Consider the following 114584-nt stretch of genomic DNA (forward strand, 5'->3'; position numbering starts at 1 on the left):
ATCGAGAATGCTCCGGTTCAGGGTCCGTTCAATGTCCGTTTAGGGAATAATCTTGTAACCGCCGTTTTCCGTGACCAGAATTTCGGCGTTGGACGGGTCCCGTTCTATCTTCTGGCGCAGGCGATAGACATGGGTTTCCAGCGTATGGGTGGTGACGCCGGAGTTGTATCCCCAGACTTCTTCCAGCAGCACGTCGCGGGTGACGACTTTCTGCCCGGCGCGGTAGAGATAGCGGATGATGGCCGCTTCCTTTTCGGTCAGCCGGATTTTCTTGCCGTCTTCGGTGGTCAGCAGCTTCTGGCTTGGCTTGAACAGATAGGGGCCGACGGTAAAAGTCGCATCCTCGCTCTGCTCGTGCTGGCGCAACTGCGCACGGATGCGCGCCAGCAGAACCGCAAAGCGGAATGGTTTGGTGACGTAGTCGTTGGCACCGGCTTCAAGCCCCAGAATGGTGTCGGAATCGGTGTCGTGGCCGGTCAGCATGATGACGGGGGCTTTGAAGCCGCCCTTGCGCAGCAGTTTCACGGCTTCGCGGCCATCCATGTCAGGCAGGCCGACATCCATGATCATCAGGTCCACCTGGCCGTTGCGGGCGGCCTGCACGCCCTTGGTGGCGTTGGATTCCTGCTGGATCGAAAACTCCTCATAAAGGGAAAGTTGTTCCACCAGCGTTTCGCGCAGGTCATCGTCGTCATCGACCAGAAGGATCGTCCGAGCAGCCATACCTGATATACTCCCAAGCAGCGAACAGGCCAGATTGCACTGTTCTTGAAATCATTGTCTTATCTAGCCAACTCACTCTACAAGAAAAGTGTTCGACAAAGCAAAACTCCGTGAGCGAAATGCCAAACCCAGTTTCCAGAGCCGGGGCTCAACCGCGCCAAGGTCTTCGCAGTATTGTGGTGCGCCGCAAGCCCGGTTGCAAGAGCCAGGCCATCGTTCAGGCCGGACCGCTGCGGTTTCCCGCCGCCATCGGACGGTCGGGCATCACGGCTTTCAAGCGCGAGGGCGATGGCGCAACCCCACGGGCATCGATGCGGTTGCTTTACGGCTACTTTCGGGCAGAGCCTCGTGGGGCCATAGGCTCGCGCCTGCCCTTGAGGGCGATTCGTGCCGATATGCTGTGGTGCGATGCGCCGGGCCATCCGGCCTATAACCGTCCGGTCAAGGCGCCTTTCACCCCCAGTCATGAGCGGTTGCGGCGACAGGACCGGCTTTACGATGTTTGTCTGGTGATGGATTGGAACATCACCTGCCGCAAACAAGGCGGTGGTTCGGCAATCTTTTTCCATATTGCCCGGCCTGATTATGCCCCGACGGAAGGGTGCGTGGCGATCAGCCCCGCCGACATGCGTCGCCTGCTGGCGCTTGTTTCGCCAGAGACTGTCGTCACGGTTCTGTGAAAAATCCCTTTCCGATCCAAACAGATGTCTGTCGGGGTGTGAAAGCGGCAACGCTTGCCTATCTATGGAACCGGAATCATTGAATGTGCATTCCAAAACGGGCCGTAGTCTCGGCTGCGCCTCTGTCTTTTTCCCGGGCCGTCATGGTCCTTGCCCGATCTTAAACCCCGATCTCGAATGGGAGACTCTTACGTGGCAGATCAATCCAATATTACTTTTTCCGACGGCAACAGCATCCCGCAGGTGGGGCTCGGCGTCTGGCAAACACCCAATAGCGAAGCGGCACCGGCGGTGCGTTCGGCGCTGTCATCGGGTTATCGCCATATCGATACGGCTGCCGTCTATGAAAACGAGGAGGGTGTTGGCGAAGGCATCCGCTCGTCCGGCATCGACCGCGGCGATATTTTCCTGACCACCAAGCTGTGGAACAATGAGCAGGGCTTCGACAACACCCTCAAGGCCTTCGATGCCAGCCTGAAACGGCTCGGCACTGACTATGTCGATCTCTACCTGATCCACTGGCCATCGCCGCATCGTGGCCTGTTTGTCGAGACCTGGAAGGCCTTTATCCAATTGAAGGAGGAGGGCCGGGCGCGCTCCATCGGCGTGTCGAATTTCTATCCGGAGCATCTGAAGAAGATCATCGATGAAACCGGCGTGGTGCCTGTCATCAACCAGATCGAACTGCATCCAGATTTCCAGCAGAAGCAAGCCCGCGAATTCCACCAGGCTCACGGTATCATCACCCAGTCCTGGAGCCCACTTGGTCAGGGCAAGCTGCTGGACAATCCGGTGATCGGCAAGATCGCCGCCAAGCATGGCCGCACGGCGGCCCAGATCATCATCCGCTGGCATATCGAAAGCGGGCTGGTGGTGATCCCGAAGTCCGTCACGCCGTCGCGCATCGAGGAGAATTTCAAGGTGTTCGATTTCAGCCTCGATGCTGAGGACATGACTGAGATTGCTGCCCTGGACAGCTCATCCACCCGCATTGGACCTGATCCGATGACGGCGAGCTTCTGATTTCACGTGAATCATTGAGTGAAAACAAGAAAGGCGGCTTGTGAGCCGCCTTTCTTATGGAGAATTTGCTATCTCACTTCCACTCGCGGATATCGACGAAATGGCCGGCGATGGCGGCAGCAGCGGCCATGGCGGGGGAAACGAGGTGGGTGCGGCCCTTATAACCCTGGCGGCCTTCGAAATTGCGGTTCGAGGTCGAGGCGCAGCGTTCCTCCGGCTTCAGGCGGTCGTCGTTCATGGCCAGGCACATGGAACAGCCCGGCTCACGCCATTCGCAACCGGCATCCAGGAAGATCTTGTCGAGACCTTCGGCTTCCGCCTGTTCCTTGACGAGGCCAGACCCCGGAACCACCATGGCAGAAACGGTCGAGGCCACCTTGCGATCCTTCAGCACGGCGGCTGCGGCGCGCAGGTCTTCGATGCGGCCATTGGTGCAGGAGCCGATAAACACCCGGTCGATAGCGATATCGGTGATCTTGGTGCCGGGCTTCAGGCCCATATAGTCGAGCGCGCGCCACTTCGACGTCCGCTTGTTTTCGTCAGCGATATCGTCGGGGTTCGGCACGACGCCCTGAACCGAAATCACATCTTCCGGCGAAGAGCCCCAGGAGACGATGGGCGGCAGGTTGGCGGCATCCAGCACGACGGTGCGGTCGAAATGCGCGCCTTCATCGGTATGCAGCGTCTTCCAGTATTGAAGCGCCATGTCCAGCTCTTCACCCTTCGGCGCGCGGGGCTTGCCCTTGATATATTCAAAGGTCTTTTCATCAGGCGCAATCAAGCCAGCGCGGGCGCCGCCTTCAATCGTCATATTGCAGACGGTCATGCGGCCTTCCATCGATAGGGCCTCGATAGCCTCACCGGCAAATTCGATGACGTGGCCGGTACCACCAGCCGTGCCGATTTCACCGATGATGGCAAGAATGATGTCCTTGGCGGTGACGCCCGCAGGCAGCTTGCCATCGACACGCACCAGCATGTTCTTGGCTTTCTTCTGGATCAAGGTCTGGGTGGCCAGAACATGTTCCACTTCCGACGTGCCGATACCATGCGCCAGGGCGCCGAAGGCTCCGTGGGTCGAGGTATGGCTGTCGCCGCAGACAATGGTCATGCCGGGCAGGGTAAAGCCCTGTTCAGGGCCGACGATATGCACGATGCCCTGGCGCTTGTCTTTTTCGGAATAATATTCGACGCCGAAGTCAGCGGCATTCTTGGCGAGCGCCTCGACCTGGATGCGGCTTTCCTCGTTCTTGATCCCTTCGGCCCGGTCCGGCGTGGTCGGTACGTTATGGTCAACGACGGCCAGCGTGCGGGTTGGTGCATGCACCTTGCGGCCAGCCATGCGCAGACCTTCAAAGGCCTGCGGGCTCGTTACCTCATGCACGAGGTGGCGGTCGATATAGAGAAGACAGGTGCCGTCATCCTGGCGATCCACCAGATGGTCGTCGAAAATCTTGTCGTAGAGGGTACGGGGTGCGCTCATGGCTGTTCATCCGTCGAAGGGTTGAAAAGGGATTGGGGTCATATGACCGTGTCAAAGAATGTTTGCAAGACTATCGCAGTTGCAGGCCGCACCGCGAGGAGCGACTTAAGTCAGCTGATTGCCAAGCGCTCCAGCAACGCGCGCAAAGAAACGTGCCGGAAGACGCTTGTGGTCTTGCAGCACGAATATGTCAGGCGCGAGACATCCGAATTTAGATCCCATGGCGGTCTGTTACCAGTTTTCAAGCGAAACGGCAATTCAAAGATTGAAGGCTTCGCCTTTGGTTTCAGGAAGGACGCCAGCAACGTTTAGAGGACTGGAACTGAAAAATCCTGCGGCTCAAGGCCCGTTGCGGCCCGCGCTGCCATGGTGTGATAGGCGGCTTCCAAGTGGCGGATAAAGCCTGTGATATCAAACAGAGGCGATCTTGGACCCTGTGCGCGAATAGTCTGTTTCAAGGCGTTGCGGGCGCTCTTATCGCGGGCCAGATCGATACACAGAGCCACATAGGCATCGGCGTCTCGGGCAATCAGCTTTTCTAGCCCACAAGCCTGCAATAGGCTTGCCGTGACACGACTGGCGAAATTTCCGCCCGGAAAAGTTGGCACGGGTAAACCGGCCTGCAAGGCGGCAAGCGTCGAAAATCCGTCGTTATAAGGGAAACAATCGAGGGCGATGTCGGCCAGGGTCATCCAGCCAACTTGCTCCATGGGCCTGGCGGGGTTGCGAAAAACCAATCGGTTTTCGGCTATGCCCTGACGGTTCATCCAGGTGCTGAAATTGTTTCGGGCGTAATTGCCGCAGGATATCCATAGCAGGCTATTTTCCGTCTGCCGCAGAATATCAACCCAGAGATCGGCAGTTTGCGGAGATATCTGTTCGGTGGGATGAAAGGCCGCGAAGATCACTCGGTCTTCGGGCAGCCCGAGTTGTCGGCGCGACAGCGAAGGCGGCTGTTGCATGGGAGAACTGACGAGAAAAGTCTCCGGCAGATGGCAGATCGCCTGGCCATGGAGGCGGAGGTCGTCCTTCGGCAGAACTGCGGTGTTTGCGAGCATATAGTCGCATATAAGCCCGGTCCTTACCCCCGGGTGACCGGCCATTGCCACATGCAGCGGCGCGATCCGGTGCCGCAGCAGATCAGGACGGCTGCCGTCGCCATGGCCAAGCGGATCGATCAGGATATCGATGCCAGCGGCGCGCAGGGCGGCCAAAGCCGCATCCTCACAGAGATCCTTGAGGCCGAGAGCCTTTATGTCTGCATTCAATTCGTCCGGTCCCGGCGGCTCGTTGCAAATCAGCAGAACGTCGAAATCGGTCGGGTCGTGTCGGGCGGCAAGCGACAAGGTAAGCCTGCGAAGCGGATCGTCGCTTGGCCCATCGGCGAGCAGATAGGCGAGTTTGAGTGTTTCGCCAGCCGGTTTTTTCCACTCTTGCGAAGCCGGGACAGGGGCTGGAAAACCATTGTTCCAGCGGCTGTTCAAGGTCTCGTCATCGCACCAGCTCAGATGCACGGTTTGGCTATCGACCGAATAATAGTTCTCCTCCTGCCGGTTCAACCGGTCCCGAACCGCCTGGTCGCTCATGCGTATTTCGTCGATATTGAGCGTGTGCCTCAAAGCCGTCCGATAGGTTTTCCAGGATTGGACATCAAACGGACCGGAGCGAATGGCCCGTCTGGATGTTTCGAGGGTCTGGATTTCCAGCGCACTTGCCTTTTCAATCCCGGACCGCTCCATTTTTTCTGCGAGTGTGATCAGGGTGAGAGCTTGATCAGGCAAGATTTTTGCGGCCTGCCGGTAAAAGACGGCGGCTTCGGTGAAATGGTCGAGCTTGGCGCAGCACTGGGCCATGACCAGCAGGGCTTTCGGACCCGGAGCGGAGTCTTTGGCCAGGGCGCTTTTCAAGGCGGCATAAGCGCCCGCCAGGTTTCCAGAGGCGTAAAGCGCCAATGCTGCGGCAAGATTGTCGGACATTGCGTCTGCTGTCACTCCTGTTGATCGCTCGGCGATATACCGTTGGTCTGGCGCAGGGCTTGTCTTTCGTTCAGGCTTGCAGCATCGGACTGCAAAGGGGCAGCTAGTTTTCTGCATGGTGCGGCGTACAAGCCATCCAGCCTGGGGAAACAATGCTTCTCTATGCAAATACAAAGTCTCGAAGATGCTAATGCATCCTCTCTTGTAAAATTCTGCTGCCCTGTTTTCGGAAAATCCTGCATGTCCCAGCTTTCAATTGTTGTTCCAAGTCGCCGGTCGCTGGAGAAGAGCCGATTTTCCCTGGAAAGTGCGTTGATCTATGCGGAAAAGCTGGATGCCGTGCTGATCGTGTCCGACAATTCCGGCGATCCGGCCAAGGCGGAATGGCTGCAAAGCCTGGGCGCGCGCGTCCGTTACCTGCATTCCACCGCAGAAGATGCCGTCGCCAATCTGGTCAACGCGCTCAACCACGTGGAAACACCGTTTCTCATGCCGTTTGCTGATGATGACACGATTTATGTTCTCGACGGCCTGCCGGTGGCGGATCTTTCCTCTCTGCCGCAGGATGTGATCGGTGTGCGACCGCAAACGATGATATGGCGCGACGATGCGGGTGTGGCCGATGTGGTCACGACCAATCTGGATGCGGAGACGCCATCGGGGCGGATACAGCAGTATGTCAATAAGACCGGTGGCAATAATGCGCTTTATTACAGCATTTTCCGCACTAGGCTATTTACAGGGGTCCTGAAGACTTTCAATGCGCATCATCCGACGCGGGGCGCCTATTGCGACTGGAGTTTCGTCGCTACGTTTCTGTGTTGTGGCAAGGTGTTGTATGATCCGGCTTTGATCTATTGCTATGATCTCGGGCAATGGAAGTCTGCCGCAGGTTTGGACACCTCGTTTGACACGCTGCTGTTGCAAGTCGGTCTGCCGGAAACGGCGCGCTATTATCATGAATTTCTGTTGTTTCTGGATATGCATAGCCTGTTTGGCTGGCGCGACCTGCCTTTGGCCGCCGCCGACCGTGCTGATGCGATCAGCGCCAATATCCGGTTCAATTTGCAGGTATTCTGCAATCGAGTCGCCCGCCAGCCGGATCTTTATCCGCAAGTGGTCAAGGATGCTGTGGCAGCACTTGGCACTATCGCCGATCCGGAAACGCTCTTTGCGACGATCCTGCCGGTGGCCGACAGTCTGAGACCTGGTCTTGCCGAGGAGTATCGCCGGTATCGGGCGGTGATTGGCGACATCTAGAGTTTGCCATAGGAAAAACGGAAACTCAGCACATCGTACGGTCGGGGCCTTGGGCAGCTCTCACGCAATACGTTCAAGAGTCGCAACTTTAAGGTTTTTTAAAGTGAGGCAATTGCAACCAATTGGTAAGTTTGAAGCATTAGCAATCGATCGCTTGCGCTTCCATAAAGGGCCAGAGAGTATTGGACTTACCGAAGATATTTATAGAATATTAGGAATTTTAAAAATGAACGATGCGCTTCAAACATTGAAATATTGGTTTGATGTTGAGGCGCTGACGGCACCGGATGCCGAAGAGGACGATGACAAAAGTGAAAACCACTTTGTCACCTATGTCAGGGACAATGTGTATCCTTGGGAGCCGCATTTTCCATCCCCAAAACAAGATCAACAGGAGCGGCAGTACAAGCACTTTGTGCGCTTTGGTATTCTTGCCAGAGCATCCTATGATCAGGAGCTTCTGGCGACATTACGAACAGAAGCGGCACCGGATTACGATTCAGGTGGCCGACAAAATACCAGTGCTTTCACCTTCTTGGGCGTGTTTGAAGTGAGCACAGGGGGTTATGTGCAAGCCAAAACACTGAAAATGGCGTCTTTCGCGCAAGCCTTCTCTGAGTTGAAGAACAATCAAGCGCTTGAATTTGCCGACTATAGCGCCACGCTAATAGAATATTTCGACAAAGAAGCAGGACGATTGGCAGAGGAGCAGTTTCCCGCATCAGGCCTCTTTATCCAGACATTGCAGGAAAAAGCCATTCAGTTGCTAAAGTGGGTGCCTGTTGGCATCGATCAAGGGCCGCAAGCGATTGTCGTTAGCAAGGCGACCGTTGGAAAAGACGAAAAACCTCTCACCCCGCGTATCCCGCCAATAAACAGCTTTTTTCTGGACGATATGGAAGCTGCGATCAACAGTGTGAAAAACAAGCAACCTGCGGGCCTTGTGCTTCCTTATCTGGTTGAGCCGAGCGAAAGCGGTCGGGTTGACTCGACAAGCATTGAGGCAATCGACAAGAAACTCTCGCTGGACCTGCTGCCAGATGGTCGTTGGCCATCACAATTTTCGCTCACCCTCATGCAACAGGTCGCAGTCAATGAGGGATTGCGCGCCCTGCATTCTGGCGGATTGTTCTCTCTTAATGGGCCGCCGGGAACAGGAAAAACAACATTGCTGATGGATGTGGTTGCCGCTATTCTTGTTGAACGGGCAAAAATTCTCACCACGTTCTCCACACCCAACAAAGCGTTCACCAGATACACAGATCATGAGGTGAAATACCCAAACCAGCCCCATTCAGCCAATATTTATAAGCTGGACGCGCGTTTGCATGGCTTTACCATGGTCGTCACCAGCGCCAACAATGGCGCGGTCGAGAATGTGACGCGAGAATTTCCAAACCAATCCAAAATTGATCCGCAATATCATAGCATTGCCGAGTATTTCTCTCCAACAGCCACGGCTTTATTGAAGAAAGGCAGTGATGATGAGGAGAGCGAAGACACCACTGGTGAGCACGACACTGCAAAAGCCTGGGGATTGATTTCCGCCGTGCTCGGCAACGCCAAGAACATGAATAGATTCAATTCCATATTGAAGGCAAAAACAAAAGACGATAAAGAAGATTTCAGCAATATATTTCGTCAGTTGAAAGACAAGAGCGAAGCGGTGGACTGGGCGACTGCCCGTCGGGATTTTGACGACGCGCTCGCAACGGTTTCTCGTCTTAAAGGCGAGATGAAACAGGTTGACGCTATTTCCCGCGAGGTTTATCGCCTCAAGAAGCTCGCGGACGTTTGTGAGCAAAAATACATCAAAGCGCAACAAACCGTCGAAGAGGCAAAAAAGAACATCCCTCAGGCAGCCATCACTCTGAAGGATGCTGAGGATGATCTTCGTTCGGCTGATAAGAACGCGGAGCTGCTCCAACCTGGAAAATGGACAGGCTTTTGGGCAATGTTGCCCGCATCCTGGGCGATTTGCCGTTCCGCACGAAGCCGGATTTCCTTGTTTGAGGCGGCTGTCAAACACCGGGCACAGTGCGATATTTTGAGAACCAGCGCCCGTACCAACCTTCGGGCATTGGAAGCGCTCGTTGCAACAAACACGAAGGTTATGGAAGAGGCGCAACAAGAGAGAGATCACGCGCGCCAGGCCCTGTCGATCAAAAGCGCCCAGCTCGAAACCTTGAGGTCCAAACGATCGGGTCTGGTGAGTTTCGAGGATGCGCTCGTGGCAACAGACGCGGACCGCCAGCAGATGTTGCCACGCATGTGCGATGCGCTGAATGACGCCCGCGCCATGCTGTTTATCAAGGCAATGGTCCTGCATCGCGCCTTTTTGCAAGGGGCCGGAAAGGTCTTCTCTCAAAATTTGAGCCGTGCGCTCGGAATGTTAACGAGAGATCCCTATTTAACGCCTGTCATCAAAGATGTCGGCATCGATCTTTGGGCAACCTTATCCCTGCTTGTTCCGGTGGTGTCGTCCACATTTGCCTCCTTTGCCCGCTGTTTCGAGCATATGCCAACTGGCGGCATCGGTTGGCTGTTCGTTGATGAAGCCGGTCAGGCCGCACCACAACAGGCCGTTGGGGCTTTGGCGCGGGCCAAAAGAGCCTTTATCGTCGGTGATCCGCTGCAAGTGGAGCCTGTGGTCACACTGGATAAAAACGTTGATGCGAAATTGCTTGAGCGCCACAAGGCCCCGATCAGACATCTCGCAACAGCAACCTCTTTGCAGGTCATTGCTGATCAGCACAATACATTCGGCTCCTATCTCATTTCGCACCAGAATGAGCCGGTGTGGGTGGGTTCACCTCTGAAAGTGCATCGGCGCTGCGTGGAGCCAATGTTCTCCATTTGCAACAAAATTGCCTATAATCAAACCATGGTGCTTGGGCGCGGCAAGGTCGAGCAGGAAAGCAAAATCACGACAGGAAGCGAAACCGCACCGCCGAGACCTTTGCTCGGTCCAAGTTGCTGGATCGATATGCCGGGAACGGAAGGATGTGAAAAACACCATATTCCGGCACAGGCCCATTTGGCGCTCGATCTGGTGAAGAGCTACATGCAAAATGGCTGGGTTAACCCACACACGGAATTGCCTGACCTTTACATCATTTCACCGTTCAAGACGGCGGCCGCAGGAATGCGAGAGCTGCTGAAGAAGACCCAGAGGGATTGGGCCGATCATATCACTGTGAAAAACCTCACAAAGTGGGTGAATCAGTCTGTTGGAACGGTTCACACGTTCCAGGGCAAAGAGGCAGAGAGCGTTATTTTCTTGTTGGGCGGCTCCACGTCCGGCGCAATAGAATGGGCCGCTTCGACGCCCAATATTCTCAATGTCGGTGTCAGCCGCGCCCAGCGACGTCTTTACATTATAGGTGATTGGAACGCGTGGAGAAAACATGATCTGGTGCGGAACACCATGGGTATAGAAGGCTGGCCGCTGTCTCGAGATGCGGCCCTTAAGCGGTTGAATGTCCGCTAGAGACGAAACCACTTCCATCAAATGCAGGGACTGAACATCTAGGTTCGCTGGCCATCGCGGGACCGCATCCGTTTTTCCAAGCGCCGCAGGATGAGCGACAGGCCGATGGTGAGGATCAGGTAAATATAGGCGACGATGGAATAGGTCTCGAAAAACCGGAAGGACCCGGAGGCATAGATCTTTCCTGCCTGGCTGATATCGGCGACGCCCAGCACCGAGACCAGCGATGAATCCTTGACCATGGCGACAAAGTCGTTGGAGAGCGGCGGGAAAATCACTCGGATGGCTTGAGGCAGAACCACCAGGCGAAATCGCTGCGCGCGGTTCAGTCCCAGTGATTTGGCCGCCTCGATCTGTCCCTTGTCGATGGATTCGATACCGGCCCTGAAGATTTCGGCGATAAAGGCCGAATAGCCGATGCAAAGCGCAAAAATCGCCCGCCACATCAGCGAGACATCGCGCACCTGAAGCGGGTCCAGCCAGCCTGCTGAGACGAGCGGGGCGGCGAGGCTGTTATAGAGCGCAACAAAGCCCGGCGCGCCGACAAAAGCCACGTAAAACAGCAGGACCAGAACCGGAATGCCCCTGACGATCTCGATATAAAACCGGGCGGCCTGGCGCAGCACGATGCTATCGGCCATGCCCGCCAGCGCGATCAAGAGGCCAAGCATGGAGGCGAGCGCAAAACCGGTCAGCGTGACGAAAACGGTGACGCCGATACCGCGTGAGACTGTTTCGAACACCTGGCTATAGAGGTCGTTGACGGCGATGGTGATTGCCAGCGCCAGCGCCAGAAGGCCAAGCGCCACCAGCCACCAGGGAAAATCCTGCTTGCTACCGTTCGGAAGGGTCTGAAAGGCCATGGAAAGACGCCTGGCCGTCAATCACCCAGCTTGTAATCGAGGAACCATTTCTTGTTCAAGGCGTCGAACGTGCCATCGGCCTTCAGGGAAGCGATGGCGGCATTGACCGGCTTGACCAGATCCGAACCCTTTGGAAAGATGAAGCCGAAATCTTCCGTACCCAGCGGTTCGCCGATGATTTTCAAGGCGCCAGCGGAGGCATCGACATAGCCTTTGCCAGCGGTGCTGTCGGTCAGAACCAGATCGACATCGCCGGTTTTTAGGGCCTGCACGGTCGCGCCGAAGGTTTCGAACAGTTTGATACGTGGGTTCTGTTCGTTGCCGTCAAGCACTTCATAGACGGCGGTGTAGAACGGGCTTGTCCCGGGTTGCGCGCCAATCAGGCCCTTTTCGAAGGCCTTGAAGCTCTTGGCATCGGTAAAACGGGCCTCATCGCTGCGCACCAGCATCAATTGTTGCGAGCGCATATAGGGATCGGAGAAATCGACCTTTTCCTTGCGATCTTCCTTGATGGTGATGCCGGTCATGCCGATATTATACTGGCCGTCGGACACCGCCTGGATCATAGCATCCCAGGAGGTATTCTGATACTCGACCTTGACATTCAGCCGCTTGGCGATCTCGTTCATGGCGTCATATTCCCAACCTATCGCCTTGCCGCTCTTCGGATCGACAAATTGCAGCGGTGGATAGGCATTTTCCGTGACGACGACAACGGTCTTGCCACCCAGATCCGGCAGGTCGGCGGCAATAGCGGCGAAGGGGGCAAGGAAAAGCGCGGAAAGACCGGCAAGGATGGCGCGGCGCAAAGACATGAAATATCTCCTGGATCGGGTTGGCAAGACACTGTCACAGGTGATCCATGCATTTCAAGGGATTACAGCATGACCTCTGTCCTGGGAGCGTTGCAATTGCGCCGTTATCCAGGCGGCATCGTTCCAAAGGCGGATACCAGTGCCACGGCGATCAGGCCAAGCGCGCATTCCGCCAGCGTGCCAATCTTGATGGCCCGTACGGCCTGAACCGGGCTTCGACGCAGGTGCGGCACGAAAACATAGCGATTGACGATAGCAATCGTCACCATGGCGGCGACGGCGGCGATTTTTAGGGCCAGCCCTTGTTGATAGGATGCCGCCATGTCGAGTGACAGACCAGTGATCAGCCAGACATTCAGCATCCCGCTGACCAGCGTCAGTGCCACGGCGACATGGCCGATGGTGGAAAATCGCATCAACGCAGTCAGGGCCGGTGTCCGGGTTCGAGGATCCTGCATGGCGTTTAATAGCAACAGAACGGGCGGTAAGGCACCAAGCCACAGGCTTGCGGATAGCAGATGCAGGCTATGATTGGCGCGGTGCAGCAGGCCGAGCAAGCCTCCTTGCGCCACCGCATGGCCGCTGAGGCTAAGGCTCATCAACAGAGGCGCACCCAGCAGCGTCATGACGGGGCCACGATGGCGGGGAAAGGCATAATAGCTCATGAGTAGAAGCAGGCCGAACCCAGCCTGAAGCCCAAACGCCCTGCCGCTTTGCGTGGCTTCCAGCAGATCAATCATCAAGGACGGTGTAATGCTCTGCCAGCCATCGCCGAGCATGGCACTCTGGGCGACGATCTTGCCGACTCCGGCTATTGCCAGCAACCAGAGGGCAGGCTGATAAAACCGGGCAAGGTGCTGGGCGATGCCTGCCGAAAGGTTTTTCGGCACGGCGAGCCACAGAAAACCATGCGCGCCCCAGAGGAGGAGCGCGCAGGCGTCGAACACCAGGCGGCAGAGGATGTTGACCTGTTCGGGTGTCACGGCTTGACGGTAAAGCTGGTCGTACCGTTCGACTTATGACCATCGACCGACAGAACATGCCATTCGACGCTGTAGGCGCCGGGGGCAAGCGGCTCACTGAGCGGAACGCTCAGACCCTTGCCGTCCTTGCTGACCACGGCTGCACCGGTCTTGATTTTCTGCTGTTGCGGGCCGGTGATATCGACGCCGGAAAATTTCGGCTCAAGCCCTTCGGTAAAGCTGAGGTCGATGGTTTTCGGGGCGCTGGCAATGGTCGCCTTGTCCGTCGGGGCGACGCTGGCCAGATGAGCGTGGGCCAAGGCCTGGCCGGTCAGGGCCAGGGAGGCGAAGAGGGCAAATGTGGCCAGTGTTCTGGATGTGACAGTCATGATCGTGTCCTTTGGTTTTGGGTGAGATGGATTGCTGGCGGCTTTCGATGCGCCGCCTTTGAGTGTCGGTTTAGCTCAATGCCCTTTTCAACGGCCTGATCCGGCGGATCAGCACCATATCGAGCAGGAGTACAGCCAGCAGCGCCGCGCCCGTCAGCGGAAACAGCAGGGAGGTGAGCAGCATGATGATCGCTCCGGTTTTCCAGAGGCGCATGTCGGATGGATAGGCGGGCGCCATCAGCCGTGACGCGCCTTTCGGACGGCGTATCCACCACATAACGATGCCGCTGACGCTGAGGAAAATCACCGCCAGACAGTAAACGGTGACCAGTGCCAGATTCCACAGGCCAATCGTACCCATGTGAAAGGAAACGCCCACGGCCATGGCCTTGCCAGCCAGACCATAGTTTTCATATTTGATATCGGCCAGCACCTTGCCGCTATAGCGGTCGATATGCACGGTGCGGTCCAACAGCGGGTTGGTGCTGTCATTGCTCATCGTATCGCGCGAAATACTCCAGACGCCGGTTTCGTCCTTGGGGAAATTCAGCTGGAAGCGGTGATCGAAGCCGATGGCGCGGGCAAAGGCGATGACATTGTCCAGCGTCACCGTCTGTCCACCCGGCAGGCCGGCATGACCGGCGGCGGAGCCGGACATCGGCATGGGGGCCTGTTCCAGCGTCCAGGGAACATCCTTGATACTGCCATGGTTCATGGTGGCATGGGTCGCATCGGACAGCGGCGCATCGCTCCATTTGCCAATCGGGAAGGTGCTCCAGGCCTGAGTGAATTTTTCGCCCCAGATGCCTGCCCAACTCAAACCCGAGACCAGAAAGACCAGAAGCAGGATCGAAGCATAAAAGCCGATGGTGCGGTGCAGGGATTTCAACAGCTGGCGACCCTTTTCGGCAAAGCTTGGAATGAGCAGGCGCAAATAGCTCTCGCCTTGACGCGGCCACCACATGTAAAGCCCGGTGATGATCAGCACCACGCCGAACCCGGCGGCGATTTCGATCAGCCGGTCGCCGAGCGTGCCAATCAGCAGGTCGCCGTGAATGCTTTCGGCTAGGTCGTAGAGCGCGGTGCGGCGGCTCCATTGGCCCAGCACTTGCGCGTCATAAGGATTGATGGCGACCATCATCGACTCTTGGCCCCGGTTAACCCGGAAGACCGCCACACTCTCTGGCGTGGCTGGCGCGATATATTGAGCGATAACCCCGCCTGGAACGGCGGACAGTGCGGCGTCTGCCTGTTGCGAGACAAGCGTCTGGGCAGCCATGGGGGTGACGGTGAAAGCCTTTTCTCCGTCGCGTCCGACCAGGGTGGCGCTCCACATCATGATCAGCCCGGTCACGGCCAGCACAATCAGGAAAGGAGCGACGTAGAGCCCGGCATAGAAATGCCAGCGCCAGGCGGCAAAATAAAATCCTTTGGTTGAGACTGCTACCGGCTTTTCGACCGGCAGGGATGTGATGGTGGACATGGTTGAAACCTTGGAAGGATGCCTGATGGCTTGGCTTGCTGGACATGCAACGGGCGGACCTGCAAACGCATGTGATCCGGCAAAGCCCGCAGGGCCATAGGCATGAAATCTGATGGAGCTGAGCGTCAGTCGAAGGAAAAACCCTGTTTGACCAAACCCTGCTGCCGGTGATGGCCATGCGTTCCTCGCCGTGCTGCAAGAGAGGCAGGGCGCAACAGAAGCATGGCCGGATCAGATGTTAGCCAAGGGGTGGGGCGCGGGGCGCGCTATTGGGGGGAAAGATCCGGGCGATAACCGGTGCTTGTACAGGCGGACTTGCCGTTTCAAGACTGGCTCGGGCCGTCACGCCAATCGTATCCGCAGGCATGGGCAACAGAATGGAGGCGCCGATACGGCAGGCTTCGCAGCCGCTTTGGGATAGATGCCCGTGGGCTTTGCCGTGATCTTCAGGCGCAAAGGAGGTTTGGCTGGAGATGCACAGGACCGGTAGCGAACCATCCGGCAGGGTATAGGCGGCAAATTCCGTTGGGATTTGCGGTGTTGCAAAAGCCTGAGGGGCTTTATGGGCAAAGCCAATGGCGACAACAGCGATCATGCACCAGACGTGCACCGCCATTTGCCATGTCATTCGCCTTGCGCGCATCCGCTTTCCCTTGATCGTGCCGGTTCTTGCCGAACCGCCACAGCCTGATCAGCAGTAAGGGGGAGACCGCAATGTTTCAAGATCAATGTCTGGCAACGGCCCTGCGTCGCGTGGCCGCAGGGTTATTCCTCTGCTGCCCCTGTGTTGCCAATGTGTTGAATGAGCGGATGGCAACAAAAAAGGCGGCCCGAAGACCGCCTTTTTTAAGAATAATGATGCCAGACTTATTCAGCCGAACCTTCGGCAGCCTTTGCTGCTTCGGCTTCAGCGGCGGCAGCCTTTTCAGCGGCTTCTGCTGCGGCCTTTTCAGCGGCGAGAGCCTGTGCTGCTGCAACCTTTTCGGCTTCCAGGCGTGCCTTTTCCTCGGCAAGTGCTGCACGCTCGGAGTCGTTCAGCTTGCGGGCGCGGGTGCCGGTGTTTTCAACGATACGAGCGGATTTGCCGCGACGGTCGCGCAGGTAATAAAGCTTGGCGCGACGGACCTTACCGCGACGGACCACTTCGACGCTTTCGACCAGCGGCGAATAGACCGGGAAAACGCGCTCGACGCCTTCGCCGTAGGAAATCTTGCGAACGGTGAAGCTTTCGTTGATGCTGCCGCCGGAGCGGGCAATGCAAACGCCTTCATAGGCCTGTACGCGGGTACGGTTGCCTTCCGTGACGCGGACGTTGACGCGCAGCGTATCGCCAGGAGAAAATTCCGGCAGGGTGCGCTTGGCTTCGATCTTGGCGGCCTGTTCGGCTTCCAGCTGCTGAATGATGTTCATCGGTTTAACCTTTTCAAGTTCTTCTGAAACAGCCAGAGCGCTCATCATTCGTCCTTGGGTCCAAAGCCTCGGGATGACGCCTTGCGGCGGGAGCGGTTTCGCAGTTCTTTGTTTTCGGTCTTTTCAGTCTCGTCGACGGGATTACACCCGTTTCTGCGCCTGCCCTTATACCAATCGGTCCGGCTTGTCATCCCTTGCTCCCAAGAATTTTGCTCGGGTGATCGGCTTGCGCGGGCCGCAGCCTGTTGCAATAACGGCGCGGGGGGGAGCCATTCATGTCAATCGAAATTATCAGTCTGATGTTTGTCGCCGGGTTTTTCTCGGCGGTGGTCAATGCCATTGCCGGTGGCGGCACGTTTCTGACATTCGGGGTGCTGACTTTGGCGGGCCTGCCATCGGTCACGGCCAATGCAACCTCCTCCATCATCCAGTTTCCCGGCTATATCACCTCGACGCTCGCCTATCGGCGTGAAATCGCTGCCCATTGGAAAAGTGCTGCGCTGCTGTCGTTCATCTCAGCCATGGGTTCGCTGGTCGGCGCGCTGATCCTGATTTCCCTCTCCAATCCCACCTTTAGCCGCCTGGTGCCTTGGCTGTTGCTGATGGCAACGCTGGTGTTTGCGCTTGGTCCCCGGCTGAGGCGCAAGGCTGATCAGCAGCACCCGGCCAACCGGCTCGGATTGCTGTTGCAAGGCATTACGTCCGTCTATGGCGGATTTTTCGGGGCGGGCATGGGCATTATGATGCTGGCCTCGCTGCAATTTGCCAGCGGCGGTGATTACCACCACCTGAACGCGCTGAAGAACCTACTGGCTATTGTCATCGCCGCGATTGCCATCCTGGTGTTTGCAACGGCTGGCGCGGTGTCGTGGCTGCATGCGGGCATTATGCTGCCTGCGGCGGCATTGGGTGGCTATGCTGGCGTGCACATGGCCAAACGTGCGCCGCAGACATTGCTGCGCTGGCTGGTGATCGCCGCTGGCCTGTCGCTGGCGATCTATTACTTTTTTAAAGGCTGATTGGCCTGGGGTTGATTTGCTGAGGGCTGAGAAAGCAAATCGGGCCGCCGCTCACGGGTCAGATTTATAGATTGCTCCTGGCGCCAGGTCTCGATGGCACCGTGGTTGCCCGAGGTTAGCACCGCCGGGATCTCGCGGCCCTCGAAGACTTGCGGGCGGGTATAATGCGGATGTTCCAGCAATCCGCCCTCGAAGCTTTCATGCAGGCCGGACAGGTCATTGCCCATCACGCCTGGGATGATGCGCACCACGGCATCCAGAAGCGTCAGGGCCGCTGGCTCTCCGCCTGAGAGAATATAATCGCCGATGGAGACTTCCTCCAGATTGCGGGCCTCGATGACCCGCTGGTCGACACCCTCAAACCGTCCGCAGACGATCACCACGCCGCTACCGCCAGCGATTTCGCGGACCCGTTTCTGGGTGAGCGGCCTGCCCCGTGGGCTCATCAATAGACGGGGGCGCCTCTCACTGCCAAGGGTGTCATCTCCCAGGCTGTCGATGGCTCTGGCCAGCACATCCGGCTTCAGCACCATGCCTGCCCCACCACCGGCGGGTGTGTCATCAACGCTGCGGTGCTTGTCACTGGCAAAATCACGGATCTGCACCGCTTCCATGGCCCATTGGCCACGCTCCAGCGCCCGGCCCGCCAGCGATACGCCAAGATGCCCCGGAAACATCTCCGGGTAGAGCGTCAGCACCGTTGCCTGAAAGGTCATATCAGCGGCCGCCGCTCTTCGGCTTGCCATCGGCGCTGAACGGTTCCTCGCTCCCGTCGTCCTTCAGGCCCGCCGCCTCCGGGTCGATCAGCAGCTTGCCTTCTTCCAGATCGATTTGCAGCACGGCGGCCTCGGAAAATGGCACAAGAACGGGGCGCTTGCCCGGTCCTTTTACTTCCAGCAGATCGCCTGCGCCGAAATCGAATACCGCCGTCACGGTGCCGTAGCTATTGCCTTCAGCATCCACCACCGCCAGACCCTCCAGGTCGGCATAGTAGAATTCGTCATCATCAAGTTCTTCATCGGGCAGCGCACTGCGCTCGATAAACAGTTCCAGCCCGTTCAAGGCCTCGGCGGCATTGCGGTCATTGACGCCGCGAAAGCGCACCACGACAACGGTTTTCGCCTCACGAATATCCAGCACCTCAAAGACCCGGCCATCACCGGCATGCAGTTTGCCGTAATCGCCAAGCGCCATCGGATCGGCGGTGAAGGACTTCACCCGCACTTCGCCACGGAGGCCCTGGGCGGCACCGATAACGGCCATCAGCACGGGATTTTCAAGCTTGGTCATGGCGGATGAAGGTCCTTGGCGACAGTCGGGGGCTGTTTGAAAATGGGTAGACGCGGAGGAAGAATAAACGACAAACGGGCGACATGAAACCATGCCGCCCGTCGGTCAAATCATTTCAAACCGATTATTCAGCGGCTTCGGCAGTGGCAGCAGCCAGGGCATCAGCCTTCTGCTTCTTTTCAGCCAGACGCTCAACAGCGCGCTTGCCGGGCTTTGCCTTTTCAGGGTTGCTGCGTGCAGCGCGTTCAGCCAGGCCAGCTTCTGCGAGGAACTTCAGAACGCGGTCGGTCGGCTGTGCGCCCTTGGCAATCCATTCCTTGATACGGTCGGCGTCCAGCTCAACGCGCTTTTCATTGTCCTTGCCGAGCATCGGGTTCCAGGAACCAACCTTTTCCAGGAAACGGCCATCGCGCGGGCTGCGGGCGTCGGCGATGACGATCTGGTAGTAAGGACGCTTCTTGGAACCGCCACGGGCGAGACGAATCTTGAGGGACATGGGTATACTCCTTGGTTTTTAACCGGCGCGGTCTGTGGCGTCCGGTCTGTTGTTGAGGCCGCCGTCAGGCGGTCTGTTCCGTTTGACTGCTATGTTCAGCCGCAATGGCTTCATGATGCCGGATAACTTCCTTGATGATGAAATTCAGGAAAGTCTCGGCAAAATCCGGGTCGAGTTGGGCGTCCTTGGCAAGCTGCCGCAAACGTTCGATCTGGTATTCCTCCCGCGCCGGATCGGCGGCCGGAAGGTCGTATTTGGCTTTCAACACGCCCACTGCCTGTGTGCAGCGGAAGCGTTCGGCCAGCATATGCACCAGTGCCGCGTCGATATTGTCAATCGACTGGCGGTAACCGGCAAGTTCCTGTCTGATGGTGGTATCAAACACGGGAAGGGACATCGGCAGCTATCCTCACTTCTTCTTTGGGAGACCGGGAAGGCCTGGGAAGCCTCCACCAAGACCAGGCAATTTTCCACCACCCAGGCCGGGAAGGCCGCCACCCATGCTACCACCCAGGCCCGGAGGCGGCTTGATACCGGCGGCTTCAGCCTGGCGCGCCAGCGCTTCCAGCTGCTTGGGGTCCATGGAGCTGAGATCCGGCATGCCACCCATCCCGCCCATTCCACCCATGCCCATTTTGCCGGCCAGACCGCCCATCAGCTGCTTCATCATGCCGCCGCCCTTCTTGCCGCCCATCATTTTCATCATGTCGGCCATCTGGCGATGCATTTTCAAAAGCTTGTTGATCTCGGACGCATCGGTGCCGGAGCCCTTGGCAATGCGCTTCTTGCGGGAATGCTTGAGAATGTCGGGATTGGTGCGCTCGGCCTTGGTCATCGACGAGATGATGGCGATCTGGCGACCGAACATCTTATCATCCATGCCTGAGGCGGCCATCTTGTCCTTCATTCCGGCCATGCCGGGCATCAGGCCCATAATGCCGCCCATGCCGCCCATTTTCTGCATCTGGCGCAGCTGGTCGGCGAGGTCGTCGAGATCGAACTTGCCCTTGGCCATCTTGGCGGCCATGGCGGCGGCCTTTTCGGCGTCGATATTTTCGGCGGCCTTTTCGACCAGCGAAACGATATCGCCCATGCCGAGAATACGGTCGGCGATCCGGCGTGGATGGAATTCATCCAGCTCCGTCATCTTCTCGCCGACGCCGATCAGCTTGATCGGCTTGCCGGTGACGGCACGCATGGACAGGGCGGCACCGCCACGGCCATCGCCGTCCATGCGGGTCAGAACCAGGCCGGTAATGCCGACGCGCTCATCGAAATTGCGGGCGAGATTGACGGCATCCTGGCCGGTCAGCGCATCGGCGACCAGCAGGATTTCGTGTGGCTTCGCATTTTTCTTGATGTCGGCCATTTCGACCATCAAGGGCTCGTCGATATGCGTACGGCCTGCGGTATCGAGGATGACGACGTCATGGCCGCCGAGCTTGGCCGCCTGCACGGCGCGGCTGGCAATATCGGTCGGCGACTGGCCAACAATGATCGGCAGCGTATCGACGCCGGTCTGCACGCCCAATTGCCGCAATTGTTCCTGGGCGGCTGGACGGCGGGTGTCCAGCGAGGCCATCAGGACCTTCTTGCGATCGCGGTCGGTCAACCGTTTGGCGATCTTGCCGGTCGTCGTGGTCTTGCCCGAGCCCTGGAGACCGACCATCATGATGACAACCGGGGCCGGTGCGTGCAGATCGATGGACACGCCCTCAGCGCCCAGCATGTCCACCAGCTCGTCATGGACGATCTTGACGACCATCTGGCCGGGCTTGATGGCTTTCAGAACGGCGGCACCAACCGCCTTTTCCCGCACCTTGTCGGTAAAGCTGCGCACCACTTCCAAGGCGACGTCGGCTTCCAGCAGGGCGCGGCGAACCTCCCGCAGGGCGGCGGAAACATCGGCTTCCGACAACGCGCCACGGCCGGTCAGTCCATTCAAGATGGAGCCAAGGCGGTCCTGCAGGTTCTCAAACATCGCATCATCCTCATGGGTTGGGTTGCCCCAAACCTCGGGTTTTCCTGTGCCGAAAACAAGACGCAAAGCCAAAAATCACCCGAGGGCGCATCGCGCTGTCGGGTGTTGACCTCCGGGAACTCTTTATACCTTTACGGGTCCCGGTCGGCGGCTCGGAGTCATGTCTCGTCGCAGATTTGGGAGCGGTAAACAGCAAAATGCCGCAGGAGTCAAGAATGCTTTGCCTTGAACAGTGCGGATGAGGGTTTCGCGAGGGTATGCCTCACGGTTTTGCATAACCCTTGCTGTATTGTTCTTCATAGAAGGCCAGCCTGTCGTGCCACTGCATGATCGACTGGCCATCTCCACCGGCTTTTGCCTGGGTTGCGAGCTTTTGAACCCATTGTCCGGCTTCCTGCGAGAATTCGTAGACGGTAAGGCCGTGTTCCTCGAGAACCTTCTGTGGGTCGATGCCGAATTTGACAGCCGCTTGCAGGTGGCCTTGAACTCTCGCATAGTCTTCAAAGGTCGCCAGCTTGCCTTTCTGTGCCACCTGCATCGGGGCCTTGGCAAATCGACCGCTGTTGGGATTGGCAAATGCCTCGCCATAGAGACGGGAGAATTCGCGTTGCGGGTCGGGCGATTCTTTCCATGCCTTGGTAAAGCCAGCATCGACCTCGTGAAATTGCGTTTCGGTCACGCCCAGTATGTTCTCAACCTCGCTTTTGTCCATATTGTTGGCGATACGGGCGTTGGCGGCTGCCCATTCTTCAAAGGTCACGCCGTGAATGGGGGCGGGGATATTTTGCGCCCGTGTCGGCGGGGCAAAAACAAAAGCCCAGGACGTAATCAGTACCGCTATTTTTATCAAATACATCCATATGTCCTATTTGCCAAAAAACGGTTGTAATCCATATCTAGGTGATCGTGACTTTCTGGGAAGTCATCGATTTTAACAATTGAAGATGTCATGACAAAAAATCCCTATTATCGCGGTCCCGTTTCCGACCATTTCGATGGAACCCGTTTTTTCAATCCTGGCGGTATCGCGCCCTTCGGCTTTAACTCCGTGATGCGCTGGAAGCTCAATGGGCAGCGTGCTCGCTGGCCCAAGCAGGTCGAGCTGCCGGAAGGGCAGGCTCGGCCACTGCCGCGTGTCGAGGGCAAAGATCTGCGGGTGACGATGATCGGCCATGCCTCGATGCTGATCCAAGTTGGCGGGCTTAATATTCTGACCGATCCCGTCTGGTCCGACCGGGCCAGCCCGGTGGCATTTGCCGGACCGAAACGAGCGATTGCTCCTGGCGTCCGGCTGAACGACCTGCCGCCCATCGATGTGGTGCTGATCACCCATAATCATTACGACCATCTCGACGGAAAGACGCTGGCGCGCCTGCATCATGCATTCGCGCCGCATTTCGTCACGCCGTTGGGCAATGACGTCACCATTCGCCGTGCCGTGCCTCTGGCCCATGTCAGCGTGCTGGATTGGGGTCAGCATCTGGCGGTCAGCGCCGATACCCGTGTCACCGCAGAACCCTGCCATCACTGGTCGGCGCGCGGGGCAAGGGACCGGCGCATGGCGCTGTGGGCTGCTTTTGTGCTCGAAACGCCTGCCGGCAAGATCTACCATATCGGCGATACCGGCTTTCACGATGGCATCAATTACCGGGCTGCGGCCCGGAAATATGGAGGGTTCCGGCTGGCTAACCTGCCAATTGGCGCCTATGAGCCGCGCTGGTTCATGCGCGGCCAGCATCAGAATCCGCAGGAAGCGGTGGAGGGGTTTACGCTCTGCAATGCCTCTTTTGCCGTTGGCCATCATTTCGGAACGTTCCAACTGACCGACGAGCCGATCACGGAGCCGGTGGACCATCTGGCCGCCGCGTTGGAAGCGGCGGGCATTGCGCCCGAACGGTTCCGGCCTTTGCGGGCTGGCCAGGTGTTTGATGTGCCTGCCGGTTGACCCCCGCTGCCACTGGTAATTCCAGTGAAATTGCGCCATATAGCGCTCAACAACCGCAGGACAGGAAGGCTATGGGCAATCGGGTCGAATTCGCGAAGATGAACGGACTTGGCAACAAGATCCTTGTCGTCGACATGCGTGGTCGCACCGACCGGGTCACGCCGCAGGCGGCCATTGCGCTGGCGGGTGATACTGAAACCCATTTCGACCAGATCATGGCGATCCATGATCCCAAGCTGACGGGTACTTTTGCCTATATCGACATTATCAATTGCGATGGCACGCTGGCGCAGGCCTGCGGCAATGGTACGCGCTGCGTGGTGCAGGCCCTGTCGGCGGAAACCGGTCTGAAGGCTTTCACCTTCCAGACGCTGGCTGGCATTCTCAATGCTGTCGAGCATGAAGACGGCTCGGTGTCTGTGGATATGGGGGTTCCGATGTTCGACTGGAACCGCATCCCGCTGTCGGAAGAGTTTCACGATACCAGCCGGATCGAATTGCAGATCGGGCCGATTGATGCGCCGGTGCTGCATTCGCCTGCCGTGATGTCGATGGGCAATCCACATGCGGTGTTCTGGGTGGACCGCGACCCGATGTCCTATGATCTGGAACGGTTCGGGCCGCTGCTGGAAAACCATCCGCTGTTTCCCGAAAAGGCCAATATTACCCTGGCGCAAGTGACCTCCAGGACTGCGATGACGACCCGCACCTGGGAGCGCGGTGCCGGGCTGACGCTGGCTTGCGGTTCCGCCGGCTGCGCCGCCGGGGTTTCCGCTGCGCGCACCGGGCGCACCGAGCGCAAGGTGACGATCACCGTCGCCTCCAGCCCCAACCGCCAGGCCCTCGACATCGAATGGCGCGAGCGGGACGGGCATGTGATCATGACGGGTGCGGCAGAATGGGAATGGGCAGGACAGCTCGATCCGCAGACCGGCGCCTGGCAGCGTGAACACCAGGCGGGCCACGAGGCCTCGGTCTCGTGAGTGACATAAACGTCATCACCTTCGGCTGCCGCCTCAATACCTACGAATCCGAAGTGATGAAAGCGGAGGCCGAAAAGGCGGGCCTTGACCAGGCCATTTTGGTCAATACCTGTGCGGTGACGGGCGAGGCGGTGCGTCAGGCCCGCCAGGCCATTCGCCGGGCTCGGCGTGAAAACCCGCAGGCGCGGATTATCGTTACCGGCTGTGCCGCCCAGACCGACGCCGCAGGCTTTGCTGCCATGCCGGAAGTGGATCTGGTGCTGGGCAATGAGGAAAAGCTGAAGGCTGAACATTACCGGGCATTGCCCGACTTCGGCGTGGCTGCGGCGGAAAAGCTGCGGGTCAACGACATCATGAGCGTGACGGAGACCGCGCCGCAGATGGTCAGTCATATCGATGGCCATGTGCGTGGTTTCCTTCAGGTGCAGAACGGCTGCGACCATCGCTGCACCTTCTGCATCATCCCCTATGGACGGGGCAATTCACGCTCCGTGCCGATGGGGGCCGTGGTGGAGCAGGCCCGCAAGCTGGTGGAAAACGGCTACCGCGAAGTGGTGCTGACCGGCGTGGACGCCACCAGCTACGGCGCCGATCTGCCCGGCCACCCCAGCCTTGGCCTGCTGGCCAAGACGCTGTTGAAACAGGTGCCGGAGATTTTGCGCCTGCGGCTGTCCTCCATCGATAGTATCGAGGTTGACCGCCACCTGATCGACCTGATCGCCGAAGAGCCGCGTTTCATGCCGCATCTGCATCTGTCGTTGCAGCATGGTGACGACATGATCCTGAAACGGATGAAGCGCCGCCATTCACGGGCGGATGCCCTAGGGTTTGCGACACAGGTGCGCGCCCTGCGGCCCGATTTCAGCTTCGGTGCCGACATGATTGCCGGTTTTCCAACCGAAACCGAGGAGATGGCGGAAAATTCCGCTCGTCTGGCGCAAGAGATCGGTATCGCCCATCTGCATGTCTTTCCTTATAGCCCACGGCCCGGCACACCGGCCGCCCGGATGCCGCAACTGGACCGCGCTTTGGTGAAAGCGCGTGCCGCCAGCCTTCGTGCGGTTGCCGAACAGCTGCATCATGCCCATCTCGAACAGATGGTCGGCTCACAGCAAAAGCTGCTGGTGGAGCGCAACGAAATGGCGCATACGCAGGACTTCACCCTCGTGGCCGCTCCGGGTCATCTGCCGGGTGCCCTTGTGGATGCGGTGATCGGCGGTCACAATGGGCGTCACCTGATTATTGAACAGTCAGCCGCCGCTGCGGCCTGAACGTCGAAAAGCAAAGAACATCATGGCGCTTGGATTCATCAAAAAAGTCTTCACCTTTGGCAAGGACAAGCCAAGCGAAACAGGTGTAGATGCCGGGCTTTCCGCCGAGGAAAAAGCAGCTATTGCCGCCGAGAGCGAGCCACATGACCGTGTGGAGCAATTGCCGCTGGCTGAAGATCCTGTTTTGGCCGAGGAGGTCGATACGGCAGGCGGGCCTTCTGATGATCTGGCTGAGGATAAAGCTGGTGAAGATGATGTGACGGCGGATGATCTGAGCCTCCTGCCGCTCTCGCTGCTGGAAGCCGAAGACGCTGCTGAGGAGCACGCATCTGACGCGACGCCTTCCTTCGACGAGTTGCTCGACGAGGCGGAAGGTGCTGCGCCCGGCACCGAAATTGCGCTGCCCAAGGGGTTTTCGACTGTGGTCGAGCCTGAGCCTGAGCCGGAAACGCCTGAGGTGAAGCAGAGTTGGTTCCAACGCCTGAAAGCCGGGTTGTTTCGCACCTCCTCGCAGCTCACCGGCCAGATCTCAGCACTTTTCACCAAGCGCAAGCTGGACGAGGAGACACTGGAAGAGCTGGAAGATCTGCTGATCCAGGCCGATCTCGGCGTCGAGACTGCTATGCGTGTCACCGCCACCCTGTCGTCCGAGCGCTACGGCAAGGATGTGACCGGCGAGGACGTGACGCGTATCATGGCTGCCGAAATCGTCAAGGTGCTGAAGCCAGTGGCCAAGCCGCTGGCGCTGGACCTCAATCACAAGCCGCATGTCATTCTCGTCGTCGGCGTCAACGGTACGGGCAAGACCACGACCATCGGCAAGCTGGCCGCCAAACTGTCCGGCTCCGGGCTGAAAGTCATGCTGGCGGCGGGCGATACCTTTCGTGCGGCGGCTATCGAGCAGTTGAAAATCTGGGCGGATCGCACCGGCTCGACCTTTATCGGCACCAAACTCGGCGCCGATGCAGCGGGGCTGGCCTATGACGCTTTCGAGAAGGCCAAGGCTGAGAAATCCGACGTGCTGATTATCGATACCGCCGGCAGATTGCAGAACAAGACAGAGTTGATGGACGAGTTGGAAAAGATCGTCCGGGTTCTCTCCAAGCTCGACCCGGATGCGCCGCATACCGTGTTGCAGACACTGGATGCGACCACCGGCCAGAACGCCATGAACCAGGTGGAGATTTTCCGCAATGTCGCCGGTGTCAACGGCCTGATCATGACCAAGCTGGATGGCACGGCGCGCGGCGGTATTCTGGTCGCTATCGCCGCCAAGCATAAATTACCGGTCTATTTCATTGGCGTTGGCGAAGGCGTCGATGATCTCGAACCCTTCGAGGCCGAGGATTTTGCCCGCGCCATTGCCGGTTTTGGCCCCTCAAGCTAAAGCACTCACCTTTAAATTCGACGCAATTTCACGTCAATCACCGTATTGAGCCCAAAGAGCAAAGCAGGATACCATGACAGCAGGAAACGCAGACCAGCAACCGAGTGCGGCGGAACAGCATCACCCCTTGCTGAAGCTGGCCTTGGAGCTTGGGCCGCTGCTGGTGTTCTTTTTCGGCAATCTGCGCGGCGAATGGCTGGCGGCGCATTTTCCGGCTCTGACCGCCATCGGCGGGCCGCTGCTGATTGCGACGGCGCTGTTCATGGTCGCCACCGTGGTGGCGCTTGTCGTGTCCAAGATCGTCTTCAAGCACTTGCCGGTCATGCCTTTTGTATCCGGCGTGGTGGTGCTGGTGTTCGGATCGCTGTCGATTTGGCTCCAGGACGACACATTTATCAAGATGAAGCCGACCATCGTTAACGCGCTGTTCGGCGCGGTGCTGCTTGGCGGATTATTGTTCGGCAAATCCTTGCTTGGCTATGTTTTCAATGCGGCTTTCCAGCTCGATGACGAGGGCTGGCGTAAACTGACGCTGCGCTGGGGTATTTTCTTCCTGTTTCTATCGGTGTTGAACGAGGTGGTCTGGCGCAATTTCACCAATGATGTCTGGGTGAATTTCAAGGTCTGGGGAACGATGCCGATCACCATCCTGTTCACGCTGGCGCAGATGCCGCTGATCATGCGCCATTCGCTGGAAAAGGCGGAAGAGGGCGGCAAGTGACGGCTGTAGCGGGATCGCCGAAAACCCATCATGCCGCCTCGTTCTGGCTGGTCGTTCCCGTCATCATTCTGGCCGTACAGATCTTGGCGGAGCATTTCATGGGCCGGATCTGGATCTGCTCCTGCGGCTATGTGAAGCTGTTCGAGGCGGGGGTGAATACACCGGGCAATTCCCAACACTTGGCCGATTGGTACACGCCCTCGCATATCATCCACGGATTCCTGTTTTATGGTCTCGGCTGGCTGGTGCTGCGGCGCGGGTCGTTCGGTCAGCGGTTGACGCTGGCCACTCTGATCGAGGCGGGCTGGGAACTGCTGGAAAACTCACCTATCATCATCAACCGTTACCGTGCCGCCACCATGGCGGTCGGCTATGAAGGCGACAGCATCCTGAATTCGGCGATGGATACCGTGTTTATGGCGCTTGGCTTCCTGTTTGCCGCCCGTGTGCCGGTGTGGCTGACGATTATCGTTGCCGTGTTTTTCGAGTTGCTGACGGGTTATCTGATCCGGGACAATCTGACCCTGAATGTCATCATGCTGGTCTGGCTGGTGGATGCGATCAAGGCCTGGCAGGCGGCTCTGTAATGGCTTTGACGGCAAGTGCCCTGTCGATAGCCGGATAAAGACCTTTTTCTATCGACTGCGCATCAAAAGGCCCGACCCGCTTATAAACGATTGTGCCATCCGGGGCGAGGAGATAGCTTTCCGGAATGCCGTAGACGCCCCAATCAATCGCTGCCTTGCCGTTCGGGTCGATGCCGATGGCCTTATAGGGATTGCCAAGCTCGCCCAAAAACCTCAGCGCGTTGTCGCTCTTGTCCTTGTAGTTGATGGCGACGATCTGGATGCGGGGGTCATTGCTCAACTGTTTCAGCAGTGGATGCTCATCCCGGCAGGGGACACACCAGGAGGCAAACACATTGACCAGCGTCAGCTTGCCCGTGATGGCGGAAGAGGTCAGCGCCGGCAGGTTGGAGCCCTCCAGCGGTGGCAGGTTCAGGGTGGGCGCTTTGGTGCCGATCAGGGCGGAGGGAATGTCGCTGACATTCTTGCCGTTGAAATCCTGATCATAGAGCATCTTGCCCGCTGTTCCCGCGATCAGCGCAAAAACCGCAAGCGGAATGGCCGCCAGCAGGTAACGCGAGAGCCCGCGCTTCTCAGCGGTTTCCAGCCTATCCTCAGCCATCAGAGCGCCTTTTCTGTCGATGTGTCGGAGCGGCGGCGAATACCTGCCGCTTCCAGCGCCTTCAACTCTTTCTGGCGCGCGCGGCCCTCCAGCCAGATCCACACGACCATAAACAGGATGGCGGCGGCGGTGAGGCCATAGGCGGTGCCGATATAGAAGGCATATTTCATGATGCGCTCTCCTGCGAGGCGACCCGGGCGGCAAGACGGCGCTGGGCCATGATTCGCCGCCGCCAGATCTCGTTACGCATCGCCATCAAATGCAGAGTGAAGAACAGCAGCGTGAAGGCCAGCGCCATGACCAGCAATGGCCGCAGAAACTCCGGATCGACGCTTGGGCCGCCAAGCTTCATGATGCTGGCAGGCTGGTGCAGCGTATTCCACCATTCCACGGAAAATTTGATGATCGGAATATTGACGAAGCCGACCAGGATCAGCACCGAACTGATCCGTGCCGATTTTGACGGATCGTCCATGGCCCGGTTGAGGGCGATCAGGCCCAGATACATCAGGAACAGAATGAACACTGAGGTCAGGCGGGCATCGCCCCAGGCCCACCATGTTCCCCACATCGGTCGCCCCCAGAGCGAGCCTGTGACCAGCGCGATGAAGGTGAAGGCTGCCCCCAGCGGTGCCGCGGCCCTATGGCTGACATCGGCCAGCGGATGACGCCAGACCAGCGTGCCGATGGCGGAAATCGCCATGACCGAATAGCACATCATTGCCAGCCAGGCGGCGGGCACATGAATATACATGATCCGCACCGTATCGCCCTGCTGGTAGTCGCCCTCTGTGGTGAAGGCCAGCGTCAGGCCGACGGCCAGCAGAACAACGGTTATTCCCGCCATCCATGGCAGGACACGCGCCACCAGTGCCAGAAACCGGGTCGGATTGGCCAGCGCGTTTAATCGGGCAGTAAGCTTGGTCGAAGCAAGGCTATTGTCGGTCATGCTGCTTTCTACCCTGAGGATGGTGTTGCTGCAATTGATCGCAATCAATTGCAGGGGATCAAGAACGATCAATCCGATGTGTTTCTAAGCGCCAATGCGGCTGCCGATGGCCCGATGACTGCGAAGAATAAAGTAAGTGCCGATAAAAACAGAAAGGGCGGCAGGAAAGGAGCCGGGTCTTCTACAGCCGCATAGGAGGCGCTGACACCGAAAATCAGCACCGGAATGGCCAGTGGCAGAACCAGGATCGATACCAGCAGCCCGCCGCGCGGCAGGGCCACGGCAACGGCCGCTCCGGCAGCGCCGATGAAGGTTAGCGCAGGAGAGCCAACCAGCAGCGTCAACATCACCGCCCCGATGGCCATTTCGCTCATATTCATGAACAGACCCAGCAGCGGCGAAGCGATCACCAGCGGCAGGCTGGTCGCCGTCCAATGGGCCAGGCATTTGACGAAGACGGTCAGCACCAGCGGTGTCTCCTGCATCAGGAGCAGATCCAGCGAACCGTCATCACGGTCGGCCTGAAATAGCCGATCGAGGCCAAGCAGCGCCGACAGCAGCGCGCCGATCCAGACAATGGCAGGACCGATGCGGGCCAGCAGATTCATATCCGGTCCGACGCCAAAGGGAATGACGGCCACCACGGTCAGGAAGAACAGCACGCCGATCAGCGCGCCGCCGCCCGCCCTGACCGACAGCTTCAGGTCGCGCAGAAAAAGAGCGATCACGCAGCATCCTCCAGATCGCCGTAGTCGAAGCCCTTCATTTCCAACTGTTTCGGGCTTTCCAGGCCCAGTGGCTGGTGGGTGGCGGCCAGCACCATGCCGCCTTGGGCCAGATGGGCGCGGATCAGGCTTGAAAACATCTCATCGGCCTTCACGTCCAGTGCCGCTGTCGGCTCATCGAGAATCCAGATCGGCCGGTAGGAGACCAGCAGCCGGGCCATGGCAAAGCGCCGCTGCTGCCCGGCAGAAAGATAGCCATAGGGCAGGTGGGTGATGCCGCCCAGGCCGACCTGATCGGCGGCCTCTTCGATGGAGACACCCGAACCGCCTTGGGCCTGTCCGAGAAAGGTCTTCCAGAATTCCAGATTTTCAGTCACCGTCAGTTCCGCCTTCATGCCGTTGCGATGGCCGAGATAGTGACTGACCTCGCGGGGTGGTCGTGGCTCGGTGCCGGGTGATTCGAACAGGACGGAGCCGCGCTCTGGCCGGATGAAGCCGGCAATGACCCGCAGCAAGGTGGATTTTCCCGATCCGTTGCGACCGGTCAGGACAAGCGCTTCGCCAGATGACAGCGTGAATGAGACGTTGCGAAACAGCAGATCTTCCCCGCGTTTTGCGGCCAGTTCCAGGGCATTTAGCCGGGTGATTTCCCCTTTGTTTAGCAAAGCTTATCGCCTTTAAAAAATTGTGCCATTTGGCCTTCTACACTCTGGAACAGTTCTTGGAAATTCTCTATAAGACCTGCAACCACGCCAGCGACCGGCGTGTCCATCATCCTAGCGCCGAACTTGAATGTTGCGTAAAGCGATTTTCACGGGCGGACAGCGGAAATGGTCGCACCCGCATCCTGATGTGCATGTAGTGCATAGGCGTCCGCACGTATGTGTTGGCTATCAGTATCAGCGGGGTTCTATCCGTGTCCAAATCGCTTGACAGTTTCAATTGCCGGTCGACGCTTTCCGTCGATGGCAAGGATTATGTCTATTACAGTATCCCCAAGGCCGAGGCCAATGGCCTGACCGGCGTCTCCAAGCTGCCTTATTCCATGAAGGTGCTGCTGGAAAACCTGCTGCGCAACGAAGACGGCCGCTCCGTCACCAAGGCCGACATTGAAAACGTCGCCGCCTGGCTCGTTGACAAGGGCACGGCTGAAAACGAAATCGCCTATCGTCCGGCCCGCGTGCTGATGCAGGACTTCACCGGCGTTCCCGCCGTGGTCGATCTGGCCGCCATGCGCGATGCCATGGTGTCGCTGGGTGGTGATCCGGAAAAGATCAACCCGCTGGTTCCCGTTGACCTCGTGATCGACCACTCGGTTATCGTCGATGAATTCGGCACGCCAACCGCTTTTGCCCGCAACGTTGAGCTGGAATATGAGCGCAACGGCGAGCGTTACCGCTTCCTCAAGTGGGGCCAGCAGGCGTTCAAGAATTTCCGCGTTGTTCCTCCTGGCACCGGCATCTGTCACCAGGTTAACCTTGAATATCTCGGCCAGACGGTCTGGACCAAGGACGAAGACGGCGAAACCACCGCTTATCCCGACACCTGCGTTGGCACCGACAGCCACACGACCATGATCAACGGTCTGGGCGTTCTGGGCTGGGGCGTGGGTGGTATCGAAGCCGAAGCGGCCATGCTCGGCCAGCCGGTTTCCATGCTTCTGCCTGAAGTCATCGGCTTCAAGCTGACCGGCAAGGTCAAGGAAGGCGTCACCGCCACCGACCTCGTGCTGACCGTTGTGCAGATGCTGCGCAAGAAGGGCGTTGTCTCCAAGTTCGTTGAATTCTTCGGCCCCGGCCTGGATTCGATGTCGCTGGCCGACCGTGCAACCATTGGCAACATGGGCCCGGAATATGGCGCGACCTGCGGCTTCTTCCCGGTTGACGGCGAAACCATCAACTACCTCACCATGTCTGGCCGCACCAAGGACCGGATTGCACTGGTCGAAGCCTATTCCAAGGCGCAGGGCATGTGGCGCGATGGCGACGGCTCGGATCTGGTCTTCACCGACACGCTCGAACTCGAACTCAGCGATGTTGTGCCGTCCATGGCCGGTCCAAAGCGTCCGGAAGGCCGTCTGGCCTTGGAAACGATTGCGCCAAACTTCGCAACGGCGCTGGAAGGCGACTATAAGAAGCCTGGCCAGCTGACCAATCGCTACGCTGTTGAAGGCACTGACTTCGACCTCGGTCATGGCGATGTGGCGATTGCCGCTATCACCTCCTGCACCAACACCTCCAACCCGAGCGTGTTGATTGCCGCTGGCCTTCTGGCCCGCAATGCTGTTGCCAAGGGTCTGAAGTCCAAGCCTTGGGTCAAGACCTCGCTGGCACCTGGAAGCCAGGTTGTTGGTGAATACCTGTCCAAGTCTGGTCTGCAAGTGTCTCTGGATGCACTCGGCTTCAACCTCGTTGGTTTCGGCTGCACCACCTGCATCGGCAACTCTGGCCCGCTGCCAGCGCCGATCTCCAAGACCATCAACGACAAGGGCCTGATCACCGCTGGCGTGTTGTCGGGCAACCGTAACTTTGAAGGCCGTATCTCGCCGGACGTTCAGGCCAACTATCTGGCCTCTCCGCCACTGGTTGTTGCTTACGCGCTGGCCGGTTCGGTCCAGAAGGATCTGACCACCGAGCCTCTGGGCGAAGATCAGAACGGCAATCCAGTGTTCCTTAGGGATATCTGGCCAACCTCGAAGGAAATCCAGGAATTCATCCTGAAATACGTCACCCGCGAGCTGTATGAAAGCAAATATGCCGACGTGTTCAAGGGCGATGAAAACTGGCAGGCCGTTCAGATTCCGGCTGGCCAGACCTATGCCTGGGACGACAACTCCACCTATGTTCAGAACCCGCCTTACTTCGTGGGCATGGGCAAGAGCGGCTCCGGTCTCAAGAACATCACCAATGCTCGCGTATTGGGTCTGTTCGGCGACAAGATCACCACCGACCATATCTCGCCGGCTGGCTCCATCAAGGCGGCGTCGCCTGCTGGTGCTTATCTGCTGGACCATGGCGTTGGCGTGGCGGACTTCAACCAGTACGGCACCCGTCGCGGCAATCACGAAGTGATGATGCGCGGTACCTTCGCCAATATCCGTATCCGCAACCACATGCTCGGCCCGAACGGCAAGGAAGGTGGCTACACCATCCATTATCCGTCCAAGGAAGAGATGTCGATTTACGATGCGGCCATGCAGTACAAGGCCGAGGGCGTTCCGCTGGTGATCTTTGCAGGCGTCGAATACGGCAACGGTTCCTCGCGTGACTGGGCTGCCAAGGGCACCAACCTGCTCGGCGTACGCGCCGTGATCGCCCAGTCGTTCGAGCGTATTCACCGCTCCAACCTGGTCGGCATGGGCATCGTACCTTTCTGCTTCGAGGACGGCACCACCTGGGCCAGCCTCAACCTGAAGGGCGACGAAACCGTGACGATCGAAGGCCTCGAAGGCGAGATCAAGCCACGCGAGAAGAAGATCGCCAAGATCACCTATGCCGATGGTACGGTAAAGGATCTGCCGCTGATCTGCCGCATCGATACGCTTGACGAAGTGACCTATGTGAATAACGGTGGCATCTTGCAGACCGTTCTGCGCGATCTGGCCGCTTAATCCGGTCAATTCCTATTGAAAATAACAGCCGCTGGCGCAAATGCCGGCGGCTTTTTTTGTTTTCTCTTCGCTTCAAGGTTGCTCTCACCCCAACGTGACTTGGTGTTGAAGCGGGTCCTGTTTATCCTCTCGACCATGAGCAGACAGATCGGTGATGTGGCGGGGCTTAAGACCAGGTTCATGTGACCGGTTTAAATTGCTTTGACATGTTTATGCAGTATGGACAGCGTAAGCCGGGCTGGCTGCAAGGACCGGCTGCAAAGGGGGGCGGGTCCGAGTAACATCGGATTGGCGGCTCGAGACGCTTAGACTGCGATCATCGGCGCGATGCCGTGCTATTGTGGCCGGGCTTTAAGGGTTGAATAAAGGGGAGGGTTGAAGAATGGGGCAGTATCGATGGTTTCCGATGAAGGTTACGGCAATCCCTGTAAAAGGCCTCCTTATGGGCCTGATGATGTGCTTGGCAGGTGCCTCAGTCGTCAAGGCTGAGGACGTGCGTTCGCCGAAGGGGGTTGTCGAGCTTTTTACCTCGCAGGGCTGTGTGTCTTGCCCACCCGCCGACCGTGCCTTTGAAGCGCTCGCCAAACAACCTGATGTGATCGCATTGGCCTACCATGTCGATTACTGGAACTACCGTGGTTGGACCGATACGCTCGGCTCCCCTGGCAATACCGCCCGCCAATATGCCTATGCACGAAGCTTCGGTAGGAGCGGGGTCTATACGCCCCAGGCTGTGGTCAATGGAACGATGCAGATGAAGGGTACCGATGCGGCGACGCTTTCGGGAAAACTGGATGGGCTGCGGGCCAGCGGCAATGGATTGTCAGTCAAGGTTGACGCGGCCATTCAAGGCGACGCACTGTCTGTGTCAATCGGCAATGGCCAAGGCCGCGCTGATGTGATCGTCGTCTATTTCAAGCGTCGAAAAGATGTCGAGGTCCTGAAGGGTGAAAACAAGGGTCAGCGCATGACCTATTGGAACAGCGTCAGCGACATTCAATCTGTCGGCATGTGGCATGGCGATAGTTTGAAACTGACCCTGCCATCCAAGGTTCTGCGCAGCAATGATTGTGATGGATTTGCAGTCTTGCTTCAGTCTTCGACGCAAAATGGAGAGCCCGGCCGTATCGTCGGCGCAGCGATGGTGATGGCTCAATCCGCAGGAAATGAGAACGCTAAGCAGCTCAATCCCTGATTGGCAAACAGTCTGCGCATGGCGTACCGACAGGTCTCACATACAATATTATGTCTTCAGCGGGTCCGGCCGGGAACATTGGGGGGCTGGGGGTAAGGGGTCAATGCGCCAGACCGGACCCTTGACGCTGACGCGTCAACTGAAGACGGTGCAATCTCGTCTGCAATTGGGGCGCTGTTTTGACCGAAATACGGCGAAGGAAAAAAACCTTCCGAAATTGTACAGGTTGAGCTTTTTGGCGCAAACCGCTTACGCAGTTACGCTCTTGCAATTTGATGCCTGTCAGGCAAACTGTCACCGGCTTGTCATGAAAAGCACGAAGGAGCCCCAATGACCGATCAGCCGGATTTACCTCGTGAAGTCCCGCCCGTCACTCCTGAAACTGGCCAGCGCCCGGGCAACAGACCTGCTCCCGTGGTGGATCTTAGGGATTACAAGCAGAATCTTGATCCGCTACCGGTCACTTTTCATCGTACGGAATTGGATGCGATCCTATGGGTCTATGGCCGAATGGTTGGGGAAGGGGAGTGGCGCGATTACGCGCTCGACCACCTGAAAGACAAGGCGGTGTTTTCCGTTTTCAAGCGCTCCGGTGAGATGCCTTTGTATCGGATCGAGAAAAATCCGAAGCTTGCGGCAAAGCAGGGGGCCTTTTCGGTGGTCAATACCCATGGCATGATTTTGAAGCGTGGCCATGATTTGCGGCAGGTGCTGAAAGTGTTCGACAAGGTTTTAAAATTGGTCGAATAGAGCGTCCTCACCCTTTGAACAGGCTGCCGGGATAGGATTTTTCGTCGGGCAGTGTTTGGTTGCCCTCGCCGAGCGCGCGTTGCATGAAAACGGTGTCGAGCCAGGTTCCGTGCTTGAAGCCGGAGCCATTGATACCACCGGCATGGGTAAAGTCCAGGCTGCGATGGACGCCGATTGATGCGGGATTAGCGCCGCCGATTACCGCGATCATCTGCCGGAAACCCAGTGCCGTGCATTGCGCGACCAGATCGGCCAATAGCGCCTTGCCAATCCCCTTGCCTTGGGCGGCCTCTGCCAGATAAATCGAATCCTCCACCAGCCAGCGATAGGCGGGCCGAGTGCGAAAGGCCGAGGCATAGGCATAGCCGAGCAGACCGCCGTCACCATCCTCCGCGACGATATAAGGATAGGATTGAGAGGCAATCATTTCCATCCGCTGTGCCATCTCGGCCTCGTCGGGTGGCGTGATTTCATAGCTGGCCTTTCCTGTCAGAATGGCATGCCGGTAAATCTCAGTGATGCTGGGGATGTCGGCTGGAATGGCTGCGCGGATTTGCACGGGTATGGACTTTCTACGCTGAGAAACAGTGTAGATTCGGTCTTGCATAGCCAGGCGCTTACGGCAAGATGGCGCATGAGAAAGGGCGGCCCGAAGGCCGCCCTGATGTGATCCTGTTGCTGGTATCCGCCGCGTTAGCGACGGTCGCCCATGAAGCGAAGCATGAACAGGAACAGGTTGATGAAGTCGAGGTAAAGGGTCAGCGCACCCAGGATAGCCTTGCGGCCAGCCGTATCGGCACCATCCTGCTCGAAATACATTTCCTTGATCTTCTGCGTGTCGTAGGCGGTCAGGCCTGCGAAGATCACAACACCGATAGCCGAAACAGCAAAGGCCAGCGCTGAAGACTGAAGGAAGATGTTGACCAGCGAGGCGATGATCAGACCGAACAGACCCATGATCAGGAACGAACCCATCGCGCTCAGGCTACGCTTGGTGGTGTAGCCATAGAGCGACAGCGCGCCGAACGAGGCAGCCGTAACGAAGAAGGTCTGCACCACGCTCTGGCCGGTATAGATCAGCAGGATCGACGACAGCGACAGGCCCACCAGACCGGCATAGACCAGAAAGGTGGTGCGGGCCGCCGATACGCTCATCGACTGGATCTTAAAGCTCAGGAAAAATACCAGGCCGATAGGAGCCAGCATGATCACCCACTTCAGCGGGCTGCCATAAATGGCAGCGCCAAGGCTGGTCAGCATGATGCCGTTGCCGAACTGTCCGACAGCCTGGGATGGGTCGGTCGTGGTGGCAAGCATGGCGATCACGTAAGCCGCAACGCCGGTAATCGCCAGTCCAAGACCCATCAGGTTATAGACCTTCAGCATGTAGCTGCGCAGGCCCTGGTCGATCATCTCGGCCGAACCTACCCCAGTACGCGCCTGATAATTGCGAAAATCAGACATGGTTTCCTCTCATTAAGCCCCGGATTGTTCACGGTGCGGGACAGTGTCCCAAGCGCCGCTGCGGGGCTCCAGCATGCGTAGCGTCAATATGGGAGCAATAACGCTATAGAACAAGGGCTTTTGCGTTAAACCTCGGTAATGTGGCCTCTGGTCATTCAGTTCGGTTAACGGCCAAGGCCGCATCCCTGTCAGAGTTCCCGCAGAACCGGCGCGGCCTTCTGGCCCAGAACCCGCCATGTTCCGGCAAGGCCGATGCCGATCGTCGTGACCAGCGCCAGCGCGACGGTGGAAACGGCGACCCCGGGCAGGAAGCTGGCGGGCAGTTTCATGATCTGGCTGACCACATACCAACCCGCAACGCTTCCGGCCAGCAGCGCAAAAATCGCCGTGGCAAGGCCAAGCAGCAGATATTCATAGGTGAAGGCGCGGATCAGCATCGGGCGGGTCGCTCCAAGCGTTTTCAGCACCACCGCATCATGGGTGCGACCCCGATTGCCTGCCGCAAGCGCGCCTGACAGCACCAGAACGGAGGAAATCAGGGCGATGGCGGCGGCGGCCCGGATGGCGACGGCCAACTGGCCAACCAGCGAATTGACCATGTCCAGCGCATCCTTCACCCGGACGCTGGTAATGGTGGGATAGGCCTTGGTGACGGCGCGCAGGATGCTTGCCTCCTGCTGCGGGCTAGCCGATGGCTCGGTCAGGGTGGCGATCCAGGCATGGGGTGCACCGGCAAAGGTATTGGGCGAAAACACCATGACAAAATTGATCGACAGGGATTGCCAGTCCACCTTGCGGAAATTGGCGATTTTCGCGGTGATGGTGCGGCCCAGCACATTGACCGTTACTGTATCGCCGAGCTTCAGGCCCAGTTCGCCTGCTTCCTGGGCTGAGAAAGACACCAGCGGTTCACCCTTGTAATCCGGTGTCCACCATTGCCCCTCGGTCACTGTGGCGTTTTTCGGCAGGTCGGTGGCATAGGTAATGCCCCGGTCGCCGCGCAGGACCCATCGGCCCTGCGGTGGCACGTTCATCTTGGCCACGTCCTGACCATTGAAGGCGGTGATTCGTCCGCGCAACATCGGCACTTCGACGACTTGCCCCTGGGGTGCCTCACGGGCAATGATCTGACGGAAACTGTCGAGCTGGTCGCGCTGGATATCGACAAAGAAGAAATTAGGGGCTTTTTCAGAGAGCGCACCCGTGAGATTGCGCCGCAGATTGCCGTCGATCATCGACAGTGTCACCAGAAGTGCTAAGCCAAGGCCAAGCGACAGAATGACCGAGGGCGTCAGCGCCCCGGGCCGATGGATATTGCCGACCGCCAGCCGCAGCGCAGGCGAGGGAAGCCGAGGGCTTTTCCGGGCGAGTGCGGCAACGCCATAAGCGACCAGCCGCAGCACCACGAAGCTGGCGGCCATGGCAATCAGGAAGAATATCGCCAGACGCCGGTCATAGGCGGTAAAAATGGCCAGTGCGGCAAGGGCGAGGATCGCCAGCCCCGCCACCAGCACGTAAGGCCAGGAGGGCAGGCGGCGGGTCTCAAAACCCTGCTCGCGAAACAGCGCTGTAGCCGGGACTTGCCGCGCGTGGCCGAGCGGCATGACGGCAAAAGCCAGCGTTGTCAGCCCGCCAAACAGCAGAGCCAGCAGCAGGGAGCGCGGGTAAATGGCAAAATCCGCCTGGATCGGCAGGAATTGCGCGAGATAATAGCTGGCAATCCAGGGGGCGATGGCACCAATGGCAAGGCCCAGCGCAATGCCGATGCTGGCGACCATCAGGATCTGGAACAGATAGACCATGACGACGACGGAAGCCGGTGCGCCCAGGCATTTCAGCGTGGCAATGACGCTGCGCTTGCTGTCGAGAAAGGCGCGCACCGCATTGGCGACGCCGACGCCGCCAACGATCAACGCCGTCAGCCCGACAAGTGTCAGGAATTGCGAAAACCGGGTGATGTTTTCGGTCAGATTGGGGGCTGCCCGGTCGCTGGTACGGATCGACCAGCCTGCATCGGGAAATTGCTGCTTTGCCTGATCCTGAATGGCCGCGAGCGACGGACCGCCAGGGTTCAGCTTGATTTTGTAGACCTGTTCGACAAGGCTGCCGGTCTGGATCAAGCCGGAGGCGGCAAGCGCTTCGCGGCTGGTGATGATGCGCGGCGCAAAGCCGAAGCCTTCCGAAATGGCATCGGGCTCGGTGGTGATGGTGCCGGTAATCACCAGCCGGGCGGAGCCGACCAGCAGGCTATCGCCGATCTTTATCCCTAGCCGATCGAGCAGCAAAGGGGCTGCGACTGCACCATAAGCGTCACCGGTTTTTGTCAGGAGGTCAGCCAAGGGCTGGTCCGGCGTGGCGACGAAAGTGCCATAGAGTGGATAGGCGCCATCCACGGCCTTGATTTCGGCCAGAGACTGATCGGACCCATCCGGCAACCGCGCCATGGAGCGCAGGCCAGTGGAGGCTGAGACGGTGCCGAGCCCCTGTAGGAAGGCACTCTCCGCCGCATTGGCCTCCCGGTTGTTCAGCTCAAACCGGATGTCGCCGCCCAGCAGCGACTGCCCTTGGCTGGCGATGGACCGGGTAATCGATGTGGAGACGGAATTGACGGCGGCAATCGCTGCCGTGCCGAGGGCAATGCAGGCCAGGAAAATATAAAATCCGCCAAACCCGCCGCGCATTTCGCGGGCGCTGAGACGCAAGGCGGTTCTGAGACGTTGCAAAAATCCGCTCATGCCGAAACGGTCTCGTCGGCAAGTGTTTTGCCCGCTTCATCGCCCGGCTCGATCTGGCCTGAGCGGACGCGGACCTGTCTTGAGCAGCGACCTGCCAGCGCGGTATCGTGGGTGACAAGAACCAATGTGGTCTTGCGCTCGGCCTGTTTGGCAAACAGCAGGTCGGCAATCTGGCGTCCGGTCGCACCATCCAGGTTGCCGGTTGGCTCATCGGCAATCACCACGGCGGGCGAGGGGGCAAGGGCGCGGGCAATAGCGACCCGTTGCTGTTCGCCACCGGACAATTGGCCGGGATAATGGCTGAGCCGCTCGCCAAGGCCGACGGCGCGCAGTTCGCGGGCGGCAATGTCGAAAGGATTTTTGACATTGGCCAGTTCCAGCGGCACGGCGACATTTTCCAGCGCCGTCATATTGGCGATCAGGTGGAAGGACTGAAAGACAATGCCGATATTGCGACCGCGAAAATCGGCGAGTGCATCTTCGCTCAAGCCATGCAGCGCGGTGCCGTTGATGTGGATTTCGCCGCTGTCCAGCCGTTCCAGCCCGGCCAGCACCATCAGCAGCGTTGATTTTCCCGAACCGGACGGGCCGACGATGCCGATTGATTCGCCTTCTGAAATATCCAGGTCCATACCCTTGAGGACGTGGACCGAGGCGGCGGCATTGCCAAGGGTGAGATCGGCTTTTCTGAGCTGAATGATGGTTTGTCTCACGCGGTTTTCGTCCTATATGAGGTTCAAGGGCTTTAACGCCTTGGCGATGTCCGGTCGGGCATCATGATCGTCTACGCGAATTTAGGAAAGCCATCATGGGTTTTAAACCTGTCCCCCTTCAATTCGCCGTCATAGTGGTGGCTAGCCTGCTTGCAGGCGGTAGTTTTGCCCTGCCGAGCGTCGCTCAGGAACAGGCTCCGCAAGGCCAGCCAGCGGAACCGTCCATGCCTGACCAGCCTCTCGCTGACCAGTCCATGCCAGAGGACGCGACGGGAGAGACGCCGGTGGCGGAAGCGCAAGTGCAATTGATCGGGCTTGGTGACAGTCTGATGGCCGGCTATCAGCTTCAGGGCGACGAGGCCTTGACGAGCCAGCTGGAAAAAGCCCTGCATGACAAGGGCATGAATGTCAGTATCGGCAATGCAGGCGTGTCCGGCGATACCACGGAAGGCGGGCTGGCGCGCGTTGACTGGTCGGTGCCTGACGGTACGCAGGGCGTTATCCTGGAACTTGGCGCCAATGATGCGCTGCGCGGTATTGCGCCGGAAGAGAGTGAAAAAAACCTGGCGGCGATCATCGAAAAATTGCAGGCCCGCAAGATTGGCGTGCTGCTGGTGGGCATGATCGCGCCACCCAATATGGGCGCAGATTACGCCAAAAGGTTCAATCCGATCTATCAGCGCCTGGCTGAAAAATATAAAATTCCGCTCTATCCCTTTATCCTTGAGGGCGTCGTGACTGATGCCACGTTGAAACTGGGCGATGGCATGCATCCCAACGCCAAGGGCGTGGGGGTGATGGTCGAGCACATGCTGCCCGCCGTTCAGAGTTTCGCGAAAGGTTTGGAGGATAAGGTGAATTAACGACTTGCTTACCCTTTGCAAGCATGATTCGTTGTTAGCATCTGCAAAAGATTCGGGGAGCTCTCCATGCCGAGATTGTTCACTGCCCTCGAAATTCCGCGCAACGTGGCCTTGAGCCTGTCTTTGCTGCGCGGCGGGCTTCCGGGAGCCCGATGGATCGATGTGGAAAATTACCACATCACCCTTCGGTTCATAGGCGATATCGACGGGCGCACCGCCGATGAGATCGTCGATAGGTTGGATCGCATCGACCGGCCGGAATTCCAGCTCAGTCTGAACGGCATCGGGTCCTTCGGGTCGAAGAAACCGCATTCCATCTGGGCAGGTGTTACGCCACATCCGCAGATGACGGCGCTTCAGGGCGAAATAGAGCGGATCTGCCAACGCGTGGGCCTGCCCCCCGACCCCCGAAAGTTCATGCCGCATGTGACACTGGCGCGGCTGAAGTCATCGAGACTGGATGACGTTGTTCATTATTTATCAGGGCGCGGTAATTTCCAGACCGCGCCCTTTTTCGTTCCAAGATTCGTGCTGATGTCCTCCAAGGAATCGGTGGGGGGTGGCCCTTATCTGAAGGAGGAAATCTTCCCCCTCTATGAAGAGCGCTCAGAGGTCAGTTTTTCAGAACATGCCGAGCATTCGCTGAACGGATAAGCCAAATCTGAAAACGGACGTCAAAGGAACTTTTTGCGCTCTAATGGCTTGTCTCAAGAGCGCTCCTCGCCATGTGGGCGAGTGATATGCTGCGGCGGTCAGATTGGAATTGATCATGCGATATGAACGACTTGCGCCGGAGGCGATTCCAGGCGCTCTGCGCGACCTGGATGGGTGGAGCCTGTCTGAACAGGGCGACGCGATCACCAAGGAATTTTCCTTCGACGATTTTGCCCAAGCCTTCGGCTTCATGACGGAATGCGCCATCATTGCCGAAAAAATGGGCCATCATCCGGAATGGTTCAATGTTTACAGGCGTGTCGATGTGCGGTTGACCACCCATGATGTCGGTGGATTGACCGGGCATGATCTGAAGCTGGCAGCTGCCATGGACCAGGTCGCAAAGCGGCGCGTTTGACAGAAACACTCGCCATTCCCATATCAGTGCCAATATCCGGGTTCACACCCCACGTTGGAGAGTGAGAAAGAGGCAGGTCATGGTCGAGGCGAAACTGGACGACGTGAAGATTGGTGAAATTCTTCTGCCGGGCGATGAAGCCGAACAGCAAAAGCAGGAGCAAAAGCTGAGCCGTACCTTCTGGCCGAAGATGCGCAAAGCCATTCGCCACATCCCGTTTTCCCGGGATGTGATTGCCGCCTTCTACTGCGCAACGGACCGGCAGACGCCGCTTCGGGTGCGGGGCATCCTGCTGGCGGCGCTTGGCTATTTCGTCCTGCCGTTTGATGCCATTCCCGACATGCTGGCCTTTGTCGGCTTTACCGACGACATTGCCGTGCTGACGACTGCGCTGGCGATGATCAATGGCCATATCAAGGAACGTCATTACGATGCAGCCGATGCCGTCTTGGCCGATGACGGCGATCCGGTGCAAGGTGGGGGAAAAAGCGCACCACATGGGCAGGCTGAGCGGGGCTGATTGCGACATTTTCAACTATGGCGCCAGTCTCTTGCGCCATAGTCCAATTCCTGCCTGATTCCTTGTGTTCTACCAGAGGGCCGGTTGATCTGCCGGTGCCTTCAATCTGTACTATTTTCGGAAAAGGACTGACTGGAAGCATGGATTTGTCGGCTATAAGCTGTGCATTTCGTGTCTCGTTGACGGTTTGGTAACCAAAATTAAGTCAAATTGAATGAGGTTTCGAGGCTGGACACGAGACTGTTTGTCTTGACGTCCGACGAAAAAGCGGCAGGAAGAAAATGTTTGTAAAAAGAATCGCAACCGCAGTCGCAATCATGCTGGCATTCGCCGATGTGGCCGCAGCGCAATCGCCAAGCCCGACGCGGATCGAGCAGTTCAAGGCTTGGGGTGCTTATTCCTACAAGTCCGGCAATAGCACGGTCTGCTATGTGCTGTCGGTGCCGACCACGAAGGAACCGCCCTCTGTCAATCACGGCGATATTTTCTTCATCGTCTCGCAGCGTCCCGGCCAGAACATTTCCTACGAGCCGCAGGCGATGATGGGCTACACCCTGAAGACCGGTTCCAAGGTGACGGTGAAGATCGACGCCAAGAGCTTTACGATGTTTACCAAAGACAGTGCTGCCTGGGTGGAAAACGCCGCCGAAGAGCCGGCTTTGGTCGCCGCGATGAAGGTCGGCAAGACCATGAGCGTCCAGGCCGTTTCCGGTCGTGGCACGCCAACCAATTACGCCTATTCGCTTCAGGGTATTTCCGATGCCTTGAAACGCATTGAAAAGTGCAAATAATATTTGCTTCATGATGCGACGAAGGCCGGGTCTCCCGGCCTTTTTGCGTTTTGGGATGACGTCGCGGCATTTTGATGATAAAGGCCCCGCAAATGCGGTCTTGAAGGCTGCCGCGCCGTTGTCTGCTGATGATGGGGCGTTATCGATTTCTTGCACACAGCAAAGTTGAAAAATGGAGTGCGAAGGCCCGCGTCATTCTATGGCTGCTAGGCTGTCGATCACTTGGTTTTGATGAGGTTAAGCGATGGCTGCCACGGAAATTATCATTGAGCGGACGCCCCAGGCGCGGCCCGCCGCCATGACAGGCGCCACCAAGCCGACCCTGATCGGCCAGACCCGTGAGGAAATGGGCGACATGCTGCGCGAGATCGGCGTGGCCGACAAGCAGGTGCGGATGCGCGTCGCTCAGTTGTGGAACTGGATCTATGTGCGCGGCGTCTCCGATTTCGACCAGATGACCAATGTCGCCAAGGACATGCGCGAGAAGCTCAAGGCGCATTTCACCATCGCCCGGCCTGAAATCGTCGAGGAACAGGTCTCCAATGATGGCACCCGCAAGTGGTTGCTGCGCTATCCGCCGCGCGGTGCCGGGCGTCCGGTGGAGGTGGAATGCGTCTATATTCCAGAAGAGGGCCGGGGGACGCTCTGCGTTTCCAGCCAAGTGGGCTGCACGCTGACCTGCACCTTCTGTCACACCGGCACGCAAAAGCTGGTGCGCAACCTGACAGCGGAAGAAGTGTTATCGCAATTGTTGCTGGCCCGCGACCGGCTGGGTGATTTTCCCGACCGCGATGCGCCCGTTGGCGCGATGGTGCCGAATGAGGGCCGCAAGATCACCAATATGGTGATGATGGGCATGGGCGAGCCGCTTTATAATTTCGAGGAAGTGAAAAAGGCCCTGCTGATTGCCTCGGATGGTGATGGGTTGTCGCTATCAAAGCGCCGCATCACGCTTTCCACCTCCGGCGTCGTGCCGGAAATCTACCGCACCGGCGATGAAATCGGCGTGATGCTGGCGATTTCGCTGCATGCGGTGCGCGACGAGTTGCGCGACCTGCTGGTGCCGATCAACAAGAAATATCCGCTGAAGGACCTGATCGAAGCCTGTCGCAATTATCCGGGCCTGTCCAATGCCCGGCGGATTACCTTCGAATATGTGATGCTGAAGGATGTGAACGACAGTCTTGAGGATGCCAAGGGTCTGATTCAGCTGTTGAAGGGCATTCCGTCCAAGATCAACCTCATTCCCTTCAATCCCTGGCCGGGCACCAACTACCAGTGTTCCGATTGGGACCAGATCATGAAATTTGCCGATTTCATCAATTCGGCAGGCTATGCCTCACCGATCCGCACCCCGCGTGGCCGCGATATTCTGGCGGCCTGCGGACAGTTGAAGTCGGACTCGGAACGGATGCGCAAGACCGAGCGTCTGGCCTATGAGGCGATGATGATCGTTGGCCATGGCGAGGATGATTAAGGCGAGGACGATTGATGGAAATTGCCGTTCGCAATGAACGAACCAAGCTAACGGCAACCTATATCAATGGCGTTGCCATCGCGATTTTTGCCGTTGGAGGTTTTGCGCCTGTCATCTCGACAGTCAATAGCGGCCATGGTCCGAACGGAAATCTTGCTCTTGTCTGTTCCATTTGCATTTTAGCGTCTGTGGCATTACATTTGTTAGCGCGGAAGATATTGAAAGGTCTGAAGCCATGAGCACAGAGCAATTTCTGACAATGTTGATCATGCCCGTCGGTGGCCTGATGATCGGCTTTTTCATGCTCTTCATCACCCGCAAGGATCGTATTGACGCTGAAAAATCGCGCAAACACGTTCATTGATCTGCGTTATCTGGCTTGTTTCATCGTGGCCCCTATCATCGCGCCTGGGTCATGAGGATCTTGGCGGCGAAGACTGAAAACACGCCTGCAAAGGTGTAATCCATTCCCCTAAGCACTTTCGGATTTTGTTGCAGCCAGCCAGCCAGTTTGTCGGCGGCCAGCACGATGGCGACCGTGACGGGTAGCGATACCAGCATGAACCAAAAACCGAGGAACAGCAGCTTGCCCGTGACATCAGGATCATGGGCGGTGACGAATTGCGGCAGGAAGGTCATGAAGAAAATGATGACCTTTGGGTTGAGCAGATTGACCCAGATCCCGTTGAGAAACGCGGCTTTCGCGTTGCCCTTTGCGCCCGCTTCAGGCGTGGCGACGAATTTTGAGCCATGGCGGATTGCCTGAAAGGCGAGCCAGGCCAGATAAGCAGCCCCACCGCTTTTCAAGATAAGAAAGGCCGTCGGCGAAGCGACGATCAGGGCGGATACCCCGAAAGCCACCAGCATCGTATGGACCGCAATTCCGAGATTGGTGCCGAACAGCACGGCAAGCCCAGCCGCCTTGCCATCGCGCAATGCCCGGCTGATGGAGAGGGTCATGTCCGGCCCCGGCGTTGCCGCCAGCAACAGGCATGCGGCGGTAAAGGCTAGAAGGGTCGGCAGGCCCGGAATGAAGGTCATGACTATCTCGCATGGCATATGAAGAGGGTTCGCGGGCCATGTTACGATCCGCGATCCCTTTTCAGCAAGCGGATGCGAGGCTTATTTTTGCTCTCTGGTGGGTTCCAGCTGTGATGGATGAACCAGTTTCACCCGTTTTTCGGGGTTAATGCCGAAGACTTTTTCAAAATCGGTTGCTCCGAGAAGGTCCGCGGCCTGGTCCAGCATGTGCTGGTTGCGGGCGTTGATCAGCTCAATCGAAGGCGCTGCTGTGCCTGGCAGTTCCATTGCCATGTAAGATGCGACCGTGTCTCGCAAGTCCAGCAGTTTTTGCAGCTTTTCGGGCTGGTCGCCGAGTGTCTGGCGAGCATGGTCGAGAAAATCATCTGGTAGGTCGCTCATCGCATCCTCTTCCCGGATCGCTCCGCTGGTCTCACCCGCTGTGCAGGTGGCGATCTTCTTTGCCCATGCGGCCTTGCGGGTGCCGTAGGTACCATAGAGAAAGGTACTCAAGGCATATCCGGCTGCGCCCTTGACGGTCAAAGGCGCTGTGGTTGCCGTTTTTGTCGCATACAGCACCTGGTTGGCAATCTGATGGCAAACGCCATTCACACCATAGACCAGAATGGTTCCGTTCGGCGGTGAATTGGAAAGCGACCCCTCGACATTGGGTTCGACAAGGCAGCTGGCGACGGCGGTGTTGCCGTCCTGCTGGGCAAGCAGGCCGTTTGGATAATCATCGGTGGAGCCGGTGGCGTGAAAATCGCCCCAGCAATACCAATAGGTTTGTCCGGCCTGTGTCACTGCATCGATTGTCGCATAGGGGGTAACCCTGTTGTCATAGGTCGTGACCCAGGTGTGATCGAGAGGATTGCCTTCGAAAAATGCGGGATTAACCCAGGCGTAAAAAATTGTCATGAAACACCTCCATAAGAATGGAGATGTTTATACACGCATAACGAGAAATTTAAATAGAATTCTCGTAAATTTAGCCAGGCCGTGGCAGATGTCGAGAGCCACCTGTCACGGCCTGACGCTTAACATATAAAGGCCATTCAGCCTTTCAGATGTGTCTTGAAGGCCTCTTCATAATCCGGGTGCCAGCGTGACAGCGGTGGACGGTTTTCGATGATGTCACCGGCAGCCCAGGCAATACGCTTTTCATCCACGGCCCGCTGCACGTCGTTGTCGGGGCAGAGAATATAGAAATCGCCGCGTTTGAGGCTGTCCAGCATGAAATCCACCGTCTGTTCCGGCGTCCAGGCCGCATCGGGCTTTGTCGTCCGCTCGCCAGCCGTGAGACCGGTGAAGACGAAGCCGGGGATCAGCAGGTGGGCGCTGACATTACAGTCCGGCGTGTTGCGCAGTTCATGCTGCAAGGCCTCGGTGAACGCTTTGACCCCGGCCTTGGCAACATTATAGGCGGGATCGCCCGGCGGGGTGGTGATGCCCTGCTTGGAGCCGGTATTGATGATGATGGCCGGGTCCTTGTGGGCGATCATATCAGGCCCGAACACCCTGGTGCCATGGATGACGCCCATCAGATTGACGGCAAACACATTGTCCCAGTTGACCATCGGTCCGAACAGGCTGCTGCCTGGCTGGATGCCGGCATTGTTCATCAACAGGTGGACACGCCCGAAGCGTTGAAGCACGGCGCGCTCCAATGCTTCCAACTCATCCAGCTTGCTGACATCTGTCTCGATGGCGACGATATCGCTCTCCGGATTTTCCGAGAAAGTGGCGACTTCGCTGCGTGCATTGGCAAGCGCGTCTCCGCCGAGATCGGCGAGCACGACGCACATGCCCTGGCTGGCGAAAGCCTTGGCGGCGGCAAGGCCGATGCCTGAGGCTGCCCCGGTGACGACCGCGACCTTGCCCTTGGCAATTACCGATTGAATGTCGGTCATGTCTTGCTCCTTTGATCGTTTGAAAGCGGTCCTTGATCGAGGATGGCGAACCGCTCCAGTTCTAACGTTTCTATGCAATTCCTGGCTGAAATGCTTGATATTACCCGTGGAATTGTCGCAATGCTGACCATCGGCATATGGGCCTTGCTGCGCCCAAGTCAAATATCAACTCACATCCGGGCCGGTGTTTTCAGACCGGCTTTCCCTTTGCTGGCTCGCCTTGTGCCATTGTCCGAGGGCTTCACCCTTGCATGACGCGCCAATCCGGCTAAAAGTGCCTCCAACCCGAGGGGGCCCGGTTCAGTGGCCTCGCCCAGACACACGGACTTCGCACTCATGGTACTTCCGAAAGACGTCAAAAAGGTCGTTCTCGCCTATTCCGGCGGTCTCGATACCTCGATCATCCTGAAATGGCTCCAGACCGAACTCGGCGCTGAAGTCGTGACCTTCACCGCCGACCTCGGCCAGGGTGAAGAACTGGAACCGGCCCGCAAGAAAGCGGAAATGCTGGGCATCAAGGAAATCTTCATCGAGGATGTCCGCGAGGAATTCGTCCGCGATTTCGTCTTCCCGATGTTCCGCGCCAATGCCGTCTATGAAGGCGTCTACCTGCTCGGCACTTCGATTGCCCGGCCGCTGATTTCCAAGCATCTGATCGAGATTGCCAAGAAGACCGGCGCTGACGCCATTGCCCATGGCGCGACCGGCAAGGGCAATGACCAGGTCCGCTTCGAGCTTTCGGCCTATGCGCTGAACCCTGATATCAAGATCATCGCGCCTTGGCGTGACTGGGCTTTCAAGAGCCGTACCGATCTGCTGGCCTTTGCTGAAGCAAACCAGATCCCGGTCGCCAAGGACAAGAAGGGCGAAGCGCCGTTCTCCGTTGATGCCAACCTGTTGCATTCTTCTTCCGAGGGCAAGGTTCTGGAAGATCCGTCTCAGGAAGCGCCGGAATATGTGCATATGCGCACCATTTCGCCGGAAGCTGCTCCCGATAAGGCGACCGTCATCAAGGTCGGTTTTGAAAAGGGCGATGCCGTGTCGATCAACGGCGTGCGCATGAGCCCGGCGACGCTGCTGGCCGAACTCAACACCTATGGCCGTGACAACGGCATTGGTCGTCTGGACCTGGTTGAAAACCGTTTCGTCGGCATGAAAAGCCGTGGCGTTTACGAAACCCCCGGCGGCACCATCCTGTTGACCGCCCACCGCGCGATCGAATCGATCACGCTGGATCGTGGCGCCGCTCATCTCAAGGATGAGCTGATGCCGCGCTATGCCGAGCTGATCTACTACGGCTTCTGGTTCTCGCCGGAGCGTGAAATGTTGCAGGCGATGATCGACAAGAGCCAGGAACATGTCGAAGGCGAAGTGACGCTGAAACTTTACAAGGGCAATGTCATGGTCATCGGCCGCGAATCGCCAAAGTCGCTCTATTCCGACCAGCTCGTCACCTTTGAAGACGATCAGGGCGCCTATGATCAGAAGGATGCAGCGGGCTTCATTAAGCTCAATGCGCTCCGTCTGCGCACGCTGGCCAAGCGCAATCTCGGCAAGTCATCATAGGATTTGAAAGATTTGAAACCGTCGCCGGGAGACTGGCGGCGGTTTTTTATTGGACCTGTTTCCAGGCACGAAGGAAGCCGACATAGGCGACAATCGCCATCCATTCCATCAGGGGAATGATGGTGCCGAAGGCTGTCAGCGGATCGCCGAGCCAGGAAGCGGCAAGACCGCCCAGGAAACCGCAGCTCATCTGCACGAACCCCATCAGGGCCGCCGCCGACCCCGCCAGTTTTGGATGTGGCAACAGACCTGCGGTGGAGATGTCGGGAATGACGAAGGCCATGCCGAAAGAGCAGACGGCGACCGGTCCCATGATGGAGAGATAAGTCGGGGTCAGCAGATGGGTGGACAAAAAGATCAGCAATCCGCCGCAACCAGCCAGCGTCAGCCCGAAGCGCAGCGCCTGACCGGGCCGCAAACGGCTCGATACCAGCCGCAGCGCCACTGAACCGGCGAAATAGGAGCCGGTCTGCATCAACATGCCAAGACCGAATTGCGCTGGCGACAGCCCCACCTTGTTGATCAAAACGAAAGGCAGCATGGTCGATTGCGCATAGAGTGCGCCGACACAGCCGCCCAGAACCAAGGCCGAGCATAGTACCCGCCGGTCGGCAATCAGGGTTGCGTAAGAGGCGATGAGCCGTGCCGGGCGGATCATTTGCCGGTCCGGCACTGCCGTTTCCGCCATAAGAATGGCGACCGTGACGATACTGATCGCCCCGAACCCGACCATCAGCAGAAACACCGATTGCCATCCGAAGGCGACAAGCGCCAATCCGCCGACGGTCGGCCCCATGGCCGGTCCGATGGCTAGCGTGATGCCGATCATATTGATGATCCGAGAGGCCTGCTCCCCGACGAATTGGTCGCGGACCATGGCGCGCGATACCGTGACCCCGACGGATGCACCGATACCCTGAATGATGCGCCCGGCCAGCAGGAGCTCGACAGAGGGCGCAAAGGCGGCGGCCAGGCTACCGAGCAGGTAGATGCCCAGAAAGCCCAGCGTTGCATTGCGTCGTCCGAACGCATCCGAACACGGGCCGGACAGCAATTGCGCGCAGGCAAAGCCCGCGAAATAGAGTGACAGGCTGAGCTTGATGGCCGCATCCGTGGTGGAAAAGGCATGGACCAATTGCGGCATGGCGGGGGTGTAGATCGCCATGGACAGCGGACCGATCATGGTCAGCAGCGCACCAAGCAGGGAGGTGCGGTTCTCGCTCATCCGGGACGGCGGCGTGGCGGATTTCGTCATGGGGCGGAGGCATATTCAACGTGCATGGATCACTGGTAAGCCAGCCGGGGTGCAATTGAAATGGAAAATCCTTCGGGCGGTCGCCGGTCATTGCCATCGGAGATCCCACGGATGCCCCCGCCCGCGCAACAGAGGGGGGACGCAGGGGTGACAATGACGGGCGTGATCGCCTATATCTTTGTCATTGATGAGAAGGATTGCTTCGTGATGACATCTCCAGACCGTAATCTTGGCCCCAACGGTGCCTTTGCCACCGTCACCGAATGGAATGGGCCGCATGGCCTGCCGAATTTCACTGCCATTGGCGATGAGGATTTTGCCCCGGCTTTCGACATGGCGCTGGCTGAACACGATGCTGATATCGACACCATCGCCAATTATCCGTCGGAGCCGACATTCGACAACACCATCGTTGCGCTGGAGATCGCCGGGGATGGCCTATCGCGGGTCTCGGCGCTGTTCTGGAACAAGGCCGGTGCCGATACCAATAAGGTCATCCAGGCGCTGGAGCGCGAGATTGCTCCGAAAATGTCGCGCCACTATTCAAAAATCAGCATGAATGCGGCGCTGTTTGCCCGCGTCGATGCCTTGTGGGAAAAGCGCGACAGCCTGGGCCTGACGCTGGAGCAGACCCGGGTGCTGGAGCGGCACTGGAAAGGCTTCGTCAAGGCTGGTGCCAAGCTCGCCAAGCCCGAACAGGAGCGGTTGGCGGCGATCAATGAGCGGCTGGCCAGCCTCGGTGCCAATTTCGGCCAGAATGTGCTGGGCGATGAGACCGATTGGGCATTGCCGCTGACCAGCGATGACGAGCTGGCGGGCATCCCCGATTTTCTGAAGGATGCGATGGCCTCTGCCGCGCAAGCCCGTGGCAAAGGGGAAGCCTATGCCGTGACGCTGTCGCGCTCGGTCATCGTCCCCTTCCTGACCTTTTCCGAGCGGCGCGACCTGCGCGAAATAGCCTTCAAGGCCTGGGTGGCGCGTGGTGAAAACGGTGGTGAACGTGACAACCGCGCCATCGTCACCGAAACCCTGACGCTTCGGGCGGAAAAAGCCAAGCAGTTGGGCTATAAGAATTTTGCCGCCCTGAAGCTCGACAATACCATGGCCAAGACCCCGGAAGCAGTGAACGGCCTGCTGATGCAGGTCTGGGAACGCGCTGTCGCCCAGGCGGCCATCGAAGAGCAGGAATTGGCGGAGCTGATTGCCAAGGATGGCAAGAACCACGCGGTTGCGCCATGGGATTGGCGTTTCTATGCCGAGAAGCTGCGCTCCGAACGGTTCAATTTTTCGGAAGCCGAACTGAAGCCTTATCTGCAACTGGAAAAAATCATCGAAGCCTGCTTTGCCGTGGCAAAAAAGCTGTTCGGCATCACTGCCGTGCCGTTGAACGATGTGAAGGGCTATCACCCCGATGTACGGGTGTTTGAAATCCGCGAGGCGGATGGGACAGTGAAGGCGCTGTTTCTTGGCGATTATTTCGCCCGGTCCTCGAAGCGCTCCGGTGCCTGGATGAGTTCCTTCCAATCGCAGCACAAGCTGCCGCTGAAGAACGGTGCGCAGGGTGAGTTGCCGATCATCTACAATGTCTGCAATTTCGCCAAGCCTGCCGAAGGCAAGCCAGCTCTGCTGTCGCTGGACGATGCCCGCACGCTGTTTCATGAATTCGGCCATGCCCTGCATGGGATGCTGTCTGACGTCACTTACCCGTCCGTGTCGGGTACCGCCGTATCGCGTGACTTTGTGGAACTGCCCTCGCAGCTCTATGAACATTGGTTGACGGTGCCGGATATCCTGAAAACCTATGCCGTGCATTACCAGACCGGTGAGGCCATGCCACAGGCCTTGCTCGACAAGGTTCTGGCAGCGCAAACCTTCAATGCCGGGTTCGATATGGTCGAATTCACCTCTTCGGCGCTGGTCGATATGGCGTTTCACACCCGGGAAGATCGAGTGGCCGATCCGATGGCGGTGCAAGCCGAGATTCTGCAAAACATCGGCATGCCGTCTTCCATCGTCATGCGTCATGCCACGCCGCATTTCCAGCATGTGTTTTCCGGCGATGGCTATTCGGCTGGCTACTATTCCTACATGTGGTCGGAAGTGCTGGACGCCGATGCCTTCGAAGCTTTCGAGGAAACCGGCAATGCCTTCAATGCTGATATGGCCGAGCGCCTGAAGGACAATATCTACGCCATCGGCGGTGCAGTGGACCCGGAAGAAACCTACAAGGCCTTCCGTGGTCGGTTGCCGAGCCCGGAAGCGATGTTGAAGAAGCGCGGGCTTGCGGCATAAGCCCTTCGGCTGCTGTTGCAGGAAATTTAATGAAACTGTCACGGCGCGGTTAAGCGCCTGACACGTCTCTCTGTTTGGCTCCGACGTCGGTTCGATGCAACCGGCGTCGTTTTCCAAGGAGAGGTTTGATGTCCACATCCTTCAAGGCGCTGAGCCGCCGTTCGTTTCTGCTCGGCACCAGTGCTGCCGGGCTTGCTGCCGGGTCCGGTCTGGCGCTGCCGTTTTATGCCCGGGCGGCGGACCGCCCTGTTTTCACCCACGGCGTCCAATCCGGTGATGTCGATTTGAATTCCGGGATGATCTGGACGCGGGTAGACCGCCCTTCGCGGATCATGATGGAATATTCCACCACCGAAAGCTTTGCCAATCCGGTGCGTCTCACCGCCCTCAATGCCCTGCCGGACAGCGATTATGCCGTGAAGCGGCTTTTGGCGGACCTGCCTGCCGACCAGGAGATTTTCTATCGGTTCACGGCGGCTGATCTTTCCCATATCAACAGTGTTTCCGAGCCAATCACCGGCCGGTTCCGCACCGCACCCGCCTCCAGGCGCGATGTCCGCTTTGTCTGGTCGGGTGACACGGTGGGCCAGGGCTGGGGCATCGATGAAACCGGCATGAAGACCTATGCCACGATGGCCAAGCATCAGCCGGATTTCTTCCTGCATTCCGGTGACACCATTTATGCGGATGGTCCCCTCAAGGAAGAGGTCGATCTGAAGGACGGCACCAAATGGAAAAATGTCGTCGTCACCGATGAAAAGCGCAAGGTGGCCGAAACGCTGGACGAATATCGCGGCCAGTGGAAATACAATATGATGGACAAGAACGTGCTGGAACTGTCGGCAATCTGTCCAACCCATTACCAGTGGGACGACCATGAAGTTCTGAACAACTGGTCGTCGGGCAAGGATTTGACCGCCGACAATCGCTATAGCGAAAAATCCATTGCTCTGCTGTCGGCGCGTGCCGCCCGCGCCTTCCATGAAATGACGCCGATCCGCTATACGCCTGCCGAGCCTGGCCGGGTTTACCGCAAGATTTCTCATGGTCCGCTGGTCGATGTGTTTTTCCTCGACATGCGCAGCTATCGAGGTTCCAATCACGATGGCATGGAAACGGTCCAGACGCCGGAATCGCGCATCCTGGGGGCCGAGCAGGTGGCCTGGCTGAAGCGGGAACTGACCAATTCCAAGGCGACCTGGAAGATCATCGCCGCCGATATGCCGTTGGGCTTGGTCGTCTGGGACGACTTTCTCAACAAGAAAGGCACGGAAGCCGTGGCGCAAGGCCATAATGGCGAGCCGCGTGGCCGCGAGCTGGAGATTGCCGAACTGCTGCGGCATATGAAGACGACAGGCATCCGCAATACAGTCTGGCTGACGGCGGATGTGCATTACACCGCCGCCCATTATTACAATCCCGACAAGGCGGCTTTTCAGGATTTTGACCCGTTCTGGGAGTTCGTCTCCGGTCCCTTGCATGCAGGGACTTTCGGACCGAGCGATCTCGACATGACCTTCGGGCCAGAGTTGAAGTTCGTCAAGGCGCCGACCGCCGAGCAGGGCCAGAACCTGCCGCCGTCTGCGGGTCTTCAGTTCTTCGGCATCGTCGATGTCGATGGCCAGAGCGAACAGCTCTCCGTGCGCCTGATGGACCGGGATGACAACGAGCTCTATAAGGTCGTGCTTGATCCGGTGCGCAGCGCCTGATTCTGCGGTGAAAATGCGGCAGAGCGTCATCAAGACGCTTTGCCTCTTTCGCAAATGCAAAAAACAGGCTATGAGCGCCCCAAAGTAACAGGCGCGGTCTTTGGTTTCATCAACGGCACCGGCATGGACTTCGCGCCAGAGCCATCAGAGATCCTAATCATGAAGATTCGCAATATCGCGATCATCGCGCACGTTGACCATGGGAAAACTACCCTCGTTGACGAACTTCTGAAACAGTCCGGTTCGTTCCGCGAAAACCAGCGCGTTGCAGAGCGCGTCATGGACAGCAACGACCTCGAAAAAGAGCGCGGCATCACCATTCTCGCCAAGGCAACCTCGGTTGAATGGAAGGGCGTTCGCGTCAACATCGTAGACACCCCCGGCCACGCCGACTTCGGCGGCGAAGTCGAGCGTATCCTGTCGATGGTGGACGGCGCTATCGTTCTGGTTGACTCCTCGGAAGGCCCGATGCCGCAGACCAAATTCGTGGTCGGCAAGGCGCTTAAGGTTGGTCTTCGCCCAATCGTTGCGATCAACAAGATTGACCGTCCCGATGGCCGTCATGAAGAAGTCATCAACGAAGTCTTCGACCTGTTCGCCAGCCTCGACGCCACCGACGAGCAGCTCGACTTTCCGATCCTCTACGGTTCCGGTCGTGATGGCTGGATGAATATCGCCCCTGAAGGCCCGAAGGATCAGGGCCTCGCCCCGTTGCTGGACCTGGTTTTGCAGCACGTTCCTGAGCCAAGCGTTGGCGACGAAGACGGTGCGTTCCGCATGATCGGTACGCTGCTGGAAGCCAACCCCTTCCTCGGCCGTGTTATCACTGGCCGTATCCATTCCGGCTCGATCAAGCCGAACCAGTCGGTCAAGGTTCTGAGCCAGGACGGCAAGATCATCGAAACCGGTCGTATTTCCAAGATTCTCGCGTTCCGCGGCATCGAGCGCACCGCGATTGATGAAGCCCATGCTGGCGACATCGTGGCGATTGCCGGTCTGTCCAAGGGTACGGTTGCCGATACCTTCTGCGATCCGTCCGTGACCGAAGCGCTGGAAGCCCAGCCGATCGATCCGCCGACCGTCACCATGTCCTTCCTCGTCAATGACAGCCCGCTGGCTGGCACTGAAGGTGACAAGGTCACGAGCCGCGTGATCCGCGACCGCCTGTTCAAGGAAGCCGAAGGCAATGTTGCCCTGAAGATTGAAGAATCGGAAGGCAAGGATTCGTTCTTCGTGTCTGGCCGTGGCGAATTGCAGCTGGCCGTTCTGATCGAAACCATGCGCCGCGAAGGCTTCGAGCTGGCTGTGTCGCGTCCGCGCGTCGTGATGCACAAGGACGAGAACGGCACTCTGATGGAGCCGATCGAAGAAGTCGTCATCGACGTTGATGAAGAGCATTCCGGCGTCGTCGTGCAGAAAATGTCCGAGCGCAAGGCTGAAATGACCGAGCTGCGGCCTTCCGGCGGCAATCGCGTTCGTCTGGTGTTCTATGCGCCCACTCGTGGCCTGATCGGCTACCAGTCGGAACTGCTGACGGATACCCGTGGTACGGCGATCATGAACCGTCTGTTCCATAACTACCAGCCGTTCAAGGGTGAAATCAGCGGTCGTAACAACGGCGTTCTGTTGTCCAACCAGTCCGGTGAAGCCGTGGCCTATGCCATGTTCAACCTGGAAGATCGCGGCCCGATGATTATCGAGCCGGGTGAAAAGGTCTATGCGGGCATGATCGTAGGCATTCACTCGCGCGACAACGATCTGGAAGTCAACGTTCTCAAGGGCAAGCAGCTGACCAACATCCGCTCTGCCGGTAAGGACGAAGCCGTGAAGCTGACCCCGCCGATCCGCATGACGCTGGACCGTGCGCTCTCCTGGATCCAGGACGATGAGCTGATGGAAGTGACGCCGAAGTCGATCCGTCTGCGCAAGTTCTACCTGGACGCCAACGACCGTAAGCGCTTCGGCAAGGCCCGCGTCGCCCAGGCTTGATTGCCGTTTTCTACCCTTTAGCTTCTGCAGGATCATCAACCCCGGCCCATTGGCCGGGGTTTTTTGTGCATAGACCTTCAAGATGATTTTGATCATTGGAATTTTGCAAGGACCACTCTTGCTTGATTGTTTAAGAAAGCGTTAATCTGAGCCGTGGTTGTGGGGCAAGCACGAGGAGGGGGCGGACTTGCCAGCGGGAATGATCCCGCACTGATTGTCATCACCCCAGTCGGATGAGAGTGACGTTATGAAGACGTTATCGATTGATGTACGTCCGGCTGCGCCGGATGATGGGAGAGCGCTTTCCGAGGCGCATCGGGAAGCCTGGCAGTCCACCTATAGCGGTCTTATCCCGCATCAGGCTTTGATCCGGATGATGGAACGCCGTGGCGAGACATGGTGGCGCAAGGCCACCAATGGTCCGGCGACAGTGCTGGTGGTCGATATCGGCGGGGTGATTGCCGGATATGCGACGCTCGGCCTCAACCGGGCCAGGGGCCTTCCCTATGATGGCGAGATCTACGAGATCTATATGCGGCCGGCATACCAGGGCGTTGGCCTGGGTTTCACGCTGTTTACCGAATGCCGCCGCCTGCTCAAATCGCTTGGTTGCCGGGGACTGGTGGTCTGGTGCCTGGAGGACTGTGCGGGCGCCGTCAATTTCTTCCGCTCGAATGGCGGCACGGACAGCGTGGAGGGCATGGAGGATTTCGACGCTGTCAGTTTGAAAAAGCTAGGCTTTGTCTGGGCCTGATCGGCTCTGGTGCGCAGGCCCGCAATGTTTACCTTGATTGCGTCCTTTATTGGGGCCGCTTGTCGCAAATGGTTGCTTTGGTTTAAGAAACCCTTTACGACACCCGGGATTTCAACCATCCCATGGGGTTAGACATGCGTATTGATGCGATTGCGATCGGCAAGAATCCGCCGGAAGATATCAACGTCATCGTTGAGGTGCCGGTCGGTGGCCAGCCGATCAAGTATGAGATGGACAAGGAAGCCGGTACGCTGATCGTCGACCGCTTTCTCTATACGCCGATGCATTATCCCGGCAATTACGGTTTCGTGCCGCATACGCTGTGCCTGGATGGCGACCCGCTGGACGTGTTGATCTGCAATACCCGTCCGCTGGTGCCCGGCTGCGTCATCAATGTCCGCCCAATCGGCGTGATGATGATGGAAGATGATGGCGGCATGGACGAAAAGATCCTGGCGGTGCCGGTTCCCAAGCTGACCCGTCGCTATGATAAGGTGCAGAATTACACTGACCTGCCGGAAATCACGCTGGCTCAGATCAAGCATTTCTTCGAGCATTACAAGGATCTGGAACCCGGCAAATGGGTGAAGATCGGCGATTGGGGCGATGTCAATGTTGCCAAGAAGCTGATTGTCGAATCGATTGAGCGCGCCAAGAAAGAAGCGTGATTTGCCTCATGCGGCAGTGATCGTTTCCAGCCTACCAATCAAATCCTCCGGGTCGCCATCGATCCGGAGGATTTTTTGTCTTGATGTATCTCCTGATATCAGGCTGACGGCGGATTTGGCCACGCCGAGGCGCTTGGCCAGAAGGGCGATCAATGCCTTGTTGGCACGGCCCTTTTCCGGCACGTCGCTGACCCGCACTTTCAGGTGGGCTTCGCCATTCGCATTGACGTCGAGACCATCAATCCCGTCGCGCCCGCCATTCGGCGTCAGCCGGACGGCAAGGCGTATGTGATCATCGAAACGCCGATAGCAATGGCTCACAGCAGCATGGGGGCAATCGTGTTCCACATCAGCGAGCGGATGAAGAAGATGATCAGCAGCAGGATGATCGGCGAAATGTCGATGCCGCCAAGATTGGGCATGATACGGCGGATGGGGCGTAGCGCCGGTTCAGTGACGTTGAACAGAAACAGGCCGATCTGGTTGACGAAGCGGTTGCTGGAATTGATCACGTTAAAGGCATAGAGCCACGAGAAGATCGCGCTGGCGATCAGGATCCAGGTATAAAGATTGAGGGCGAGATCAATCGTCTGCAACAGGGCAAGCATGTCTGTCTCCATTTGTCAGTTGACAGACATGTAGACATTGAGGCCGAAACGGGCAAGTGTCGCCTTGCCAGCTATCGCCATTCATGTTTAACGCAAGTTGCGCAGAGAATGCCGGACCCATCCGGCCAGGAAAATAGCTGATGTCCATTTCCCAGTCCGAAGATCGTTTCGCCGCCTTTCGCCATTCCGCCTATACGAAATTCTTCTTCGCACGCTTCCTGGCCGCTTTTGCCATGCAGATCGTCAGCGTGGCGGTGGGTTGGCAGATGTATGAGGTCACTGGCAATGCGCTCTATCTCGGCCTGATCGGGCTGGTGCAGTTCTTGCCGGCGCTGTTGCTGGTGCTTGTGACGGGGACGGTCGCGGACCATTTCAATCGACGGATGATCGTCGCAATTTGTTTGGGTGTGAGCGCGGCCTGTGTCGCCCTGTTGTTGGTTATGACGATCAACAGCGCTTTTGCGCCCCTTCCCGTTTTGATCATCATGACGATTTTTGGCATTGAACGGGCTTTTATGGGCCCCGCAGTGCAATCCCTGGCGGCCAATATGGTGCCTGAAAAGGACCTCGCCAATTCCTTTGCCTGGAATGCATCTTCCTGGCAGATCGCGTCCATCCTGGGGCCGGTCGCAGGCGGCTTGCTTTATGGTTTTGGGGCAAATGTTGCTTATGGCGTGTCACTTGCGTTCATGGCTGCCGGTCTGCTGTTTATTATATTGGTGCCAAAGTCTGCGAAAAAAACATCCAATGAACCAAAGACCCTGACGTATCTGCTGGCTGGATTTAAGTTCATCCGCCATGAGAAAGTGGTTTTGGGGGCAATTTCACTGGATCTTTTCGCAGTCCTGTTGGGTGGCGCGCTGGCGCTGATGCCGATCTATGCATCTGACATCCTGACCATGGGACCTCTCGGGCTTGGAATTTTGCGCTCTGCTCCCGGCATCGGTGGGATCTTGATGGCAACTTTCCTTGCAACCTTTCCTATTCGCCACAAGGCTGGACTGCTAATGTTTGTCGGTGTTGCGATTTTCGGCATTGCAACGATCGTTTTTGGTGTTTCCAAAGTCTGGTGGATTTCAGCCATCGCCCTTGCTGTGCTTGGCGCGGGTGACATGATCTCGGTCTATGTGCGCGAAACGCTGCTGGCGCTCTGGACGCCGGATCAGGTGCGTGGCCGTGTCAATGCCGTCAATTCGGTGTTCATCGGTGCTTCCAACGAACTGGGGGAGTTCCGGGCCGGTACCATGGCGCATCTGATCGGACCGGTCGGAGCGGTGGTTGTCGGTGGCGTCGGAACGCTGGCGGTCTCGATCATCTGGGCGCTGACCTTTCCGAAACTGCGCACCATCGACACGCTGGAAGCCCCGGACAAGACCTGATTGCGATCAGGCTGGCTGTTTATCGGTGTTTTGACGCAGGTTGGCAGGCTGGTGTTCCTCGGCAAACACCAGATCGAGAAAATCCGATAGCCAGGCTTTGAGCGGCGCATCGAACAGCATGCGTCCTTCCAGATGGTCGCGGCCAGCCTGTGCATTGGGCATGGAAAAGCGTGAGGCGCCATGCACCACCCAGCGCTGCATCATCGCGCGCGTCAGTTCTGCATGAAATTGGATACCGAAGGCTTTTTCGCCGTAGCGGATCGCCTGGTTGGGATAGATATCGCCGGTGGCCAGCAGCGTCGCGCCATGCGGCAGGTCGAACCCTTCGCGGTGAAAATGATAGACCATTTTCGGCCATTTCATCAGCAGCCGGCCATGATTGGTCGGCTGGATCGGATACCAGCCGATCTCGACCAATTCCCGGTCATGGCCCCTGACCTTGGCACCCAGATGCCGGGCCAGCATTTGCGCACCGAGACAAATGCCGAGATAGGGCCGGTTCTCCTTCAGAGGCACGGACAGCCAGTCGATCTCATCATGCACGAAACGCTCAGGGTCGTTGGCGCTCATCGGCCCGCCGAATACCACGGCACCGCTGTGACCGCTCAGTGTGCTGGGCAGTGGATCACCGAGCACCGGGCGGCGGATGTCGAGGGGGAAGCCTTTTTCCACCAGCAATTGGCCGACACGACCGGCGCTGGATCGCTCCTGATGCAGGATAACCAGGACCGGACGGCGCGCGGGATCATCAAGCATCCGCATCTCCGGCGACTGCTTCGTCTCCGGCCTGGCCATCCGCTTGTTGTCCGGCCCGCTCCGCCGCCTTTTGCCGAGCGAGAATCCGATCCCGGTCCGAGACGCCAAGCAGGTCTGCGACCCGCCAAAGGATATGATCTTCCATTTCGTTGCGCATGCCATCGGCATAGACGATGTCCCAGAGCACGCTGACCAGTTCCAGCCGCTGGTTTTCATCGAGACGGCGCTTCAATTCCGAGGTGAAGCGGTAATAGTCAACCGCCTCGCTTTCAGCCTGCTGGCCGGCCTCCAGCAAGGCGTCGATCTTGCTGCGGTCCAGATCGTAATGAGCCTTGATGCTTTTCTTCAAGCTTTTCCGTTCGGCGGCACTGATGGTTCCGTCGGCTTCCATCACCTGGAAACACAGGGCGACAATCAGCACCCTTGTGTCGTTGCCGTCGAATTCATTGTCCTGTTCGCCAGCGATAAAGCTTTGGAAAAAGGTATTGAGGCGCTCCAGCATGAATGGTCCTTAAAACAGGTTGAGCCGGGTTTTCTCGTCCGAACTGCGGCTGGCATCGCGCACGCCCGGATCATCCGGCGCGCCGCCGAAGAATGGCTCCGGCTCGTGGCTTTTCGGCGCAGGCTTTGGTGATGCAGGCGGCTGACTGGACGAGGGAGCTACAGCTGCGGCCTCGGTGTTTTCCGGCAGCGTGTCGATCTTGCGTGCCGGAATGGAGGATGCGTTTTTCTCTCCCTGTCCAAGCGGCGGCAATTCGGCCAAGGCGGCAGCACCGCTGATCACTGTGCCGTCTTCGACCGGCCCGGAGAGCTGGGCATAGGGGATCTTCCATTCGAAGGCGTCGAGCCTGCCGCTGACGGGCGAATAGGGCAGCCATTTTTCCGAGACCTGCCCATCGGCCACCCAGGAGGGATCGCGGGGGGCTTTGAGAGCCTGCGCCATCCAGTAGCGGATGCGGGCCTGGTCGCCGGTTTCGGCATCCTCGATATCGGCCAGCAGCAGGAAAACCCGTTCGCTGGCCTGCATCCGGGCTGCCGCTTCAGCCTTGGCGCGTGCCTTGGTGAAGTCCCGCGCCTCGAGCGCCATTTCCGCAACCACCAGCAGCGAATAGACATTGTTGGGCTTGACCTGTTCCAGCCGCTCGGCCCGCTTCAGGCGATCAACCGCGCCGTCACCACCCCGCGCCCGCACATAGAGGCTGGCGATGTCGGGATGGGGGGCAAGCTTCCAGGCGGTTTCCAGCACGGAGCCGGCCTTGCGCAGATTATCCTCGCGCAGCAGGGCGCGGGCGGCGGTCACGGAGGCTGGCACGAGATCCTTGGCCAGTTTCAGCGCATTCATGGCATTGTCGCGGGCCGCTGCCGGATCGCCGTCCAGCTGGTCCATGGCTTTTGCGGTCAGCAGCACGGCTTTCAGCCGGTCGGCTTCCGCCCGGGCCAGGACGCCTGCGACGCGCTGCTGGTCGAGAAGATGAATGGCCTCATTCCAGGCGCTGGTCTGGCAGCGATATTCCAAAGCGGCCTTTGCGGCCCAGGGCAGATAAGGCGCATCCTCTGCAGCCCTTTCGGCATATTGCCGCGCAGCCTCATGCGCCCCTAGCCGCGTTGCCTCCACATAAAGGCCGCGCAGGCCAAGCTCACGGGTTTCGGGATCGGCGACCATCTGCTCGTAGATCCGCCGCGCATCGTCATGCTTGCCCTCAATCAGGGCGGCCTGCGCCTCCAGCACCATGATCAGTGGTTCCTGATCGGCACGCACCAGGCCACGGGCGCGGGCGCTCATCCGCCGGGCCAGCGCGGCATTGCCAGCGCCTGCGGCGATCAGGCCGGTCGAGATCGCCTGATAGCCTCGGTCACGCTTGCGGGCGCGGAAATAGCGGCGCATCGAATGCGGCGAGGTCCAGAGCGTGCGCACCAGCCACCAGCCGATCATTACCACCGCAACGATGGCAACGATCATGGTCGCCGCCGCTGTCAGGCTCATTTCAATCAGCTGGCCCTGCCAGACAATCTGCAACTCACCCGGACGATCGGCAAGCCAGGAAAAACCGAAGCCAAGCGCCAGGACGATCAGGATATAGACGATGATACGGATCATGATGCTTATCCTTGCCGTCCGGCGACGGCACGGGCCAGCGCGTCGGAAACCTGGTTTTCAACGGTAATACGGGCGTCGAGCGCCTTCTTGAACTCGGCAGAGACGTTGCGTCCTGCCTCCGGCAGGCTGTCCCATTCGGCTGCCGCACCCTTCAGGTCGCCATTGCGGATCTTGTCTTCAATGCGCGCAACGATGGCCGAGGCGCTGTCACCTTCGACATTGCCCACTGGCCGTACCTTGACCACGGACATGGCGCTGGCCCAGAGACGCTCGCCGATATTGGCGCTTTCCGCAGGCGCATTGATGGTCGAGAGGATCTTGTCTGCAACTGGTCCGAATTGCCGTTGCAGCTCGATACGGGACGTGACACCCGTGGTCGCATAGGGCTCCAGAGCGGCAATGGCGGTGTCTTCCGGTGCGATGCTGCCCAGCGTGCGCAACTCGGCCAGGAACGGCCCGCCGCGGTCTGCGGCGGTCTTCAAAGCCGAGGCGGCAATGGCGCGGGCGACTTCGATGTCGTCACGCGGCTTGTTGATCTTGGTTTCAATGGCGCTCACCTTGCCGGAGACTTCCGTCTGGTTTTCGGTGAGCTTTTCCACCCGCCCGGCAATATCCGATTTCAGCTGGTCGATTGCCTGGTTGGCGCTGGCAAGCTTTGCCTGCAAGTCGCTGACGGCGGCGGGGTCCACGGCGGTTTGCTGCTGGCCTGCTTCCAGCTGTGACAGCCGATTTTCGAGACCGGAAAGATCTGCCGGGACTGCACCATTCGCGCTCCCTGCCTTGAGGCTCTCGACCTCGGCGGCAAGGGTTGCGACCTGTTTGCTGACCGCACTGTCGTCCTTTGCTGAACCGGTGGAGGGGATCACGCCAGCATATTGCAGGGCGCCCGCGCCGACCAGCGCGATCAGCCCGCCAACAATGCCTGCGGCCACGAAACCTGACATGGTGGGAGAGGAGGCGCGTGGGGGTGGCGCGGATGCCTCGCCCTCAGCGGATGCTTCCATCAGCGGTGGTTCCGGCTCGTCCGGCGGGGGGGGCGAAAAGGCCGAGGTCTCACCGCCAAAATGGGCGTCCTCAGGTTTGCCCGGCCAGACCTTTGCTCCGTCGGCGTTGATATCCTCCCGCCTCAGGTCCTCGGCCTGCGAGATCGGCGCGCTTTCCGGCTCTGCCACGGGATCGACAGGATTTTCCTTGGGTTGGTCTACCTTGTCCAGCGATTGCTCGTGATCGGGCGATTGCGTGTGATCCGAGCTGACGGCCTGTTCCTCCGATTTGTCACCCGGCACCAGCGGTTTGCCGGTCTCAGGCGCTTGAACGGGCGTTGCCGTCAGGTCGATGGTCACCGGCTCTTCGGTCGTTTTTGAGCGGCGTGGGGGTTTTCCGGAAACCATGGCAACCTCGTTTTCAATGGGTGTGGAATGAAATTAGTCAGGGATCGTCTGGAAGGAAAGGGGCTTGCCCGCATTTGCCGCATGCCTTGTGGTTTTACAGGAGAGAAAGCAGATCGTCCTCACGAGGCTGAGGGGCAATGGATACCCTGTTCCTGAACGGTTTTGCCACGTTTTCGGCAATATCGGCGCTTAGGCAGAAAATGTGTGCGGATGCGAAAAGAGTGGCGGCTTTACCGGAAAGAGGCAGGGCAAAAAACCGTCTGGCGGTCTCGGCGGAATACAATAGCACAGCGTCCACCGCCTTTTGCTCGAGCCGGGCACAGATGTCGTCCTCATGATAAGTTAGCCCCCGCATAGTATAGGCGTCCACAACGCGAAAGGGAATGGAGGACTGGCGCAACCCGTGTTCCAGGCTCTGCTTGCGAGGCTGCCCGGCCAGATAAAGCAGGGGATTTGCCCAGGCGATTGGGGCGGCGGCAATCTGTTCAGCCAAGGCGGCGCCATCGCCTCGGGCGCTCAGAACCTTGCGAAAACCAAGCGCTCGTGCGGTGCTGGCGCTCGCCTTACCCACGGCAAACAGCGGGGTTTCGAAATGGCCCCGAAGCGCCTCGCGATGAGATGCGAGGCTTCTGATCGCCTCGCTGCTGGTGACTGCCAGGGCTGCATGCGGTTGGGAAAGGGCAGAAAGTGTATCATCGACGTGGTGTATGGCGTGGGCCAGCGGCAGAACCACGGGTTCGTGACCCAGGGCGCGGAGACGGTCTGCCGTTTTGCGGCTTGCGGTCTCGGTCCGGGTCAGCAGAACGCGCATGGTGTCAGGTCCATCCCTCGAAAAAGCCGGGTCCGGCCTTGTCTCTTACCTTTTCGCCCGCCGACCAGCCGAGCGCAAGGCCATCGGCGCAGCGGCCCTCAGCCTCGACCGAATGCGAGACCTGACCATCCGGTGTCAGGATCGTCCCGGTCAGGCGGATCATTTCGCCATCCGATATCGCATAGCCGGCAATCGGCGTGCGGCAGGAACCGTCGAGCGCCGCCAGAAAGGCACGCTCACAGGAAACCGCGTCAAAAGTCGGGCGATGATTGATCGGAGCCAGAAGATCCTGGATGCGCCGGTCATCGACCCGTGCCTCAATGCAGATCGCCCCTTGGGCCGGCGCAGGCGGAAAGCTTTCGAGGTCGAGATATTGGGTAATCACGGTTTCCTTGTCGAGCCGCTTCAGGCCGGCCACGGCCAGCAGCGTGGCATCGACCTCGCCTGCGGCCAGCTTGCGAAGCCGGGTCTCCACGGCGCCGCGATAGGTGATGACCTGAAGGTCAGGCCGAAGCCTGCGAATCAGCGCTTGACGCCGGAGCGAGGCCGAGCCGATGACCGCGGCCTCGGCAAGCTCCAGCAGTTTCGGTGCCGTGCGGCCAATAAAGGCATCGCGCATGTCTTCCCGTGGCAGATAGGCGGAAATCTCCAACCCGTCGGGAAGGGCCGTTGGCATGTCCTTGGAGGAATGCACGGCAAAATCCAGCCCGCCGGACAGCAATTGCTGTTCCAGCTCCAGGGTGAACAGGCCCTTGCCGCCGATTTCAGCCAAAGACCGGTCGGTAATGCGGTCGCCGGTGGTCGAGAGGACGACGATCTCGAACATATCAGGCGAAAGGCCGTGGGCCTCGGCCAGACGCTCGCGGGTTTCATGGGCCTGGGCCAGTGCTAAAGGGCTGCCGCGTGTGCCGATGCGGAAAGGTTTCGTTTGCATCCGAAGTCATCCATTGTTACCGGAGGTTCTCGTAACCATGTTTGCTCCTCCTCGCAATCAATCAAATCGACGCAACTCAGCCCCCATGACAGGTCCTTTGAAGATTCTCGGCATCGAAACCAGCTGCGATGAAACCGCAGCCGCTATCGTTCTGCGCCATGACGACGGACGCGGCGAAATCGTATCTGATGTGGTCTTGAGCCAATTGGACGAGCACAGCGTTTATGGCGGCGTCGTGCCGGAAATCGCCGCCCGCGCCCATGTCGAGGCACTCGATACGCTGGTGGAAGAGGCGCTAGCCAAGGCTGATATGCGGCTGGGCGATATCGATGCGGTCGCCGCCACCGCCGGTCCCGGCCTGATCGGCGGGCTGATCGTCGGGTTGATGACCGGCAAGGCGATTGCCCGGGCGACGGGAAAGCCGCTTTTCGCCATCAACCATCTGGAAGGCCATGCGCTGACGGCGCGGCTGACGGATAATGTCGCCTTTCCCTACCTGATGCTGCTGGTTTCCGGTGGCCATACCCAGTTGGTTCTGGTGCGCGGTGTTGGTGATTACCAGCGCTGGGGCACGACCATCGACGATGCGCTTGGTGAGGCGTTTGACAAGACCGCCAAGCTGCTTGGCCTGCCCTATCCGGGTGGCCCGGCGGTGGAGCGCGCCGCCCTTCATGGCAATGAAAAACGCTTCAATTTTCCACGACCGCTGGTGGGTGAGGCGCGGCTGGATTTTTCCTTTTCCGGGCTGAAGACCTCGGTGCGGCAGGCGGCACAGGCGGCAGCGCCGGTCAGCCAGTCCGATATCGCCGATATCTGCGCCTCTTTCCAGCGCGCCATCGCCCGCACCATGGACGATCGGATCGGCCGGGGGCTGGAGCGGTTCAATACGGAATATCCGGGCCTTGAGACCAAGCCCGCTTTGGTGGTGGCTGGTGGTGTGGCCGCCAATCAGGCGCTGCGTGGTGCCTTGCAGACTTTATGTGAACGACACGGGTTTCGCTTCATCGCCCCTCCGCACCATCTCTGCACCGACAATGCGGCAATGATCGCCTGGGCCGGGCTGGAACGGCTGGCCCATGGTTTTCCGGCGGATGATCTTTCGGTCTCGCCGCGCGCGCGCTGGCCGCTGGACGCCAATGCGGCGACGCTGCTTGGGTCGGGTAAACGGGGCGCTAAAGCATGAGTGGACATCATCACATTGCGGTGATCGGTGCCGGCGCCTTTGGCACGGCGCTGGCGGCTGTCATGGCGCTGGAAGGGCGGTCCAATGTCACTTTGCTGGGCCGCGATCCTTCTTTGATGGCCGATCTCAGGGCCGATGGCATGCATGACGCAGCTCTGCCGGGGGTTGCCTTGCCTTTCGGGCTGGAATTCGCCTTTGAGCCGGATGCGCTAGCCGATGCCGATATTGTGCTGTTTGCCATGCCCTCGCAGGCGCAGGCAGATGCCGCATCGACCTATGGTCCCTATCTTTCCGCCGAGGCCATGGTGGTCACCTGTGCCAAGGGCATCGACCGGGCAAGCTCCCGGCTGCTGACCGAGCTTTTGGAAGAAAAATTGCCGCATCATCCCGTCGCGGTTCTGTCAGGACCAGGCTTTGCCATGGACATCGCCCGTGGCCTGCCGACCGCGATGGCGCTGGCGGCTGACAATCTTGAGATGGCGGAGGAACTCGCCCGCACGCTGTCCACCCGGACATTCCGGCTTTATGCCGCCGATGACCGGATTGGCGTGCAACTGGGCGGAGCGTTGAAGAATGTGCTGGCGATTGCTTGCGGCATTGTCGAGGGCCGGGGATTGGGCGAATCAGCCCGTGCGGCGTTGATTTCGCGTGGCCTTGCGGAAATGTCACGGCTGGTCGTTGCCATGGGCGGCAAGGCGGATACGGTGCGCGGCCTGTCGGGCCTTGGCGATCTGGTCCTGACGGCCACCAGCCATCAATCCCGCAACCTGCGCTATGGTATTGCGCTTGCCAAGGGTGAGCAAAGCCAGCCTGGCAGCAGCGGTTTGGTCGAGGGTGCCTTTGCCGCTGCCGTCGCGGCCCGCCTTGCCGAACACCACGGCATCGCCATGCCGATTACCCAGGCCATTGCCGCCATCATCGATGGTGTGCTGGATATCGACCGGGCGGTTGATGCGCTGATGACCCGCCCCATTACCACGGAATAATTTTTGAGGAGACGAGCCATGCTGTTTGCCGTGATCTGCGCCGATAAGCCCAACCATCTTGACCTTCGAATGGCGACCCGCCCGCCGCATGTGGAGTGGCTGAACGGTTTGAATGCCGACGGGGTGTTGAAAATCGGGGGGCCTTTCCTGGATGGCGATGGCAAGCCCTGCGGTTCGATGCTGCTGATCAAGGCCGACAATCTTACTGCGGCCAAGGAAATCGCGGCGCAAGACCCCTATGCCAAGGCGGGCCTGTTCGAAAGCGTCGACATCAAACCCTATAACTGGGTCTTCAACAATCCCGAGGCGTGAGACGCATGGCTTTCTGGCTTTACAAATCCGAGCCTTTCAAGTGGTCCTGGGCCATGCAGAAGGATGCGGGCGAGGCGGGTACTGAATGGACCGGGGTGCGCAATTATCAGGCCCGCAACAATATGCGGGCGATGCAGATCGGCGATAAGGGCCTGTTCTACCACTCCAACGAGGGTTTGGAAGTGGTCGGCATTACCGAAGTTTGCGCGCTTTCGCATCCCGATTCGACCGCTGAAGGCGATGCCCGTTGGGACTGCGTCGACATTCGCGCTGTGCGCGATATGCCAAAACCGGTGACCCTGAAAGACGTCAAGGCAAATCCGAACCTCGCACAGATGGCGCTGGTGACCTCGATGCGGCTTTCGGTACAGCCGGTGACCGAGGAGGAATATTTCGAGATCTGCCGGATGGGCGGGCTTGAAAATCCGCCGGTGTGAGCGTTTCACCTGTGAAGATCGATCCTCAGCGATTCATCCTTGACAATACCGATCTTGTCGCACCGCCGCATGTGCCGGAAATCCGGTTGCATCTGGCAACCGAAGTGCATGATCTCTGGCTGAAAACCGAGGAAGATCTGGCGGAAATCGGCTTGCCGCCGCCGTTCTGGGCCTTTGCCTGGGCCGGTGGTCAGGGCTTGGCGCGTCATATCCTCGATAATCCGCAGCTTGTGGCGGGCAAGCGTGTGGTGGATTTCGCCAGCGGTTCCGGTCTGGTTGCCATTGCTGCCGCCAAGGCTGGTGCTGTTTCGGTGCTGTGCGTGGATATCGATCCCTTCGTACAGGCGGCAATTGCCCTCAATGCAGCGGAAAACGGGGTGGATCTCGGCTTTTGCGGCGAGGATCTGATCGGCCAGACACTGGACGCCGACCTGCTCCTGGCTGGCGACGTTTTTTACGACAAGAGCTTTGCGGATCGATTGGTAGCCTGGTTTTCAACGCTTTGCGGGCAGGGAATCGATATCCTGGTCGGCGATCCCGGGCGAAGCTATTGCCCGGCTGATCGAATGCAGGCCTTGGCGACCTACCAGGTTCCGGTCACGCGGATGCTCGAAGACAGCGAGGTGAAGAAAACCACCGTCTGGAAATTTTGCTGATCGGGTCCGCATCGGTCAGGGGCGTATGATGCAAACACCTGCTTCATAAGTGCAGGGCGAGGCTTCCAGCTGCGCTTTGACGTCGATGATCTTGGCCTTTGGAGCCAGAGGGGCGGAGTTTTGGCCACTCCTATCGTAGCGCCAGGCAGAAACACCAAGAGTATAAGTGCCGCCGGGGGTGCCGATCCCGATGATCGATCCCGCCGCTGAACCGGTATGCGACCTTCTCTGCTGGCCATGGTAAGCGGAACCATCATTTGTGCCGCCCGCATAGGCGGCCTGGGCCAGCAAACATCCGCAGGCCAGGGCCAGGGCGGCTGCTTTGATACGGGTGATTTTACCAGTGGCAGGCAAGGTTTTTTCTCCGGTCCCCATCAAAACGTGGTTAATAAGAGATTAATTCGAACCATGGGAAAATCAAGTCATTCCAGCTATCTGGTCGATTTTCTTAAGAACTGCTGTTTATTGTCGCGCCGTACGTCTTTGGTTGGAGAGGCGCATGATCAGAGACTTGCCAATCGATTAAATTGAAAGCCAGTTTCAAATCCGCCTTGTCCTGCATCAATCGGAGGATTAAAGGTCCAATTTGACGCACTGCACTCCATCAAGGAGCGCCCTATATCCCTTCCATTCCAAAGGTGGAATGCACTTGAACGCCGTGAGGACGAGATGGCGAACGTGACAAAACAACGGCCTTTGTCGCCGCATCTGCAAATCTACAAGCTTGTTCCGACAATGTTGATGTCCATCGTGCATCGCATTACCGGCGGAGCCTTGTATTTTGGGACCGCGCTGGTTGCCTGGTGGCTGATCGCCGCCTCGACGGGAGCGGATTATTACGATTGGGTCTCCTGGTTCATGGGGACGTTCATCGGCAAGATCATTCTGTTCGGCTTCAGCTGGGCGCTGATCCACCACATGCTGGGTGGCATGCGCCATTTTGCATGGGACCTGGGCTATGGTCTGGAGAAACACTTCAACACCAAGCTCGCCAAGGCGACAGCCGTTGCATCCGTCGTCCTGACCGTTCTGGTCTGGGTCGTCGCGTTCATCATCCGCTGAGGGATTTTAATCATGGATATGCGTACACCGCTCGGTAAAGTTCGCGGTCTCGGCTCCGCAAAGGACGGCACGGAACATTTCTGGCGCCAGCGCCTGACGGCCATCGCCAACGTGCCGCTCATGCTGTTCTTCATCATTTTCATGCTGACCCATGCCGGCGCACCCTATGCCGATGTCGTGTCCGCTTTGTCGAACCCTCTCGTGGCGGTTATCATGGGACTGGTCGTGCTTTCCGGCCTGATCCACATGAAGATCGGTATGCAGGAAATCATCGCCGACTATATTCATAACGAAGTTATGAAAATGGGGCTGATGATGCTCAACACATTTTTCGTGGTCATCACGGGTGCGCTCTGTCTTTTCGCCATCCTCAAGATCGCGTTTGTAGGATAATTCATCATGGCAGCGACAAGTTCTTCTTCCAAGTCCGGCCCAACCATCAATGGCCGCACATATACCTATGTCGATCACGCTTATGACGTGGTCGTTGTCGGCGCCGGTGGTGCTGGCCTGCGCGCCACGCTCGGCATGGCCGAGCAGGGTTTCAAGACCGCCTGTATCACCAAGGTTTTCCCGACCCGCTCCCACACGGTTGCAGCCCAAGGCGGCATTGCCGCTTCGCTCAACAACATGACGCCGGATTGCTGGCAGTGGCATCTTTACGATACCGTCAAGGGCTCGGACTGGTTGGGCGACGTGGACGCCATGCAATATCTGGCCATGGAAGCGCCAAAGGCGGTCTATGAGCTGGAACATTACGGCGTGCCCTTCTCGCGTAATGAAGAAGGTAAGATCTATCAGCGCCCCTTCGGTGGTCATATGCAGAATTACGGCGAAGGTCCGCCGGTACAGCGCACCTGTGCTGCCGCCGACCGGACCGGCCACGCCATTCTGCATACGCTTTATGGTCAATCCCTGAAGCACAACGCTGAATTCTTCATCGAATATTTCGCCCTCGACCTGATCATGGCCGAGGATGGCCGTTGCACCGGCGTCGTGGCCTGGAACCTCGATGACGGCACGATCCATCGCTTCTCCGCCAAGATGGTGGTGCTGGCGACCGGCGGTTATGGCCGCGCCTACTTCTCGGCAACGTCTGCCCATACCTGCACCGGGGATGGCGGCGGCATGATTGCCCGCGCCGGTCTGCCGCTTCAGGACATGGAATTCGTTCAGTTCCACCCAACCGGTATTTACGGTGCCGGCTGTCTGATCACCGAAGGCGCGCGCGGCGAAGGCGGCTATCTGGTCAATTCCGAGGGTGAGCGTTTCATGGAACGCTATGCCCCATCGGCCAAGGATCTTGCCTCGCGTGACGTTGTCTCGCGCTGCATGACCCTGGAAATCCGCGAGGGCCGGGGCGTCGGCAAGAATAAGGATCATATCTACCTGCATCTCGACCATCTCGATCCAGCCGTACTGCATGAGCGCCTGCCGGGCATTTCCGAGAGCGCCAAGATTTTTGCCGGCGTCGATGTGACCCGCGAGCCGATCCCGGTTCTGCCAACCGTTCACTACAATATGGGTGGCATTCCGACCAATTATTGGGGCGAAGTGCTGAATGCCGATGCTGAAAACCCCGAGCGGATCGCACCCGGCCTGATGGCTGTCGGTGAAGCCGGTTGCGCTTCAGTGCATGGCGCCAATCGTCTTGGTTCCAATTCGCTGATCGACCTCGTGGTGTTTGGCCGTGCCGCGGCCATCCGCGCTGCCGAAGTGATCGATCGGGTCTCGCCGATCCCAGCATTGAACATCGCCGCCTGCGACAAGATCATGGAGCGGTTCGACGCCATCCGTCATTCCAGCGGCTCGACGCCGACTGCCGTGCTGCGTGACAAGATGCAGCGCGCCATGCAGGAAGATGCTGCCGTGTTCCGCACCCAGGAAGCGCTGGAAAGCGGTTGCCGCCGGATCTCGGAAATCTGGAAGGAAATGCCCGACATCAAGGTGACCGACCGGTCGCTGGTCTGGAATTCTGATCTGGTGGAAACGCTGGAACTGCACAATCTGATGGCCAATGCCATCACAACGGTCTATGGCGCCGAAGCCCGCAAGGAAAGCCGTGGTTCTCACGCCCGCGAGGACTTTGTCGATGGCCCGTTCGGTGGCCGCGACGACGTCAACTGGCGCAAGCACACACTGGCCTGGGTCAATGAGGCAGGCGATGTGAAGCTGGACTACCGTCCTGTACATACCGAGCTTCTGGCTGATGGGATCGATCCCAAGAAGATCGAGCCCAAGGCCCGCGTTTATTGATGTGAGGATATCGACATGGTTGAACTGACGCTTCCCAAGAATTCTCAGATCAAGCCGGGCAAGGTCTGGCCAAAGCCTTCAGGTGCAAAGAACCTGCGGGAATACCAGATCTATCGCTGGAGCCCCGATGACGACAAAAATCCAAGCCTCGACACCTATTATGTCGATATGGATGATTGCGGCCCGATGGTTCTCGACGGTCTTCTCTATATCAAGAACAAGATCGACCCGACGCTGACGTTCCGCCGCTCCTGTCGCGAGGGCATTTGCGGTTCCTGCGCGATGAATATCGATGGCACCAACACGCTGGCCTGCACCAAGGGCACCGACGAGGTGAAGGGGACCGTGAAGGTCTATCCGCTGCCGCATATGCCTGTCGTAAAGGATCTGGTTCCCGACCTGACCAACTTCTATGCCCAGCACCGCTCCATCGAGCCCTGGCTGAAGACGGTGTCTCCGACGCCGGTTAAGGAATGGAAGCAGAGCCATGACGACCGGCAGAAGCTGGATGGTCTTTATGAGTGCATTCTCTGCGCCTGCTGCTCGACCTCCTGCCCAAGCTATTGGTGGAATGGTGATCGCTATCTCGGCCCTGCCGTGCTGCTGCAAGCCTATCGCTGGCTGATCGACAGCCGTGACGAAGCCAAGGGCGAACGTCTGGACAATCTTGAAGATCCTTTCCGGCTCTATCGTTGCCATACGATCATGAATTGCGCGCAAGTCTGTCCAAAGGGCCTCAATCCGGCCAAGGCGATTGCTGAAATCAAGAAAATGATGGTCGAGCGCCGCGTTTGACGCAGGTTGCCCGACGCGGTCAAGCCCAAGGCGAAGATGCTCAGGCATCCTCGCCTTGAAGGCATTGCAAATATCTCAAATGCATTGCTTGCTTGAGATATTTGCAAAAGAAACAGGATGATCCATCTTCAATGTCTCATCATGTGAGTGGCGTGGGCGGGCTGCTGTCGCGGTTGCGACAGTCTCTGGCGGTGCTATTGGCTGCATCTCACGCGGTTTTGTAATGAAAATATCGATCTTCTGGACGCAAACCCGCTATTTGCTTGCCGTTGAAGAGGCTTCTGCCTTGATTTCAAACCAGCTTTGGCGCTAGTTTCCGGGCGTTTGGTGCATGATAGCTGCCGCTGAAAGGCGAAAGCTGACGATGATGAAGCAACCGGGAGTGTTAGGATGAAACTGAAATTTGCGGCGACGGGTTTGATGGTCGTGCTTTCTCTTGCCGGGTGTCAGCGTACGTCAAGCGATTACGGTTCCTCGTCACTGCCGCCTTTGCAGGCGCAACCGGTGCCTCAGGTTCAATCGGGGCAATTGCCGCCTCCGGGTGCAAGCCAGTTTCCAGTAGCGCCCACCTCTAACCAGAGCGCTGCCTTGACGCCCAATGCGCCGCCACCGGGTAGCTCCCTCGATTTCACCAAGGAACAGATGGTCGGCAATTGGCGTGTGGCCAATGGCCAGTCCAGCTGCGACATGTTCCTGACCCTCACCAATCTGGGTGGTGGATCGCGCGGCGGTACGCGCGGTTGCGTTGGTCCGCTGACAACGATGGGCGCCTGGGATGTCGCCAATAAGCAGTTGATGCTGAAGGATCGCGACGGCAATGTGATCGGTACTCTCTACAAGACGGCGGATAATCGCTTCAACGGTTCCACAAGCGCTGGCCAGCCTGTCAGCCTCAGCCGGTAAGGGTGTATTGAACCGCCCTTCATTCTGATGCCTGCCCTTTGATGCGAAGGGGCAGGCCTATATCCTCCGCGGAGTTCGACATGCAGCCTGTGCCCGATTATGCCCTCAGCGTCAGCGAGGATCTGAAGGCGCGGACCCTCTCGGGGGAGCTGATGGCCGATCCCGCCCAGATGGCGGTCGCCGCCCGGCTCGATCGCATCCTTGTCCAGTTGAAAGAACGCAAGCCAGCGAAGAAGTCCTCGGCGCTTGGCTGGATCTTTGCACGGCATCGCGCGCCCCAAACCAAGATCATGGGGCTTTATGTGCATGGCAGCGTCGGGCGTGGTAAAACCATGCTGATGGACCTGTTCTTTCGCATGGCGCCCGTGGAAAAGAAGCGGCGCGCGCATTTTCACGAATTCATGGCCGATGTGCATAATCGCATTCACATCCATCGGCAGAAACTCAAAAATGGCGAGACAAAACAGGCCGATCCCGTGCCGCCGGTGGCGGAGCAACTGGCTGCTGAAGCCGGGCTTTTGTGCTTCGATGAATTCACCGTTACCGATATCGCTGATGCGATGATCCTGTCGCGGTTGTTTACCGAACTTTTCGCCCGTGGCTGCATTCTGGTGGCCACATCCAATGTCGAGCCGGACAATCTCTATCCGGATGGGTTGAACCGGGGTCTGTTTGTGCCGTTCATCGGCTTGCTCAAACAATATGTCGAGATCCTCTCGCTCGATTCGCCGACCGATTACCGGCTGGAAAAGGCCGATCAGCTTCCGATCTATCTTTCTCCGGCAGATGCTGTAGCGGATCGGGAAATGGACCGCGCCTGGAAAATGATGACCGCAGGCCGTCTTGAAAAGCCGCTGGATATCGAGATGAAAGGCAGGCTTTTGCCGGTGAGGCGAGCCGTTGGAAAAATGGCGCGCTTCACGTTTGCCGAGCTTTGCGAGCAGCCGCTGGGTGCCTCCGATTACCTGGCGCTTGCCGACCGCTTTCACACTATTTTCATCGACCATATTCCTTATCTTGGACCTGAAAAACGCAATCAGACGAAGCGCTTCATCATCCTGATCGACGCGCTTTACGACCATCATGTCCGGGTGCATGCCAGCGCTGCCGCCGAGCCCGAGGCCCTGCTGACAGCGAGAAAAGGAACCGAAGGGTTCGAATTCGACCGGACGGCGTCGCGGCTGTTTGAGATGCGTAGCCGTGAATATCTCGAGGCACATACGGGCCGCATTGCGGAAATGTGAAGAATTGATGACTTAATATCTTACCTTTACGTAAGAATTTTATAGTCTAAACGATTGAAAAATATGCTCTCATAAATATCGGTTGCGCTTTTTTCCAGGTCGCGCTATGCGAATGGCCCAAAGGCCGGTCACTCTATTGGAGGGCCGACTTGGTTTTGGATCTAAAAGGAAGCACTTCAATGGCGCGCAACAAGATCGCACTTATTGGTTCTGGAATGATCGGTGGTACGCTGGCCCATCTGGCTGGCTTGAAGGAACTGGGCGACATCGTCCTGTTCGATATTGCCGATGGCGTACCGCAGGGTAAGGGTCTCGACATTGCGCAGTCGTCGCCCGTTGAAGGCTTCAATGCCAAGCTGACCGGTTCGAGCGACTACGCCGCCATCGAAGGTGCGGATGTCTGCATCGTCACCGCTGGTGTGCCGCGCAAGCCCGGCATGAGCCGCGACGACCTGCTCGGCATCAACCTCAAGGTCATGGAACAGGTTGGCGCTGGCATCAAGAAATATGCCCCCAACGCCTTCGTGATCTGCATCACCAATCCGCTCGATGCCATGGTCTGGGCGTTGCAGAAGTTCTCCGGCCTTCCGGCCAACAAGGTTGTCGGCATGGCCGGCGTTCTCGACAGCTCGCGTTTCCGCCTGTTCCTGGCTGAGGAATTCAACGTTTCGGTTCAGGATGTCACGGCTTTCGTGCTTGGCGGCCATGGCGACACGATGGTGCCGCTGGCTCGTTACTCCACGGTTGGCGGTATCCCGCTGACCGATCTGGTCAAGATGGGCTGGGTCACCGCTGAACGCCTGGAAGAGATCATTCAGCGCACCCGTGATGGCGGCGCCGAAATCGTCGGCCTGTTGAAGACCGGTTCGGCCTTCTATGCGCCAGCCGCTTCGGCGATCGAAATGGCTGAATCCTACCTCAAGGACAAGAAGCGCGTTCTGCCTTGCGCTGCACACCTGACCGGTCAGTATGGCGTCAAGGACATGTATGTTGGCGTACCCACGGTGATCGGTGCTGGCGGCGTCGAACGCGTCATCGAGATCGAACTGAACAAGGACGAGGAAGCCGCCTTCCAGAAGTCGGTCGGCGCTGTCGCCGGTCTCTGCGAAGCCTGCATCAATATCGCTCCGGCTCTTAAGTAATCGCCTTTGGCGGCTGCGCCTTCATCTGCGGATGATGGCGCAGCCGCGCATGGTTTTAACGCAGTTCTAAGCCGGGCGGCATGACCGCTGGTTCTGGAATTGCTCCGAACACAGGACCAGACGATGAATATTCATGAATATCAGGCCAAGGCTCTGCTGAAGAGCTTTGGCGCACCGGTTGCCGAAGGTGTGGCAATCTTTTCCGCCGATGAAGCCGAGGCGGCCGCAAAGCAGCTTCCTGGCCCGCTTTATGTCGTCAAGAGCCAGATCCACGCTGGTGGTCGCGGCAAGGGCAAGTTTAAGGAACTTGGCCCGGAAGCCAAGGGCGGCGTTCGCCTGGCTTTCTCGATCGATGAAGTGAAGTCGCATGTTGCTGAAATGCTCGGCAACACGCTGGTGACCAACCAGACCGGCCCTGCTGGTAAGCAGGTTAACCGCCTGTATATTGAAGACGGTGCTGATATCGAGCGCGAGCTTTATCTGTCGCTGCTCGTCGACCGCGCTGTCGGTCAGGTTGCTTTCGTGGTGTCCACCGAAGGCGGCATGGACATCGAAACCGTTGCCCACGACACACCTGAAAAGATCATCAGCGTTGCGATCGACCCGGAAACTGGCGTCACCGCTGACAATCTGTCTGCGCTGACAGCGGCTCTGAAGCTCGAAGGCGAAGCAAAGGCTGACGCTGAGAAGCTGTTCCCGATCCTCTACAAGGCCTTTGTCGAAAAGGACATGGCGCTTCTGGAAGTGAACCCGCTGATCGTCATGAAGAACGGCCGTATGCGCGTTCTCGATGCCAAGATGTCTTTCGACGGCAACGCTCTGTTCCGTCACGAAGACGTTGTGGCTCTGCGCGACAAGACGGAAGAAGACGCCAAGGAAATCGAAGCCTCCAAGTATGATCTGGCCTATGTTGCCCTCGACGGCAATATCGGCTGCATGGTCAATGGCGCAGGTCTTGCCATGGCAACCATGGACATCATCAAACTCTACGGTGCTGAGCCGGCAAACTTCCTCGACGTTGGTGGCGGTGCGACCAAGGAAAAGGTAACGGCAGCGTTCAAGATCATCACGGCTGATCCGGCTGTGAAGGGCATTTTGGTCAACATCTTCGGCGGCATCATGAAGTGTGACGTGATTGCCGAAGGCGTTCTGGCTGCCGTCAAGGACGTTGGCCTCACCGTTCCACTCGTCGTTCGCCTCGAAGGCACCAATGTCGAGCTGGGCAAGAAAATCATCAACGAATCCGGTCTCAACGTCATTTCGGCGGATGATCTGGACGATGCTGCGCAGAAGATCGTCGCAGCCGTGAAGGCAGCGTGATCTGATGGCCGATACATCCAAGACCGTGAAGCGCCAGCCTTTTGGCCCGAATGAGACAGATATCAATCTGTGCTACTTCGTCTGCTTCGACAGCGAGCTTCCAACCGATGGCGATGTCGCCGAACGGTGGGTGCATTTCAACGACAATGACGATGCGCTCGCCTATTTCGCCGACAAGTCCAAGGACGCGAGCCTCTTTGTCTGGAAGGGCGAGCTTGCCATTGCCAAGGGCGACGGCCAGTTCGATTGGTTCTTTACCCAATGGTCCAAGAGCCTTGAGAAGCAGCTGACGCAGAAGCCGGCCAAGGGCATGGGCTATCGCTTTTCCAATGACGCCTTTGAGGCATTTGAACCCCTCGAATTCGAGGAAGAGGAAGCCGAGTAATGTCGATTCTGATCAATAAAGACACCAAGGTTCTCGTACAGGGCCTGACCGGCAAGACCGGCACTTTCCATACCGAGCAGGCGCTTGCCTATTACGGCACCAAAATGGTCGGCGGTATTCATCCGGCCAAGGGCGGTAGCAACTGGACCGGCTCCAAGGGCGAAACCCTGCCGATCTTCGCTTCCGTTGCCGAAGGCAAGGACGTCACCGGCGCCAATGCATCGGTGATCTACGTGCCGCCAGCCGGTGCTGCTGCTGCGATCATCGAAGCCATCGAAGCTGAAATTCCGCTGATCGTCTGCATCACGGAAGGCATTCCGGTCGCCGACATGGTTAAGGTCAAGGCTCGCCTCGACAAGTCCAAGTCGCGTCTGATTGGCCCGAACTGCCCAGGCGTGATGACGCCGGAAGAATGCAAGATCGGCATTATGCCGGGCTCGATCTTCCGCAAGGGTTCGGTTGGCGTGTTGTCGCGTTCCGGCACTTTGACCTATGAGGCAGTGTTCCAGACATCGAATGAAGGCCTCGGCCAGACCTCGGCTGTCGGCATCGGCGGCGACCCGGTCAAGGGCACCGAGTTCATCGACATTCTGGAAATGTACCTCGCTGACGAAGCCACCAAGTCGATCATCATGATCGGTGAAATCGGTGGTTCGGCTGAAGAAGAAGCCGCACAGTTCCTCAAGGACGAAGCCAAGAAGGGCCGCAAGAAGCCGATGGTTGGCTTCATCGCCGGTCGTACGGCTCCTCCTGGTCGCACCATGGGTCACGCAGGCGCCGTGATCTCCGGCGGCAAGGGCGGCGCGGAAGACAAGATCGAAGCCATGGAATCGGCGGGCATCCGGGTTTCGCCCTCGCCAGCCCGCCTTGGCAAGACGCTGGTTGAAGTTCTCAAGGGCTGAGACCACATAGAGATGAGCGGGCAGACGTCTTTATGGCGTCTGCCCGTGCAGGCATTTCAAGTCCAGCCGAGCGCAAGCCTTGACTGGCAGATATTCGACAAACCGAATATTCGGTCGAATAGTTCGGTGATGACCTCAAGTCGGGAGGCGGGCACGAGGCCCGCAAAAAACCATGGCAAGGCAAGAAGCCAACGAGCAGTTTCAGATCACCTCGTTCCTGGACGGATCGAATGCGATCTATATCGAGCAGCTTTATGCGCGTTACGAAGACGATCCGAATTCGGTATCGCCTGAGTGGCAATCCTTCTTCAAGGCGCTGGGCGATAATCCAAGCGACGTGAAAAAGGCGGCCAAGGGAGCCTCCTGGCAGCGGAGCAATTGGCCGCTGACGCCTCGCACCGATCTGGTTTCGGCGCTCGATGGCAATTGGGGACTGGTCGAGAAGGCCATTGAAACCAAGGTCAAGGGTAAGGCAGAAGCCGCAGCCGCAACCACGGGTAAACCGGTTTCTGAAACCGATGTGTTGCAGGCGACCCGTGATAGCGTCCGCGCCATCATGATGATTCGCGCTTATCGCATGCGCGGTCATTTGCACGCCAAGCTCGACCCGCTGGGCATTGCTACGGCGGTTGAAGATTACAACGAGCTGTCACCATTGTCTTACGGCTTTACCGAAGCCGATTTTGATCGCAAAATCTTCATCGATAACGTTCTGGGGCTGGAATATGCCACCGTGCGTGAGATGATCGAAATTCTTGAGCGCACCTATTGCTCGACGCTCGGTTTCGAATTCATGCACATCTCCAATCCGGAAGAAAAATCCTGGATTCAGGAGCGGATCGAAGGCCCCGATAAAGGCGTCGATTTCACCGTCGAGGGCAAGAAGGCCATTCTGCAAAAGCTGGTTGAGGCTGAAGGCTTTGAGCAGTTCATCGATGTGAAGTACAAGGGCACCAAGCGCTTTGGTCTGGATGGCGGCGAATCGCTGATCCCGGCGCTGGAGCAGATCATCAAGCGCGGTGGTCAGGAGGGTCTTGAAGAGGTCGTGCTCGGCATGGCGCATCGCGGCCGTCTGAACGTGCTGACCAATGTGATGCATAAGCCGCATCGCGCCGTGTTCCACGAGTTCAAGGGTGGTTCGTTCAAGCCTGATGAAGTTGAAGGCTCCGGCGACGTGAAGTACCATCTTGGTGCCTCGTCTGACCGCGAATTCGATGGCAACAAGGTTCACTTGTCGCTGACGGCCAACCCGTCACATCTGGAAATCGTTAACCCCGTGGTGATGGGTAAGGCCCGTGCCAAGCAGGATCAGCTGGCCAAAGTCTGGGAAGGCGACGTGATTCCGCTGAAGGAGCGCGCCAAGGTTCTGCCGCTGCTGCTGCATGGTGACGCGGCCTTTGCGGGTCAGGGCGTTGTGGCTGAAATTCTCGGTCTGTCTGGTCTGCGCGGTCATCGCGTGGCGGGCACCATGCATGTGATCATCAACAACCAGATCGGCTTTACCACCAATCCGGGCTTCTCTCGCTCGTCGCCATATCCATCGGATGTGGCCAAGATGATCGAGGCGCCGATCTTCCATGTGAATGGTGATGATCCGGAAGCTGTGGTTTATGCCGCCAAGGTGGCCACTGAATTCCGCATGAAGTTCCACAAGCCTGTGGTTGTGGATATGTTCTGCTACCGTCGCTTTGGCCATAATGAAGGTGATGAGCCTTCGTTCACTCAGCCAAAGATGTACAAGGAAATCCGCGCCCATAAGACCGTTGTTCAGGTCTACGGCGATCGCTTGATTGCTGAAGGCGTGATCACCGAAGGCGATCTTGAAAAGATGAAGGCCGATTGGCGCGCCAATCTTGAGCAGGAATTCGAGGCCGGCCAGTCCTACAAGCCCAACAAGGCTGACTGGCTGGATGGCGTCTGGTCCGGTCTTCGCGCCGCCGACAATGCCGATGAGCAGCGTCGCGGCAAGACAGCAATGCCGATGAAGTCCCTGAAGGAGATCGGTCGCAAGCTGTCAACCATCCCTGATGGGTTCAAGGCGCATCGCACCATCCAGCGCTTCATGGAAAACCGTGCGCAGATGATCGAGACCGGCGAGGGCATCGATTGGGCGATGGCCGAGGCCCTGGCTTTTGGTTCGCTGGTTGTCGAAGGCCACAAGATTCGCCTGTCTGGCCAGGATTGCGAGCGCGGCACATTCAGCCAGCGTCATTCGGTGCTTTATGATCAGGAAAGCGAAGATCGCTATATTCCGCTGGCCAATCTGGCGCCGAACCAGGCCCGCTACGAAGTCATCAATTCAATGCTGTCGGAAGAGGCTGTGCTTGGTTTTGAATACGGCTATTCGCTGGCGCGCCCGAATGCGCTGACCCTGTGGGAAGCCCAGTTCGGTGACTTCGCCAATGGCGCTCAGGTGGTGTTTGACCAGTTCATCTCGTCGGGTGAACGCAAGTGGTTGCGCATGTCCGGTCTCGTCTGCCTTCTGCCGCATGGCTATGAAGGTCAGGGACCGGAACACTCTTCGGCTCGTCTGGAGCGCTGGCTGCAAATGTGCGCCGAAGACAATATGCAGGTGGCCAACGTCACGACGCCGAGCAATTATTACCATATCCTGCGCCGTCAGGTGAAACGCGACTTCCGTAAGCCGCTGATCCTGATGACGCCTAAGTCGTTGTTGCGTCACAAGCGGGCCCAGTCGACGCTGGCGGAAATGGCTGGCGAAAGCTCATTCCACCGCTTGCTGTGGGATGATGCCGAGATCATCAAGGACGGTCCGATCAAGCTCCAGAAGGATGCCAAGATCCGCCGCGTGGTGATGTGTAGCGGCAAGGTTTATTATGACCTGCTGGAAGAGCGCGAAAAGCGTGGCATCGACGATGTCTACCTGCTGCGTATCGAACAGCTCTATCCGTTCCCGGCCAAGGCGCTGATCAACGAGCTCAGCCGCTTCCGTAATGCGGAAATGGTCTGGTGCCAGGAAGAGCCGAAGAACATGGGGGCCTGGTCCTTCATCGATCCTTACCTGGAATGGGTGCTGGCTCATATCGACGCCAAGTATCAGCGCGTGCGCTATACCGGCCGTCCGGCTGCCGCCTCTCCGGCAACAGGCCTGATGTCCAAGCATCTCGCCCAGTTGCAAGCCTTCCTGGAGGACGCACTCGGCGGCTGATGCTGCCGGGTCCACCCTTTCGCTCGAAATCCATATCGATCAACGGAATTTATCATCATGGCCACTGAAATCCGCGTCCCCACTCTGGGTGAATCCGTCAGCGAAGCCACCGTCGGCACCTGGTTCAAGAAAGTCGGCGATGTCGTCAAGGCGGACGAGCCGCTCGTGGAACTGGAAACCGACAAGGTTACGGTTGAAGTCCCTTGTCCTGCTTCGGGCGTTCTGACCGAAATCGTCGCCCAGAACGGTGAAACGGTTGGTCTCGGCGCTCTGCTCGGCCAGATCGCCGAAGGCGCATCGGCTGGTGCGGCTGCACCTGCTCCTGCTGCTGCCCCGGCGCCTGCTGCTACACCTGCACAGGCGGCCCCTGCCGCTCCGGCTGCAGGCTCTGCCATGCCGGCAGCGCCTGCCGCAGCCAAGATGCTGGCTGAAAATAATATCTCTGCCGATCAGGTGGATGGCTCCGGCAAGCGTGGCCAGGTGCTGAAGGGCGATGTGATCGCCGCCGTCGCCAAGGGTGCGTCGGCGCCTGCCGCTGCTCCGGCCCCGGTTTCCGCTCCGCGTCCGGTCTCGTCTGCCGACGATGCATCCCGCGAAGAGCGCGTCAAGATGACCCGCCTGCGCCAGACCATCGCCAAGCGCTTGAAGGATGCGCAGAACACGGCTGCCATGCTGACCACCTATAACGAGGTGGACATGTCGGCGGTGATGAGCCTGCGCAACAAGTATAAGGACATTTTCGAGAAGAAGCATGGCGTCAAGCTGGGCTTCATGGGCTTCTTCACCAAGGCTGTTACCCACGCCCTGAAGGAACTGCCTGCCGTCAACGCTGAGATCGACGGCACCGATATCATCTACAAGAACTACTGCCATGTCGGCATGGCCGTCGGCACCGACAAGGGCCTGGTCGTTCCTGTGATCCGCGATGCCGACCAGATGTCGATTTCGGAAGTCGAAAAGGATCTCGGTCGTCTTGCCAAGGCTGCCCGCGATGGTTCGCTCTCGATGGCTGACATGCAAGGCGGCACGTTCACCATCACCAATGGCGGCGTCTACGGTTCGCTGATGTCCTCGCCGATCCTCAATGCGCCGCAATCCGGTATCTTGGGCATGCACAAGATCCAGGATCGTCCGGTCGTGGTTGGTGGGCAGATCGTCATCCGCCCGATGATGTATCTGGCACTGTCCTATGACCACCGGATTGTTGACGGCAAGGAAGCCGTGACCTTCCTCGTGCGCGTCAAGGAAAGCCTGGAAGATCCGGAACGTTTGGTTCTCGACCTCTAATACACCAAATGAGATCGTCTTCCGCTGCCAATAGGTGGCGGAAGATGTCAGATCACAAAATGCGATGCGGCATTCCATCGGGAATGGTGTGAACCAAAAAGTGGAGCATGAACATGCAACCGACTTTTCTTGCCGCTTCGCCTTTTTTGCCGCTGATTGGTATCAGTGTGCTTCTGTTGATCGTCCACATCATGCTGCAAGGCATGACGGCGACAAAGGAACTCGGGACAAACTGGAATGCCGGTCCGAGAGATGATGACAGGAAACCGACCGGTCAGCTCGCGGGCCGTGCGGCGCGGGCCTCCACGAATTTCCGGGAGACCTATCCCGGGTTCATTGCCCTTGCATTCGGCCTCATTCTGGCTGGTGATCCACATGGGTTAGGCCTGATTGGTGCATGGGTCTGGCTGGTGTGCAGGATTATCTACATTCCGCTTTATCTGGCGGGAATTCCCTATATCCGGTCTCTGGTATGGGTGGGCTCGATGGCAGGTCTGGTGGCGATGCTGTTGGTCCTGTTGTTTTAAGCGGCTGCTTATGGCGCGGAGTGAGGAAAGTCGATGCATCCCTATCTGTTTGAACTCGCATCCCTGATGGCTATTTTCGCCTTCGCTATCGTCTCTCCTGGTGCTGATCTGGCTATGGTCATGCGCCAATCCCTGGTACATGGACGGCGTGAGGCGATCATCACCAGTTTCGGTGTTGGTTCGTCGCTGATGTTTCATGTGACCTACACCATTCTCGGCCTTGGCCTGATCATTTCCCAGTCGATCTACCTGTTCAATATCGTCAAATGGTGTGGTGTCGCCTATCTGCTTTACATTGGTGTGAAGTCATTGCGGGCAGGTAAATCCGATATGACGGCGCAGCCGACTGTGGAGGCGGGCGATCAAAAACGCCAATCGATTTCCAAGTCCTTCTTTCTGGGTTTTGCAGCCAATGCTCTCAATCCGAAACCGGTGTTTTTCTTCCTGTCGATCTTCTCCACGGTGGTCAGCATTCACACGCCGATCGCTGTTAAGTTCGGGTATGGCCTAGTGATGGCGACCTGCCTGATCACCTGGTTTGTCGGCGTCAGTATTTTCATGACGACGCCGAAAATGCGTGCGGCCTTTTCACGCGCCAGCCAATGGATCGACCGCATCAGCGGTGCGGTCTTCATTGTGCTTGGTTTGAAGCTTGCGACGGAAAAGGCCAGTTAATGTGAGCGCTTTGCGCTTGTCTCATGCGGGCCTTGGCCCTGTCTGTTCGTGATTTTGCCGGTACCCACAATGATGGGCGGCATAACGTTTGATGTGAAGGAATGATTGAATGGCATATGATCTTGTTGTCATCGGTAGCGGCCCCGGCGGTTATGTCTGCGCGATCAAGGCTGCCCAGCTTGGAATGAAGGTGGCTGTTGTCGAGAAGCGTGCCACCTATGGCGGCACCTGCCTCAATATCGGCTGCATTCCATCGAAAGCCCTGCTGCATGCGTCCGAAATGTTCCACCATGCCGCCCATGGCATGGCTGAGCTCGGCGTGGATGTCAGCGCGCCGGTGCTGAACCTGCCGAAGATGATGGCGCACAAGGATGCGACCGTGAAAGCCAATGTCGAAGGCGTGTCCTTCCTGTTCAAGAAGAACAAGATCGATGGTGTCATCGGCACGGGCAAGATCGTGGCTGCCGGCAAGGTTTCCGTCACCAACGACAAGGGCGAAGAACAGGTCCTCGAAACCAAGAACATCGTCATCGCTACCGGCTCGGATGTGGCTGGCATTCCCGGCGTTGCCGTTGATATCGACGAAAAGATCATTGTCTCTTCCACCGGCGGCATTGCGCTGGACAAGGTGCCAGGCAAGATGATCGTGGTTGGCGGCGGCGTGATTGGCCTTGAGCTTGGCTCGGTCTGGGCGCGTCTGGGTGCCAAGGTCACGGTGGTCGAATATCTCGACACTATTCTCGGCGGCATGGACGGCGAAGTCTCCAAGCAGTTCCAGCGCATGCTGGTCAAGCAGGGCATGGAATTCAACCTCGGCGCCAAGGTAACCGCTGTTGAAAAGATCGGTTCCGGTGCCAAGGTGACGTTCGAGCCTGCCAAGGGCGGCGAAGCCACCGTGTTGGAAGCTGATGTTGTGCTGATCGCCACGGGTCGCAAACCTTACACCACAGGCCTTGGGCTGGAAGACGTTGGTGTTGCCCTCGACAACCGTGGCCGCGTCGAAATCGACAATCACTTCCAGACCAATGTTGCGGGCATTTACGCCATTGGTGACGTGGTCAAGGGTCCAATGCTGGCGCATAAGGCTGAAGATGAAGGTGTCGCACTTGCGGAAATCCTCTCCGGCCAGCACGGCCACGTGAATTACGATGTCATTCCGGGCGTGGTTTACACCCAGCCGGAAGTTGCCTCTGTCGGCAAGACGGAAGAAGAGCTGAAGGCCGCAGGCGTCGCCTACAAGGTCGGCAAGTTCCCATTCACCGCCAATGGCCGCGCCCGCGCCATGCTGGCGACGGACGGTTTCGTCAAGGTTCTCGCTGATAAGGAGACCGACCGGGTGCTTGGCGTTCACATCATCGGCCTTGGGGCTGGTGAAATGATCCATGAAGCGGCTGTGCTGATGGAATTCGGCGGCTCTTCGGAAGACCTCGGTCGCACCTGCCATGCGCATCCCACCATGTCGGAAGCCGTGAAGGAAGCAGCATTGGCCACCTTCGCCAAGCCGATTCACATGTGATCTGCGCTCTTTTTTAGAGCATCGGACCGAAAGTTAAGAACCGGTTCTCGGATAAATCCGATGCTCTAAAAGAAGTGAGAACTCGCAGTTATCATCGTTTTGCAATCTTGAGGCCGTGGCTTGATGTTTAAGCCACGGCTTTTCTCATTTCTTTTATTGCAGGGCTGTCAGGGTGAAGCCCTGAGCGCGCAGCAATTCCACCAGACCTTTTTCGCCCGGCAGATGTAAGGCGCCGACAGCCATGAAGACCTTGCCTTGACTGATAAGCGGACCAGCGCGCTGTGCCATGACTTTGTTGCGGTCGATCACGATCCGCTGATCGAAATCAGCTTGGCCATCTGCCTTATCTGTTTCACCGTTCGGGGACACTATTTTCAGCATAGGCATGATTTCCCCGACCTCGCCCTTCAAATAAAGGGAGATCATGGTTTCATTGACGTCATTGATCTTGTCACCAAGCTCGACGGCCTCGATCAGCGATTGTAAATGAAAAGCCATCGGCAGGTCGTTCATCGCGGCCAATTGTTCGGCATAGGTTTCCAGTCCGACCACCCGCTTGCCGGCCTTGGCGGCATTTTCGGCAATCTGCTTGTCGAGGAAGGACTGTCCCTCGGCTTTGCGGGCCTTTTCGCAGGCCGGAAGTGCGACGAAAGCCGCGAGAATCCAGGGTTTCATCCTGTTGACGGCGGTGAGTGACAGACCACGTTCTTTCAGTCCGGCTTCGAGCGTTGCCGTCTGCTCAGGTGTCAGGCGGCTGGTAATCGTCGTGCCATCGGTAAACATCGACAATTCCGGCTTTGCCAGAAGCGCGAGGGCGGCTTTCTTGTCATCGAGGACCTCATCGGATTCAACGATGATGGTATCGGCTGCCGCTGCGGCGTCCGGTGCGCCTTTCGGCATCGTCAGCACGCGCGGGTCGGTAACATGCATGGTGCCAAGCAGGAAGGACGGGGCAATGCCGGGCTTTTCGATCTTCCAGAAAATCGCATGGCCATTCGGAACCTTGGCCGCTTCGGCCTCCAGCGCTTGATAGGCTTTCGGGTCCTTTTGCTGCAAATCCGGCAGGAGATCGCGTCCGGTGCAGGAAAGGTCCTCGGCCTTGGCGAAGCTCGATGACACGATAGCCGCAATCAGCAACGTCAGGAACAGCAGGGGCAAGGCCATGACGATGGCCAAGGCACGGTCAGTCCAGCGGGGGGCGGCCCAGCGTGGGTCAGCCCAGCGGGAAACGCTTGTGTTTATCGCTGACATATTCTTGGCTTTAAACATCCTGCCTGCTTTCTAAGGTCCATCTAGGCGTGTCTGTCTGGCACCGCCGGTTCCCTTTTACCGAACCCTATTTTCCAAAATTAAACATTTGGTATCACGCGCGGGGATGCGCCCGGTCATACACATCCAACAGCCGTGCCGAATCCACGCCGGTATAGATCTGGGTGGTGGAAAGGCTGGCATGGCCGAGCAATTCTTGAATAGTTCTAAGGTCGCCGCCGCCGCTCAGCAGATGCGTGGCAAAGGAATGGCGCAATGCATGTGGCGTTGCTGTATCCGGCAGGCCGAGTGCCGAGCGCAAGCGCTGCATTTCCCGCTGGATGATGCCTTGCTGCAATTTCCCGCCGCGCGCGCCGCGAAACAGCGGCTCTCCGGCTGGGAGATGATAGGGGCAGAGGCTTTGATAGGATTCAACCGCTTGCCGCACAATGGGCAAGAGCGGCACGAGCCGGGTCTTGTTGCCCTTGCCGGTCACCCGCAGCGTGGTCGTCGTGGCGACGATATCGGCGGGTGTCAGGTCCAGCGCCTCGGAAATGCGCAGGCCGCAGCCATAGAGCAAAGCAAAAACCGCGGCGTCCCGCGCCGCGATCCAAGGCTCCTCGTTCAATTGTGTTTCCGCGGCCACCACCGTCAAAGCCTGGGCGGCACTGAGCGGCTTCGGCAGCGATTTCGGCTGCTTGGGTGAGCGGATGGCACCGGCACCGGCGGCATTGACTAGGCCTTTGCGCTCCAGATAGCGCAAGAGCGACCGGACACCGGCAAGATGACGACCGAGCGAGCGAGCGCCAGCACCTTCCTTGCGGCGTGACGACAAAAATGCGCGCAGGTCGGAAGGCCGTAACGCCTTGATATCATCGATTGACGGAGGACCGCCGAAATAACCGGTCAGAAATCCCAGAAACTGACGGGTATCGCGTTCATAGGCGGTCAACGTGTGATCGGCGAGCCGCCTTTGTCCAGACAGGCTCGCAAGCCAGTTCTGGCGTTCCGCCATCAGGTCGGGGGCGGCAATCAACAGCAGTTCTGTCACGGCAGGGCCTTCGTGATTGATCATCTTATACAGTGGCGTCTATCTTGGTCTTGAACAGTCCAGGAATCGCACATCAAAGCCATCCTGCCGGAGAGCCATTAGGGAAGGATTAACCGACGCGCCGAGGTCACCGAACCGATGCGACGCATGCCCAGACGTGCATTGAGAGTATTAAATATACTCTTAGTTTATGTTGGTTTAACAATCGTCAAAATCGGTTCTATACTTTGGTTTTATACCCTCGATATTGAGGGGATATTTTGAATATATTAATAGTCGGAATATCTAAATATCAGCCAATCTGAAGATCTTGCGGGAAGATCTCGGCTGGCGAAAGAAACCAACATGCAGTTTAAGTCCATACAAATGAAAATTGCCGTGCTTGCAGGTCTTTGCGTCCTGTCTGCCACGGCTGGCCTGGTCGGCTATGGCATTGTCTCCGCCGGGCAGACAAGAGATTTTGTCGGCGATAACGTCACCAAGCTCACCGAAGCCAAAACCCGGGAAGCCCTGTCCACGCTCGCCTCCACCCAGTCGGGCATCATCCGGTCATCGCTGGATGGGGCTTTCGATGCCGCACGGAACCTGGCACGTAGTTTTGAGGTTGTTGCGGGCGACAAGGTCAATGGTACGGCGGTGGAGCTGAGGCGCGGGCAGCTTAACGCCATGTTGTTGAACTTGCTCAAGGATAACCCACGTTTCAACGGCACCTATAGCGCCTGGGAACCGAACGCACTTGATGGCAATGACGGCCAGTTCCGCGACCGCCGCGATCTGGGGTCCGATGCGACGGGGCGCTTCCTGCCCTATTGGACCCGGGATGCGGAGGGCAAGATCGCCATTCAACCGCTTGTCGAATATGACAGTGCAGAATTGCATCCGAATGGCGTGATGAAGGGCGGTTGGTATATCGGTCCGCAGCAAGGCGGGGGCGAGAGCATTCTCGATCCATTGCCTTATATCGTTCAGGGCAAGAACGTGTTTCTTGCCACCATGTCTGTGCCAATCATGATTGATGGCAAGTTTCGCGGTGTCGCCGGGGCCGATTTCGATCTCGGCTTCGTGCAGAAGCTGGCAGAGGATGTGCGCGCCTCAATCTATGGCGGCAAGGCAGGCGTTAAGATCGTGAGTTACAAGGGGTTGGTGGTCGCCGATAGCGAGCATCCCGACACAATCGGGCAGCGTTTTGACAAGACGACACCGGCGCTCTCCGGCCTTCTACCGATGATCCAGGGTGGCAAGGCCGACGTTCTTGCCGATGCCGATCAGTTTCAGGCATTTTCCCCAATCGCCATTGGGCGTACCAAGACACCATGGTCGGTGATCGTGTCCGTGCCCAGGCCGGTGGCGATGGCCGAGGCAATCAGCCTGGACCAGGCGCTGAACCAGCGCGGCGGCAGTGATATCATCTTCCAGGCTATCGTCGCCCTGATCATTGCGGCCGGTGGTATCGGTGCCATGTGGTTCGTGGCGCTCAGCATTGCCAAGCCCATCCGGGCCATGACGGCCAGCATGGGCCAGCTTGCCGGTGGCGAGACGGATATCACCATTCCTGGCGCGGGCAGGGCCGATGAAATCGGTGCTATGGCCGATGCGGTCGGCGTGTTCCGTGACAATGCAGTCGCTAACCGCCAGTTGGAGCAGGATGCGGCGGCCAGCCGCCAGACAACGGAAACCGAACGTCGCCGCACCGCAGAAGTCGACAGGTTGCGGGCCGAAGCGATGGCCCAGGCCACGTCCGGCCTCGCCGATGGCCTCAAGCATCTTGCCAATGCCGATCTGACGTTCCGGCTGGACCAGCCCTTCGCGCCGGAATTCGAAAGCCTGCGGGCCGATTTCAACGCGGCCATCACCCAGTTGCGCGAGGCAATGATCGCCGTGACCCAGGCCTCGCAATCGATTGACAACGGTTCACTGGAAATCAGCGGCAGTTCCGATGAACTGTCCAAGCGCACGGAACAGCAGGCGGCGTCGCTGGAAGAGACGGCCGCCGCCCTGGACCAGATCACCGCCAATGTCGGCAATTCTTCCAAGCGTGCCGAGGAAGCCAGAACAGTCGCCGTCGAGGCCAATAGCAGCGCGACCAGCTCTGGCCGGGTTGTGGCGGATGCGGTCAATGCCATGCAGCGTATCGAACAATCGTCCAGCCAGATCGCCAATATTATCGGGGTGATCGATGAGATTGCTTTCCAGACCAATCTTCTGGCGCTGAACGCCGGCGTGGAAGCGGCGCGCGCGGGCGAGGCTGGCAAGGGCTTTGCCGTCGTTGCCCAGGAAGTCCGCGAGCTCGCCCAGCGCTCTGCCCAGGCGGCCCGCGAAATCAAGGAACTGATCCGCAATTCGACGGTGGAAGTGGACAGAGGCGTGGAACTGGTACGCAATACCGGCGAATCGCTGAAGACCATTGTGGATTATATCGTGACGATCAATCGGCATATGGATGCCATTGCTCTGTCTGCGCGCGAACAGTCGGTTGGCTTGTCCGAAGTCAACACCGCTGTAAACCAGATGGATCAGGTCACCCAGAAAAATGCCGCCATGGTCGAGGAAACCAATGCGGCGAGTGCGGCGTTGGCCTCAGAGGCTACAGTTTTGCTTGATCTGGTCCGGCGGTTTAATCTGCACCCCGCCCATGGAGCTATCGGTTCCCAACCGTCGACCGGCTTGCGGCGGGTGGGGTGAGCAACCGGACTGCCCACATCCGTCCTGGTGTCGGATGCGGGCCATTACGGCGTAAATTTCCGGTTCCATTTTGTTCTGTTCGGGGGCATGGTCCGGCGCAATGAGCACCGAATCGTCAGATCTGTTTGGTCCGCGCGCCAAGGCCGGTCCTGCCCGCCGCGCCGTCCCCGTCCTGGTGCCCCTGCCGGCGCCGGGGCCTTACAGTTACGCCGTTCCCGATGAGATGATGGTGACGCCTGGCGCCATCGTGCAGGTGCCGCTTGGGCCGCGCAAAGTGGTTGGCGTTGTCTGGGATGGCGACGATGATGGGGCCAAGGTCGATCCCGCCAAACTGCGTAGTATTGAGAAGGTGTTCGATTGCCCACCGCTGGATGCGGGCATGCGCCGGTTCATCGACTGGGTGGCGGCCTATACTCTTTCTCCGCCCGGATTGGTGGCTCGCATGGCCTTGCGCGCGCCTGCCGCCTTCGATCCCGACCCGATGATCGAAGGGTTACGCTACAGCGGTCATGCCCCGGAAAAACTGACCCCGGCCCGTAGAAAAGTGCTGGAATTGGCTGAGGATGGGCTTTCCTGGACCAAGAGCGGGCTTGCTCATGCGGCAGGGGTCTCGACCTCGGTTGTTGATGGCATGGCAAAGCTCGGCCTGTTTGAAACCGTATTTCTGCCGCCACCACCGCTGGTGGCCCTGCCGGACCCGGATTACGCCGCCCATCGTCTCTCCGGTCCGCAGCTGGGCGCAGCCGAGGTGCTCGTGGAGAGTGTTCGGGATGGCGGGTTTTCGGTGGCGCTGATCGATGGCGTCACAGGGTCCGGCAAGACGGAAGTCTATTTCGAAGCGATTGCCGAAACCCTGCGCCAGGGCCGCCAGGTGCTGATCCTTTTACCGGAAATCGCTCTGACCACCGCTTTTCTGGAGCGGTTTCAGGACCGTTTTGGTGCCAAACCCGGCGAATGGCATTCTGATCTTGCCACCCGGACGCGGGAAAAAGTCTGGCGGCAGACAGCGACAGGCGACATCCGGGTGGTGGCCGGTGCGCGCTCGGCGCTTTTTCTGCCCTTTGCCGATCTGGGGCTGATCATTGTCGATGAGGAGCATGATCCGGCCTTCAAGCAGGAAGACAGGGTGTTTTACAATGCCAGGGACATGGCGGTGGTGCGGGCGCGGATTGCCAGCATTCCTGCTGTGCTGGTGTCGGCCACGCCGTCCGTTGAAAGTCAGGTCAACAGTTATAGCGGTCGCTACAAGCGTATTCACCTGCCGACCCGTTTTGCCGATGCGGCGATGCCGGATCTGCATCTTGTCGATATGCGCCGCCATCCGCCGGAACGGGGCGGGTTTCTTTCACCTCTCATGCTGCGGGCCATCGGCAAGACGGTGGAAAAGCAGCAACAGGCACTGTTGTTTCTCAATCGGCGGGGCTATGCGCCGCTGACGCTGTGCCGGGTCTGTGGCCATCGTTTCCAATGCCCGCAATGTTCCAGTTGGCTGGTGGAACACCGGTTTCGCGGCCAGATTCAATGCCATCAATGCGGCTATGCCGAGCCGACGCCCAATGCCTGCCCCGAATGCGGGACGCTGGACCATCTCGTTGCCTGCGGGCCGGGCGTGGAGCGGATTGCCGAGGAGGTGGAGCGGCACTTCCCAGACGCTCGCACGCTGGTCTTGTCGTCGGATCTCGGCGGCGTCAAACGGCTCAGGCTGGAACTGGAAGCCATTGCCAAGGGCGAGGCGGATATCGTCATCGGCACGCAATTGGTGGCCAAGGGGCATAATTTTCCGCTGATGACGCTTGTCGGTATCGTTGATGCCGATATCGGCCTGGCCAATGGTGATCCGCGCGCCGCCGAGCGAACCTTTCAGCTGTTGAGCCAGGTGACGGGGCGGGCGGGGCGTACCGGTTTGAAGAGTCATGGCCTTTTGCAGACCTATCAGCCGCAGCATCCGGTGATGCAAGCCATTGTTTCAGGCGATGCCGATGCCTTTTACGAGCGGGAAATTACCGAGCGGGAGCGGGCGGTGCTGCCGCCTTACGGACGGCTTGTCTCGATCATCGTGTCGGCGGACAATAGGGCGGATGCCGAAACCCATGCCCGGCAATTGCGCCAGGCCGCCCCTGCTGTCGGCGGCATCGCCATTCTGGGGCCTGCCGAGGCACCGCTGGCGCTGATCCGTGGCCGCCATCGTTTCCGATTGCTCATTCATGGCCGCAAAGCCAGCGACATGCAGGCTTTTGTCGCTGCGATGCTGAGCAATGGCCCGAAAGAGCGCCGCTCCATCCAGGTGCAAGTGGATGTCGATCCGCAGAGCTTTCTTTGATGCCGGGGAATACGACGAGTGATTTCCAATAATCCCTCGTATAAAGGGCATTCAGCGCTTGAGGTGACGACAGCCAGATATTGCGCCTGGATTTGCCTGTGGCATAAGAGCGCAAATACGATTCATCCTCCTGCTTTGCGCCGCATCAAGGCCTGAGACAGGGACGATCACAGAGGACCACCAGAGGCAGCCATGGAATTCTATTTTCCGACCGAAACCGGCGAGCAACTGGCCTTTGCCAGCGCCGCGCTCTTTGCCCTTCTGGGCCTGTTCATTATGTTTGCCCCTGTTATCACCCTTCGGGGGCTCGGCTTGAGCGGGTGGGAGGGCCGCCGGGAAGGGTTGGCCGCGCTACGTCTGGGTGGCGGCATGATGACCGGCCTTGGCGCAAGCGCCGTGATGCTGGCCCAGCCAATGCTCTATCTGGCCTATGGGATCACTCTGGGGGTCGGGCTGTTTGGTTTGATTTTGTCGATCCTGTCGGACCATGGGGGAGCTCGCGGAGCGACCTGGCGCAATTTTCTACTTATAATTGCCGTTACTGTTTTAGGCATTTTGCCTTTCATCTACGTCTTTGGCCTAGTGTGACGCGATTTCGCGCAATCCGCCTCATTAATTTGACGGTGAAGATCACAAAATCGTCAAAAGCGGGTTGCCCTCCTCGTTTATTCCGTTAATACCCGTGTTGCGAGTCCGGGGATCGTATGCTAGACGGACCGCAAATTTGGACGATACAAGCTGCACTGCTTGTGAAGTCCGGGGGAAAACTTAAACGATATCAAACTGGTGTTGCGCCAGCCGGCGCATGCGACAGTTTTGAGTAACATTCAGGGAATTTTGTGCCCGTGGCAGACACATCCCAGCCTATGTCCGGTCAGCCGGTTTCCGCAGTTGCAGAGCGCTATGCGTCGTCGCTTTTCGAGCTGGCGCGCGAGGCGGGTTCTGTGGATGCGGTGGCTGGCGATCTCAATCGTTTCCAGGCGATGATCGACGAGAGCGTCGATCTGCAGCGGCTGGTGACCAGCCCGGCCTTCACCAGCGAGCAGCAGGCTTCTGCCATCGCAGCTCTGTGTGACAAGGCTGAAATTGGCGGCCTCGTCGGCAATTTCCTGAAGCTCGTTACAGCCAATCGTCGCCTGTTTGCCGTTCCCGGCATGATCGCAGCCTTCCGCATGATCGCGGCGCGCCACCGTGGCGAACTGGCTGCTGATGTGACCTCTGCTCATGCGCTGACCCCGGCGCAGGAAACCGAACTGAAGGAGGCGCTGAAGAGCGCGACCGGAAAGACCGTTACGATGTTCGTGACTGTCGATCCGTCTCTCCTGGGTGGTCTGATCGTCAAGATCGGCTCCCGTCAGATAGACACGTCTCTTCGCACCAAACTTTCCACCCTTAAGCTTGCACTGAAAGAGGTTGGCTGATGGATATCCGCGCCGCGGAAATTTCCGCAATTCTGAAAAATCAAATCAAGAACTTTGGCCAGGACGCTGAAGTTTCCGAAGTCGGCCAGGTTCTGTCCGTCGGTGACGGTATTGCCCGCGTCTACGGTCTGGACAATGTTCAGGCCGGTGAAATGGTCGAGTTTCCCGGCGGTGTCCGGGGCATGGCGCTGAACCTCGAATCCGACAATGTCGGCGTGGTTATCTTCGGCTCCGACCGCGACATCAAGGAAGGCGACACCGTTAAGCGGACCGGCGCCATCGTTGAAGTTCCTGTTGGTCCTGAGCTGCTGGGTCGCGTTGTTGACGCTCTCGGCAATCCGATTGACGGCAAAGGTCCGATCAACTCGGCAATCCGTTCGCGCGTTGACGTCAAGGCTCCAGGCATTATTCCGCGCAAGGGCGTTCATGAGCCGATGTCGACAGGCATCAAGGCCATCGATGCTCTGATCCCGGTTGGCCGCGGCCAGCGCGAGTTGGTGATTGGCGACCGTCAGACCGGCAAGACCGCCATCATTCTCGACACCTTCCTCAATCAGAAGCCTGCACACGATGCTGGTGGCGATGACAAGATGTTCTGCGTTTACGTGGCTATCGGTCAGAAGCGCTCCACCGTTGCCCAGTTCGTCAAGGTTCTGGAAGAGCGTGGCGCTCTGAAATACTCCATCATCATCGCGGCAACCGCTTCTGATCCTGCTCCTATGCAGTATCTGGCTCCGTTCGCTGGCTGCACGATGGGCGAATATTTCCGCGACAAGGGTCAGCACGCCCTGATCGCTTATGACGACTTGTCCAAGCAGGCTGTTGCTTACCGTCAGATGTCGCTGTTGTTGCGTCGTCCTCCGGGCCGTGAAGCTTATCCTGGCGACGTTTTCTATCTGCATTCGCGTCTGCTTGAGCGCGCTGCCAAGCTCTCCGACGAGCGTGGCGCTGGTTCGCTCACCGCTCTGCCGGTGATTGAAACCCAGGGCAACGACGTGTCGGCCTTCATTCCGACCAACGTGATCTCGATCACCGACGGCCAGATCTTCCTTGAAACCGACCTGTTCTATCAAGGCATTCGTCCGGCGGTGAACGTTGGTTTGTCGGTTTCGCGTGTTGGTTCTGCCGCTCAGATCAAGGCCATGAAGCAGGTTGCTGGCTCGATCAAGGGTGAGCTTGCCCAGTATCGTGAAATGGCCGCCTTCGCCCAGTTCGGTTCCGACCTTGATGCTGCCACGCAGCGCTTGCTGAACCGTGGTGCGCGTCTTACCGAACTTCTGAAGCAGCCGCAGTTCTCCCCGTTGAAGGTGGAAGAGCAGGTTGTTGTGATTTTCGCGGGTGTCAACGGATATCTCGATAAGCTTGCCGTCAGTGATGTCGGTCGATTTGAGCATGGCGTGCTTTCCTATCTCCGGACGGAAGGCAAGGACATCCTCGATGCAATCCGCACGGAGAAGGCTATCAGCGACGACGTCAAGGGCAAGCTCAAGACTGCTCTCGATACGTTCGCAAAGTCTTTCGCCTAAATCGGACTCGAGCCAAGGACGGATTAACGGATGCCTTCACTAAAGGATCTGAAAAACCGGATCGCCTCCGTCAAGGCGACGCAGAAAATCACCAAAGCGATGAAAATGGTCGCTGCGGCTAAGTTGCGTCGTGCGCAGGAGGCGGCCGAGGCCGCCCGGCCGTATTCTCAGCGCATGGGCGCTGTTCTCGCCAATATCGCCCAGGCGGTTGGCAGCGATGACGGCGTGTCCACGCTGATGACGGGCACCGGCAAGGACGATGTGCATCTGCTCGTCGTCTGCACGGCCGAGCGTGGTCTTTGCGGCGGTTTCAATTCACAGATCTCGCGCTTTGCGCGTGATCATGTGCGCAGCTTGCTGGCAGCGGGCAAGACCGTGAAGATCTATTGCGTCGGCAAGAAGGGCTATGACAGTTTGCGCCGGGAATTCGGTGCATTGATCGTCGAGCGGACAGAGTTTCGCGAGGTCAAGCGCGTTGCGTTTGAAAATGCGGATACGGTTGCTCGCAAGGTGATCTCCATGTTCGACAAGGGCGAATTCGACGTCTGCACCTTGTTCTATTCGGAGTTCAAGTCGGTTATAAGCCAGATCCCGACAGCCCGTCAGTTGATTCCAGCGGCTGTTGGCGATGCTCCGGCAGCTTCCAGCAGCGCTGCCGCGATCTATGATTACGAACCGGATGCGGCTTCGATCTTGTCCGACCTGATCCCGCGCAACATTGCGGTGCAGATTTTCCGTGCGCTTCTTGAAAATGCCGCCGGTGAAATGGGCGCTAAAATGAGCGCTATGGACAATGCCACGCGCAACGCCGGTGAGATGATCAACAAGTTGACGCTGAGTTACAATCGCCAGCGGCAGGCCAAGATCACCACCGAACTCATCGAAATCATTGCAGGCGCCGAAGCGCTCTGAGCTTGAACAAAAGAGGGTATGAATATGGCTAGGGCAGCGACCCAGACATCTCCCGCAGCGGGCAAGGTGACCCAGGTCATCGGCGCCGTCGTCGATGTGAAATTCGACGGCACCTTGCCGCCGATCCTGAATGCGTTGGAAACAGAAAACGGCGGCCATCGTCTGATTCTGGAAGTGGCGCAGCATCTCGGTGAAAATGTGGTGCGGACCATTGCCATGGACTCGACCGAAGGTCTGGTACGTGGTCAACCGGTTTCCGATACCGGCGCTCCGATCTCCGTGCCTGTCGGTGACGAAACGCTCGGACGTATTCTGAACGTCATCGGGGAACCGGTCGACGAACTTGGGCCGGTGACGACGACTGCTCGTCGCGCGATTCACCAGCCTGCTCCTGAGTATGTTGAGCAATCGACTGAATCTCAGATTTTGGTGACTGGCATCAAGGTTGTGGACCTTCTCGCTCCTTACGCCAAGGGCGGTAAGATCGGCCTGTTCGGCGGCGCCGGCGTTGGCAAGACCGTTTTGATCATGGAATTGATCAACAACGTTGCCAAGGCACACGGCGGCTACTCGGTGTTTGCTGGCGTAGGTGAACGTACCCGCGAAGGCAATGACCTGTACCATGAAATGATCGAATCCAAGGTGAACGTTGACCCGCATGAAAACGGTGGCTCTGCTGCTGGTTCCAAGTGCGCCCTCGTTTATGGCCAGATGAACGAGCCTCCAGGTGCGCGTGCGCGCGTGGCCTTGACCGGTCTGACCATCGCTGAAGACTTCCGCGACAAGGGCCAGGACGTTCTGTTCTTCGTGGACAACATCTTCCGCTTCACGCAGGCTGGGTCTGAAGTGTCGGCTCTTCTGGGTCGTATTCCTTCGGCGGTTGGTTATCAGCCAACACTGGCAACCGACATGGGTGCTCTTCAGGAACGCATCACCACCACGAACAAGGGCTCGATTACCTCTGTTCAGGCCATTTACGTTCCCGCCGACGACTTGACCGACCCGGCTCCGGCAACGTCGTTTGCCCACTTGGATGCAACGACGGTTCTGAACCGCTCGATCGCTGAAAAGGGTATTTACCCGGCTGTTGACCCGCTCGACTCCACCTCGCGCATGCTCGACCCGATGGTTGTCGGTGAAGAACATTACGAAGTGGCCCGTAAGGTTCAGTCGACTCTGCAGCGCTACAAGTCGCTCCAGGACATCATCGCCATTCTTGGGATGGACGAACTGTCCGAAGACGACAAGATTGCGGTTGCCCGCGCCCGTAAGATCGAGCGCTTCCTGTCGCAGCCGTTCCACGTTGCCGAAATCTTCACCGGTTCGCCAGGCAAGCTGGTGTCGCTGGAAGACACGATCAAGGGCTTCAAGGGACTGGTCAATGGCGACTACGACCATATGCCGGAAGCCGCCTTCTACATGGTCGGCTCAATGGACGAAGCCATCGAAAAGGCAAAGAAGTTGGCAGCTGTTGCTGCCTGATCCATGGATCGAAGAACGCACGGTTTATGATCGTGCGTTCAGTTTCCAGCGTTAGAAAGTAAAAAGCCATGGCTGACAATTTCAATTTCGAATTCGTTTCCCCCGAGCGGTTGCTGATCTCGGAAAAGGTAAGCGAGGTTGTCATTCCGGCGACCGAAGGTGAGATGACCGTCATGGCCCACCATGCGCCGACGATGACGGTGATCAAGCCAGGTGTCGTAACGGTGAAGTTTGCTTCCGGAAAAACCGGCAAATATGTCATTTTCGGTGGCTTTGCTGATATCACACCGGAAAGACTGACTCTGCTGGCGGAAAGTGCCGTACCGGTCGATGAGCTGAGCCGCGATACGCTGATGAAGCGGATCGAATTGGCCAAAGCTGAGCTGGACGATACGGAAAATCACGAACACCGGACCAAGCTGGAGCAGTTCTTGAACGCAATGACGCATCTTAACGGCGTCCTGGTTCCAGCCTGATTGACGGCGTCTTCATTTTTCGGTTTTCAAGGCGGCCCTCGTGGCCGCTTTTTTTGTGATAACATCTAAAGCGTGCTCGATTTCATCAAACACCCTTAAAATACTGTAATCTTTTAAGCTTACGGCGTAATTTTTTCGTTCAAGCCGGTTGGATTTGGGAAAATATGCGGAAGCAGCCGATGATTTTTAAAATACTTTCGGTCGTACGGTTTCAATGTGTACTCTTCCCTTATTCAGATTAAAATAAAACACATCGAAAGTTTCACTTTCCGCCATTCAGTGCTGGGCAAGGCGAGCCTGTGTTTTGGGTAGTGGTGTTTGAGCGTTGTTTTCTAGCTTCTCTTTACCGCTCGCTGCACAACGTAATTGCTAGTTCCTAATGGTGCCAATGCTCTCGAAAGCAGGCCGACGACCTTCCTATCCCAAATGATTGCGCTACCATTATTTTTTATGTCCGAAGGGGTCATTCTATCACAAAAATGGCCGGATGCCGCGGTTGACACTCGCCTCACGTAACGTCACTGTCCGCGCTTACTCAGAAGTAATACTCTTCTCAATTGATTTAGACGTGAAGTAAAGCGGTGCAGGTGACGATCGCAGCAGACCTTCATAAGCATGGTGGTATGGGGAAAACATAACGACGTCTGGCATCGCATATCGTACATTTTTGGCCGTTTTGAAATTATGTTATAGTCCATAACAGTGTCTTTAGACCCTCTGGGATTGAAGAAATTTCGAAGCAGATCGCCATGCGGAGATGCACCATGTGGCGTGAATACGGGGTCAGTAACGCGGGTAGTTTCGCGGTCAGGAGTGGGGACATGAAGGTCGGCATAGTGGGAGCGGGCATGGTGGGCAGTGCATCGGCCTATGCATTAACAATGCTTGGCATCGCCTCGGAAATCGTGCTGGTTGATTATAATACGGATCTGGCCCAAGCCCAGGCCGAGGACATATCCCATGCCGTGCCATTCGTTTCAGCAACCCTTGTACGAGCCGGAGATTATGGTGATTTCGCTGGAGCGGGCGTGGTTATCATCTCGGCAGGTGTCAGCCAGAAACCGGGTGAAACCCGGCTCGAATTGCTTGGCCGCAATGCGGAAGTATTCCGGCAGGTCGTAGACCAGGTTCTCGCAGCAGCACCGAATGCAATTTTGCTGATCGCTTCCAATCCTGTCGATATCATGACCGATATCGCGACGCGGCTGTCGGGCCTTGCGCCACAAAAAGTGATCGGCTCCGGCACCATACTCGACACCGCACGGTTTCGCAGCCTGCTCGGGCGATATCTGGAGATTTCGCCGCAATCCGTGCATGCATATGTTCTGGGCGAGCATGGCGATAGCGAAGTGTTGGCCTGGTCGAATGCAATGGTTGGCGCCGTGCCATTGATGTCTTTTGCCGAACAGGCGGGCAAGCCGGTGACAGACACGGTTCGCAGCGAGATCGACGCCGGTGTGCGCCATGCCGCCGACAACATTATCAAGGGGAAAGGTGCCACCTATTACGGTATCGGTGCTGGTCTGGCACGGATCGTCAAAGCAATTGCCAGCGATCAGCGTGATGTGCTTTCCGTTTCCAGCGTCACAGCGGAGCTGGGTGGTGTCATCAATGTTGCGGCATCTGTGCCACGGGTGATTGGCTCGAGCGGAATTCTGATGGATCTTGTGCCTGATCTTGATGAAACAGAGCGGATTGCCTTGGCAAAGAGCGCAAGGATGCTGAAGGATCTCGCGCTGTCTGTGCCATGTTGAGCAGTTTTTGTCCGTCGCTGATCCGCTTCCCTTCATCCGGTGTTCAGCAGTCCGTAGACATTGTCATTCGATGGAACCTATGATCGCTTCTTCAACAGACGCCGAAACGCCGGCGAGCCAATTGGCCAACTTCATGCAGAAAGCAGCAGGCGCCGCTGCTCTTCTGAAGGCCCTATCCCATGAAAACCGGCTGTTGATTCTGTGTATTCTCAGCGAAGGGGAAAAGACGGTTGGCGAGCTGGAAGTGCTTCTGCAATTGCAGCAGGCCATTGTTTCACAGCAACTGGCACGGTTGCGGATGGACAATCTGGTGGAAAGCCGCCGGTCCGGGCGCCAGATTTATTATTCGATCAACAATCCGGCGGTGAAGGAACTGGTATCGGTGCTGTACCAGATGTATTGTTCACCGGCGGGCGAGGAGACGACATTCGACCTGCGTGATTGATGCGCATGGGACTGCCGACAAAGGACGTGCTTCGGCCTTTCCGATGATTCAAGGCTCGGGCGACAGGCGGTGCAGCGATGATCGACAAGCTGGAATTTTTCATCGCTCTTGCCCGCGCCCAGCATTTCGGTCGTGCTGCGGAAGAATGCGGCATTTCCCAGCCCACGCTGTCAGCGGCGATCCGCCAGCTTGAAGATCAGCTGGGTGTCATCCTGGTGCAACGCGGGTCCCGGTTTCAAGGCCTGACGCCCGAGGGACAAAGGGTGCTGGAATGGGCGCGACGGATTGTCGGCGATGCGCGCACCATGCGCGAGGAAATGCGGGCGGCGCGCAACGGTCTGGCTGGACATATTCGCCTGGCGGTGATCCCGACGGCGCTGGCCATGGTGCAGAGGCTGACGGAACCATTTCAGGCGCATCATCCGGCTGTGACGTTCCAGGTGGTGTCGCGCAATTCTCTCCAGGTCCTTAGCCTTTTGGAAAATCTCGAGATCGACGCGGGTATTACCTATCTCGACAATGAACCGCTTGGCCGGGTGACGTCTGTCCCGCTCTATGCCGAGCGTTATCACTTGATTGCGGCGACCGGCACGCCGCTGGCCGACCGGGAAAGTGTGACCTGGCGAGAGGTTTCTGATCTTCGGCTTTGCCTATTGACGGCCGATATGCAGAACCGGCGCATCATTAATCAGCATTTCACCGAGGCGGGGGTGGTGCCGCGGCCGACGCTGGAATCCAACTCAATGATCGTGTTGTTTTCTCATATCCGGACCGGGCAATGGTCGTCGATCATGCCGCGTAACGTCGCGGAATCCTTCGGTTTTCCAGAGGAAATTCGCATGGTGCCGATTGTCGAGCCGCAGGCCCAGCATCTTGTCGGGCTGGTTGCCACCCATCGCGAACCCTATACGCCATTGGTTTCCGCGCTATTGCATGAGGCGCGCCGCCTCGCAGCTGCACAAGTCTTTGATAGGTTTTTTCTATCGCGTAACAATACTGCGGTATTGACCTGAGCGACAGGCTGGATTCATTCTCGCAAAACGGGTGAGTGTACCGTTCTGCCGCGCGACCCATGCTGTCGTTGCTGGCCGTTGAGGAGGAAGCGATGAATATGCATGTGGCGGCGGAAGCCGATATGGCCAGGGTGGAGGCGATTATCGATGGCCTCAGGCATCTCGAAGGCCCTCTTCTGCCGATCCTGCATGAAATTCAACGCACATTCGGATGCGTGCCTGATAGCGCCAAGCCGGTGATTGCCCGTGCCTTGAACCTGTCGCGAGCCGAAGTACATGGGGTTGTCAGTTTCTACCATGATTTTCGTGATCATCCCTCTGGTCGCCATGTCCTGAAACTCTGTCGGGCCGAGGCTTGCCAATCCCTGGGTGGCGAGCCTCTTGGCGAAACAATCAAGGCCCGGCTCGGTATTGACTGGCATGAAACCACCGCTGATGGCGCGGTGACGCTGGAGCCCGTCTTCTGTCTCGGGCTCTGTGCTTGCGCTCCGGCTGCCATGCTGGATGGGGAATTGCATGGTCGGTTGGATGAGCACTGTCTTGACGACCTGCTGATGGAGGCCCGTCGATGAGCGGGCCGATGAGCATCACCGTTTTCGTTCCCCGGGATGCCGCTGCTCTGGCGGTCGGGGCCGATAAGGTTGCCGCCGCCATAGAGCGTGAAGCTGCGGTGCGCCATGTCGATGTGACGATCATTCGCAATGGATCGCGCGGCATGCTTTGGCTGGAAACCCTGGTTGAAGTGCGCACGGACCGCGGTCGGATCGCCTATGGTCCCGTCAAGCCTTCCGATGTCGCTGGCCTGTTCGATGCCGGGTTTTTGACCGGGGCTGCCCATCCCCTCTGTCATGGCCTGACCAGCGATATTGCTTTCCTGAAGAACCAGACGCGGCTGACCTTTTCCCGCTGCGGCATTACCGATCCGCTGTCGTTGGAAGATTATCGGCATTACAAGGGCCTGACCGGCCTCTCAAAGGCGATTTCCATGCCGCCCGCCGACATTGTCGCCCAGGTGACCGAAAGCGGCCTTCGCGGTCGCGGCGGGGCGGGCTTTCCTACCGGCATCAAATGGAAAACCGTGGCGGACGCCAAAGCGGACCAGAAATACATCGTTTGCAATGCCGATGAGGGCGATAGCGGCACCTTTGCCGATCGGATGATCATGGAGGGCGATCCCTTCGTGCTGATCGAAGGCATGGTGATTGCCGGGATCGCGGTCGGTGCCACCAAGGGCTATGTCTATACCCGCTCGGAATACCCTCATGCCATCGCCGTTATGCGTGAAGCCATCGAGCTTGCCCGCAAGCAAGGCATTCTGGGTGCATCCGTGTTAGGCTCTGCTTACGCTTTTGACATGGAGGTCCGCGAGGGAGCCGGTGCCTATGTCTGTGGTGAGGAAACCTCGCTGCTCAACAGCCTGGAAGGCAAGCGCGGTGTGGTGCGGGCCAAGCCGCCGCTTCCGGCGCTGGAGGGGCTGTTCGGCAAGCCAACCGTTGTCAACAATGTCATGTCGCTGGCCTCCGTTCCTGTTATCATGGACCGCGGCGCGCAGTTCTACCGCGACTACGGCGTTGGCCGGTCGCATGGCACCATCCCGATCCAGATTGCGGGTAATGTCAAACACGGTGGCCTCTACGAGACAGCCTTTGGCCTGACGCTGGGCGAGATCATCAACGATATCGGCGGCGGCACCTTGACGGGCCGTCCGGTGAAGGCGGTGCAGGTGGGCGGACCGCTGGGGGCTTATTTCCCGCCCTCGCTGTTCGATACGGTGTTCGACTATGAAGCCTTTACCGCAGCTGGCGGCTTGATCGGTCATGCCGGGATCGTGGTCTTCGATGACAGCGCCGATATGCTGAGACAGGCGCGGTTTGCCATGGAGTTCTGCGCGGTCGAAAGTTGCGGCAAGTGTACGCCCTGCCGGATCGGTTCTACACGCGGCGTCGAAACCGTGGACCGGATTGCAAAGGGTATTGAGCCGGAAAAGAACAAGGTGCTGCTGGAAGATCTCTGCAACACTATGAAATTCGGATCGCTTTGCGCGCTTGGCGGCTTTACGCCCTATCCTGTCATGAGTGCGATGACCCATTTCCCGCAGGATTTTGCGCCTGCCCCCCTGGTTGAAGCGGCGGAGTAAAGACCATGTCTCTGATCCATGAAATTGACTACGGCACCCCGGCTTCGCTTTCCACCGAAACTGTGACGCTGACCATTGATGGTCGTGAGGTGACGGTGGCGGCAGGCACGTCGATCATGCGGGCCTCGATGGAGGCTGGCATTCAGGTGCCGAAGCTGTGCGCCACCGACATGGTGGATGCCTTTGGTTCCTGTCGGCTCTGTCTGGTGGAGGTCGAGGGCCGCAATGGCACCCCGGCCTCCTGCACCACGCCCTGCGCGCCCGGTATCGTCGTTCACACCCAGACGGAGCGGCTTAAAGCCATCCGCAAGGGGGTGATGGAGCTTTATATCTCCGACCATCCCCTGGACTGTCTGACCTGTGCAGCCAATGGCGATTGCGAATTGCAGGACATGGCAGGGGCCGTGGGCCTGCGCGATGTTCGCTACGGCTATGAAGGTGACAACCACGTCAAGACCCGGGCCGGTGACGGCTTGAATGCCCGCTACATGCCGAAGGATGAAAGCAATCCTTATTTCACCTATGATCCCTCCAAATGCATTGTCTGTTCGCGGTGTGTGCGGGCCTGCGAGGAAGTGCAGGGTACGTTTGCGCTGACCATTGAGGGTCGTGGTTTTGACAGCCGGGTGTCGCCCGGCGCCCATGAGGCATTTCTGGAATCGGAATGCGTGTCCTGCGGGGCCTGCGTGCAGGCCTGTCCAACCGCGACACTGACGGAAAAATCCGTCATCGCCATTGGCCAGCCGGAGCACTCGCTGGTGACGACCTGCGCCTATTGCGGCGTCGGCTGTTCCTTCAAAGCCGAAATGCGGGGCGAAGAACTGGTGCGCATGGTGCCGTGGAAAGACGGCAAGGCCAATCGCGGCCATTCCTGCGTCAAGGGCCGGTTTGCCTATGGCTATGCCAGCCACAAGGATCGCATCCTCAATCCGATGGTGCGTGAGAAAATTACCGATCCCTGGCGGGAAGTGAGCTGGGAGGAGGCCTTTGCCCATGTGGCCTCCGAGTTCAAGCGGTTGCAATATCAATATGGCCGCGATTCCATCGGCGGCATTACCTCCTCGCGCTGTACCAATGAAGAAACCTATCTGGTGCAGAAGCTGATCCGCGCTGGCTTTGGCAATAACAATGTCGATACCTGCGCCCGCGTCTGTCATTCACCGACCGGTTATGGTCTTGGCCAAGCCTTCGGGACGTCGGCGGGTACGCAGGATTTCGACAGTGTCGAGCATTCCGATGTGGTGCTCGTGATCGGTGCCAATCCGACCGATGGTCATCCGGTGTTTGGGTCGCGGCTGAAGAAACGGCTGCGGAAGGGCGCGAAGCTGATCGTTATCGATCCGCGCCGCATCGATCTGGTCAAGACGCCGCATGTCGAGGCGGCTTTCCATCTGCCGCTGAAGCCCGGCACCAATGTTGCCGTTCTGACGGCGCTGGCCCATGTGATTGTCACTGAAGGTCTGGCCAACGAAGCCTTTATCCGCGAGCGTTGCGACTGGTCGGAATTTGAGGATTGGGCGGCTTTTGTGGCCGAACCTCAGCATAGCCCGGAAGCAACTGAGGCGTTTACCGGCGTTCCCGCTGCCCATCTGCGCGGGGCGGCAAGGCTTTATGCCACCGGCGGCAATGGGGCGATCTATTACGGGCTCGGCGTTACCGAACATAGCCAAGGCTCGACCACTGTTATGGCGATTGCCAATCTGGCCATGGCGACCGGCAATATCGGCCGTCCTGGTGTCGGGGTGAACCCGTTGCGTGGACAGAATAATGTGCAGGGCTCCTGCGACATGGGCTCTTTCCCCCATGAGCTGCCGGGCTATCGGCATATTTCCGACGATGCTACCCGCGAGACCTTCGAGAAGCTCTGGGGTGTGACGCTGAACAACGAGCCGGGCCTGCGCATTCCCAATATGCTGGATGCGGCGGTGGAAGGCACGTTCAAGGGGCTTTACGTCCAGGGTGAGGATATCTTGCAATCCGACCCGGATACCAAGCATGTTTCGGCAGGACTGGCGGCGATGGAATGCGTTGTTGTCCACGATCTGTTTTTGAATGAGACCGCCAATTACGCCCATGTCTTCCTGCCGGGCTCGACCTTCCTGGAAAAGGACGGCACATTTACCAATGCCGAGCGACGCATCAACCGGGTGCGCAAGGTGATGAGCCCGAAGAATGGCTATAGCGATTGGGAAGTGACCCAGAAAATGGCTGAGGCCATGGGTCTAGGCTGGAATTACAGCCATCCGTCCGAGATCATGGCGGAAATCGCTGCGACGACGCCAAGCTTCGCCGGTGTTTCCTATGAGATGCTGGAGGAAAAGGGGTCGGTGCAATGGCCGTGCAATGAAAAGCACCCAGAAGGTTCGCCGATCATGCATGTCGATGGCTTCGTGCGCGGCAAGGGTAAGTTTATCCGCACCGAATATGTGGCGACGGACGAGCGGACCGGCCCGCGTTTCCCGCTGCTGCTGACCACCGGTCGCATTCTGTCGCAGTATAATGTCGGCGCGCAGACGCGGCGCACCGAAAATACCGTCTGGCATGGCGAAGACCGGCTGGAAATCCATCCGCATGATGCCGAACAGCGCGGTATCAAGGAAGGAGACTGGATCAAGCTGGCCAGCCGCTCCGGTGATACAACGCTACGGGCATTGATCACTGATCGCGTCGCGCCGGGCGTGGTCTATACCACCTTCCACCACCCGGATACGCAGGCCAATGTCATCACGACAGACTATTCCGATTGGGCGACCAATTGCCCCGAATATAAGGTGACCGCAGTGCAGGTTTCGCCCTCAAACGGTCCGACGGAATGGCAGCGGGACTATGATGAACTGTCGCGCCAGTCCCGCCGGATTTCCGGCAAGCTGGAAGCGGCGGAATAGAATGGTGGTCAGGGAGGATAACGGGAAGGAGGGTTTTGCTGTCATGCCGGAGATGAAAACCACCTGTCTCGTGCCGCAGGTGCAGTATCGCCAAGGGATGACCAAGGAGGCCCACCGGATCGTGCCGGAGGAAGTGCCGGTGGCCTTTTCCTATGGCGGCTCTACCCACGCCGTGATGATGGCGACGCCCGCCGATCTCGAGGATTTTGCGCTGGGCTTTTCGCTGGCCGAGGGCATTATTACCCGGCTGGATGAGGTTCTCGATATTGAGCCGGTCGAGGCGGGAAGCGGCATTGATGTGCAGGTGACGCTGCTGGATACGATAGCGGACGCCCTGATTACCCGCCGCCGTCGTATGGCGGGGCCGGTTGGTTGCGGTCTCTGCGGCATTGAGTCAATCGAACAGGCCAGCCGGGATGTACCGATCGTCACCGGCGGATTGACGCTGACACCGGCGGATATCCGTGAGGCTATCGATGCGCTCAGCCGGGCGCAGGCGCTTAACCGGCAAACCCATGCGGTGCATGGGGCTGGTTTCTTCATTCCCGGCGAAGGCCTGTTGGCGATCCGGGAAGATGTGGGGCGTCACAATGCTCTTGATAAATTGGTCGGTGCGGTGTTGAAGGCCGGACGCCGGGGCGAAGACGGCGTGGTGGTCGTCACCAGCCGGTTGTCGGTGGAGATGGTGCAGAAGGCGGCCATGCTGGGTGCGCCGATTCTATTGGCGATTTCCGCGCCAACCGCTCTTGCCATCCGCACCGCGCAGGCGGCGGGCATGACCCTGATCGGCATTGCCCGTGGCGATGATTTTGAAGTGTTCACTCGTCCTGACCGCATAATATCCGGGGTTTCCGCCGATGTCGCATGACCATATTGCTGAAAAACTGATCCGCATGGCAAACCAGATCGCTCAATTCTTCAACACGCAGCCGGAGCATGAGCGGGTGCAAGGCGTGGCAACCCATATCAACAAGTTCTGGGAACCGCGCATGCGCCGTCAGTTTTTCGAGATGATCGATACCGGTCGAGATGGATTTGACCCGCTGGTGATCGAGGCGGCGAAACTGATCAAGCGTCCAGTGGATAATAGTGCCGAGGCCTTTGGCATGGCGGGGCGCGGCACAGCTTGAGTCTGACCGAACGGGCGACGGCCTAGTGTGCATGGCGCCAAATAGTCTAAAGATTTTAACAGGTTGATTAGGGCCCTATCTGGCCATTCGACAGACGCGCTATGTGTGGCGGTGGCAGTCGCGCTGTTTGCTACAGATAGTGCTGGGAATAGACAAGCCAACCAGTGTCGTGATGCATTCACTTGGTTCATGCCATCATGCACTGGTTTTTTGTTTGAGCAACGACTTCTCCAAATTTGGCTGGGGCCTCCATTTGGATAGAAGCACGAGGAGGGATATTTATGGCAGTTACGAATGCGCCGGGGACAGCGCTGTCATCATCTGCCGGTTTGCTTGATCGGGAACGGATCATCGCAAAACCGGGTTTTAATCGCTGGCTGGTGCCACCAGCAGCGCTTGCCATTCATCTTTGCATCGGCATGGCCTATGGTTTTAGCGTCTTCTGGCTGCCGCTCAGTAAGGCATTGGGCACCACGGTGCCTGCAAGCTGCGCTGGTCTGTCACTTGTCGGCGCGCTGTTCACCACCGAATGCAATTGGCGCGTCGCCGATCTCGGCTGGATCTACACATTGTTCTTCGTGCTGCTCGGCTGTTCCGCAGCGCTTTGGGGTGGATGGCTGGAGCGGGTTGGCCCGCGCCGTGCCGGGTTTGTTTCGGCCTGCTGCTGGTGCGGCGGCATTCTCGTCGCGGCGCTGGGCGTTTTCACCCATCAACTGTGGCTGATGTGGATCGGCGCGGGCGTGATCGGCGGCATCGGGCTTGGCCTCGGCTATATTTCTCCGGTGTCTACGTTGATCAAATGGTTTCCAGACCGGCGCGGCATGGCGACCGGCATGGCAATCATGGGCTTTGGCGGCGGGGCGATGATCGGTGCGCCGCTCGCCAACCTTCTGATGGGCGTGTTCCGTTCCGATGCCGGGCCGGGCGTCTGGCAGACGTTCGTGGTTATGGCTGCCATCTATTTCGTCTTCATGATGGGCGGCGCTTTCGGCTACCGCATTCCGCCGGCAGGCTGGCGTCCAGAAGGCTGGACCCCGCCTGTTGCCAAGAGCAGCATGATTACCCATCGCCACGTGCATCTGCGTGATGCTCACAAAACCCCGCAATTCTGGCTGATCTGGGCTGTGCTCTGCCTGAATGTCTCGGCGGGTATCGGAGTGATCGGCATGGCCTCGCCCATGCTTCAGGAAATTTTTGCCGGCTCACTGATCGGTCTGCCGGACCTGACATTCTCGCAATTGGACACCGCGCAAAAGGCGCAGATCGCCGCCATTGCTGCCGGATTTACCGGATTGTTGTCGCTGTTCAACATTGGCGGACGGTTTTTCTGGGCGTCGATGTCGGACAAGATCGGGCGCAAGAACACCTATTACTGTTTTTTCCTGCTCGGCATTCTGCTGTATGCGCTGGCACCGACTTTGGCGGGCCTGGGCTCCAGGGCGCTGTTCGTTCTGGCCTTTGGCGTCATTTTGTCGATGTATGGCGGCGGTTTTGCCACCATTCCGGCCTATCTCGCCGATATCTTCGGAACGCAATTCGTGGGCGCCATTCATGGCCGATTGCTGACCGCCTGGGCAACGGCGGGCATCGTCGGTCCTGTCGTGGTCAATTATATCCGCGAGGCCCAGATTGCTGCCGGGATTTCTCCCGGTCCCGCACTTTATACCGGCACGATGTATATCCTGGCCGGCATGCTGGCGCTCGGCCTTGTCGCCAATGCCTTGATCCGTCCACTGCCGGAGAAATGGTTCATGTCGGATGACGAGGTTGCCGCCCTTCAGGCCAAGACTGCCGCCGCCAGTGCTGGCCCGACCGGCTCGTTCGGCATTGGCAAGGGCGGTTTCGACGCCAAGGCGGCGCTCGCCTGGGCCGTTGTCGGCATTCCCTTGCTCTGGGGTGTTTGGGTCACTCTGCGCAGCACGCTTGTGCTGTTTGGCTAACCGATCTCGTCATGCCGCCCTGCTTAAAAGCAGGGCGGCATTTTTGATCCGAGCCATGCAGAAGAGAGCAAAAGCACAAAAACAAAAAAGCGGCCCGATGAGGCCGCTTTTGATATTATCGTTTTATAAGATCAGGCCGCAAGCTCTTCCAGCTCGCTGCCCTTGAACATCTTGGAAAGGTTCAGGAAGCAGATCATGCCGTTTTCATTGGCGATGATGCCTTCGGAAAACGTCTTGTCGAAAGAGGCCGAAACTTCTGGAACCGGCTGAACCTGGCTGGAGGGGATGGTCAGGATGTCAGACACCCGGTCCACCAGCATGCCAATGACCATATTGTGCACTTCAGCGACAACAATGGCGGAGCGCTCATTGGCAACCGTGCTCTTCATTCCGAGCTTGTAGGCAAGATCAATGATCGGAATGACCGAACCGCGCAGGTTCATCACGCCGATCACATCGGCCGGTGCATGCGGAATGGGCGTGGAAGGCGCCCAGCCGCGGATTTCCCGGATTGTGGTGGTCTTGACGCAGAACTCCTGATCATGCAGGCGAAAAGCGATGATTTCGAGGTTTTCACCGCCGAAGCTGGTAGGGGTAATAGGTGTTGCCATGATATCCGTCCCGCCTGTCTTTCGCCCTCCGCTTCCTGTAAACAGGTTACCCGCCGGGGCTGTATTGCGATCATTAGTCCGATGTTCGTCCATGCGATGCGTAGCGATTACCGCTAAGCCGCATATTTGTCATGGCTCATCCTAGCGGAAGAATGTTTCTCAAATCTAAATTGTTCGAGCAGGTTGCGCAGGTTTTCGGTTTGTTGGGCAAGGCCATGGCTCGCCGCCGAGCTTTCTTCCACCATGGCGGCATTCTGCTGGGTATTCTGGTCCATGGTGTTGACGGCCTTGTTGATTTCTCTAAGGCCGGTTGCCTGTTCCCGAGTGGCCTCGACAATGGCGCCGATATTACGGTTGACCTCCTGAACTTCCGCCAGGATCGTTGTCAGCGCCTTGCCGGTTTCGCCCACCAGCGATACGCCGGTTTCGACTTGGTTGCTTGACGTGGTGATCAGAAGTTTGATTTCCTTGGCGGCCTTGGCAGAGCGTTGCGCCAGTTCGCGTACTTCCTGGGCAACGACGGCAAAACCCTTCCCGGCCTCGCCGGCGCGGGCGGCTTCAACTCCGGCATTCAGCGCCAGCAGGTTGGTCTGGAAGGCGATATCGTCAATCACGCCGATGATGTTTGAAATCTCATTGGAGGAGTTTTCAATCTGGCCCATGGCGTCAATGGCGTTGCGAACCACCTGGCTTGAGGCTTCGGCCTGGGCTTTTGTGCGAGCAACGAGATTGGCGGCTTCGGCGGCCCGTTTTGCGCTGTCGGTGACCGTCTGGGTTACTTCTTCAAGGGCTGCGGCGGTTTCCTCGACAGAGGCAGCCTGCTGCTCGGTGCGGCGGGAAAGATCGTCAGAAGCGGATTTGATCTGGTTGGTTCCAGCGGCGATTGCATTGGCGTTCATGGCCACGGTTCGCATCGCGGTTGTCAGTTTTTCCATGGCATTGTTCAGGTCCAGCCGAATCTGGTCGAGGCCAGAAACAAAAGGCCGCTCCAGCGACACTGTCAGGTCGCCATCCGAAAGAGCCTGCAAAGCGTGCCCGATTTCCTGTACGCACCGCACCCGGTCAGTGACATCGGTGGCGAATTTCACCACTTTGATCACCTTGCCGTCGGCATCGAAGATCGGGTTATAAGAGGCTTGAATCCATGCCACTTTACCGCCCTTGCCGATGCGCTTGAACTCTTCTGCGATGAACTCGCCATTGCTGAGTTTTTCCCAGAATAGTTTGTAGTCTCGGCTCGCGGTGTAGGAGGGTTCGCAGAACATCGAATGATGCTTGCCCTGGATTTCCGCCAAGCTATATCCCAGCACTCTCAGGAAGTTTTCGTTGGCAGAAATAATCTCTCCGGTCTTGGTAAATTCAATGACTGCCTGAGCGCGTGAAATCGCGGCCATCTTGCCGCGGTCTTCGAGGGTCTGCAACTGTGCGGTGGTGACATCGGCTGCGATCTTTACCACCTTGTAGGGCTTGCCTCGGCTGTTGCAGACGGGATTATAGGAGCCGTTGATCCAGACCTCCTGGCCTGCCTTGTTGATCCGCTTGAAGGTGGCCGTTTCGGATTGCCCGCCTGACAGCTTTTGCCAGAAGGCCTTATATTGCGCAGAGGACACATAGGAAGGATCACAAAACAGCGCGTGCTTGCGCCCTTTGAGTTCTTCAGGCCGATATCCCATCAACCGACAGAACACGTCGTTGGCGGTGATAATCGTGCCTTCGAGATCGAACTCAATGACGGCCTGAGATTTTGCAAGCGCCGACAGAATGTTTTCTGCATCTGAACCGAAACCCAGCATCGTTCTTCCTCTGTGTCCTGTAGCACGCGTATCCTGTTGGGGCATTCCCTGATGACGCCGTGGTGCTAGTAGTCGTGGTGTTTGTATTTCTCGAACCATACCAAGGGCTTGAAGATGTGAATCGCATCCTCACCTTGGGAAATTGAACGTTCAATACGA

Annotated in this window: 109 protein-coding genes (1 of these 109 cut by a window edge); 66 read left to right on the top strand and 43 right to left on the bottom strand. The window is 58.2% G+C overall.

The window, feature by feature from the left end:
* Both IEI95_RS27235 and IEI95_RS27240 read right to left on the bottom strand, forming a co-directional pair.
* Positions 1 to 2, bottom strand: a 2-nt sliver of a protein-coding gene (locus IEI95_RS27235; protein ID WP_156617531.1) for a cyclic nucleotide-binding domain-containing protein. Its footprint begins 454 nt before the window's first position; only 2 of the gene's 456 nt are visible here; only part of the start codon is in view: it crosses the left edge, with 2 bases visible at positions 1 to 2; its stop codon lies beyond the left edge, outside the window.
* A gap of 37 nt (positions 3 to 39) precedes the next feature.
* On the bottom strand, positions 40 to 723 hold the full coding sequence (locus IEI95_RS27240) for a response regulator transcription factor (RefSeq protein WP_015917473.1): 684 nt from the start codon (positions 721 to 723) through the stop codon (positions 40 to 42).
* 119 nt (positions 724 to 842) lie between these two features.
* Between IEI95_RS27240 and IEI95_RS27245 the strand changes: the two genes are divergently transcribed.
* Complete coding sequence (locus IEI95_RS27245; protein ID WP_194417376.1) at positions 843 to 1403, top strand: L,D-transpeptidase family protein; 561 nt, start codon at positions 843 to 845, stop codon at positions 1401 to 1403.
* 192 nt (positions 1404 to 1595) lie between these two features.
* Positions 1596 to 2426 (top strand): aldo/keto reductase, encoded by an 831-nt coding sequence (locus IEI95_RS27250; protein WP_194417237.1) that lies wholly within the window; start codon positions 1596 to 1598, stop codon positions 2424 to 2426.
* A gap of 73 nt (positions 2427 to 2499) precedes the next feature.
* On the opposite strand, the gene leuC is transcribed toward IEI95_RS27250, so the two are convergent.
* Complete coding sequence (leuC, locus tag IEI95_RS27255; protein WP_156531753.1) at positions 2500 to 3909, bottom strand: 3-isopropylmalate dehydratase large subunit; 1410 nt, start codon at positions 3907 to 3909, stop codon at positions 2500 to 2502.
* A 308-nt stretch (positions 3910 to 4217) separates the two neighbouring features.
* The gene (locus IEI95_RS27260) at positions 4218 to 5885 is read right to left on the bottom strand and encodes an O-linked N-acetylglucosamine transferase, SPINDLY family protein (protein WP_194417238.1); all 1668 of its coding nucleotides are present in this window, start codon (positions 5883 to 5885) and stop codon (positions 4218 to 4220) included.
* Between the two features lie 240 nt (positions 5886 to 6125).
* Here IEI95_RS27260 and IEI95_RS27265 point away from each other — a divergent pair, with 240 nt between their 5' ends.
* Positions 6126 to 7145, top strand: coding sequence for a glycosyltransferase family protein (locus IEI95_RS27265; RefSeq protein ID WP_156531755.1), 1020 nt, complete (start codon positions 6126 to 6128; stop codon positions 7143 to 7145).
* A gap of 112 nt (positions 7146 to 7257) precedes the next feature.
* Positions 7258 to 10635: a DEAD/DEAH box helicase gene (locus IEI95_RS27270; RefSeq protein ID WP_194417239.1), complete on the top strand. Its 3378-nt coding sequence runs from the start codon at positions 7258 to 7260 to the stop codon at positions 10633 to 10635.
* 38 nt (positions 10636 to 10673) lie between these two features.
* Here IEI95_RS27270 and IEI95_RS27275 read toward each other — a convergent pair whose 3' ends face one another.
* The 7 genes from IEI95_RS27275 to rplS form a co-directional block, all read right to left on the bottom strand.
* Complete coding sequence (locus tag IEI95_RS27275; RefSeq protein WP_156531757.1) at positions 10674 to 11498, bottom strand: amino acid ABC transporter permease; 825 nt, start codon at positions 11496 to 11498, stop codon at positions 10674 to 10676.
* A gap of 17 nt (positions 11499 to 11515) precedes the next feature.
* Positions 11516 to 12313: a transporter substrate-binding domain-containing protein gene (locus tag IEI95_RS27280; RefSeq protein WP_156531758.1), complete on the bottom strand. Its 798-nt coding sequence runs from the start codon at positions 12311 to 12313 to the stop codon at positions 11516 to 11518.
* A gap of 104 nt (positions 12314 to 12417) precedes the next feature.
* Positions 12418 to 13296: a copper homeostasis membrane protein CopD gene (gene copD / locus IEI95_RS27285; protein WP_156531759.1), complete on the bottom strand. Its 879-nt coding sequence runs from the start codon at positions 13294 to 13296 to the stop codon at positions 12418 to 12420.
* A complete protein-coding gene (gene copC, locus IEI95_RS27290) occupies positions 13293 to 13664 on the bottom strand; it encodes a copper homeostasis periplasmic binding protein CopC (protein ID WP_156531760.1) in 372 nt (123 codons plus the stop codon). Before copC ends, copD begins: the two co-directional genes overlap by 4 nt.
* 70 nt (positions 13665 to 13734) lie before the next feature.
* A complete protein-coding gene (locus IEI95_RS27295; RefSeq protein ID WP_156531761.1) occupies positions 13735 to 15147 on the bottom strand; it encodes a PepSY-associated TM helix domain-containing protein in 1413 nt (470 codons plus the stop codon).
* 238 nt (positions 15148 to 15385) lie between these two features.
* Positions 15386 to 15763 carry a hypothetical protein gene (locus IEI95_RS27300; protein WP_156538307.1) on the bottom strand — a complete coding sequence of 126 codons (378 nt, stop codon included), beginning with the start codon at positions 15761 to 15763 and terminating at the stop codon, positions 15386 to 15388.
* Between the two features lie 251 nt (positions 15764 to 16014).
* Positions 16015 to 16557, bottom strand: coding sequence for a 50S ribosomal protein L19 (rplS, locus tag IEI95_RS27305; protein ID WP_070153199.1), 543 nt, complete (start codon positions 16555 to 16557; stop codon positions 16015 to 16017).
* A gap of 275 nt (positions 16558 to 16832) precedes the next feature.
* Here rplS and IEI95_RS27310 point away from each other — a divergent pair, with 275 nt between their 5' ends.
* Positions 16833 to 17576: a sulfite exporter TauE/SafE family protein gene (locus IEI95_RS27310; RefSeq protein WP_156531763.1), complete on the top strand. Its 744-nt coding sequence runs from the start codon at positions 16833 to 16835 to the stop codon at positions 17574 to 17576.
* Here IEI95_RS27310 and trmD read toward each other — a convergent pair.
* The 6 genes from trmD to IEI95_RS27340 form a co-directional block, all read right to left on the bottom strand.
* On the bottom strand, positions 17558 to 18292 hold the full coding sequence (trmD, locus tag IEI95_RS27315; protein WP_156531764.1) for a tRNA (guanosine(37)-N1)-methyltransferase TrmD: 735 nt from the start codon (positions 18290 to 18292) through the stop codon (positions 17558 to 17560). The genes IEI95_RS27310 and trmD overlap by 19 nt on opposite strands.
* A gap of 1 nt (position 18293) precedes the next feature.
* Positions 18294 to 18866: a ribosome maturation factor RimM gene (gene rimM, locus IEI95_RS27320; RefSeq protein ID WP_041697211.1), complete on the bottom strand. Its 573-nt coding sequence runs from the start codon at positions 18864 to 18866 to the stop codon at positions 18294 to 18296.
* Between the two features lie 124 nt (positions 18867 to 18990).
* The gene (rpsP, locus tag IEI95_RS27325; RefSeq protein WP_156531765.1) at positions 18991 to 19362 is read right to left on the bottom strand and encodes a 30S ribosomal protein S16; all 372 of its coding nucleotides are present in this window, start codon (positions 19360 to 19362) and stop codon (positions 18991 to 18993) included.
* Between the two features lie 64 nt (positions 19363 to 19426).
* The gene (locus tag IEI95_RS27330; protein WP_156531766.1) at positions 19427 to 19759 is read right to left on the bottom strand and encodes a chorismate mutase; all 333 of its coding nucleotides are present in this window, start codon (positions 19757 to 19759) and stop codon (positions 19427 to 19429) included.
* Between the two features lie 12 nt (positions 19760 to 19771).
* A complete protein-coding gene (gene ffh, locus IEI95_RS27335) occupies positions 19772 to 21343 on the bottom strand; it encodes a signal recognition particle protein (protein ID WP_071203028.1) in 1572 nt (523 codons plus the stop codon).
* Between the two features lie 262 nt (positions 21344 to 21605).
* Positions 21606 to 22199, bottom strand: coding sequence for a DUF6620 family protein (locus IEI95_RS27340; RefSeq protein ID WP_156531767.1), 594 nt, complete (start codon positions 22197 to 22199; stop codon positions 21606 to 21608).
* Positions 22200 to 22292: 93 nt separating this feature from the next.
* Here IEI95_RS27340 and IEI95_RS27345 point away from each other — a divergent pair, with 93 nt between their 5' ends.
* The 6 genes from IEI95_RS27345 to IEI95_RS27370 all read left to right on the top strand — a co-directional run bounded on the left by IEI95_RS27345 (position 22293) and on the right by IEI95_RS27370 (position 28237).
* Positions 22293 to 23288 (top strand): MBL fold metallo-hydrolase, encoded by a 996-nt coding sequence (locus IEI95_RS27345; RefSeq protein WP_156531768.1) that lies wholly within the window; start codon positions 22293 to 22295, stop codon positions 23286 to 23288.
* 71 nt (positions 23289 to 23359) lie between these two features.
* Positions 23360 to 24271: a diaminopimelate epimerase gene (dapF, locus tag IEI95_RS27350; RefSeq protein ID WP_194417240.1), complete on the top strand. Its 912-nt coding sequence runs from the start codon at positions 23360 to 23362 to the stop codon at positions 24269 to 24271.
* Entirely contained in the window at positions 24268 to 25542 is a 1275-nt protein-coding gene (gene mtaB, locus IEI95_RS27355) for a tRNA (N(6)-L-threonylcarbamoyladenosine(37)-C(2))-methylthiotransferase MtaB (protein WP_194417241.1), read from the top strand. Before dapF ends, mtaB begins: the two co-directional genes overlap by 4 nt.
* A gap of 22 nt (positions 25543 to 25564) precedes the next feature.
* Positions 25565 to 26929, top strand: a complete 1365-nt coding sequence (ftsY, locus tag IEI95_RS27360) for a signal recognition particle-docking protein FtsY (RefSeq protein WP_156531770.1) — start codon at positions 25565 to 25567, stop codon at positions 26927 to 26929.
* Positions 26930 to 27002: 73 nt separating this feature from the next.
* Positions 27003 to 27650 carry a septation protein A gene (locus IEI95_RS27365; RefSeq protein WP_156531771.1) on the top strand — a complete coding sequence of 216 codons (648 nt, stop codon included), beginning with the start codon at positions 27003 to 27005 and terminating at the stop codon, positions 27648 to 27650.
* The gene (locus IEI95_RS27370; protein ID WP_194417242.1) at positions 27647 to 28237 is read left to right on the top strand and encodes a DUF2585 domain-containing protein; all 591 of its coding nucleotides are present in this window, start codon (positions 27647 to 27649) and stop codon (positions 28235 to 28237) included. The genes IEI95_RS27365 and IEI95_RS27370 overlap by 4 nt, the downstream gene beginning before the upstream one ends.
* On the opposite strand, the gene IEI95_RS27375 is transcribed toward IEI95_RS27370, so the two are convergent.
* The 5 genes from IEI95_RS27375 to ccmA all read right to left on the bottom strand — a co-directional run bounded on the left by IEI95_RS27375 (position 28212) and on the right by ccmA (position 31177).
* Positions 28212 to 28838, bottom strand: coding sequence for a DsbE family thiol:disulfide interchange protein (locus IEI95_RS27375; protein ID WP_156531772.1), 627 nt, complete (start codon positions 28836 to 28838; stop codon positions 28212 to 28214). The genes IEI95_RS27370 and IEI95_RS27375 overlap by 26 nt on opposite strands.
* Entirely contained in the window at positions 28838 to 29008 is a 171-nt protein-coding gene (ccmD, locus tag IEI95_RS27380; protein ID WP_070164284.1) for a heme exporter protein CcmD, read from the bottom strand. The genes IEI95_RS27375 and ccmD overlap by 1 nt, the downstream gene beginning before the upstream one ends.
* On the bottom strand, positions 29005 to 29787 hold the full coding sequence (locus IEI95_RS27385; RefSeq protein WP_156531773.1) for a heme ABC transporter permease: 783 nt from the start codon (positions 29785 to 29787) through the stop codon (positions 29005 to 29007). Before IEI95_RS27385 ends, ccmD begins: the two co-directional genes overlap by 4 nt.
* 68 nt (positions 29788 to 29855) lie before the next feature.
* Complete coding sequence (gene ccmB, locus IEI95_RS27390) at positions 29856 to 30515, bottom strand: heme exporter protein CcmB (RefSeq protein WP_194417243.1); 660 nt, start codon at positions 30513 to 30515, stop codon at positions 29856 to 29858.
* The gene (gene ccmA / locus IEI95_RS27395) at positions 30512 to 31177 is read right to left on the bottom strand and encodes a heme ABC exporter ATP-binding protein CcmA (protein ID WP_194417244.1); all 666 of its coding nucleotides are present in this window, start codon (positions 31175 to 31177) and stop codon (positions 30512 to 30514) included. Before ccmA ends, ccmB begins: the two co-directional genes overlap by 4 nt.
* Positions 31178 to 31428: 251 nt before the next feature.
* On the opposite strand from ccmA, the gene acnA reads away from it, so the two are divergent.
* The 3 genes from acnA to IEI95_RS27410 all read left to right on the top strand — a co-directional run bounded on the left by acnA (position 31429) and on the right by IEI95_RS27410 (position 36067).
* A complete protein-coding gene (gene acnA, locus IEI95_RS27400) occupies positions 31429 to 34122 on the top strand; it encodes an aconitate hydratase AcnA (protein ID WP_194417245.1) in 2694 nt (897 codons plus the stop codon).
* Positions 34123 to 34564: 442 nt separating this feature from the next.
* Positions 34565 to 35317: a DUF1223 domain-containing protein gene (locus tag IEI95_RS27405; protein WP_156531888.1), complete on the top strand. Its 753-nt coding sequence runs from the start codon at positions 34565 to 34567 to the stop codon at positions 35315 to 35317.
* 330 nt (positions 35318 to 35647) lie between these two features.
* A complete protein-coding gene (locus IEI95_RS27410; RefSeq protein ID WP_015917441.1) occupies positions 35648 to 36067 on the top strand; it encodes a DUF2794 domain-containing protein in 420 nt (139 codons plus the stop codon).
* Positions 36068 to 36074: 7 nt separating this feature from the next.
* Here the strand turns inward: IEI95_RS27410 and IEI95_RS27415 are convergent, their stop codons facing one another.
* The 4 genes from IEI95_RS27415 to IEI95_RS27430 all read right to left on the bottom strand — a co-directional run bounded on the left by IEI95_RS27415 (position 36075) and on the right by IEI95_RS27430 (position 40979).
* Complete coding sequence (locus tag IEI95_RS27415) at positions 36075 to 36632, bottom strand: GNAT family N-acetyltransferase (protein ID WP_194417377.1); 558 nt, start codon at positions 36630 to 36632, stop codon at positions 36075 to 36077.
* A gap of 128 nt (positions 36633 to 36760) precedes the next feature.
* Positions 36761 to 37531 (bottom strand): Bax inhibitor-1/YccA family protein, encoded by a 771-nt coding sequence (locus tag IEI95_RS27420; protein ID WP_060718701.1) that lies wholly within the window; start codon positions 37529 to 37531, stop codon positions 36761 to 36763.
* 188 nt (positions 37532 to 37719) lie between these two features.
* On the bottom strand, positions 37720 to 40266 hold the full coding sequence (locus IEI95_RS27425) for an ABC transporter permease (protein ID WP_156531775.1): 2547 nt from the start codon (positions 40264 to 40266) through the stop codon (positions 37720 to 37722).
* On the bottom strand, positions 40263 to 40979 hold the full coding sequence (locus IEI95_RS27430; protein ID WP_194417246.1) for an ABC transporter ATP-binding protein: 717 nt from the start codon (positions 40977 to 40979) through the stop codon (positions 40263 to 40265). Before IEI95_RS27430 ends, IEI95_RS27425 begins: the two co-directional genes overlap by 4 nt.
* A 254-nt stretch (positions 40980 to 41233) precedes the next feature.
* Here IEI95_RS27430 and IEI95_RS27435 point away from each other — a divergent pair, with 254 nt between their 5' ends.
* The 8 genes from IEI95_RS27435 to IEI95_RS29675 all read left to right on the top strand — a co-directional run bounded on the left by IEI95_RS27435 (position 41234) and on the right by IEI95_RS29675 (position 46066).
* Complete coding sequence (locus IEI95_RS27435) at positions 41234 to 41842, top strand: arylesterase (protein ID WP_234890910.1); 609 nt, start codon at positions 41234 to 41236, stop codon at positions 41840 to 41842.
* Between the two features lie 66 nt (positions 41843 to 41908).
* Complete coding sequence (gene thpR, locus IEI95_RS27440) at positions 41909 to 42496, top strand: RNA 2',3'-cyclic phosphodiesterase (RefSeq protein ID WP_015917435.1); 588 nt, start codon at positions 41909 to 41911, stop codon at positions 42494 to 42496.
* A gap of 115 nt (positions 42497 to 42611) precedes the next feature.
* Positions 42612 to 42914, top strand: coding sequence for a 4a-hydroxytetrahydrobiopterin dehydratase (locus tag IEI95_RS27445; RefSeq protein WP_015917434.1), 303 nt, complete (start codon positions 42612 to 42614; stop codon positions 42912 to 42914).
* A 94-nt stretch (positions 42915 to 43008) separates the two neighbouring features.
* Positions 43009 to 43434: a YkvA family protein gene (locus IEI95_RS27450; RefSeq protein WP_194417378.1), complete on the top strand. Its 426-nt coding sequence runs from the start codon at positions 43009 to 43011 to the stop codon at positions 43432 to 43434.
* Between the two features lie 281 nt (positions 43435 to 43715).
* Entirely contained in the window at positions 43716 to 44225 is a 510-nt protein-coding gene (locus IEI95_RS27455; RefSeq protein WP_015917432.1) for an invasion associated locus B family protein, read from the top strand.
* A gap of 298 nt (positions 44226 to 44523) precedes the next feature.
* Positions 44524 to 45702: a dual-specificity RNA methyltransferase RlmN gene (rlmN, locus tag IEI95_RS27460; RefSeq protein ID WP_420360095.1), complete on the top strand. Its 1179-nt coding sequence runs from the start codon at positions 44524 to 44526 to the stop codon at positions 45700 to 45702.
* Between the two features lie 14 nt (positions 45703 to 45716).
* Complete coding sequence (locus tag IEI95_RS27465; protein ID WP_015917430.1) at positions 45717 to 45941, top strand: hypothetical protein; 225 nt, start codon at positions 45717 to 45719, stop codon at positions 45939 to 45941.
* Complete coding sequence (locus IEI95_RS29675; protein ID WP_267889528.1) at positions 45938 to 46066, top strand: hypothetical protein; 129 nt, start codon at positions 45938 to 45940, stop codon at positions 46064 to 46066. The genes IEI95_RS27465 and IEI95_RS29675 overlap by 4 nt, the downstream gene beginning before the upstream one ends.
* 35 nt (positions 46067 to 46101) lie before the next feature.
* On the opposite strand, the gene IEI95_RS27470 is transcribed toward IEI95_RS29675, so the two are convergent.
* The 3 genes from IEI95_RS27470 to IEI95_RS27480 all read right to left on the bottom strand — a co-directional run bounded on the left by IEI95_RS27470 (position 46102) and on the right by IEI95_RS27480 (position 48632).
* The gene (locus IEI95_RS27470; protein WP_156531779.1) at positions 46102 to 46743 is read right to left on the bottom strand and encodes a LysE family translocator; all 642 of its coding nucleotides are present in this window, start codon (positions 46741 to 46743) and stop codon (positions 46102 to 46104) included.
* An 81-nt stretch (positions 46744 to 46824) separates the two neighbouring features.
* A complete protein-coding gene (locus tag IEI95_RS27475; protein WP_156531780.1) occupies positions 46825 to 47640 on the bottom strand; it encodes a hypothetical protein in 816 nt (271 codons plus the stop codon).
* A gap of 137 nt (positions 47641 to 47777) precedes the next feature.
* Entirely contained in the window at positions 47778 to 48632 is an 855-nt protein-coding gene (locus IEI95_RS27480) for an SDR family NAD(P)-dependent oxidoreductase (RefSeq protein WP_156531781.1), read from the bottom strand.
* Positions 48633 to 48968: 336 nt separating this feature from the next.
* Here IEI95_RS27480 and IEI95_RS27485 point away from each other — a divergent pair, with 336 nt between their 5' ends.
* Complete coding sequence (locus IEI95_RS27485; protein WP_156531782.1) at positions 48969 to 50198, top strand: argininosuccinate synthase; 1230 nt, start codon at positions 48969 to 48971, stop codon at positions 50196 to 50198.
* 46 nt (positions 50199 to 50244) lie between these two features.
* Here IEI95_RS27485 and IEI95_RS27490 read toward each other — a convergent pair whose 3' ends face one another.
* Complete coding sequence (locus IEI95_RS27490) at positions 50245 to 51423, bottom strand: multidrug effflux MFS transporter (protein WP_156531890.1); 1179 nt, start codon at positions 51421 to 51423, stop codon at positions 50245 to 50247.
* A 237-nt stretch (positions 51424 to 51660) separates the two neighbouring features.
* Between IEI95_RS27490 and IEI95_RS27495 the strand changes: the two genes are divergently transcribed.
* The 5 genes from IEI95_RS27495 (at position 51661) to ppa (ending at position 58865) form a co-directional block, all read left to right on the top strand.
* Positions 51661 to 53745 carry a M3 family metallopeptidase gene (locus IEI95_RS27495; protein ID WP_234934296.1) on the top strand — a complete coding sequence of 695 codons (2085 nt, stop codon included), beginning with the start codon at positions 51661 to 51663 and terminating at the stop codon, positions 53743 to 53745.
* Between the two features lie 128 nt (positions 53746 to 53873).
* Positions 53874 to 55454: an alkaline phosphatase D family protein gene (locus IEI95_RS27500; RefSeq protein ID WP_156538302.1), complete on the top strand. Its 1581-nt coding sequence runs from the start codon at positions 53874 to 53876 to the stop codon at positions 55452 to 55454.
* Positions 55455 to 55613: 159 nt separating this feature from the next.
* Positions 55614 to 57443 carry a translational GTPase TypA gene (gene typA / locus IEI95_RS27505; protein ID WP_041698252.1) on the top strand — a complete coding sequence of 610 codons (1830 nt, stop codon included), beginning with the start codon at positions 55614 to 55616 and terminating at the stop codon, positions 57441 to 57443.
* A gap of 247 nt (positions 57444 to 57690) precedes the next feature.
* Positions 57691 to 58197, top strand: a complete 507-nt coding sequence (locus IEI95_RS27510) for a GNAT family N-acetyltransferase (RefSeq protein WP_015917421.1) — start codon at positions 57691 to 57693, stop codon at positions 58195 to 58197.
* A 134-nt stretch (positions 58198 to 58331) separates the two neighbouring features.
* On the top strand, positions 58332 to 58865 hold the full coding sequence (gene ppa / locus IEI95_RS27515) for an inorganic diphosphatase (protein WP_015917420.1): 534 nt from the start codon (positions 58332 to 58334) through the stop codon (positions 58863 to 58865).
* Positions 58866 to 58871: 6 nt separating this feature from the next.
* On the opposite strand, the gene IEI95_RS27520 is transcribed toward ppa, so the two are convergent.
* The gene (locus tag IEI95_RS27520) at positions 58872 to 59186 is read right to left on the bottom strand and encodes a DUF167 domain-containing protein (protein ID WP_194417247.1); all 315 of its coding nucleotides are present in this window, start codon (positions 59184 to 59186) and stop codon (positions 58872 to 58874) included.
* Positions 59183 to 59473, bottom strand: a complete 291-nt coding sequence (locus IEI95_RS27525) for a YggT family protein (RefSeq protein ID WP_015917418.1) — start codon at positions 59471 to 59473, stop codon at positions 59183 to 59185. Before IEI95_RS27525 ends, IEI95_RS27520 begins: the two co-directional genes overlap by 4 nt.
* A gap of 140 nt (positions 59474 to 59613) precedes the next feature.
* Here IEI95_RS27525 and IEI95_RS27530 point away from each other — a divergent pair, with 140 nt between their 5' ends.
* Positions 59614 to 60852, top strand: a complete 1239-nt coding sequence (locus IEI95_RS27530) for an MFS transporter (protein ID WP_156538301.1) — start codon at positions 59614 to 59616, stop codon at positions 60850 to 60852.
* Between the two features lie 6 nt (positions 60853 to 60858).
* Here the strand turns inward: IEI95_RS27530 and IEI95_RS27535 are convergent, their stop codons facing one another.
* The 6 genes from IEI95_RS27535 to hemC all read right to left on the bottom strand — a co-directional run bounded on the left by IEI95_RS27535 (position 60859) and on the right by hemC (position 66842).
* Positions 60859 to 61608 carry a glutamine amidotransferase gene (locus IEI95_RS27535; protein WP_156538300.1) on the bottom strand — a complete coding sequence of 250 codons (750 nt, stop codon included), beginning with the start codon at positions 61606 to 61608 and terminating at the stop codon, positions 60859 to 60861.
* On the bottom strand, positions 61601 to 62110 hold the full coding sequence (locus IEI95_RS27540; protein WP_156548018.1) for a tellurite resistance TerB family protein: 510 nt from the start codon (positions 62108 to 62110) through the stop codon (positions 61601 to 61603). The genes IEI95_RS27535 and IEI95_RS27540 overlap by 8 nt, the downstream gene beginning before the upstream one ends.
* A gap of 9 nt (positions 62111 to 62119) precedes the next feature.
* Positions 62120 to 63706, bottom strand: coding sequence for a heme biosynthesis protein HemY (locus tag IEI95_RS27545; RefSeq protein WP_156538298.1), 1587 nt, complete (start codon positions 63704 to 63706; stop codon positions 62120 to 62122).
* Between the two features lie 5 nt (positions 63707 to 63711).
* A complete protein-coding gene (locus IEI95_RS27550) occupies positions 63712 to 65097 on the bottom strand; it encodes a COG4223 family protein (protein WP_156531787.1) in 1386 nt (461 codons plus the stop codon).
* A gap of 94 nt (positions 65098 to 65191) precedes the next feature.
* A complete protein-coding gene (locus IEI95_RS27555; RefSeq protein WP_156538297.1) occupies positions 65192 to 65908 on the bottom strand; it encodes a uroporphyrinogen-III synthase in 717 nt (238 codons plus the stop codon).
* Between the two features lie 4 nt (positions 65909 to 65912).
* The gene (hemC, locus tag IEI95_RS27560) at positions 65913 to 66842 is read right to left on the bottom strand and encodes a hydroxymethylbilane synthase (RefSeq protein WP_156538296.1); all 930 of its coding nucleotides are present in this window, start codon (positions 66840 to 66842) and stop codon (positions 65913 to 65915) included.
* 85 nt (positions 66843 to 66927) lie between these two features.
* On the opposite strand from hemC, the gene tsaD reads away from it, so the two are divergent.
* From tsaD to IEI95_RS27585, 5 genes are read left to right on the top strand one after another with little or no spacing between them, the layout of a single operon-like run.
* Positions 66928 to 68025: a tRNA (adenosine(37)-N6)-threonylcarbamoyltransferase complex transferase subunit TsaD gene (gene tsaD, locus IEI95_RS27565; RefSeq protein ID WP_156538295.1), complete on the top strand. Its 1098-nt coding sequence runs from the start codon at positions 66928 to 66930 to the stop codon at positions 68023 to 68025.
* The gene (locus IEI95_RS27570) at positions 68022 to 69011 is read left to right on the top strand and encodes an NAD(P)H-dependent glycerol-3-phosphate dehydrogenase (protein WP_156538294.1); all 990 of its coding nucleotides are present in this window, start codon (positions 68022 to 68024) and stop codon (positions 69009 to 69011) included. Before tsaD ends, IEI95_RS27570 begins: the two co-directional genes overlap by 4 nt.
* Before the next feature lie 18 nt (positions 69012 to 69029).
* On the top strand, positions 69030 to 69323 hold the full coding sequence (locus IEI95_RS27575) for a YciI-like protein (protein WP_156531792.1): 294 nt from the start codon (positions 69030 to 69032) through the stop codon (positions 69321 to 69323).
* A 5-nt stretch (positions 69324 to 69328) separates the two neighbouring features.
* On the top strand, positions 69329 to 69760 hold the full coding sequence (locus tag IEI95_RS27580; protein ID WP_156538293.1) for an EVE domain-containing protein: 432 nt from the start codon (positions 69329 to 69331) through the stop codon (positions 69758 to 69760).
* 11 nt (positions 69761 to 69771) lie between these two features.
* The gene (locus IEI95_RS27585) at positions 69772 to 70416 is read left to right on the top strand and encodes a class I SAM-dependent methyltransferase (RefSeq protein ID WP_194417380.1); all 645 of its coding nucleotides are present in this window, start codon (positions 69772 to 69774) and stop codon (positions 70414 to 70416) included.
* 15 nt (positions 70417 to 70431) lie between these two features.
* Here IEI95_RS27585 and IEI95_RS27590 read toward each other — a convergent pair whose 3' ends face one another.
* On the bottom strand, positions 70432 to 70770 hold the full coding sequence (locus tag IEI95_RS27590; RefSeq protein ID WP_156538292.1) for a hypothetical protein: 339 nt from the start codon (positions 70768 to 70770) through the stop codon (positions 70432 to 70434).
* Between the two features lie 315 nt (positions 70771 to 71085).
* Between IEI95_RS27590 and sdhC the strand changes: the two genes are divergently transcribed.
* The 15 genes from sdhC to lpdA all read left to right on the top strand — a co-directional run bounded on the left by sdhC (position 71086) and on the right by lpdA (position 87599).
* Entirely contained in the window at positions 71086 to 71478 is a 393-nt protein-coding gene (gene sdhC / locus IEI95_RS27595) for a succinate dehydrogenase, cytochrome b556 subunit (RefSeq protein WP_015917404.1), read from the top strand.
* Between the two features lie 12 nt (positions 71479 to 71490).
* Positions 71491 to 71871: a succinate dehydrogenase, hydrophobic membrane anchor protein gene (sdhD, locus tag IEI95_RS27600; protein ID WP_015917403.1), complete on the top strand. Its 381-nt coding sequence runs from the start codon at positions 71491 to 71493 to the stop codon at positions 71869 to 71871.
* A gap of 6 nt (positions 71872 to 71877) precedes the next feature.
* The gene (gene sdhA, locus IEI95_RS27605; protein ID WP_071206120.1) at positions 71878 to 73734 is read left to right on the top strand and encodes a succinate dehydrogenase flavoprotein subunit; all 1857 of its coding nucleotides are present in this window, start codon (positions 71878 to 71880) and stop codon (positions 73732 to 73734) included.
* A gap of 15 nt (positions 73735 to 73749) precedes the next feature.
* Complete coding sequence (gene sdhB, locus IEI95_RS27610; protein WP_015917401.1) at positions 73750 to 74529, top strand: succinate dehydrogenase iron-sulfur subunit; 780 nt, start codon at positions 73750 to 73752, stop codon at positions 74527 to 74529.
* Between the two features lie 390 nt (positions 74530 to 74919).
* Positions 74920 to 75432, top strand: coding sequence for a protease inhibitor Inh/omp19 family protein (locus IEI95_RS27615; protein WP_015917400.1), 513 nt, complete (start codon positions 74920 to 74922; stop codon positions 75430 to 75432).
* Positions 75433 to 75512: 80 nt separating this feature from the next.
* The gene (zapE, locus tag IEI95_RS27620) at positions 75513 to 76676 is read left to right on the top strand and encodes a cell division protein ZapE (protein ID WP_156531794.1); all 1164 of its coding nucleotides are present in this window, start codon (positions 75513 to 75515) and stop codon (positions 76674 to 76676) included.
* Between the two features lie 179 nt (positions 76677 to 76855).
* Positions 76856 to 77818 (top strand): malate dehydrogenase, encoded by a 963-nt coding sequence (gene mdh, locus IEI95_RS27625; protein ID WP_015917398.1) that lies wholly within the window; start codon positions 76856 to 76858, stop codon positions 77816 to 77818.
* A gap of 123 nt (positions 77819 to 77941) precedes the next feature.
* Entirely contained in the window at positions 77942 to 79138 is a 1197-nt protein-coding gene (gene sucC, locus IEI95_RS27630; protein WP_156531795.1) for an ADP-forming succinate--CoA ligase subunit beta, read from the top strand.
* A 4-nt stretch (positions 79139 to 79142) separates the two neighbouring features.
* Positions 79143 to 79523: a hypothetical protein gene (locus IEI95_RS27635; RefSeq protein WP_015917396.1), complete on the top strand. Its 381-nt coding sequence runs from the start codon at positions 79143 to 79145 to the stop codon at positions 79521 to 79523.
* Entirely contained in the window at positions 79523 to 80425 is a 903-nt protein-coding gene (gene sucD / locus IEI95_RS27640; RefSeq protein ID WP_015917395.1) for a succinate--CoA ligase subunit alpha, read from the top strand. Before IEI95_RS27635 ends, sucD begins: the two co-directional genes overlap by 1 nt.
* Positions 80426 to 80597: 172 nt before the next feature.
* Entirely contained in the window at positions 80598 to 83594 is a 2997-nt protein-coding gene (locus tag IEI95_RS27645) for a 2-oxoglutarate dehydrogenase E1 component (protein WP_015917394.1), read from the top strand.
* A 57-nt stretch (positions 83595 to 83651) separates the two neighbouring features.
* A complete protein-coding gene (gene odhB / locus IEI95_RS27650; protein ID WP_156531796.1) occupies positions 83652 to 84881 on the top strand; it encodes a 2-oxoglutarate dehydrogenase complex dihydrolipoyllysine-residue succinyltransferase in 1230 nt (409 codons plus the stop codon).
* A 113-nt stretch (positions 84882 to 84994) separates the two neighbouring features.
* On the top strand, positions 84995 to 85408 hold the full coding sequence (locus tag IEI95_RS27655) for an MAPEG family protein (RefSeq protein ID WP_156531797.1): 414 nt from the start codon (positions 84995 to 84997) through the stop codon (positions 85406 to 85408).
* A gap of 33 nt (positions 85409 to 85441) precedes the next feature.
* Positions 85442 to 86083, top strand: a complete 642-nt coding sequence (locus tag IEI95_RS27660) for a LysE family translocator (RefSeq protein ID WP_015917391.1) — start codon at positions 85442 to 85444, stop codon at positions 86081 to 86083.
* 109 nt (positions 86084 to 86192) lie between these two features.
* Positions 86193 to 87599: a dihydrolipoyl dehydrogenase gene (gene lpdA, locus IEI95_RS27665; protein WP_194417248.1), complete on the top strand. Its 1407-nt coding sequence runs from the start codon at positions 86193 to 86195 to the stop codon at positions 87597 to 87599.
* Positions 87600 to 87752: 153 nt separating this feature from the next.
* Here lpdA and IEI95_RS27670 read toward each other — a convergent pair whose 3' ends face one another.
* Together IEI95_RS27670 and IEI95_RS27675 are read right to left on the bottom strand one after the other, a co-directional pair.
* Positions 87753 to 88763 (bottom strand): TraB/GumN family protein, encoded by a 1011-nt coding sequence (locus IEI95_RS27670; RefSeq protein WP_234890913.1) that lies wholly within the window; start codon positions 88761 to 88763, stop codon positions 87753 to 87755.
* Between the two features lie 199 nt (positions 88764 to 88962).
* Positions 88963 to 89898, bottom strand: a complete 936-nt coding sequence (locus IEI95_RS27675; protein WP_071205398.1) for a tyrosine recombinase XerC — start codon at positions 89896 to 89898, stop codon at positions 88963 to 88965.
* Between the two features lie 345 nt (positions 89899 to 90243).
* On the opposite strand from IEI95_RS27675, the gene IEI95_RS29545 reads away from it, so the two are divergent.
* The 17 genes from IEI95_RS29545 to IEI95_RS27760 all read left to right on the top strand — a co-directional run bounded on the left by IEI95_RS29545 (position 90244) and on the right by IEI95_RS27760 (position 112021).
* Positions 90244 to 92580 carry a methyl-accepting chemotaxis protein gene (locus tag IEI95_RS29545; protein WP_156531800.1) on the top strand — a complete coding sequence of 779 codons (2337 nt, stop codon included), beginning with the start codon at positions 90244 to 90246 and terminating at the stop codon, positions 92578 to 92580.
* A gap of 100 nt (positions 92581 to 92680) precedes the next feature.
* Positions 92681 to 94900 carry a primosomal protein N' gene (locus IEI95_RS27685; protein ID WP_156531801.1) on the top strand — a complete coding sequence of 740 codons (2220 nt, stop codon included), beginning with the start codon at positions 92681 to 92683 and terminating at the stop codon, positions 94898 to 94900.
* Positions 94901 to 95092: 192 nt separating this feature from the next.
* Positions 95093 to 95488 (top strand): AGROH133_08824 family phage infection protein, encoded by a 396-nt coding sequence (locus IEI95_RS27690; RefSeq protein WP_156531802.1) that lies wholly within the window; start codon positions 95093 to 95095, stop codon positions 95486 to 95488.
* 251 nt (positions 95489 to 95739) lie between these two features.
* Positions 95740 to 96321, top strand: a complete 582-nt coding sequence (locus IEI95_RS27695; protein ID WP_194417249.1) for a F0F1 ATP synthase subunit delta — start codon at positions 95740 to 95742, stop codon at positions 96319 to 96321.
* On the top strand, positions 96321 to 97847 hold the full coding sequence (gene atpA / locus IEI95_RS27700; RefSeq protein WP_156531803.1) for a F0F1 ATP synthase subunit alpha: 1527 nt from the start codon (positions 96321 to 96323) through the stop codon (positions 97845 to 97847). The genes IEI95_RS27695 and atpA overlap by 1 nt, the downstream gene beginning before the upstream one ends.
* Positions 97848 to 97877: 30 nt before the next feature.
* Complete coding sequence (locus tag IEI95_RS27705; RefSeq protein ID WP_015917382.1) at positions 97878 to 98759, top strand: F0F1 ATP synthase subunit gamma; 882 nt, start codon at positions 97878 to 97880, stop codon at positions 98757 to 98759.
* A gap of 24 nt (positions 98760 to 98783) precedes the next feature.
* Positions 98784 to 100241, top strand: a complete 1458-nt coding sequence (atpD, locus tag IEI95_RS27710) for a F0F1 ATP synthase subunit beta (RefSeq protein WP_156531804.1) — start codon at positions 98784 to 98786, stop codon at positions 100239 to 100241.
* 68 nt (positions 100242 to 100309) lie between these two features.
* On the top strand, positions 100310 to 100717 hold the full coding sequence (locus IEI95_RS27715) for a F0F1 ATP synthase subunit epsilon (RefSeq protein WP_015917380.1): 408 nt from the start codon (positions 100310 to 100312) through the stop codon (positions 100715 to 100717).
* An 821-nt stretch (positions 100718 to 101538) separates the two neighbouring features.
* Positions 101539 to 102471 (top strand): L-lactate dehydrogenase, encoded by a 933-nt coding sequence (locus tag IEI95_RS27720; RefSeq protein WP_156531805.1) that lies wholly within the window; start codon positions 101539 to 101541, stop codon positions 102469 to 102471.
* A 133-nt stretch (positions 102472 to 102604) separates the two neighbouring features.
* Complete coding sequence (locus IEI95_RS27725) at positions 102605 to 102916, top strand: ArsR/SmtB family transcription factor (protein ID WP_194417250.1); 312 nt, start codon at positions 102605 to 102607, stop codon at positions 102914 to 102916.
* A gap of 77 nt (positions 102917 to 102993) precedes the next feature.
* Entirely contained in the window at positions 102994 to 103929 is a 936-nt protein-coding gene (locus tag IEI95_RS27730) for a LysR family transcriptional regulator (RefSeq protein ID WP_015917377.1), read from the top strand.
* 92 nt (positions 103930 to 104021) lie between these two features.
* Positions 104022 to 104501, top strand: a complete 480-nt coding sequence (locus tag IEI95_RS27735; RefSeq protein WP_156538291.1) for a formate dehydrogenase subunit gamma — start codon at positions 104022 to 104024, stop codon at positions 104499 to 104501.
* A gap of 8 nt (positions 104502 to 104509) precedes the next feature.
* Positions 104510 to 106066 carry a formate dehydrogenase beta subunit gene (locus IEI95_RS27740; protein ID WP_156538290.1) on the top strand — a complete coding sequence of 519 codons (1557 nt, stop codon included), beginning with the start codon at positions 104510 to 104512 and terminating at the stop codon, positions 106064 to 106066.
* A gap of 5 nt (positions 106067 to 106071) precedes the next feature.
* Positions 106072 to 108951 (top strand): formate dehydrogenase subunit alpha, encoded by a 2880-nt coding sequence (gene fdhF, locus IEI95_RS27745; RefSeq protein WP_156538289.1) that lies wholly within the window; start codon positions 106072 to 106074, stop codon positions 108949 to 108951.
* 52 nt (positions 108952 to 109003) lie between these two features.
* On the top strand, positions 109004 to 109819 hold the full coding sequence (fdhD, locus tag IEI95_RS27750; RefSeq protein WP_420360094.1) for a formate dehydrogenase accessory sulfurtransferase FdhD: 816 nt from the start codon (positions 109004 to 109006) through the stop codon (positions 109817 to 109819).
* Positions 109809 to 110081, top strand: a complete 273-nt coding sequence (locus IEI95_RS27755; protein ID WP_156531809.1) for a formate dehydrogenase subunit delta — start codon at positions 109809 to 109811, stop codon at positions 110079 to 110081. Before fdhD ends, IEI95_RS27755 begins: the two co-directional genes overlap by 11 nt.
* A 281-nt stretch (positions 110082 to 110362) precedes the next feature.
* Complete coding sequence (locus IEI95_RS27760) at positions 110363 to 112021, top strand: OFA family MFS transporter (RefSeq protein ID WP_194417251.1); 1659 nt, start codon at positions 110363 to 110365, stop codon at positions 112019 to 112021.
* Positions 112022 to 112152: 131 nt separating this feature from the next.
* Here IEI95_RS27760 and IEI95_RS27765 read toward each other — a convergent pair whose 3' ends face one another.
* Positions 112153 to 112632 (bottom strand): chemotaxis protein CheW, encoded by a 480-nt coding sequence (locus IEI95_RS27765; protein WP_015917370.1) that lies wholly within the window; start codon positions 112630 to 112632, stop codon positions 112153 to 112155.
* A gap of 113 nt (positions 112633 to 112745) precedes the next feature.
* Positions 112746 to 114425, bottom strand: a complete 1680-nt coding sequence (locus tag IEI95_RS27770) for a methyl-accepting chemotaxis protein (protein ID WP_234934274.1) — start codon at positions 114423 to 114425, stop codon at positions 112746 to 112748.
* Between the last annotated feature and the right edge of the window lie 159 nt (positions 114426 to 114584).

The sequence above is a fragment of the Agrobacterium vitis genome, assembly GCF_014926405.1.
Taxonomy (GTDB): domain Bacteria; phylum Pseudomonadota; class Alphaproteobacteria; order Rhizobiales; family Rhizobiaceae; genus Allorhizobium; species Allorhizobium vitis_H.

Bases quoted from the DNA above. Each gene is read 5' to 3' on its own strand.
- IEI95_RS27240 (WP_015917473.1), bottom strand. From the start codon at position 723: ATGGCTGCTCGGACGATCCTTCTGGTCGATGACGACGATGACCTGCGC.
- IEI95_RS27245 (WP_194417376.1), top strand. From the start codon at position 843: ATGCCAAACCCAGTTTCCAGAGCCGGGGCTCAACCGCGCCAAGGTCTT.
- leuC (WP_156531753.1), bottom strand. From the start codon at position 3,909: ATGAGCGCACCCCGTACCCTCTACGACAAGATTTTCGACGACCATCTG.
- IEI95_RS27260 (WP_194417238.1), bottom strand. From the start codon at position 5,885: ATGTCCGACAATCTTGCCGCAGCATTGGCGCTTTACGCCTCTGGAAAC.
- IEI95_RS27265 (WP_156531755.1), top strand. From the start codon at position 6,126: ATGTCCCAGCTTTCAATTGTTGTTCCAAGTCGCCGGTCGCTGGAGAAG.
- IEI95_RS27275 (WP_156531757.1), bottom strand. From the start codon at position 11,498: ATGGCCTTTCAGACCCTTCCGAACGGTAGCAAGCAGGATTTTCCCTGG.
- IEI95_RS27280 (WP_156531758.1), bottom strand. From the start codon at position 12,313: ATGTCTTTGCGCCGCGCCATCCTTGCCGGTCTTTCCGCGCTTTTCCTT.
- copC (WP_156531760.1), bottom strand. From the start codon at position 13,664: ATGACTGTCACATCCAGAACACTGGCCACATTTGCCCTCTTCGCCTCC.
- IEI95_RS27295 (WP_156531761.1), bottom strand. From the start codon at position 15,147: ATGTCCACCATCACATCCCTGCCGGTCGAAAAGCCGGTAGCAGTCTCA.
- IEI95_RS27300 (WP_156538307.1), bottom strand. From the start codon at position 15,763: ATGGCGGTGCACGTCTGGTGCATGATCGCTGTTGTCGCCATTGGCTTT.
- rplS (WP_070153199.1), bottom strand. From the start codon at position 16,557: ATGAACATCATTCAGCAGCTGGAAGCCGAACAGGCCGCCAAGATCGAA.
- IEI95_RS27310 (WP_156531763.1), top strand. From the start codon at position 16,833: ATGTCAATCGAAATTATCAGTCTGATGTTTGTCGCCGGGTTTTTCTCG.
- trmD (WP_156531764.1), bottom strand. From the start codon at position 18,292: ATGACCTTTCAGGCAACGGTGCTGACGCTCTACCCGGAGATGTTTCCG.
- rimM (WP_041697211.1), bottom strand. From the start codon at position 18,866: ATGACCAAGCTTGAAAATCCCGTGCTGATGGCCGTTATCGGTGCCGCC.
- rpsP (WP_156531765.1), bottom strand. From the start codon at position 19,362: ATGTCCCTCAAGATTCGTCTCGCCCGTGGCGGTTCCAAGAAGCGTCCT.
- IEI95_RS27330 (WP_156531766.1), bottom strand. From the start codon at position 19,759: ATGTCCCTTCCCGTGTTTGATACCACCATCAGACAGGAACTTGCCGGT.
- ffh (WP_071203028.1), bottom strand. From the start codon at position 21,343: ATGTTTGAGAACCTGCAGGACCGCCTTGGCTCCATCTTGAATGGACTG.
- IEI95_RS27340 (WP_156531767.1), bottom strand. From the start codon at position 22,199: ATGTATTTGATAAAAATAGCGGTACTGATTACGTCCTGGGCTTTTGTT.
- IEI95_RS27345 (WP_156531768.1), top strand. From the start codon at position 22,293: ATGACAAAAAATCCCTATTATCGCGGTCCCGTTTCCGACCATTTCGAT.
- dapF (WP_194417240.1), top strand. From the start codon at position 23,360: ATGGGCAATCGGGTCGAATTCGCGAAGATGAACGGACTTGGCAACAAG.
- ftsY (WP_156531770.1), top strand. From the start codon at position 25,565: ATGGCGCTTGGATTCATCAAAAAAGTCTTCACCTTTGGCAAGGACAAG.
- IEI95_RS27365 (WP_156531771.1), top strand. From the start codon at position 27,003: ATGACAGCAGGAAACGCAGACCAGCAACCGAGTGCGGCGGAACAGCAT.
- IEI95_RS27375 (WP_156531772.1), bottom strand. From the start codon at position 28,838: ATGGCTGAGGATAGGCTGGAAACCGCTGAGAAGCGCGGGCTCTCGCGT.
- ccmD (WP_070164284.1), bottom strand. From the start codon at position 29,008: ATGAAATATGCCTTCTATATCGGCACCGCCTATGGCCTCACCGCCGCC.
- IEI95_RS27385 (WP_156531773.1), bottom strand. From the start codon at position 29,787: ATGACCGACAATAGCCTTGCTTCGACCAAGCTTACTGCCCGATTAAAC.
- IEI95_RS27405 (WP_156531888.1), top strand. From the start codon at position 34,565: ATGGGCCTGATGATGTGCTTGGCAGGTGCCTCAGTCGTCAAGGCTGAG.
- IEI95_RS27410 (WP_015917441.1), top strand. From the start codon at position 35,648: ATGACCGATCAGCCGGATTTACCTCGTGAAGTCCCGCCCGTCACTCCT.
- IEI95_RS27420 (WP_060718701.1), bottom strand. From the start codon at position 37,531: ATGTCTGATTTTCGCAATTATCAGGCGCGTACTGGGGTAGGTTCGGCC.
- IEI95_RS27425 (WP_156531775.1), bottom strand. From the start codon at position 40,266: ATGAGCGGATTTTTGCAACGTCTCAGAACCGCCTTGCGTCTCAGCGCC.
- IEI95_RS27435 (WP_234890910.1), top strand. From the start codon at position 41,234: ATGCCAGAGGACGCGACGGGAGAGACGCCGGTGGCGGAAGCGCAAGTG.
- thpR (WP_015917435.1), top strand. From the start codon at position 41,909: ATGCCGAGATTGTTCACTGCCCTCGAAATTCCGCGCAACGTGGCCTTG.
- IEI95_RS27445 (WP_015917434.1), top strand. From the start codon at position 42,612: ATGCGATATGAACGACTTGCGCCGGAGGCGATTCCAGGCGCTCTGCGC.
- IEI95_RS27455 (WP_015917432.1), top strand. From the start codon at position 43,716: ATGTTTGTAAAAAGAATCGCAACCGCAGTCGCAATCATGCTGGCATTC.
- rlmN (WP_420360095.1), top strand. From the start codon at position 44,524: ATGACAGGCGCCACCAAGCCGACCCTGATCGGCCAGACCCGTGAGGAA.
- IEI95_RS27465 (WP_015917430.1), top strand. From the start codon at position 45,717: ATGGAAATTGCCGTTCGCAATGAACGAACCAAGCTAACGGCAACCTAT.
- IEI95_RS29675 (WP_267889528.1), top strand. From the start codon at position 45,938: ATGAGCACAGAGCAATTTCTGACAATGTTGATCATGCCCGTCGGTGGC.
- IEI95_RS27470 (WP_156531779.1), bottom strand. From the start codon at position 46,743: ATGACCTTCATTCCGGGCCTGCCGACCCTTCTAGCCTTTACCGCCGCA.
- IEI95_RS27475 (WP_156531780.1), bottom strand. From the start codon at position 47,640: ATGACAATTTTTTACGCCTGGGTTAATCCCGCATTTTTCGAAGGCAAT.
- IEI95_RS27480 (WP_156531781.1), bottom strand. From the start codon at position 48,632: ATGACCGACATTCAATCGGTAATTGCCAAGGGCAAGGTCGCGGTCGTC.
- IEI95_RS27485 (WP_156531782.1), top strand. From the start codon at position 48,969: ATGGTACTTCCGAAAGACGTCAAAAAGGTCGTTCTCGCCTATTCCGGC.
- IEI95_RS27490 (WP_156531890.1), bottom strand. From the start codon at position 51,423: ATGAGCGAGAACCGCACCTCCCTGCTTGGTGCGCTGCTGACCATGATC.
- IEI95_RS27495 (WP_234934296.1), top strand. From the start codon at position 51,661: ATGACATCTCCAGACCGTAATCTTGGCCCCAACGGTGCCTTTGCCACC.
- IEI95_RS27500 (WP_156538302.1), top strand. From the start codon at position 53,874: ATGTCCACATCCTTCAAGGCGCTGAGCCGCCGTTCGTTTCTGCTCGGC.
- typA (WP_041698252.1), top strand. From the start codon at position 55,614: ATGAAGATTCGCAATATCGCGATCATCGCGCACGTTGACCATGGGAAA.
- IEI95_RS27510 (WP_015917421.1), top strand. From the start codon at position 57,691: ATGAAGACGTTATCGATTGATGTACGTCCGGCTGCGCCGGATGATGGG.
- ppa (WP_015917420.1), top strand. From the start codon at position 58,332: ATGCGTATTGATGCGATTGCGATCGGCAAGAATCCGCCGGAAGATATC.
- IEI95_RS27525 (WP_015917418.1), bottom strand. From the start codon at position 59,473: ATGCTTGCCCTGTTGCAGACGATTGATCTCGCCCTCAATCTTTATACC.
- IEI95_RS27530 (WP_156538301.1), top strand. From the start codon at position 59,614: ATGTCCATTTCCCAGTCCGAAGATCGTTTCGCCGCCTTTCGCCATTCC.
- IEI95_RS27535 (WP_156538300.1), bottom strand. From the start codon at position 61,608: ATGCTTGATGATCCCGCGCGCCGTCCGGTCCTGGTTATCCTGCATCAG.
- IEI95_RS27540 (WP_156548018.1), bottom strand. From the start codon at position 62,110: ATGCTGGAGCGCCTCAATACCTTTTTCCAAAGCTTTATCGCTGGCGAA.
- IEI95_RS27545 (WP_156538298.1), bottom strand. From the start codon at position 63,706: ATGATCCGTATCATCGTCTATATCCTGATCGTCCTGGCGCTTGGCTTC.
- IEI95_RS27550 (WP_156531787.1), bottom strand. From the start codon at position 65,097: ATGGTTTCCGGAAAACCCCCACGCCGCTCAAAAACGACCGAAGAGCCG.
- IEI95_RS27555 (WP_156538297.1), bottom strand. From the start codon at position 65,908: ATGCGCGTTCTGCTGACCCGGACCGAGACCGCAAGCCGCAAAACGGCA.
- hemC (WP_156538296.1), bottom strand. From the start codon at position 66,842: ATGCAAACGAAACCTTTCCGCATCGGCACACGCGGCAGCCCTTTAGCA.
- tsaD (WP_156538295.1), top strand. From the start codon at position 66,928: ATGACAGGTCCTTTGAAGATTCTCGGCATCGAAACCAGCTGCGATGAA.
- IEI95_RS27570 (WP_156538294.1), top strand. From the start codon at position 68,022: ATGAGTGGACATCATCACATTGCGGTGATCGGTGCCGGCGCCTTTGGC.
- IEI95_RS27575 (WP_156531792.1), top strand. From the start codon at position 69,030: ATGCTGTTTGCCGTGATCTGCGCCGATAAGCCCAACCATCTTGACCTT.
- IEI95_RS27580 (WP_156538293.1), top strand. From the start codon at position 69,329: ATGGCTTTCTGGCTTTACAAATCCGAGCCTTTCAAGTGGTCCTGGGCC.
- sdhC (WP_015917404.1), top strand. From the start codon at position 71,086: ATGGCGAACGTGACAAAACAACGGCCTTTGTCGCCGCATCTGCAAATC.
- sdhD (WP_015917403.1), top strand. From the start codon at position 71,491: ATGGATATGCGTACACCGCTCGGTAAAGTTCGCGGTCTCGGCTCCGCA.
- sdhA (WP_071206120.1), top strand. From the start codon at position 71,878: ATGGCAGCGACAAGTTCTTCTTCCAAGTCCGGCCCAACCATCAATGGC.
- sdhB (WP_015917401.1), top strand. From the start codon at position 73,750: ATGGTTGAACTGACGCTTCCCAAGAATTCTCAGATCAAGCCGGGCAAG.
- IEI95_RS27615 (WP_015917400.1), top strand. From the start codon at position 74,920: ATGAAACTGAAATTTGCGGCGACGGGTTTGATGGTCGTGCTTTCTCTT.
- zapE (WP_156531794.1), top strand. From the start codon at position 75,513: ATGCAGCCTGTGCCCGATTATGCCCTCAGCGTCAGCGAGGATCTGAAG.
- mdh (WP_015917398.1), top strand. From the start codon at position 76,856: ATGGCGCGCAACAAGATCGCACTTATTGGTTCTGGAATGATCGGTGGT.
- sucC (WP_156531795.1), top strand. From the start codon at position 77,942: ATGAATATTCATGAATATCAGGCCAAGGCTCTGCTGAAGAGCTTTGGC.
- IEI95_RS27635 (WP_015917396.1), top strand. From the start codon at position 79,143: ATGGCCGATACATCCAAGACCGTGAAGCGCCAGCCTTTTGGCCCGAAT.
- sucD (WP_015917395.1), top strand. From the start codon at position 79,523: ATGTCGATTCTGATCAATAAAGACACCAAGGTTCTCGTACAGGGCCTG.
- IEI95_RS27645 (WP_015917394.1), top strand. From the start codon at position 80,598: ATGGCAAGGCAAGAAGCCAACGAGCAGTTTCAGATCACCTCGTTCCTG.
- odhB (WP_156531796.1), top strand. From the start codon at position 83,652: ATGGCCACTGAAATCCGCGTCCCCACTCTGGGTGAATCCGTCAGCGAA.
- IEI95_RS27655 (WP_156531797.1), top strand. From the start codon at position 84,995: ATGCAACCGACTTTTCTTGCCGCTTCGCCTTTTTTGCCGCTGATTGGT.
- IEI95_RS27660 (WP_015917391.1), top strand. From the start codon at position 85,442: ATGCATCCCTATCTGTTTGAACTCGCATCCCTGATGGCTATTTTCGCC.
- lpdA (WP_194417248.1), top strand. From the start codon at position 86,193: ATGGCATATGATCTTGTTGTCATCGGTAGCGGCCCCGGCGGTTATGTC.
- IEI95_RS27670 (WP_234890913.1), bottom strand. From the start codon at position 88,763: ATGGCCTTGCCCCTGCTGTTCCTGACGTTGCTGATTGCGGCTATCGTG.
- IEI95_RS29545 (WP_156531800.1), top strand. From the start codon at position 90,244: ATGCAGTTTAAGTCCATACAAATGAAAATTGCCGTGCTTGCAGGTCTT.
- IEI95_RS27685 (WP_156531801.1), top strand. From the start codon at position 92,681: ATGAGCACCGAATCGTCAGATCTGTTTGGTCCGCGCGCCAAGGCCGGT.
- IEI95_RS27690 (WP_156531802.1), top strand. From the start codon at position 95,093: ATGGAATTCTATTTTCCGACCGAAACCGGCGAGCAACTGGCCTTTGCC.
- atpA (WP_156531803.1), top strand. From the start codon at position 96,321: ATGGATATCCGCGCCGCGGAAATTTCCGCAATTCTGAAAAATCAAATC.
- IEI95_RS27705 (WP_015917382.1), top strand. From the start codon at position 97,878: ATGCCTTCACTAAAGGATCTGAAAAACCGGATCGCCTCCGTCAAGGCG.
- atpD (WP_156531804.1), top strand. From the start codon at position 98,784: ATGGCTAGGGCAGCGACCCAGACATCTCCCGCAGCGGGCAAGGTGACC.
- IEI95_RS27715 (WP_015917380.1), top strand. From the start codon at position 100,310: ATGGCTGACAATTTCAATTTCGAATTCGTTTCCCCCGAGCGGTTGCTG.
- IEI95_RS27720 (WP_156531805.1), top strand. From the start codon at position 101,539: ATGAAGGTCGGCATAGTGGGAGCGGGCATGGTGGGCAGTGCATCGGCC.
- IEI95_RS27725 (WP_194417250.1), top strand. From the start codon at position 102,605: ATGCAGAAAGCAGCAGGCGCCGCTGCTCTTCTGAAGGCCCTATCCCAT.
- IEI95_RS27730 (WP_015917377.1), top strand. From the start codon at position 102,994: ATGATCGACAAGCTGGAATTTTTCATCGCTCTTGCCCGCGCCCAGCAT.
- IEI95_RS27735 (WP_156538291.1), top strand. From the start codon at position 104,022: ATGAATATGCATGTGGCGGCGGAAGCCGATATGGCCAGGGTGGAGGCG.
- IEI95_RS27740 (WP_156538290.1), top strand. From the start codon at position 104,510: ATGAGCATCACCGTTTTCGTTCCCCGGGATGCCGCTGCTCTGGCGGTC.
- fdhF (WP_156538289.1), top strand. From the start codon at position 106,072: ATGTCTCTGATCCATGAAATTGACTACGGCACCCCGGCTTCGCTTTCC.
- fdhD (WP_420360094.1), top strand. From the start codon at position 109,004: ATGAAAACCACCTGTCTCGTGCCGCAGGTGCAGTATCGCCAAGGGATG.
- IEI95_RS27755 (WP_156531809.1), top strand. From the start codon at position 109,809: ATGTCGCATGACCATATTGCTGAAAAACTGATCCGCATGGCAAACCAG.
- IEI95_RS27760 (WP_194417251.1), top strand. From the start codon at position 110,363: ATGGCAGTTACGAATGCGCCGGGGACAGCGCTGTCATCATCTGCCGGT.
- IEI95_RS27765 (WP_015917370.1), bottom strand. From the start codon at position 112,632: ATGGCAACACCTATTACCCCTACCAGCTTCGGCGGTGAAAACCTCGAA.
- IEI95_RS27770 (WP_234934274.1), bottom strand. From the start codon at position 114,425: ATGCTGGGTTTCGGTTCAGATGCAGAAAACATTCTGTCGGCGCTTGCA.